We start from the raw sequence: 84,546 nt of genomic DNA, 5'->3' as shown, positions 1-84,546 counted from the left end.
TTCATTCTAGGAGGTGACGCCGAGGCGTCATGGAAGTTTATACAACAATCTTGGTTTTGAGCCAATTTATCTAGGTAAATGTTGTATTCTGTGCAGGATTTCTTAGCACTCGCTCCCTCCTAACGTAAATCAAGATGATCCATCTACCGTGTGCGCGACAACCTTCACCATTCAGCGCTTATGTGCCTCAATATTGACCCACAACGCGGGCTCAATATAAACAGCGGCAGCCCAGGACTTAATTTTCACGTCCGAGGCTGCCGCTGTTTTTACACCAGTCTGATTAGGAAACTTGCGGATTGAACATAGGAAATCCGCCAGTGATCAACAACCTTCACCATTCAGCGCTTATGTGCCTCAATATTGACCCACAACGCGGGCTCAATATAAACAGCGGCAGCCCAGGACTTAATTTTCACGTCCGAGGCTGCCGCTGTTTTTACACCAGTCTGATTAGGAAACTTGCGGATTGAACATAGGAAATCCGCCAGTGATCAGCGGCATGACCCGCTTCGCAAGTTCGGAGGGAGACTCCGCTCTTCCTTCCACATTCCAGCGGTAGGTTACGCCATATAAGGACCAGCTCAGCAGGGTGGCGGCAGTGGCAAGCGGCTTCGAGTCTGCAGCCGAAGCTGATCCGTTGATCAACTGAAGGATAAGCTTTTCAAGATGCAGCTTGATATTCTCCTCAAGCAGGAGAGCGACAGAATCATATCTTTTGAAGCAGCGGTGGCTGGTTTCATGATAATTACATAAGGCTACGATAAGCTCCTGAAGCGTCTTTTCGGTCAACGGTCCTGTTGCATCGACTTTATGAAGGACCATATTTGTAAAGGCATCTAATAAAAAGGCTTCGAACAGCGCATATTTATCCTGGAAATGTGCATAAAAGGTGGTCCTGTTAATAGTGGCTGCTTTGGTAATATCGCCGACAGTTATCGAGTTGAAGTCCATGATATTCAATTGCCGGATAAAGGCATCCAGAATTAATTGACGGGTCCGGATCACCCGCGGGTCGTTAGGATTGGGGGGAAGAATACTAGCCATCCAAGGAACACCCCTTTCAGTAGAGATTATAATCCTCTTATTATAAACATGTGCTCAGCAGACAACAAATATGATTTGCCAATACGACAGTTTTTCCGGCTTCTAGCTTAAGCAACAACTTGGGCAGATTGTTGGTTGAAGGGTGGGATGGGGCTTGTTAATATTGCATTCATACCCGCTTTGAGAATAATCATTCAACCTACAGGAGGCGTTAACCATGACTAAACAACAGGAGCAAATCCATACCCTGGATTCCTTATTTGAACCGTACACGGTTCAACAATTAACTTTACCGAACCGGATTGTAATGTCACCGATGGCACGCGCTTTTGCACCGGAGGGTGTGCCGGGTGAAGATATGGCAGCCTATTACCGCCGCCGAGCTGAGAATGGGGTGGGGCTTATCATCACCGTTGGCATGATTGACCATCCGGCTGCAAGCGTTGATCCGGGACTTCCTAATCTCTTTGGCGAAGCCGCTCTGAACGGCTGGCGTGAAGTCGTCAGACAGGTTCATGAGGCCGGCGGGGTCATTTTCCCCCAATTATCACATATGGGAATGATTCGTTCCATGGGTTCCCAGCCTTACCCGGATGCACCATCGATCGGGCCATCAGGACTCGATATGCAGGGGAACAATATAAGCGAGCCGCTGACAGAAGAAGAGATTTCCGGCGTCATTCAGGCTTATGCCGATGCGGCAGTGAATGCGCAGCAGGCTGGCTTCGATGGGATCGAGCTTTCCGGCGGCCACGGCTTATTGATTGACCAATTCTTCTGGGAACAAACCAATCAGCGGACGGACCGCTATGGAGGCGATTTCCTGAAGCGCACCCGGTTTGCTGCCGAAGTTGTCCAGGCTGTCCGCGCTGCAGTCGGACCGGATTATCCGATTTCCATCCGGTTGTCCCAGTGGAAAATGACGGATTACACGGCGAAGCTGGTAGATACACCGGAGCAGCTGAAGCAATTCCTGGATGTGCTGGTACAGGCCGGCGTGGATATTTTCCATATCTCGACCCGCCGGTTCTGGGACCCGGAATTCGCGGGCTCGGAGCTGGGTCTCGCCGGATGGGTGAAGAAGCTCACCGGGAAGACAACGATTGCTGTTGGTTCCGTAGGCATGGACAATGATCCCGCTGAAGGCGGGGAAGCGGATCATCAAGGGATGGATGAACTGCTGAAGCGGCTGGACAATCAGGAGTTCGATCTGGTAGCGGTCGGACGCGCGCTGCTGGGTGATCCGGCATGGGCGAAGAAAATCCGTGAGGGCAAGGTGGAGGAGATTCAAGCCTTTACTCCTGAGGCGGCGGCCCAACTGTATTGAAGCATAGAGAGTGTTTATAAGCGCACAAATAAGGCTGCCCATGGGCAGCCTTAACTTTATTTAGACTATTTTCTAAGGTGAATAATTTCCAATATCCGCTCTCTATTACCCTTTCTCCGCCATATAGGTCTTCTGCGTCCGGAGGACCGGGAAGAGCCAATACATCCACACCACGGTAATGACGAGTGTACCAAGCCCGCCAATAACTGTCGCTGGTACGGCACCGACCAGACCGGCCATCGTGCCGGACTCGAATTCGCCCAGCTGGTTCGAGGTGCCGATGAACAGTGAGTTGACGGCGTTGACCCGGCCCTGCATCTCTTGCGGCGTGTTGACCTGAACCAGCGTCGAACGGATTACGACGCTTACGACGTCGGAAGCGCCGATGAGGAACAGCGCGAAGAGCGAGAGCCAGAAGCTGTGGGACACCCCGAACAGAATCGTCGCCAAGGCAAACACAACGAGGGAGGCGAACAGTGTCTTGCCGATTGCTTTCTCCACCGAATATCGGGTTAGAATCAGCGACACAAGGATCGCCCCGACCGCCGGCGCAGAGCGCAGCAGTCCCAGACCGAGTGAGCCGGTCTTCAGGATATCCTCGGCGAAGATCGGCAGCAAGGCAGTCGCACCGCCAAGCAGCACGGCGAACAGATCAAGCGAGATGGTGCCGAGAATGATTTTGCGGGCAAAGACAAACTTCAAGCCGCTGAGGAACGTGTCCATATTGACGGCGTCCAGCTTCTTCACGAAGTGAACGGTCTTGACGAAGAAGATGAGCACGGTCGAGATCAGCAGCGCTGCAAGTGAGGCAATGTAGGCAGCGGCAGTACCCCAAACGACAAGCACTCCTCCAAGTGACGGGCCGACGATCATTGCGGTCTGCATTGCGGAGGCAGACCAGGCTGCGGCCTTCGGCAGCTGTTCCCGGTCCACGATGTCCGGCACAAGCGCAGCAGAGGCTGGGCCTTCGAAGGTACGGCAGGCGCCGAGAATGGCGGCGGCGACCAGCAGATGAAGCGAGCCCAGCCAGCCCTGCACACTGCCGAGGACGAGCAGCAGGACAACTACGCTCTCCATCAGCTGGCAGAGATAGACGATAGTCCGGCGGTCGTACCGGTCAGCGGTCTGTCCGGCCGGCAGTGTCAGCAGGAGCATCGGCAGGAATTGCGCCAGGCCGACAAGGCCCAGCTGGAAGGCGCTGTCAGTCAGCGCGTACATCTGCCAGCCAATGGCGACAGACAGCATCTGAAAAGCGCTGGTCGAGAATATCCGTGCGATCCACAGGCGCAGGAACGAGCGGTTATGTAGTACGGACGAGCCTTTTGGATTCAAAACATGTCATCCTTTCTAATTCACAGGTATACATTAAACTCATTACATACCTGAGTTCTTCGCATGCATCTCGGGATGCTCCCGCCGGATCAGTGCATAATTCTTCCCGTACCGGTCCTCCAGCTCCCTGGCAAAATCCTTTTCGATCCGCATCATCACAACATCGTGGAAATACGAGGTCTGCAGTACGTTAAGCACCGCCGGGTGGTTGCTCTCCAGCGCCGATACCGGCGCGTGCCGGCTGAAGCTGCCGATGACCGCCGTTTCCTTATCCAGCAGCATGGAGAAATTGCGTGACCGATGCGGTCCCCCCGGCGGCACACTATGTACGATTACATGTTCAAGCTCTGTCGGCGTTTCACCGATGACCATGAGATGAACGGCGGTACCCCGGTGCTCGGCTGAGAGCAGCGATTCCTCGACCCAATGCAGATCCTCTGCCCAAAGATCGACCAGAATCTCCTCCCTGGCATTGGCGGCGAGGCGGCGGATCGCCAGATCCACCTGCTGATCTCCTTTCCAGTTACTGAAGAAGGGCGGTGTATCCGGCAGGGTAGTCAGCTCACTCTCCAGTAAGCGGGCAGTGCGTTCGAACTCCGATTGCAGCAGTTTCACAACTTGCCCGATCGGGATTGCAGCGAAGGTAATCGGCTCACCTTCTTCGGCCCGGCAGACACCTTTCTCCACAAGACCGCGCAGCGCAGCGTATACATTCGAGCGTGAAACTGACACCTGCTTAGAGACTTCATATCCTGAGGAGGGCGGCTGGCCATGCAGCGCCAGATAACAGCGGGCTTCGAGATCGGACAAGCCGAGTTTCCGTAAAGCATCAATCATTGGGGGCCTCCTTTGTATTCGATGATCTTCCAAACATATTAGAAGTATTTCAAAATACTACTCCTGTCTTAAGTAGCTGTCAAGACTACCGCAGCATAATTTTTCCCGCTCAATTCATCCTGAAGCTCCATTTGGGAGGATTGGACGCTCTAAGGGCCGCCGGTTGACAACGCAGGTAGTAAGCAGGTATATTTATTTAATAGTAAATATTACGATTAAATACTAACAACCCAGTTAAGGAGCTTCAATACAACAATGAATAAAAATAGTAGCAATCAGCGTCTTCCCAGAGCTAAAGGGATAGATATGGGTACATATTATACACCTAAAGAATGTGCCAGGAAGGTAAAGCACCTTGTTCTGCCCCAGATGAACCGCAAGATTGTTGAGGAGTTCATTACCATTCTGGGGATGCGTGCTACCTTCGAAGAACACAACGTACCCATTCCCAATAAAGTGGTCATGTATGGTCCGCCAGGCACCGGGAAAACATTGACCGCATTCTATATGGCTCAGATGCTGGAGCTTCCGCTTATTCTGGTTCGGCTGGATGCGGTTATTCACAGTCATTTGGGGGAGACCGGCAGCAATATCCGCAAAATATTCGAATATGCCAAAGCAACACCCTGCGTCCTCTTCCTCGATGAATTTGATGCGATTGCAAGAACACGGGAGAGCAATGATGAGGTCAAAGAGATGGCACGCGCAGTAAATACCCTGCTGCAATGTCTGGATGACTTCGGCGACAGCAGTATTTTTGTAGCGGCAACGAATTTGGAGAATGAACTGGACCGGGCGATCTGGAGAAGATTTGATACGAAGATGACTTATTCGCTGCCGGATGAATTCAGCAGACGTCAATATATTGAACTATTGATTAACGGATTTGATGGTGAAGCGGGGTTGACGGAAGAGGTATGCGGGCGCCTTGCGGGATGCAGCTTCGCAGATATTGAACAGATTGTGCTGAAAGCCAAACGGAAGGCAATTATAGAGCATAGCCCCTTAACGCGAGAACATATTGTGCTATCCTATGAGGAATATAGTCCGTCCTTATAAAAGATAGAGTGTAATTTGAACGTCCCGGATGATGCTTGTACAGATCACCGGGACGTTTTGTTTTGTGAGCGAGAACAGCCCGTTTCGTGATATGTTTGATGCAATACGTCGCAGGACCGATAACCACTGTAAGTTCTATCACATCTTATTTACATAAAATGAAACCCGGAGGTTGAATGATCGTGCCCAAATTAACCGGAGCAGCAGCAGTGATTGTAGATTCTGACGGTAAAATATTATTAGTGAAGCATAGCTACGGCAAAAACAACTGGGAATTGCCCGGCGGAAAAGGGGAGGACAATGAGTCCGCAGAGGAAACCGCGCAAAGAGAGGTGTTTGAAGAAGTGGGACTGGAGGTTAGCATCGAAGAGTTGACCGGGGTGTATTATGAAGCGGTGCATGATATGCATCATTTTGTTTTTATAGCGGATAACGTCAATCATCAAGTGCCACAGCCCACTTCTCCGGAGATTGTAGAATGCGGATTCTACTCCAAAGATGAACTGCCCAAACCGATCAGTGATTTTACTTGTAACCGTATAGAGCATGCTCTGAATCCTGATCGGAAACAGCTATTTCATACGGTGGGGCCGAGACAATGGTTTGAATAATACAGAATACTACAGTGCATCAGAAAAGGAGTACATTGCAACGGCAATCTGCTCCTTTTCTGATGCTCACAAGTAACCGTTAGTGGAATCCACTTTAGCAATTGCTTGAATAACCACCATATGTTGTGAAATATTGTCTCTCTATCGGGACATGCTATCCGTTACGTTCTTATTATGCTACAGATCATGAAATGTTGAACGTACTTACTACTCACAGATTCTATCCAGCAAGGCTCCCAGCTGATCTGCCAATACCAGATAAGTTACAGGTCTATCGTTCATGAACCACCATTCGACAACGCCAACATACGAAGCGGCCACAAAATTCACGACCAGATCCTGATTTAATCCTTCATTCTTCCCTTTGGTGTTGTCCACCTCATCCTGGAACTCATCCACCAGAAACTCCAGGAACCGGCTGCGGAAGAACGGAGCCCCTTTACTGGCCAGCATCGTGGAGAAAAAGGCGTAATGGGACTCGAAATATTCCGTCCACAATACGGACCCGGTTGCAAAATCCAGATCTGCTGCGGCTGCACATCTTACCCGTAACTCGTCAATATGAGTCTCTATCAGTTTATCCAGCAGGTCGTATTTATCCATATAGTGCAGGTATATCGTTCCGCGGCTGACGTTAGCCCGATCCGAAAGATCCTGAATGGTAATATCGTCGAAACTCTTTTCCTTCATCAGGTCAATGATTGCAGCCTTTAAGGCTTCCTGGGTCTTAAGGATTCTCCTGTCGATCTTGGTCATATCATTCACCGGGCTTTCTAATATTTATACTTGGTTATAATTATAAACAATTGTATATTATTTTATCAAACGAATTCTTACGATAATGAACAAATTCCTGCATTCGTTTCAGTATTGTACAAAAACGGCGAAATCAGCAATTGGAAAGTTACTGAATGTTGTTATAATAATAGACGTGAGTACATTAACGTGAGCTGTCACAACCATAATAAATGAAAGAAGGAATCTACGATGGAAAATGAACACCTTAGCAGCAGCACCATTTTCCCGCTAGGCAACAAAGTTAAAGCTAATTTCACAGGCGATGCTTACCTGCAGATGATATTTACAGATCCGGCACCGCTGAATACGGCAATCGGCAATGTGACCTTTGCTCCAGGCGCCCGCAATAACTGGCATGCTCATCAGGCGGGACAAGTTCTGCTAGTCACCGGCGGCAACGGCTGGTATCAGGAAGAAGGCCAACCGGCACGGCTGCTCCAGACAGGTGATGTAGTTAACATCCCGGCTAACGTGAGACATTGGCATGGTGCAACCAAGGACAGCTGGTTTGTACATCTGGCTATGACCCCGGGACCAACAGACTGGTTCGAAGCCGTTCATGACGAATGGTATGCTGAATTATAATAGATAATTATAGGGAAACGGAGGGTTTGGCTATGGAATATATTAAGTTCGGAAATACAGGGATGGATGTGTCGCGGATTTGTCTGGGTTGTATGAGCTTTGGTGAGGTGCTGCCGGGAGGCCATCAGTGGGTTCTGGATGAAGCGCACAGCCGGCCGATTATCAAAAAAGCCCTGGACCTCGGGATCAACTTTTTTGATACAGCGAACGTTTACGCCAATGGAACAAGTGAAGAAATTACCGGACGCGCGCTGAAGGAATATGCGAACCGGGATGAACTGGTTCTCGCTACGAAGGTCTGGGGACGTATGCATGAGGGTCCGAATGGTGCCGGGTTGTCCCGGAAATCCATTATGAGCGAGATCGATAAAAGCTTGAAGCGGCTGGGCACGGATTATGTAGATCTCTACATCATCCACCGCTGGGATTACAACACGCCGATTGAAGAAACGATGGAAGCTATGCATGATGTAGTGAAGGCCGGAAAAGCCCGGTATATCGGCGCGTCGGCAATGTTCGCCTGGCAGTTTCAAAAGGCCCAGCATGTGGCCGAGAAGAATGGCTGGACAAGGTTCGTCTCGATGCAGAATCACCTGAATCTCATCTACCGTGAAGAGGAAAGGGAGATGATGCCGCTCTGCAAGGATCAGAAAATTGCGGTCACTCCTTACAGCCCCCTGGCCTCAGGCAGACTGATTCGTGATTGGTCAGAAAGCACTCACCGGTCCGAGACCGACCATGTCCAGAAATGGAAATACGACTCTACCGCTGATGCAGACCGTCTGATCGTCCAGCGTGTGGCGTCTCTGGCCGAAGAGCGCGGTGTACCGCGCATCCATATCGCACTAGCCTGGCTGCTGCAGAAAGAATCTGTAGCTGCCCCAATTATAGGCGCAACGAAGCTGTCGCAGCTCGAAGATGCTGCCGGTGCACTGCAGGTGAAATTAACAGCTGAAGAGATTAATTTCCTTGAAGAGCTGTATGTTCCGCACAACGTAGTTGGAGCGCAGTAGTTACAATAGACAGATAATTTAAGTGAAAAGGGTGGAACTTAGACCAGCTTGTTCGGACGTAATATTACGCTTACCGGCGGGCCGGCACCCACTCGTGCATACATGGAAGAATTGTTACCGAATATACTTGACGGTACCCTTGAACCTGGACGTGTCTTCGACGTAACCGTTGATTTGGACGGGGTTCCGGAAGGTTACCGCGCGATGGACAACAGGGAAGCCCTTAAAGTACTGATCAGACCTTAAGGTGAGCAGAGAATATTTTAATGACATAGTGTAGTTGAACTTAAGCGGCTGATCCTGAACATTTAGGATCAGGGCCGCTTTATGTGTTGAATGATGTTCTTTGTCGGCAGTTTATCATCGGTCAAATCTTCTTTTTGCTAGGTTGGTCCGGTAATGGTTAGTAAGCGGCAGTTACAGGTAATAAGTCTAGAGGCAGTTGATTCCAGCCGGATCTGTGAAGTATGCTAACTACTATACCAAACCGACAGGATGAGGACTTATGAAAAAAGCAATAATAACGACACTGTTGATCTCCAGTCTGCTGTTAAGCGGCTGTGGCAATAATGAGGCCGACAACGGCAATGCGGCGGCCCCAGAACAGACTGGGGCTGAAAGTTCTGTAACACCGGAGGCTACACCAGCTGCGACAGCGGTTGCCACTGTGCAGCCTACTCCCGAAGCTACAACGACGGCAGCTCCCTCACCGGAGACTACTGCTGAAGCTACTTCGGAGCCGGAGGCGTCCACGCGTCAGGCCTACTTTGACAAACTGGATAAGATTGAAGAGGGGTTGTCAGACCTGAAGGCTATATCGGATAAAGGCACAACGCTTGCAATGTCAGTAGCGGCCGTTCAGGAGAACGAACGGTGGGACAAAGCGCTGAATGAGATTTACCAGGTGCTCAAACAGCAGCTCCCCGAAGCAGAAATGGCTAAGCTGAAAGAGGAACAGCGGAACTGGATTACACTCCGCGATGAGACGGCGGCCAAGGCTGCAGCCAAATACGAAGGCGGGACAGCGGAGGGACTGGAATATGCCATCACGCTGGCCGGTGTTACCCGGGACCGGTGCTATAAGCTGGTCGAGTTGTATATGAACTAAGGACAGCGGGCGTATAGTAAGCGTACAGGTATAATTTTACTGGAAGTCCTGACAGGCAGTTTGCCTCTCAGGATTTCTTTTTTGGTTGTGCCTGTAAGGATGATTTATAACATGAACTATATAAATCCTTATATTTTAAAATAGTCGATTCTGGGTTAAAAGTGCGTTTTTTTGAGCAGAATTGAATCCCATTATTTGATACACTTGTGCATATTTGGTGGGACATAATGAAAGGGGATGATTACCTCTGGCTGAGCGGGTATAGCATATTGAGATTAAGAGGACTGCAGCAGGTATGTTAAATGACAACTATGATGTGAACGTACAAGTTTCCCCCGATTTCTAAATGAGTTTAGAATAATAGGAGGAGTTAAGTACATGGGCAAAAAAAAAATTTTCGTCAAGAAATCAGTGTTCGCATTCTTATTATCATTACTACTGGTTATCCCGCTTGCCATTCCGGCATCTCCGGTACATGCAGAATCAACGGGCAGTCTTCCCGCACGTCAGGCAGAATATCTGAACCGGGGGTTAGTAGCGGTCCTGGTTGATAACGGTGTCTACTTGAGCTGGAGGTACTTGAATACGGATTCAGATGAAATCGCTTTCAATGTATATAAAAACGGATATAAAGTAAACTCAGCTCCGATCAGCGGCTCCACCAATTACGTGGACGCGACAGGCGCAGACAGTTCCCAGTATCAGATTTCTACCGTCATTGCCGGTAAGGAAGAGATGCAGGCAGAGACCGTACCGGTGCTGCACAACGGCTATATGCCCATTCCGCTGGATAAACCGGCTGACGGCCGCACCAAAGACGGCGGCACGTATTCCTACTACGCCGGAGATGCTTCTGTAGGAGATTTGGATGGCGACGGTGATTATGAAATCGTTTTCTTGTGGAGTCCGAGCAATTCCAAGGACAATTCACAGGCCGGATATACCGGCAACGTCTATATCGATGCCATTGAAATGGATGGCACGAAGTTATGGCGAATCGACCTGGGTGTCAACATCCGCGCCGGAGCCCACTATACTCAACTGATGGTGTATGATCTGGACGGCAACGGCAAAGCTGAAGTCGTCGTCAAAACAGCGGACGGCACGAAGGACGGCCAAGGCACAGTCATCGGTGACGGCACGAAGGATTACCGCAATGAGAGCGGATATATCCTCTCCGGAGTAGAATATCTGACGCTGTTTGACGGTCAGACCGGAGCAGCCGTATCCACCGTGAATTACGACCCTCCAAGAGGGGATGTAAGTGCGTGGGGGGACGGATACGGCAACCGCGTAGACCGCTTCCTGGCGGGGATTGCCTATCTGGATGGCGTGAAGCCAAGCGTAGTCATGGCCCGCGGCTACTATACACGAACGACTCTCACAGCTTACGACTATGTTGGCGGCGAGCTGGTGAAACGCTGGAACTTCGACACGAATGAAGCCGGAGCGCAATATGAGGGACAGGGCAATCACAATCTAAGCGTGCTTGATGTTGACAGTGACGGTAAAGACGAAATCATGTACGGTTCCCTGGCGATTGATGATGATGGAGCCCTAATCTACAGCACCGGACTCGGCCATGGCGATGCGATGCATGCCGGCAAGCTCGATCCGGGCCGGGAAGGTTACCAGATTGTGAGTGTGCATGAGCATACGAACGCTGAATACGGGCTGGAGATGCGTGATGCTGCAACGGGTGAGATTATCTGGGGCCAGTATACCGGTAAGGATACCGGACGCGGAATGTCGGCGGATATTGATCCGAACTACCCGGGATATGAATCATGGGCAGCCACGATTGTGGAGGGTCAGATGGACCCTTTATCCCGCGGATATGCGGCTAATGGAGAGGTTATTTATGAACAGAATGAAGTGCCGCGAAGCGCCAACTTTGCCATCTGGTGGGACGGGGATCTTCAGCGGGAGCTGTTCGACCATGAATGGAATAACACTACAGCGAAAGGCATTCCGCTCGTTTACAAGTGGGATTATGAGAATAAGCAGCTGAAGGAGATTTTCCGGGCAACCGGTACCTTGACCAATAATCATACCAAAGGCAATCCTGCCCTTCAGGCGGATATCCTGGGCGATTGGCGTGAAGAGCTGCTGCTGCGCAGCGAAGACAGCTCGGAGTATAGACTCTTTACGACAACCATTCCTACGAATTACCGGATTCCTGCGCTGATGCAAGATCCGGTATACCGTTTAGGGATAGCCTGGCAGAATGTCGCGTACAACCAGCCGCCGCATACCGGATTCTATCTCGGAGCGGAAGCGACCGAATTCCCTAAAGCGAAGGTCACTCTGACCGGAGCACAAGAAACACCTCAGCAGGTCTATCACTTTGACTTCGGTACGGACCCGGCTGCCGGAGCAACAGCAGTTCAGGATACAGCTTACACAGAGGCAACCGGATACGGCTTTGAGAGTACAAGCGGAATTACACTGGGCGCAAATCATGTTTCGCTTCCGGACAACACGAAGTTTGCTGTTGACCTGCCGAGTGCCAATTACAAGGTAACTCTCAAGCTTGGTGCTGATACCCGGGATTCCAATATCGGCGTCAAATCTGAATTTGTTCAAAAGCTGGCCGTCACTGGTGTGAGCGCGGGAGCACCTCTGGTCTACTCGTATGATATTGCGGTTGTAGACGGTCAGCTGGAGCTCATTTTCTCCGGCACAGCCATTGACGTGCAGGAGATTATTATCGAGAAGTACCCGGAGAAGACGCCGGGAAATGCGAAGACGATCTATATGGCCGGTGATTCCACGATGCAGTCTTATAGCAGTGCGCAGGCTCCCCAAGAAGGGTGGGGCCAGCAATTCGGACGATATTTTGCGAATGGTGTGGTGGTCCAGAACGATTCGATCGGCGGCAGAAGCAGCAAATCGTTCATGGTTGACGGCCGTCTGGATACGATATTGCAGCGGATCAAACCGGGAGACTTCTTCTTCATCTCCTTCGGTCATAACGATGCCAGCATAGGAATTCCTGACCGCTATGCCTCCCCGGCGGATTATAAAACCTACCTGGCCCGTTATGTGAACGGAGCCAAGCAGCGCGGTGCAACCCCTGTCCTGCTTACGCCGGTAGGACGAAGAGACTTCAATACAGTCACTCAGGAATTTAACTTAAGCTTCCCCGAATATGTGAAGGCGGCCAAAGAAGTAGCAGTAGAACTGAATGTACCGCTGATCGATTTGAGCCAGTTAAGCATTGCGGATTACAATCGTATCGGCCTGGCGGCTACGGAGAAAATCTTCCTGTACGCTAATCCCGGCGAATATCCGAAGTACCCGAACGGAGTAGGGGATAATACGCATTTCAGCAGCTACGGTGCGCAGGTTATTGCCGGTCTGGTAGCCGGTGCGGTGAAAGACATGGGATTAACCATATCACCTTTAGTAATCGATCCGGATATTACGGAACCGGAGCCAGAACCGGAGGTTCAGGTCTATGAGGAGAACTTTGAGGGTGATCCGGCTACCGCTCAATATTCAATGGTGAATGCCACGGGTATAGCCGGGACAATGACAGGCACGGTCACCGAGCAAAGCGGTAACAAGGTGATGTCGGTTACCGGTTCCGGCTCCGGGAATCGCGCGAAAGTGTTCCGGTTGTTCGATGCGGTGAACGGGGACATCGTTAATGTTAATTTCAACTGGCATTCCGGCAACGTAGGTGCTACCCCGTCAGAAGGACATCTGACCTTGCAGGATGCAAACGAGAATATCATTCTCACACTGTTAACAAAAACAGGAACAACCAGTCCCGGTACAAAAATCCATTATTTTGTGGGCCCGTACACACCTGACTACGGAACCGGCACCACAGCTGTTCCGGATGGCGGAATTGCGACGGACATTCTGAAGAACCAGTGGGTCAATGCCAATGTGAAGATTAATTTTGCCGAGAAGAAGATTGATCTGACATTGACGAGTCTGGCTGACCCCACTGTCACTCAGACGATCAAGGATATCCCGATGAGTCCCGGCGTTTATGCCAATAACGTAAGGGGATTCCGGTTCCTGGGAACGAGAAAGGGAGGCGGCGGCACGCTCAGTTGGACCACGCAGATCGATAATGTGAAGCTCGAAGGCAAGATGCTTCCACCGGTTGCAGGCGATCAGGCGGCATTAATTGCGCTGCATCAAGAAGTGAAAGCCTTGGATCTGTCAGCCTATACGGACGCATCTGTAGCTGTGCTAAATAAAGCTTTGGCGGCTGTGGAAGCAGTGCTGGGTACAGCTGCCACACAGGCTCAAGTCGACCATGCAGTGAACCTGCTGACAGTCGCGAGGGAATCACTGACCAGTAGCCCGGCTGGTGATATCAGCGTATACAAATTTGATTTCGGCTCCGGAAGCGCTGCGCAAGGATACACCAGCGTAGATTCCAAAAGAGCTTATATTGAAGGGAATGGCTATGGCTTTACGGATACCGCGCTGGTACAGGATGAGAACCGCGAAACCGGAAATGCGCTGACAGAGGATTTCATCCGCATGAACGGCAGCAGCCTCCTGGTGGAAATGAAGCCGGCTAATTACCGTGTAACCATGACCATTGGTGATGCACAGGAAGCGACTAACGCTGCTGTGGTTGTCGAACAAATGACCAAAGTTCCGATTACTACTATAGCCAAAGGGCAGTTTAGCGAAGTGACTTATGACATTGCCCTGATTGACGGTGTCTTTGACTTTGCCTTCTCCGGCACTGCACCGAAGATCAACGCGCTGAAGATTGAGCGGCTGCCGGAGGCCGGTGCCGCTGACCAGCCGACTCTCTATCTGGCAAGTGATTCCACGGTCGCCAATTATGCAGAAAGCTATCGCCCGCAGGCCGGATGGGGCGAGACACTGGGCGGTTACTTCGATCTGGAACAGATTCGTATTGATAACCGTGCTGTCAGCGGCTTAAGCAGCAAGACCTTCATGGTTGGCGGATATCTTAACGATATCCTGCTGGGCATTCATGAAGGAGATTATCTGTTCATGCAGTGGTCGCATAATGATTCCACACCGTCCCGGCCGGAACGTTATCTTACACCGGAGCAGTTCAAGGTGTATCTGAAAGATTACATTAACGGTACTGTGCAGAGAGGCGCAATTCCTGTGCTGGTCACGCCGGTGAACCGGCGCGATTTCACCGGAGAAGTATTGAACAAGAGCTTCCCGGAATATGTGCAAGCGATGAAAGAAACGGCACAGGAGACCGGAGCCCTGCTGATTGATCTGAATCAAGCCAGCTGGGAATCTTTCCAGGAGCTTGGACCGGAAGGTACCAAATCCATATTTATGTGGGTAGGTACAACTGAGGACAACACACATCTTCAGATGAACGGTGCGGTAAAGGTATCCGGGATGGTCGCAAAGCTTGTGCAAAAGCTGGACATTCCGCTCTCTGCCTTAGTTACACTGGTGGATGAGCCTTCGGATGAGACAGCGCCGCATACTACTGCGGCTATGGCAGGAGAGTTGCAGAATGGCTGGTATACTTCAGCGGTAGAAGTTACGTTTACCGCAACGGATGAAGATTCCGGAGTCGATTCGACTTACTATCAAGTCGACGGCGGAGAGATTCAGAGCGGAACGAAGCTGACGCTGAGCGATGAGGGCAAGCACAGCGTCACTTACTGGAGCGTTGACCTGGACGGCAATAAGGAGGCTGAACAGATACTTGCGGTGCCTGTGGATCTCGCCCCTCCGGCCATCTATATTCAGGGCCAGACAGAATACACGATTGACCAGCAGGTAGAGATTATTTATACAGCTTCCGATACCGTGTCCGGTGTAGCAGAACCAAGCGGCGTGCTGTTGAACGCTCCTGCTTATACGCTGGAGCCTGGCTTGCATGAGGTAACAGCTACGGTGTCCGACTTAGCGGGCCGGGAAACGAGTGTGGATTTCAGTTTCGGCATTTCGGCTACCTTTGCAAGTTTGGCTGAGCTGACACGTACCTTCGCAGCCGCATCGGAAGATCCGGGCGCCGGGGCACTTGCCGAAGAATTGGGAGGCAAACTGCAGCTGGCAGAACTAGCAGCGGGTGCACATGAAGGTGCGAAGGCACGGCAGCTGCTCGCAGCCTATGGCAATGATGTCAATGCCGGCAGAAATACGGTATTTACAGCGGAACAGGCAGATGTACTCAGTAAGTGGGCAGCATGGATCAGCCAGGGAACGCCACTTGCGGACAGTGCCCCCGGCACTCCTGTATTGTCCGACAACAACGGCCATGATACTGGGCTAAGAGACGGAGATTACGCCATCACCATGAATCTCTGGTGGGGGAACAACGGCACAAAGTTCAAGCTGTATGAGAACGGTGAGCTGATCCAAGAAGTGTCTCTGGCAGACCAGTCCCCTTCCGCCCAGTCTGTACAGATCGATATTGCCGGCAAACGGAATGGTACGTATGTCTATACAGGCGAACTGAGCAATTCATACGGTACAACGAAGAGTGCCCCGCTGAGTGTAACAGTCTCGGATGCCTCTCCAGGGCAAGCCGTATTGTCTAACGACAACTGGGACGGGGACGGCAGCTATAATGTAAGTATGAATCTGTGGTGGGGTACGAATGCTACCGGATATGAGCTATATGAGAATGGAATTCTGGTAGATACCCAAACCCTGCGGGCACAGACACCAGGTGCACAATCGGCAGTCACTGCAATTTCCGGCAAAGCTCCGGGGACCTATGAATACGAGGTGGTGTTACGCAACCCGGCGGGTGAAACCAGAACGCCGAAGATGATCGTCACGGTACGGAAATAGACCGGTCAGGCTGATAGCCTGGCAGATGCCTAAGCTTCACATTCAGGAAAGTCCGTGACCCGGACTTTCCTTTTTTTATTGCATAGGAAATGATGATAGGCTTGAGTTGTGGACAATAGGTTTCTTTCGAATTTGGAGCAGATCTGTCAGAAGGACGAATGTGTTCTTGTATCAGGAATCCCACTGAATCCCCGGAAGTCGGGCCAAAGGAGGGCCAATGTATGCGAAAAATCGAACACATTGTGCTTCCATGGAGGTAACCGGACCATATGTATGCGAAAAACCGTACACATTGTGCTTCCGTGGAGGTAACCGGACCATATGTATGCGAAAAATCGAATACATTGTGCTTACGTGGAGATAACCTGATCAAATGTATGCGGAAAATCGAACACATTGTGCTTCTGCGGAGGTAACCGGACCAAATATATGCGAAAAATCGAACACAATGTAACCTTTAAATCTGCATTAGGTGCATAGGCGCTTAAGCTCCAGCTTGTTTCGCCCGTTAGGGTGATTTTGTCTTGTAGAATTTTCTATCCCCGTATACAGTAATCTTGCAAAAGTACAGTAACATTTCACGCTTTTGCGTGCTATTCTTGGGCCAGAAATACTTGAAAGACCATAGGGAAGGAGGTGCCCCGGACAAAATTGAATGCGTTTTCAAGAATGAAGAAAGCTGTGCTTCACACGAAGCATTTATCTGAGGGAGGCGGAAGGGTTGAAGAAAATTAAACAATGGAAGCTCGGACTCATGATGACAGTGCTGATGCTTATGCTGCCAGTGCTGATGCTTATGCTGCCAGCAGGAACAGGTAGCGCAGCCGCTGTGCTGGAAGAGGTTCCATTTCCGATGGATTCCAGCAATCAGGCCGGATGGTGGTCTCCCCTTGCCACGTATGGACTGGGTTATGAGTATGCGTACATGGCCTATAATGCACCGGGAACTATTGCCGGTAAACATACCGTAGCCATTGCCAGACGGGATAACGATGGGGTTTGGAGCAAGCTGCCGCTCATGAACGGTACCGCACCTGCAGAGTATATCGACGATCTGGGGCATAATCAGCCGTCGATGGCCAGAGACGGGAGCGGCCGGTTTCACGTATTCGCCTCCATGCACAGCAATCCATGGCAGTACTTCCGTTCGGATACGGTAGGCGGGATTCCGCAGAATCACTCCGATGAGCTGCCTCAAGGCATGACGGTAACCTATCCGGTATTGGCGACAGCCCCGAACGGGGATTTGTATCTGATGGTGCGTGCTGATAAAGATCCGGCAGGCAAAAGAGAGGCCGTTCTGTTCCGCTGGAATAATGCCGAATCTGTGTGGAGCCAGGTCAAGGTGATTGCCGCGCACCTTAACCGGTCTGTCTACCCTGACGATCTGGTCTTTGATGCCAGCGGAGATCTTCATATCTTGTTCGAGTGGGCGTATTTTGCAGCCAGCCCCCTGCGCCACCAGCTGTCTTATCTGAAATATAGTCCTTCCACGGGGGTATTCTCCAAAGCAGACGGAACTCCTGTGTCAGCTCCGGTCTCACTGACTACCGCAGATATTGTGCAGCCTATGGCTCCTGGTGAAGCCTATGTACAGAGTGGCAGTGATCCCGGCGGACCGGGCGTTCAGAGCGCAAAAATGACGCTCGATACTCTCGGCCGCCCGGTTATCGCTTACCGCTATCGTGAAGAAGGCGCCACGAGCTTCTCGGTTAAGCAGGCCACTTATGGCACAGGAGGCTGGGTGCTGCAGACGGTCTATAATGCAGCTCCGACTACAGCCGCGATTGATGTGACCTGGGCAGGCAATGCCGCAAGAATCTATTACGTGAAAAGCAGCGGCAGCGATCGTGCATTCATGGCCTTAAATACGGGCGCAGGCTGGACCGATACATCGCTTGCGCCGGGTATCCCGGTCGAGCGGCTGGCGGTTGACCGCAGTCCCAAAGGTATCGATATCCTGTATCTGGTGGATGTGACGAACCTTAAGCTCTACTACGGGCGTAACGAATAGACGAATAGAGGAGGACTCAGATTCCTTTATTTGTGTTAATCAGGCGTTATTTGCGGAATCTCAGTCCGCTTCAATGTAACTTTCCATGCGTCAAAAAAAGAACCTGAGCTGCAGCTCAGGTTCTTCATATTGCATATATACATACACGATGATATAATCACTTCACAACTGTTTTGATTTTAAATAACAAAGTTGATGCATCTTATATATTTAATATAACATGCCGGAAATTTCTTGTCAAATATTTTTTCAACTCAATAGTTAGGGGAGATATGGAATGGATGCTTTGGTTCTTGGTTTTGAGGAAATGGATAATACGCAGCTGTTGCTGGTTGGCGGCAAAGGGTTAAATCTGGGGATGTTATCAGGAATAGAAGGCATCCAAGTCCCCGAAGGCTTCTGTGTTACAACTGCGGCTTATCAGGAAGCAATCTTGCATAACGAAACCTATCATGTCTTACTGAGCCGGCTAACCACGCTGCGAACGGACAACCGGGAGCAGATTAGTGAAATCAGCAGGGAGATCCGTAGGATCATTACGGAAGCAGAAATTCCTTCCGGGGTTATAACAGCAGTTACACAGGTTCTCTCCCGGCTGGGGAGTGAACAGGCTTACGCGGTACGTTCCAGTGCGACTGCTGAGGATCTGCCGCATGCCTCTTTTGCCGGCCAGCAAGACACCTATTTGAATATTATCGGCGTTGATGCCATCCTCCAGCATATCAGCAAATGTTGGGCCTCACTATTCACGGACCGAGCGGTAATCTACCGGCTGCAGAATGGTTTTGACCACAGTCAGGTCTATTTATCGGTTATCGTTCAAAGGATGGTCTTCCCGCAGGCTTCGGGCATTCTGTTTACCGCTGATCCGGTTACGAATAACCGCAAGCTGCTGTCCATTGACGCCGGCTTTGGACTTGGAGAAGCATTGGTCTCAGGCCTGGTGTCTCCCGATTGCTATAAGGTGAAGGAGGGCGAGATCGTCGATAGGCGGATTGCAGCCAAAACATTGGCAATCTACGGACTGCCGCAAGGCGGTACCGAAACCCGGCAGCTTGATTCCGGCCAGCAACAGGCGCAGACGCTTACTGAACCGCAAATTTTACAGCTGGAACGTATTGGAAGACAAATCGAGGCTTATTTTGGCTCACCCCAGGACATTGAATGGTGTCTGGCTGATGATACCTTCTATATTGTGCAGAGCCGGCCCATCACCACGCTATTCCCGATCCCTGAAGCCAGTGATCAAGAGAACCGCGCTTATGTATCTGTGGGTCATGGGCAAATGATGACAGATGCTATGAAGCCGCTGGGACTGTCTTTTCACCTGTTAATTACTCCTGCTCCCATGCGTATAGCCGGCGGAAGACTGTTTGTCGATGTCACCTCCTATTTGGCTTCGCCCGCCAGAATGATGATCATCGATACCTTGGGGAAATCCGATCCGCTCGTCAAAGACGCGCTTATGACTATCGTGGAGCGGGGAGATTTCATACAAATCTCACCGCAAGCTGAAGCGGTAGCGCAGTCCGGCAAAAGCAATCCAGATAAGCCGCCCGCAGGCGATCAAACACCTGCCGGCAGCGATCCGGCCATCGTTACGGAGCTGATCAAGAGTAATGAAGCATCGGTAGAAGAGCTGAAACACAACATCAAGACGAAATCAGGCTCGGCTCTATTCGAGTTCATCCTTGAAGATATCCAGGAACTGAAGAGGGTTCTATTCAACCCGCAAAGTACGGCAGTGTTCATGGCCGCAATGGATGCTTCCGCATGGATTAACGAAAAAATGAACGAGTGGTTAGGTGAAATTAACGCGGCTGATACCCTTTCGCAATCGGTGCAGAACAATATTACTTCGGAAATGGGTCTGGAACTGATGGATGTCGCAGATGTGATTCGTCCTTACCCGCAGGTCATTGATTATCTACAGAGTACACAAGAGGAGGACTTCCTGGACGGGCTGATTACCTTAGAGGGCGGACTAGAAACCCGTGACGCGCTGACGGATTATCTCAGCAAATACGGAATGCGGTGTACCGGAGAAATCGATATTACCAGAACCCGCTGGAGCGAGAAACCGGCGATACTGATCCCCATGATTCTTAGCAACATCAGGAACTTTGCACCGGATGCCAGCAGACAGAAATTTGAGCAGGGGCGGCAGGAAGCTTGGGATAAAGAACGGGAGCTGTTAGACCGCTTGAAGCAGTTACCGGATGGAGTACACAAAGCCGAAGAAACCAAAGTAATGATTGACCTGGTCCGGAATTACATCGGTTACCGGGAATATCCTAAATACGGCATGGTTAGCCGTTACCTGGTTTATAAGCAGGCGATACTGAAGGAAGCCGGACGGCTCGTTCAAGCAGGCATTATCCGCGACACAGAAGATATATACTACCTCAATTTTGAAGAGCTTCACGAAGCCGTCCGCACGAATACAACCGATTACCGGCTCATCAATAAACGTAAAGATGACTATAAATTATATGACAAGCTCACTCCCCCGCGCGTGATTACCTCTGACGGAGAAATTCTGTCCGGCCAGTATAAACGGGATCATCTCCCGGCTGGGGCTATTGCAGGTCTGCCTGTTTCTTCCGGAATGGTAGAAGGCAGGGCACGTGTGATCCTCAACATGGAAGAGGCTAATCTGGAGGAGGGGGATATTCTGGTCACCTTGTTTACTGACCCCAGCTGGACCCCGTTGTTCGTCTCCATCAAAGGCCTAATTACCGAAGTCGGCGGACTGATGACCCATGGCGCAGTGATCGCACGGGAATACGGCTTACCGGCAGTTGTCGGAGTGGAGAATGCCACCAGACTCATCCAGGACGGGCAACGCATCCGCGTGCATGGAACCGATGGGTATGTTGAGATTTTGCAAATACAATAATCATGCAGCATGACCGGAGGGGTAAGGAAGGGTATACAAGTTTTTACCAAAAGACGTTCAACGAAGAGTCTTCTATTGGAGAAACAGAAGCTAGGAGATTCTTATTGCAGACTTAGTGTTGACTTCTATATTATGGTATATTTACCCCTATAGATCACCAGCTGGATAATGGCATTCTGGAGAGGGTTGTATATGAGACTAGCTAAATATTTGAAGTTATCAATGATAGTGTTATTCGTTCTAATGATTGGTTCAGCATGCCAAAACAACCAGGAAGGAGGGCCGGACGGCTATATTTCATTGAATGAATTAACGGATTTATCGGAAAAGGGCAACACATTGGATTGGAGCGATTTGAACAAATATTCTTTTGAGGATACCGGTTCAGGATTATATATAAGGAATTATCCCATTGAAGGAGGGCGCCAGCTTGTACTTACGGGTAAAAGCCTGGAAAGTCCGCCGGAGAGAGTATATGTGGTTAATCAAAGCGGCAAGGAGTTAGATTTCAATCCAGACAGCATGAGCGAATGGAGTCGTTGAACTGAAATTTATCATAAGCAAAGAAGCCCCCTATAGAGCTCTATAGGAGGCTTCTTTGCTTATAGCGATCAAACAAACTTCACCTTTTATTGATAGTCAGGCAGCCAGTCACCATGGGCAGCGATCAGCTCATCACACATATTAATGATATCATCCATCGATAGCTCTGCTGAAGTATGCGGGTCCAGCATGGCTGCGTGGTAGATATGCTCTTTCTTGCGTGTCATGGCGGCCTCAATCGTTAGCAGTTGTGTATTGATATTCGTCCGGTTCAGTGCGGCACATTGCGGAGGCAAATCGCCTACGTAGGTCGGAGTCACTCCACTGCGGTCAACCAGACAAGGGACCTCGACACAGGCTTCTTTGGGCAGATTAGGAATCAGTCCTGTGTTCATAACGTTGCCGCCGATCTTAAACGGCACATTGGTCTCCATCGCTTCCAGAATATAAGAGGCGTATTCATGTGAACGTTCATGCGTAAGCTCCTGATTATTCACCAGCTCCTCACGCATCTGTTCCCAGCGACTAATCTGTTCTACGCAACGGCGCGGATATTCGTCAAGAGGGATCTGGAACCGCTCGATCAGCTCAGGATAATTTCTTTTGATGAAATACGGATGGTATTCGGCATTATGCTCGGAGGATTCTGTAATGTAATAGCCGAATTTCAGCATCATCTCATAGCGCACCATATCACCGTGAGGCTCAAGCTGCTTCTCTGCAGCGAGGCGTTTGATCTCCGGGTACAAGTCCTTGCCGTCCTTGGTAACCTTGAGCAGCCAGGCCATGTGGTTGATGCCGGCAATCGTCGCCTGTACACCTTCCTGTTCTATCCCGAGGTGACTGAATAATCCGGGGATACATTGCTGCACGCTGTGGCATAATCCCACCGTATTTACGCCGCCGTAAGTGTTCATCACATTCGTTAGAACAGCCATCGGGTTCGTGTAGTTCAGGAACAGCGTATCCGGACAGACCTCACGAATATCCGCAGCGAAATCGAGCATGACCGGAATCGTGCGCAAATTGCGGAATAATCCGCCGATGCCTGCAGTGTCCGCAATGGTCTGACGCAAGCCGTACTTCTTCGGAATTTCAAAATCTGTAATGGTACATGGATCATATCCGCCGACCTGAATGGCATTGATTACATATTTGGCGCCGCGCAGCGCTTCTTTGCGGTCGGTATAGGCGATGATGGTACAGGTGCTGCCGCCGCTGTTCTTCAGGTTCGTAAGCATATTCTCGGAGTCTTTGAGCCGCTGAAGATCAATATCATATAGTGCAAGCTCAAACCCCTGAAGTGCAGCCGTCGCCATGATATCCCCCAAGACGTTTTTGGCAAAAACCGTGCTGCCGGCACCGATAAATGTAATTTTGGACATTAGACATTAGCCTCCCGTAAGTTGCGGAATACGCTTCATTCATTTGGAAATATGAATCTTAATCCGAATGATAATCGTTGGTTTAGAAGCTTTTTCCGCTGTTTTCTTCTATAATCACTATAGAATAGAACAGAAGGAACGACTATGGAGAAAGACAAGATAAATATGGAGGAATGTTGCATATGAATCCGGACCATTATGATTTCACTTTAGGGATTAATCTTACACCTGAGGAGCAGGATCTGTCTGTCCTGTTCAGCGGGGAGGCAAGACCTTATCCCGGCCATAAAATCGGACCTTCCGTTCACGATTTTTATTTGATACATACTGTCCTGGAAGGCGGGGGTCTGTTTCAAAGCGGTATGTTCTCTGCCGAGTGCAAGAGTGGGGACACCTTTGTTATTTTCCCCGGTGCGCTCTTCAGTTATCAGGCAGATCAGAATGTCCCTTGGCATTATGCCTGGGTAGCCATGCAAGGGATTGGCGTTCAAGAACTTCTCTCCGCTGTCGGCATTACCAGAGAACAACCCTTCATGCATTCCGGTAATGTCACAGAGCTTCATAGCTTGTACGAACGAATCCGGCATGCCTTCCAGCAGTCTGCTTACCCGCGGCTGGAGAGTCTGGAGGCTTCAGGCTGGGCACGGCTGCTGCTACATCAATTTGGGCTGGGTAATTTAAGCGCGCTGCCCCTGCATCCTGCCGAGATGCCCGAGATGATTGACCGGCAGATTGACCAGGCCATCCGCTGGATTTCGCTGCAGTTCCACCAACAGATCAGTATTGATCACCTGGCGTCCTCTCTCGGCTACCACCGGGTGCATCTGTCCAAAGCCTTCAAGCAGCGAACCGGATTGTCGCCCAAGCAGTTTCTGCTCAAAATGCGGATGGACAAGGCCAGACAACTACTCGGGTCTCCGCTGACCATAGAGCAGGTGGCTTCGTCCGTAGGCTTCAATGATGCGCTGTATTTCTCCAAGCAATTCCGCAAGCACACCGGCATGCCGCCGAGCGAGTACCGGGCGGGTCTGAGGAACGGGGATTAGCTGGTGCATGGTGATACTATTGGTTATTGTAGAAGAGAATCATATTCATAATTTCCGGAGCGCCGGAGTTTTGCTTCATGATGGTAAGATTCTTCTTCAAAGAGGAGTCGAAGATACTGAATATGCTCTTCCAGGTGGTCATGTGGCTTGGGGGGAGACAAGTGCAGAGGTTCTTATCCGTGAGTATAAGGAAGAACTCGTGTAAACATATCAGTAAAACGGTTAGTTTGGGTTGAGGAAGCCTTTTGGAAGTGGGGAGTAAAAGAAGCGCATACGTTATGTCATTATCATCTAGTTAGTTTAAACAGCGCTACGCAGATTCCTTTAAGTGGACTTTTTAATTCCTTAGAAACGGATGAATCCAGATTGATTTTCAAGTGGGTAGATCTAAATGATTTACAGGAGTATAAGGTTTACCCTGAGTTTCTTAAGAAGAAAATCTCGAATTTAGCAGATGGAGTGGAGCACTTTATAACCCGTGATTAAGTAAAAGGGATATCATCTATACATTTACAAACACCCCGCCGAGCACTTAGCTTGGCGGGGTGTTTTGATATCATAACACGCTAATCCCGAAATTTTTGTTGTATAAGAGTCATTCTCCACCTCCTTTTTGCATGTCATTTATTGGTTTTCCCGAAGCTGTTCAGAAATTGTTCATATGTCAGGTTTACAGTAACTTAAACTGCTATCAGCGCAGTGATCATGCAGGTTACGCAGACAATGGGCTGTAGACTTCAAACCAATCGATGACGAAAAAGGAGGAAGTATTCATCAATGAAAATGAAAAAAATTAGCATTTGGCTCGTACTTATTCTATTGGTTACCCAATGGACAACAAGCTTTGGCTCTTTCACTGAACGTGCTCATGCAGAACCCAGTAATATTACGGAAAATCTGATCACCAGCGTTTCTCTGGCCGTGTATACGGATGAGCACTACTCAGAGACAGTCACCGGCAATGTATACCAGCTTGATTCCTATTCCGAGCTGAACTATACGTGGTCATTAGCAGATGGGCACGGTTATGAAGCAGGCTCCACTTTTGAATTTAATATTCCCGATCAGTTTGAGCTTTATAGTGATTTGGATGGGGATCTTCTATTTGGTGGAGATACAGTAGGCACCTATCATGTCGATAAAGGTAATAATCATGTTGTCTTTACGTTTAATGAATTTATTGAACAATATGATCAAGTACAGGGGACCTTTACTGTCCGTTCACTGCTTAGCTCCAAAAAAATAAAAGAATCGACCACGCAATTTGTGACGTTTCCGATTAATGGCGGCACCCAGGTAATTGAACTTCATTTCAAGCCTAACGTCAGCTCAACGATAGAGAAGAAAGGTACTCCATTGCCTCAATTCTACAATCCGACGCAAATCGGCTGGACCGTCGATGTCAACAAGACATTGGAAAGTGTGGGCAACGCAGCCGTTACCGATACGATTCCGGATGGGTTGACGCTTGATACAAGCTCCATTATTGTCCGTGAACTTGAAGTGAAGCTGGATGGTACAGTTATAGCTGGTGACACTGTTCCGGGTAGCAGTTATGATGCCTCCGGGTCCACCACGGCGAAGCTGGAATTGAAATTCAATCAGAGCCCGATCACCAAGGCGTATCGTGTAGAATTCACCACCGATATTACAGCCAGCGGTGAGGATGCTGTCAGCTATGAGAATACAGCTATTTTTACGGGGGACAACGGTTTATCCAAAGAATCGAAGACTACCGTAACCGTAGGACGGGGCAAGCCGCTTAACAAGGTAGTCGTGCATCACGATGATGCAACCCAGACTACGACTTGGGCGATTGAATTCAATTATAATGAAAAAAACGTCTCTGCAAACGACGCGATCCTGAAGGATACAATTGACCTCAATCATAAGCTCATCGAAGGTTCGCTGAAGGTATACCCGGTGACTATTAAGGCTGATGGTACAGGGGTTAAGGCTACTGAGCCACTTCCGGAGAGTAAATACACGATCACAGAAACAGTGGTAGATGGTAAAAATCATTTTGAACTCAAATTCAAAGATGCTATTGATTCGGCATACCGCATCGAATACAAAACTAAAGCGCCGGAACGTGTTTTTGAAAATGACAAGGTCATTAATACAGTGACTTACGGCGAACACTCGGACTCAGCTTCACAGAATATCACCCAACAAATATTGGTCAAGGGTAACAGCGAAAAAGATTATCTGAACAAGACAATACGTTGGACAATTACGATCAACAAAGATTCAAAGACGATGGAAAATCTGAAAGTAACGGATACCTTCGTTAACGCAGGACTCAAGCTGGTACCGGGAAGCCTTACGATTAAACCGGTCGCTGGAGGTCCCGCTGTCGCCACTGAGGTTGTTTATACCGAACATGATCCTGTGGCGGTAAACGACGGGTTCACGATTACTTTTAAAGCTCCGATCTCTGAACCGTATACCATCACATACCTCACTAAGTTTAACTTTGATTGGTTGACCGAAGGAAAAGACCGGTTTGTCAATCAGGCAGTGTTGAATTGGCTGGAGGGTGGAAAGTCTAAGACCATCACAACAACATCAACATTCGATCCAAGAGCAGAAGTGAAGAATAACGGTCTCAAGAACGGTTCGTACGATGCCATCAACAAAGAGATTACCTGGAATGTCGGGGCCAACTATAATATGAAAACCCTGACTAATGCCAAATTGGTGGATACGATCAGCAGCGGTCAAATTGTGAAACCGGATTCCGTTAAGGTGTTCAAATGGATCTACGGCACCAATGGAAACCCTTCGGTGGATGTAAACGTTGATGAAGATGATTACAAGGTAACTCTAACCGGCGATAAGCTGGAGGTAAGCTTTAACAAAACGATCAATTATGCCTTTTACGTTACCTTTAAGACTACTTTCAAAGATCAGGTCATTGATCTGAAGGATGTCGACAACACTGCAGTACTGTATGACGGCACGACTAAAGAATCCGCTGACCTCAAAGCTTCTGTTAATATTCCTAATGGAGGCGAATATATCGCCAAGACAGGCGCACAAAACAACAATAAGATTGACTGGACGGTGTATATCAACCGTAATCAATCCGTTGTGAAGGACGCTTTAGTAACAGATACTCCGAGTGAGAATCAAATTCTGCTTACTAACACTTATCATCTCTTTAAGACCAATGTCGGAAGTGATGGGAAGATTACATCTTCAGGAGTGGAACTGATACGCGGCACAGATTATACACTGAACTTCTTGAAAGACAGTGAAGGCAAAGAAAGCTTCGAACTGAAGTTTACCAAAGAAATCTCGGAAGCTTACATTCTTCAATACCAATCTGTGATCACTGCACAAAATAATGAAACAGTCAGCAACGTGGTAAGTCTTACAGGTACGAATGTGAAAAAGGTTATCAAAGAAACCAATTCTGAAGTTATAGTTCAGCTCTCCAGCGGTTCCGGCACAGGCAGCGGTGTCAGAGGCACGCTCAGCATTGAAAAGATTGATGCGAATAATCCTAGTAAGACGCTCAAAGGAGCAGCCTTTGACTTATTCCGCGTCATCGGCAATGAGCAGATTTGGATTAATGAGGGAGTAACCGATGAAGAAGGCAAGCTTGAATTCACAAAACTGCTCGGCGGAGATTATGCAGTAGTTGAAAAAAATGCACCTGCAGGTTATCTGTTAGATACGACACCTCATGCAGTTAAAATTAATTCAACTACAGGTATAGAGCTGCAAATCACAAACAAAACATCAGCGACGCCAACACCATCACCAACGGCCACACCGACACCGACGGTTGCGCCAACACCATCGCCGACGGTTGCACCGACACCATCGCCGACAGCGACACCAACAGTAGCGCCAACACCATCGCCGACGGTGAAACCAACGGCAACACCGACTGTTGCGCCAACACCAGTACCAACGGCAACACCGACTGTTGCGCCAACACCAGTACCAACAGCAACGCCGACTGTTGCGCCAACACCAGTACCAACAGCAACGCCGACTGTTGCACCAACACCAGTACCAACAGCAACGCCGACTGTTGCACCAACAGCAACGCCAGCTCCAACAGAACCAACGGCGCCAACAGCAACACCATATGTGCCGTCAACGCCGTCATCGACACCAACAACTCCTTCAATACCAGGAGTCATAGTCACGCCGGGTCCAACAGTAGTTCCAACGGTGACACCATCAGTTTCACCATCGGCTTCACCAGAACCTACAAGTGAACCGACAAATGCACCGACAGCAACACCTGTAATTAGCAGTCCTCCAAGTCCACAGCCAACAGCTGTCAACACAATAGAGGATATTCCGGTCGAGGGTGAAATCCCACTTGGGGGAATTCCTAGCCTTGGTGATGAGCCTGAACATGGAACCGTCGTGATTACACCAGACGGGAAATGGAAGTACACACCTGACCCTGGCTATACCGGAAAAGACAAGTTCACTATTATCGTTAGCGATAATGGAGAGGACCAGGAGATCGAGATCGAAGTAGTGGTAGATGAAGTGCCTAAAGGAACAGTTGAAGAACCTTCACAAAATGAACCAACGAATCAAGGCGGTCTGCCGGGTAAGCTGCCTCAGACCGGTGAAGAAAGTCCGATAGGCATGTACCTAGCCGGAATGGGTCTGATCATCCTTGGTTTCGTGCTCTCGAAGAGATTTAAGACACGCAAGTAGAAACGGCTTTGCAGTCCTTTTTAAAGAACAGTTTTCAAAAAAAATAATGGTAAACAAAAGACCGCCGCTTCTAATTGAAGGGTCTTTCAGGTCTTTCAGGTCACTCCGTTCGCTTACCGTACGTTTTCTTCCAATAGTCCAGCCATTGCGGATAATCGGTTCCTTTTATCTCGTTCAATGTTTTTCCATCTATTGAATACTCTCCGCCCGCCGTGATTAGATTTTTGATTTTACTTCTTGGACCGGAGGTTCCGCCTATAACATCACCGTCTACAAGCATGACAACCACAGAAATAAAGTAATCTTCCGGGCTAAACAACTTTTCCAGCGGATGATCCTTTACAAGAAAATCATAAGAGACGATTTCTTTCCCGAAATAGGCAGAAGGTTCTTTCTCCTGAACTGCCCAGAGCAGCATATAATCCAGGTTTTCAAGCATATTCTGCTCCAAGGTATATTTTGTGACCTCTCCTTCATCCGCAACAATTGTGTAACCAAGAGCTTGAAGATAATCGGCGGCGATTTGTTCGCCGGTCTTTCCCATCTTGGAATCTTCCTTGTTGCATCCAATCATTGCTAACAACATAAGGAATAGAAGAAGGTATACCAATCCTTTTCGCTTCATTAATTTCCAAAAGCATAGAGGTCTGAGTATCACTTTTCTCAAACCCTTCATAAGAATTGAGCTCTCGGCCGAAAGAACTATAGATGATATTATCATAAAATACTTTATATGGAAGTATGGTAATTAAAGGATTTACCTTGAAAATTACAGATATCATTTTAAGAAACATAATCATTTCCGGTATCAATTAACGATTGATCATCAGACAGATACCCCCAACCGATTTGAACGGTAAATCAAGATACGGTAATATTTAATGTACATAATAATAGAATGGGCATGAACAACTTCACTGCCGGTATCGCTGTATAAAGGAGCATGTAATAGACATGGATTATACGCTGGAAGCAATTCTTGAAGAAATGAAAATGGAAATAGACAAGTGGCTCATCTATATCAGTGATAAAGAAGCAGAGAAAATTGTAAAACGGACCACGCTGCAGGCGGGCATTCACGGGTACGCTCTTATCGAATATGCGGATGGCAGAGTGGATGTGACAGATAATTTGCTTGGTTTAAACGAATCGGGTAAAAGGATGCAGATTACCCCTGAGCAGTTGACAGAGGTACAAGTGCGGGAGCAGATCATCCCTGAGCTTGCTTCGTATATGCAGAACAAATTAAATGCATTGCCGCCGGCAGTCCTGGATTACCGGTTCAGGGTTGACGGGAAATTCAAGGTGAACGAAGGTGATGTCCATGTGCGCATTCTTGAATATGTAGATGAGGCGAAGAGGCAACAGCTGCTGGAACAGATCCGCCTATATACCTTAAACAAGCTTGACGCCGGCAAATATCCGACCAAGCCGCTAGAAACTTTTTTCCTGGCCCGGCATCTCCTGGATGAAGGACTGTATCCCGTCTTGGATTCCGGCAGAACCATCGCTGTGTATGACAAGATACAAGAGCTGAACAAGGGGAACAAGCATCTGGCTGAGCATCGCAATACTATCACCGTAGCACTCAGGAACTGGGTAGAAGATCATTGGCTGCCGCGTTATTTCGAGAACACAGGAACCCAGTGGCAGACGGGATTTACGAAGAAGAAAGATGCTGTACTGGAAAATGCCGGGCAAGAAATGGTCGAGCTCGTGATCTATGCTGCAGTTTGCATCCTCAAATATGAGCCTTCCTACAGCAGAAGTGCGGGGCTTGCCTTCCTGCAATGCGCGCTCGAACTCGGCAGTGTCCAGGCTGCACGGCTAATTAATCATGGCAGCGGCGCCTTTGCTGAAGAGGTTACGAGATTACGCAATGATCAGGTGGAATGTAGCGCTAATGATGTATTTGCCGAGGTACGCATCCGTATTAATCAGGAGTCAGAGGAGAGTTATGCGTTTGCGCTCCGGTTTCTGACGAATCTGCTGAAGTCGGGCTTTCCAAAAAGCTATCAGATCAAGCTAACCTCCTCAGTTAAGCACTGGCTGCCGCTCAAAGGACTCGCCAAAACGGGCACGCACCGTTTCTTTGCGAATGCGCTTGAATACCCGAAGATACACCCTTTGCTTGAAGAGTATGCCATAGCAGCGATGGAAACCTTCGAATGGTATACGGATGCAGAAGCGGAGAAATGCTGCATGCCGGGCAGCTATGCGGTCTTTGGACTGGGTCTCACAGATCAGGCATATTTCCCGCTGGCCCTTCAATATATGGAGAAGGTAGATGTTGAACATCAGTCTGTCCAGAATAGATTCACAGCTGCGTTAATCGAACAATACGGCATTAACAGAGAGATGCTTCCCGTGCTGTTGACGTGTATGCTGTACTGTACAGATTCATTAAAACTGAAGATGACGCGAGAGTTGGAGGATGTGGGGCTGCTTAGACTGCTGCTCGATCAGGTACGCGGCCTGCATTACTACCAGGTGGAACATCTTGTCTACCTGATCTGGGGCGGGAAGAACAAGCTGCAGAAGCTTGCTGACAAAGCTGAGGGAGAGAAGAAGCAATACCTTGCCGGGCTGATCCAAGCGGCCAATCGGAGCTGATACCACCACTGAAAGCTAATATTAATTTAAAAATAATCATTGCAAAATAGTAATAAACCATCTATTGTGGATAAAGAAGCTCTTTGATATCTGTTTTGTCGAGTCAAACAAGGAGTCCCAGGCTTCTTGCGGTATAATTGTAGACATTTCGAATCTAGGAAGGAGGCTATTCATTATGGAGAAACAAGAGGTTGATGTGGCAATTATTGGCGGCGGACCGGCGGGACTGAATGCTGCCCTGGTACTGGCAAGAGCAAAGAAAAAGGTAGCGGTGATTGATGAAGGCCGTCCCCGCAACGAAGTAACTGGTGCGGTTCACGGATTTATTACGCGTGATGGGATCAGTCCGGGGGAGTTCCGGCGAATTGCCAAAGAAGAGATCCTGGCTTATCCCTCAGCGTCCTTCGTGGCGGATACAGTTATATCCATTGCGGGAACCGACGGCCGATTTGAATTGCGTACGATGCAAGGACAGGTGATAACAAGCAAAAAAATATTGTTTGCTGTCGGCATGAAGGATCAGCCGCTTTCTATTTCGGGCCTTAAGGAGGTATACGGAAAAAGCGCCTTCGTCTGCCCGTATTGCGACGGCTGGGAGTTAAGAGATCAGCCGCTCGTCATCATCTCGAAGGGGACTGTCCTGACGCATTTCGCTCCGGTTATTTCCGGATGGACAAACCAGCTTACGGTTTGTACGAATGGTCCGGATGAACTGACGGAGGCTCAGCGCCAGGAGTTCCAGCACAATGATATTCCCTTGTTCGACTCACCGATCCGGCATATTGACTCGAATGATGGCATCGTTCACCAGGTTGTGCTGGAAGACGGGACGGAGATTCCGTGCAGGGGAATCTTTTTCAAACCCGAGCTGGTAATGGGCTCTGACCTTCCTCGCACCCTCGGATGCGAATTTACGGAAACAGGAGTACTCGCCGTTAATGAATACGGAAAAACAAACATTCCGGGCATTTATAGCGCCGGGGATGCAGCATCCATGATGCATCAGGCAATAGCTTCGGCTTCGGCGGGCTCATTTGTGGCTGCGGTCATGAATAATGAGCTGAATACAGAGGCATGGGCAAAAAACCTCAAAGAAGTCCGGTAGCAGATTTAGCACCCAGACCTTGCAGCCAATGTACCAACTCAGTAGCAGCATTGCGCTGAGCAGCGTCTAAGGGAGTGAGTCCGTCCCACACTGAAATCCAGTTAATATCAGCCTTACGGTCAAGCAGGTATTCGGCAGCGCCTCGTTGTCCGCCATGGCAAGCGCACCAGAAAGCAACGTTCACTTCGTCGGGAGGAAATGAGTGTTCTACTCCCCAGGGGTATTGCTGCGAGAGCGGACTTCCGGCGAAGTGAGCCTCCATAACCTCAAGCAGACCTAGTGCGGCTGCATGCCAAAGAGCAGGATTGGCTCCACGCTCAATTAACCTATACGCTGCCCGCCATTGCGCGAATGCCACTGCGTCGTCGAGCGGCGTTCCGCCGGCTATGACGGCACCGGAAGCCTCGATGTCGGCACCGGCATCGAGAAGGAGGTCTAGCACTTCGACATCATCGCAGCTTGCAGCCCAATGAAGCGGCGTCTCGCTGTGTGTTCCGGAGAATCGGGAATTCACATCCGCACCGGCCTCTATCAGCGCGGCAATTGTTGCTGTATTGTTAGGGAAATGTCCGGGCCAATCAGTCGCAACATGCAATATAGAACGAGATTCACCAGTGCTGTTGCTGCTGTGGTCTATTCCTGTAATTCTTGAAGTAGCGAGCCCGGGATTCTCGGCCAGTAACTGCTTCAGTGATGGAACATCACCGGTATGAATCATTTTAATCACTGTAACAACCAGCGGATTGTCTTCTGGTATGCAAGTTATTTTCTTCTCATCACACATAAATAGAATACCTCCCGTCCATGATCTCTTTTATGGATTTCACTAATTATACTTCATTAAGGGAAGCAGATGATATTTGAACAAATTACTTGTTATTTGCAAGCCGATGTTTTATATTGACATAACAGTAGGTCAATAATAAAGGAGGTGAACGGACGATATGACTCCCCGCACGAAGGAACAAAACGAAGATATCCGGCTGCGGCGTCTGGCGCAAATCCGCAAGGCTGCTGCCGATGTCTTTTTGAACAAAGGAGCTTTGCTGGAAATCCGCGATGTGGCCGCGCAGGCAGGACTCGGTTATGGCACGGTTTATCATTATTACAGCAACAAGGGCGATTTGCTCAATGATCTGCTATGGGACGCATTGGATCGGGCCGGCAGATGGCTGGAAGCCCCGCGAGTGAACCCGGGAACCACGGATTCCGAAAGCGTCAGCCTTGAAAGGGCTGCTGCCGCAGGCGTCCGGCTGCTGCAGCTTTGGGCGGAGGACCACTCCGTATATTTGCTTTATAAGCTGGCAGGTGAGGGCTTTGCCTCGCTGCCTGAAGGGCGTTCATCCCCGCTCTCGAACGCTTTCCGCCAGGAGGTGCTCACGCCATTTGCTGCGCTGCTGGAAACCGGGAGCGCGGCGGAGGGGGCTGCTGCTTCCGGCGGAAACGCAGCGGAATCACCGGATAAGCTGCAGCGTGCGGAAATGCTGCTGGCCGCCATGACCGGCTGCGCCTCACTTTCGCTTCGCCGCGGGAAGCTGCACGAGGAGGCCGGGGATATCGCCCGGCTTCTGAAATTCTAGCAAGGATAAGGAGCGAATAAACCAAAGATGATTATTCTAAAATCAGCCCGAGAAATCGAAGAGATGAAACAGGCGGGTCAAATCGTGGCGGATTGCTACCGCGCGGTGGCCAACCTGATCGAACCTGGGATTACCACCCAAGAAATCAATGACTTTGTAGCCAGGCACATCACAAAGCTGGGCGGCAAGCAGTTCACAAAAGGTTATAACGGGTTTCCCGCAGAAACCTGTATTTCGATTAACGATGTAGTGGCACACGGCATTCCTTCGAATCGGGCGGTTATGGACGGAGACTTGCTGAAGCTCGACATCGTCGCGGAATACGGCGGATGGTTCGGCGATTCGTGCGTGAGCTATGCGGTGGGCAACATCCGGCCGGAGGCGCAGCAATTAATGAAGGTGACGAAGGAATGTCTGGACCTGGGGATCGCCCGGGCGGTTCCCGGAGGCCGGCTCGGCGACATCACATCGGCGATTCAACAACACGCGGAAGCGAACGGTTATTCCGTTGTGCGTGATCTGCTGGCGCACGGGATCGGGCGGAGCCTGCACGAAGAGCCGAGCTACGAGCATATCGGCATAGCTGGCAAAGGCATCCGGTTAAAGGAAGGCATGGTATTTACCATTGAACCCATGATCAACGAAGGTACGTACCGTATCATGATTGACGATGATGAGTGGACGGCAAGAACAGCAGACGGCAAGCTGTCGGCGCAATATGAGCATACGATCGCAATCACGGCGGACGGTCCGCTGATTCTGACTGCCCAATAAACGAACCCTGTCCTAGGGGGATATATTAGGAGACTAAAGAATAATTACTGCAATAATGTACTATCCACCAACAGCTTTTAAGCTGTAATATTACCGGTATATAATCTGCACAAAGAAACTACAGGAGAGTGTTACTATTTCAAAATACGTCGAAATCGGTTACCCGATTTATGCAGGAATGCCCGTTTTTCCAGGATTGCCAGAAGTGAAATTAGATCCAAGAGAGCGCTTGAGTAAAGGAGATGAATGGAACGGAAGTGTATTAACCATTTATCTTCATGCGGGTACCCATGTTGATGCACCGTGGCATCATTTGAATAACGGTAAGGGCATAGATGCTGTTCCAATTGAAGACTTCATCTACAGAAGCCCGCTATTAATTGACTGCCCGCTGGGCGCTGACGGTTTCATTACAACCGCTATGCTTGAGGCATACGAAGAGCTTCATGAAGCAGATATTCTAATCTTCAATACGGGCTATTGGAAATACAGGGATACGGATTTCGAACAATACGCGAATCATTTCCCGGCCGTCTCTCCCGAAGCTGCTGAATACATCCGGACGAAGCTGCCAAACTGCAAAGCCGTAGCTATTGATACCTTAAGCATTGAAAATATGGCGGAAGCCAAAAGAACCGGCTTTTTTGTCCACCATGCCTTTTTAGACCATGAGAAGTATAAAGAGCCGACGATGCTAATTTATGAAGACATTAATCCAGCGCCGTTAATTAATAAAAAACTCATTTCCGCCTTCGCAGCACCCCTTCGTATTAAAGACCATGACGCTTCTATTATTAATATCATTGTTGAAGTAGAAGCTTAAGATCGATTTGAAAAACTGGTGAAGCTTACTGCTAAAATAAAGACTGTATACTCGTCGTTGAGTTACAGTCTTGTTTGATTTATTTATACCGATTGACCGGTCTGAGGTGATGGGGACGACTGTGGAGCCTGGATGTCAAGGCTGCGCAGATGATGATTGGTCAGCCCGATGATCAGACAAACGGCAAACAAGGCAGCGGCAAGACCGAAGCATACTTCCACGCCGATTCTGTCAGCCAGAATACCTACTCCGCCATAGGTTAACGGGATGGAGATGTTAAAGGCCATGGAGCTGATGCTGTTGACACGCCCCCGAAGCGGAGACGGAACCAGCAGCTGGAACAAGGTGCTCATCGGGATCACCGTGACTGTTACGCCAAAGCCCAGGATCAAGTTGCCGAAGCAAGCCGGCCAGAGAGCGGAAGAGAATGCGATCACACACATGCCAAGGCCTTGAACCCCCAGACCGCAGGAGAACCAGACACCAATTCTCCGGGGAGACCTGCTGCCGACGAACAGTCCGCCCAGAAGCAGCCCCACAGCTATAGCTGCATTGAAAATACCAAGCTCGCCGGAACCGCCTTTCAGCAGCTCACCGATCAGCATGGGGGGAAGCACATTGCTTGGCCCTAAGGCAATATTGCTGAGCGTACCGAGTAGGATAAGCACGAGCATGGCCGTTTGTCCCCGCAGCCATTGCCAGCCCTCGCGGATTTCCGCGAAGATGGACAAGCCGGTGGCGGCGCGGGAATTCTTCCCGGCCTTGCCGCGTTGCTTAATATGCTGAATCAGAGCAAGCGAGACGATAAAGGTTGCCGCATCCACAATCACAGCCCCTGAATTCCCAATAGAGGCCACCAATATTCCACCCGCAACCGTTCCAAGAATACGGGTGATTTGCAGGGAAACGGACAGCAGTGAATTGGCTGAGATGAGATAGGTTTTATCCGCGATGAGCTCGGGCAGGAAGGAGCTCTGGGAGGTAGCAAACAGATTGCCCATAATCGATAAGCCGACTGTGATCAGATAGATATGCAGCAGCTGAAGCTGCCCGGTGAGCATGAGTACAGCAAGGGTTCCGGTGAGCAGGGCCTGAGCGGCATCGGCGATCTGCATCAGAATCTTTTTGTTCAAACGGTCTACCCAGGCGCCAATGAATAAACCGAGTATCATTTCCGGCAGGAACTTGGCAACAATGACCATCCCCACCTGGAGCGAGGAGCCGGTCATCGAGTACACGAGCCAGCTGATAGCCAGATTGTATAAGGAATCCCCGAAGACGGAGCTGGCACGGGCCAGCCATAGATAGCGGAAATCGGCATTATGTTTTAACAGGAGTCTGTAATTAGGTTTGCTGATTGCGGGGTTCAAGGAATAGCACACCTCCTTCATAAAGCGATCTTCAAGCTTCTGCTGCCGGTAACCGTTTCAGCCGCAGAAACCGGTTCGAGATACAGTGTTGCCATAGCTCAGTATGGAACTCATGCTGCGCCGATTGCTGCAGCAGCTCCGTTAAACTTAAGCCAGGTACGAAATTCCGCAAAAACTCGATCATGGGTACAGGAAACGGAAAAAGAGTGCCATCCCGCCGGACGAACAGCTGCTGCTCTTTGGGCTGCGGGTAACTGGAGCAATCCGGTTTCCATTGCCCAAGAAGTTCAGTTATATTTTGCGCGGTGACTGCCTTTCCTTCGCATTCGGATCTGTCCAGAATGTTATCCAGGTTCTTTTTGTTAAAAAGCTTGTGGACCGGAAGGTAATAATGTCCCTCTAGAAGGTGTCCGTTTAATTCCAAAATTGAGTTCTCGTTAGCTGCCGTCTGAGTTGTCCCGCTGATGACCTGGAGGACCTTGTTCCCGAAACGGTCGTGATAGAACATCGAATGCGCAGTATCCACTCCCCCCACCCAGGGACGGTCAAACAGGTTGCTCCTGAGGGATGCTTTGGCCTCTGTCAGCTCCTTCGGTCCCCAACGGGAAGAATTTGCAAGCAATTGCGTTTGCTCACTGTAATACAGCCTCCAGGCGACATCTTCGCCCTCAAAAGGCCGGATATCCTGAATGCCGAAACGCTCCGGTTCTTTGGCTATAATGGCACCTTTGGTTAAGACGAACTGGCCAAGCCCGCCAAAAGTCCAGTGCCTGCTGTTATGCTGCAAAAAATCAACTGAACTCAGGGCATCGTCAACCGTTTCCGTAGGAAATCCGGTAAATCCCATAATTTGTACGCCGATGCCGGCTTCGCTGAACATTTGAATCGTTTCCTGAAGCCGGTCAACCTTGGTTCCTTTATTGATCAGATTCAATATACGCTGGTTGCCGGATTCAAATCCGACCGAGATGGCGGTACATCCGCTTTGCTGAAGCAAAACGCAGCGTTCCGGTGTCCAGTATTCCTCTAACCGGATCTCCGCTCCCCAGCGGAGGTCGAGTCCTTCTTCCAGAATCGCTGCCGCCAGCTTAAGCAGTAAGGCCGGAGATAACACATCCACTGAGAAATAGATATATTTGTAGGTGACGGCGAGCGTCCTCAAATCTTCCATTATCTTATCCAGCGGGTATTGCCGCCAGGGACTGGTAGGCGAATCGGTATTTAAGCCATAATCACAAAAGGTGCACCGGTTCCAATAACATCCCCGCGAAGGAGAATAGTAAATGAAGGGAAAGGGGGATAAGTATTTCTCCCAGGGCAGCTTGCTGTACTCCGGCACCGGAAAGGAGCAGATATCTTCGTATTTGATTTCCAGAGCGGAGGCACCATGCACCGCCTGATACCGGGGATGCAGTGCAATATTCGGTGACGCAGGCAGCGGTTTATGGTGCTTCAATGCCTGGAGGATAGAGACCAGTGCACTTTCACCTTCGCCGATAATGCAGGCGTCTGCAGAGTCAAATACAGCATAGAAATCGCTTTTGTTCAAAATATATTTCCAGTAATCTGAGACGGCAGTACCGCCAAATATAATCCGGATTTCCGGGCAGCTCTTCCGGATGTGCTGCGCCATGCTGAGCGCGAAAGGAAGTTGGGCGACATAGGTGATGCTGATCCCCACGAGAGAGTAGCCGCCTGTGATGATGCCGGGAATCAATTCGTTCCTGAAATAGTCGGTGAAAGGTCCGGAGATCACTTCGGTAATTCGGGTATCGCGCATATCCAAGGAGTTAAATACATTGAAAAATCCGCTGGTGGCTAAGCTGAACCCTCTGAACTGCCCCGGGAAGCCCTTTAGAGATAAGGCATCCATCCAGAGCATTACAGTCTCAACGGCGCTGGTATACAGCCTGTAGTCAAAAAATTCTGTTTCATCACGGAAAGTATGTAGCGCGGCTGGCAGCGCCCCGGCAAAATTCATGCCTCGTACTTTGAGCGCGTAATAAAGCTCCATCTGTTCAATGGGCGCGGGTTGTTCCAGTGCTTGAAGCTGCGCAGTCCGTTCATTTATATATTGCATTGTTTTTTCGATTTGCTCAGGCGTTACGGTATACAGCCAGGAGTCTATATTACTATCAATAATATCAATATCTTCAAAGCCGAATTGCCGCGCATAGCCCGCCAAGCAACAAAGGCTGTGATAACCTGAAGTAGGATCGCTGACCGGAGGGTATATCAGCGCAGTTTTTACCATTCCAAAACCTCCATCATGAAGAGAATTCCTCCTCATTGGAAGATTCAATGAGGAGGATGGGCTGCGGAGAGTTACTAGTGAATGTTATTGACGTTGTTCTGGCGTGTCACATCGTTATCAGATGCTTCGGTGACTTCCAAAATAGCTGCAAGCAACTCTTTTTCTTCCTTTTTCATGTAAATTCACCTCCTTTAGCTAATTAAAGAGATTATATGCTATAAAATACCATTAGACCTATGAGTTAGCAGATTGACGATGAAATTAATTACAGATAAACTATTAAATTGGGTATTTCTGTGTAATTTCGCTCAAGCCTAAATGAATACTCACTCTGTTGTTACGGGAAGAATGTATGCAAGAGAATATCTGGAAGGAGTGGGCGCTAGATGAAAGTTGCAATCATGGGGGCAGGAATTTCGGGGCTTGCCTGTGCCATTACACTTGAGAAGCATGGAATAGAACCAGTAATTTTTGAGAGCCGCAGTATGATTGGAGACCGGTTTGTGAATGCCGAAGTGCTGCTCTCCATGTTCACCCGTCCCGTTAACGACAGTATCGCTTACTTATCGGAGCAATACGGTATATATCTTCATCCGGCTGCCGGCATTTCAAAGTTTACATTTTATTCGAAGCATGAGCAGGCTATTCTGGAAGGGCAGCTAGGCTTCACGAACATTCGTGGAAGACATAAGAATTCGTACGAAGCACAGCTGGGCCGGCAGGTTAAGTCGAAAATCCATTATAGATCTGACAAAACGTATGAGGAACTGCTTGCAGACTACACTCACGTGGTGTTGGCAACGGGGGACAGCGATTACGCGAAGAAAACCCGCAATTTCAGGGAAGATCTGACGGTTTCGGTCAAAGGAGCAACGGTTGAGGGCCAATTCAATCCGTATGAGGTTAAGGCTTGGCTGGACTACGACCTCGCACCTTTCGGATACGGATACCTGATTCCATTCTCGGAGAATGAGGCAAACCTTGTCATTGCCATTCCTGATCTCCCTGAGATGAATACCGGTATAGAAACTCTATGGGAGCGTTATTATCTCAAGGTACAAGCGGAACTCCAGCAAGCGCTGCCTATCACGGACCAATTCCAAATCACCGGTTACCCACTAGGGGTATGTCACTCCGGCAGGATCGGCAATACATTTTATGTCGGTAATTGCTTTGGGGCAATGATGCCGTTCATGGGCTTCGGGCAGCATACCTCCTGGATGACAGGAATTTATGCCGCCCAGGATTTATGCGGTTTGGGTAATTATGAGGAGCTTACCAAGCCGATCAGAGAGAGCTATGAGAACTCGATTGTCTTGCGCAGGACGATGGAACATCTCTCGGATGAGACCCTTGATCTCATTATCCGTAATCTCGACAGCTACTTGGGCAAAAAATTGCTAACAAGCCTAAAGCTTAATCCTTTAAAAATAGCAAGTTATCTGCTTCGTCCCTATATTAAGCTGAAGAGCTAATCATTTTGACTTAAAAGCTTCAGTAAATCATTTCTCAGCTGCACAATTTCCCTGTTTGCACTATCCGCGTAATCCGGCAGCAGCATATCCCGTACCATTTTAGTCCGCAGCCATAGCATAAAGAAAAAATCCAAAATCAAGTTTGGGCATATAAGCACCATTTTAAATCCAGCAGGGTTAATAGTAACGCCAGCTTGTTGGATGGCCCTTAAATACTTTTTTAAGGTGACTGTTATTTGGTGTGCCGTTTGTCTGGTTCTGACTGTTTTTTCGTCAATGATCTTATGGTCAGAGTGTAAAACACTAAGCAATGCAATGTCCGATACGGAATGTGTTATGAGATACGCCTTCATATCCTTATTCATTGTGTAAGGAAGCTTTGCTGTTTTAAATAATTGTGCGAGGTTTTCTACACGTTCTGTCACTACACCGTTTATTTCGCCAAACATAGTAGCTATCAGAATCTTTGGCGGGAACCGGGCATACAAAATCCCCTCTTTAATCTGTCCGCCGGCCCCGGGAAAAGCCGGTAAAAGTCTGTCTCCCACAATATCCAGCCACGAAGCAAATCCAATCGAATTATTAGTCATGGTAACAATATTTTTGCTTTGATTGTTTTTAAGTGCCAGCAATGCGGATTCGGCTTGATCGTAGCGAACGGTTACCAAAATAAAATCATATACATCATCATTTTCAAGCTTATCTATGACTTTTACCTGTAACGCTTTAACGGCACCTTTCTCATTATATTGCAGACCTTTCTCTTTCAAGGCTGTGAACCGGTTAGAACGTGCAAACAGAGTAACATCCACCCCTGCTTCAATGAATTTGATTGCATACGCGCTCCCTATAACACCTGCACCAAAAATCAAAATTCTATTTTGTTTTACTGGCATAATAATCCTCCTATTTTTCTAACATTCCGGTATTGACTATCCAACAACGTGTTGTATGATGTGATCATAAAGCTTTAGCCTTCCCTCATCAACCATCAGTTTTTTAGGATGTGTCGGATGATAATCTTGTCTGCAAAGGAGTATGGAATGAAAAAGCAGCCCGAAATCACGGAAAAAACGAAACAAAATTTCATAGATGTTTTTTGTGAGCTATATAGCCAAAAGCCGATTGAAAAAATCTCGGTGCAAGAGATTGCGAAGAAGTCGGGATATAACCGCAGCACCTTTTATCAATACTTCACTGATATTTACGAATTGTTGGACTCTGTTGAAAATGATTTGTTGAATTACATCAAAGAAGAGTTGGCGAATAAAAAGCTTTCTGCCTATACTGTTCAGGATGCGCTTCATTGTCTGGAAAACCAGGAATATCTCTCGGTCCTCAAGGCCCTCCTGGGTGATTATGGCAGTATCCGTTTTATAGAACGCTTGAAAAGAGAAATGATCCTGGATAGATTGGATTTAAACGTTCCGCACAACGATTCCTTAAAGCCATACTTGATTGAGTTTCAGATCTCAACCTCACTTTCTCTGCTTCGACTATGGCTTCAGCGGGAAAAGGATTTACCGCCGGAAGAATTCCACAGGTTAGTGGACAACCTATATACAGCGGGGGTAACGGCCTATTCTCAGAAATGACTCTGCTCAGGCCAATTGGACAGCAAGCAGAGTGGCTCCATGCACTATTGAATATACAAAGAAACCTCTCTTTTGAAATGGTTGTGTGGAAACTCCATTTGACTAAAAGAGAGGTTTCTTAATTTGTTTTTTTAAGATTGTTGATACACACACGATGATCCTACTCCAAAAAAAGGGGCTTATTAGCTACCCAAACTAACTTCAGGACCGCTCTGAACCTCTGTACTTATGGCATCGGTAAACGTATCGGTAGTGTGGAAGTAGTAGGAATGCTGGCCGGGAGGCAGCTTGATGGTATATTGATAGACTCTGCCGTCAACATAGTTAGTGTCACCCGGATTAGCAGGCTGCATGGTCCGGACAACGCCGTCCAAGACAAGCTCCATGGCAAATGGGGCCTGATTGTCCACATCTGTATAAGTGACTGTGAAAGTAAACTCGGTCTGCGGCGTGCCTGCTGTATGATTTACGCCTCCTGAAGTTAACGTCGGCGCACTTCCGCTGACCTGATTGGTCGCCTTAATTTCATCAATCAGCATTTCTCCGGCAGTGACACTATTTTGTTTCAGCCAAATGGACAGCTTCAGCGCCTTTTTATCAATGGCTGGAGTCAGTGCATTCAGATCAAATTGCAGATCGTTCCAGTCCGATGGAACCTCGGCCCAGCCTCCAGTCAGATTGTACGTTCTTTTGCCGTCATTGATTTCAATCCGGGTTCTGAGATCAGGCGAGGCCGGATTCTTAAGCGTAATATTCAAATACCGGTAGCCGCTCAGATCGACCACATCATTCCACGGCTGGAATTTAGCCGCTGAATTCACTGCTGAGGGAGTCTGGGCGAATTTGCCGGCTGAACGTCCGTCTGCGGTAAGCTTGGTGAACGTTCCCGTGCCGCCATTCTGATTATACCAGTTGACCCAGGTCGTGTTGGCCGCAGAACCACCCCAGAAGCCGCCGCCTCCAAAATCATCATATAACAGCGGAGTGGAGGGGTCCGGCAACGCCGGAGCAACAGTGTAATGAGTGGAGCTGTAGGTGTATCCGCCGGAAGAGTCCTTCGCACGAACATCTACTCTCCGGTTGGTGTAGGGCAAGGATTGGCTCTCATCAATGACAGCAGCGTAAACCGCACCGCTTACAGTTGAATATACATTACCGGAGACGGTCATCGGCTGATAAGGCAATCCGGCTGCCGCATACTCTACCTGGCTCAGACCATCCCCAGCCTCAGCAAAAACAGTTACATCTCCGCGGACCCATTCTCCAATTACCGGAGAGAGTAGCGGCAAGGCGGGCGGCTTCGCGGTGTTGTCCGCACCTGTTCCCGGAGTTGCACTCAGTCCCATGACTGTGTATAGGAGTCCTGCCTGAATACTGATACTGAACTCGTTATACCGCCACTGATTCGTATCATCCAGATAGAGGGAACGGTCCTCGTACCAGGGGCTTATACTGGTTCGATTCTTAGGATCTTTCATATTCGGTCCGCTGACCATGGCGCCGGGAAAAATAATCCCTGTATCACCCGCAGTATTGGAATCCTCATTGTAGCGGGTATGCGGGAACATCACATGATGGGTGCCAATGCCGGAGACCCAGCTGATATTCCACGGATTCTCTCCGAACAGCCAGTACATGCCGTTCACCACCGCCTCCAGTGCTGCCGGGTCACCAAATAATTCATAGTACCGCAGCAGGTCCCCTAAATAAGAAGCATGAGGTTCGTTTACGCCGAAGTTTTTGAACTGGTTGAGTACACCATACGGTGTATCATCTGAAGTGGAGAGGAAGAAATCCGCTTGCCCTTTTAACAAACTGTGAATATGAGACTGTGTTGCAGCATCGGCAACCGGGTAGAACTCAGCCATGGACATTGGGCTCATATCCCAGTAGTTCGTGGATGAAATGTCACCCAGCGTTAAGGCGTTGATTGTAGCGGAAGCTGAATTCCTATACTGGATCTCGCCGGTCAGCAAGTACAGCTCCACATCAGCGAGCAGCTTGGAATTGGGGATGCCTCCTCTGGTAGAGTAGGAGCCTATGGGACCGTCAGGATGGGCAACCACGTATTCATAAAAGATTACAGCTGCACTCTCGCATTGATCGGCAAAATCCGTGAGTTCTGCAATCCTGGCTGACGCGATATCGCCTTCGTTAACCGCTGTGCGGATCGCGCGCGCTGTAGCAGCAAGTGTACCCGCTGACTTGGCAGAGCCGCCGACGCTTAAATCGGTCAGCTTCCGGTCATCCGCTGTACCGGAGATATTGTCGGTAGATTTCTCCGGGTGTACAAAAGACGCGTTGTTCCTGAGATTATACATTTCCCCGCCAAGCTGATCCGCGAACTTGATGAGATATTCGCTGCCGAAGACAGCTTCATCTACCAGGTCCGGGATGCCATTGCTGTCGTTATCATACTTCACGCTGTCTTTGTCCGCATAACGCGTATAAGCAAGTGCGATCTCCGCGCCGACCCATTGGTTACCGCCATATTTGCCGTAATCACCGGCATCGTACCAGCTGCCTGTCAGATCATAATGGGTCAGGCCGTCCGCAGACTGGGCATCATCCAGGTGTCCCGCGGCATGGTAGAGCTTGGCGGAAGGAGCTACACTGCTGTAACCCTCAGGATAAGCATCACTGGTGGCTACTGAGGCACGCAGAAGACGGTAGAAGGCTGTCATTTCATCCTTGTATTGATCCCACAGGTTAGGCGTGATTTCAAAAGGATATGAATATTGCTGATTACTTCGCACCCTGTAGTTGTTCCCGGCATCCGTGACGGAGGAGAAACCGATAGAATAGACATGCTTATTCCAATAGAAGCCCTCGTAAGTCATGGTACCTGAAGACACGACATTTGATCCATCCAAGATTTCATAAGTGGCATCTGTGACGGTTGTAGTTGAGATGAATTTGGCGTACTTGATATCGTCTGCACTGTAGCCGGCTTGGCTCACTACAATATCAACCACAGAAGAGGAATTGACTACGCTCAAATTGTGAATTCCGGTCTTGACTTCATTCGAAGTCGTATCTGTGGTACGGAAATAGTAGGAATGGGCTCCCGCCGGAAGCTTGGTCATGAACCTGTAATCTTTTCCATCCGTGTAGGTTACATCAGCTTGATCGGTTTCGCGCATAGTATAGGCCGTGTCATCAATGATCACCTGGACGGCATAAGGCGCTTCGTTATCCGGGTCGGTATAAGTGGCATCGAAGGTGAAATTAGTGTTCTGGTTATAGCTGCCATCTGTATCCGCACTCATCACAGCCGGGCTTAACTGAGGCGCGGTACCGCCGGAGGCCGTGGTAAACACGATATCATCGATCAGCATTTCCCCGTAAGTCCCGCCGGCTTGTCTAAGCCACACCTCCAGTTTGACTTTCTCCTTCTGAATCTTGGGCGACAGGGCATCCAGATCAAACTGCAGGCTGGTCCAGGTATTCGTTGCAGATACATAACCGCCGGTAAGATTGTAATTGGTGATGCCATCGCTTATGACAACACGAATGAGTGACTGGGCATAACCTGCATTTTGCAAAGACAGATTCATATAACGGTAGCCCGAGAGGTCAAAGGTCTCGTTCATCGGCTGAAACTTGGCCCAGGAGGTGGAGGAGCCTGGGGTTTGTGTGAACTTTCCAATCGTGCGGGTGCCTTGGACCGTCTTGGTGAACGTACCGCTGCCCCCGTTCTGATTGTACCAGTTCGTCCAATTTTGTTTGAACAGCCCCCCGCCGGCAAAATCATCATACAGAAGAGGGTGGCCGGGTCCCGGCAAGGGGTTAACCGCTGCTGCGGCAGGCCGGGGAGACAGAGCAACAGCACTTATGATCAACAACAGACTGAGGCATACCGGTAATAACTTTTTGAGTCTCCCGGGGAATAGGCTTGATCTGAACATCTGTTTAACCTCCTCATAGTCGGATAGTGTGAACCCTAATCTCCTTTCCTTATTTATGTAAACGCTTGCAAAAAGAGCATAAAAGAGTTACTATCACTAATCGATGATGAATTACAGGAAATATGTGATCTATACTAGGGCTGTAACGGTTTCGAACCTATGAAACAAAGGTCTTTCAGAGCCAGGCGGTTAACAATCCTGATATAGATCACACAAAAGATGAAATAGATCATCTACCGGAATTTGCAGCGAGTGTACTGTGATACAAAAGGGGGGAGCATCATGTATAAAATTCTCGTGGTAGACGATGAGCCGAGAGTGAGTGCGGGGATCAAGAACTTCCTGCTCGCTTCGGATATGAACATCACTCATGTTGAAACGGCAATCAATGGGTTCGAAGCGATTGATTATCTGCGGATGGACCGCTTTGATCTGGTGCTGACCGATATACAGATGGGCCGGATGAGCGGAATTGAATTAATGGAGAATATCTATATGGAGCAGTGGAATGTCCCGGTGATTGTCATTTCCGCCCATGAGAAGTTTGATTTCGCCAAAAAATCGCTCCGGCTGGGGGCAAAGGATTATCTGGTCAAGCCGGTAGAGCGAACAGAGCTGCTGCGGGTAGTCCGCAAAGCGTTAACCCAGAAAGAGCTTCCGGGAAAAAGCCTTGAGGCGGAAAGCAGGCCGATACAGGACCAATCCAGGCGTAATGAGTGGCTGATGGAGCTGGTTACAGAGCGGAATCTGACCCGTAAGGATATTGAAGATGTGACCAGTGAGGTGGGAGAGCTATTACAAGGACAATTCTTCGGCGTGATCTCCAGCCGCATTGATTATAGCCAGGCCGGCTTCAGCCAACAGAAGGTCACTCTGCATGACCGCAAATTATTGAAATATGCGGCGATTAATATTATGAATGAAACCTTGATGGAGTGGAATGGTTTGACCTTCAACGGCTTCGGCCATTCCATCATCAGCATTATCCAGTTATCTGCCGAAGAAATGGGCGATCCCCGGGTTAGAGTACACTCGCAGATCCATATGATCGGGCAGATGATCGCCATGAATATGAAGCAGTATCTGAATGTGGAGGCAACGATCGGCCTCAGCACTTTGGGCGGAGATGTATTAATGCTCCCCAGGCTGATGGAAGAAGCAGACAGTGCGGCAGAGTGGACCAAAGTCCATCCCGGACAAAGAGTCTTCTATTATCACGATATAGCCGTGCAGGACAATCTGAGTATGGTGGTCTGGATGAGCAAGGTCAGTGAATTCATGGAGCAGATGAAATCAGCGGTAGAATCCGCAGGGTACGTGAATCCGCAAAGCATCCTTGGCCAGCTGCCGGTGTCTGAACAGTCGCAGGAGGTCACGAACAGCTATTGCGGGATGCTGATCTACCGGATTTACGGGCTGCTGGTCGAATACGGACAGGGGAACGGGGTTTCCCTCTATGATTTCAATCCGGATATGGTGTTCCAGGGACTTAGCGGACAGCAGAAACTGGAACGGCTGCACCGGTACATTGAAGATTCGGTTGTTTTTTTGCAGCAGCTCTCTAAGGCCAGAGATCAGAACGTGATCTCGCGGATTACCAGCTACATCCAGAAGAATTACCGTAATCCGGCGCTGAAAATCCAGGATATTTCCGAGGAGGTTCATTTCAGCGCAGCCCATCTGGGTTATATTTTCAAACGTGATATGAAAACAAACCTCTGGGATTATGTAACGGCCCTGCGTATGGAGGAAGCCCGGCGGCTGATGATTACCACGGACAAGAAACGGTATGAAATCGCCTTTGCGGTAGGGTATGAGTCGCCTGAGCACTTCAGCCGGATGTTCAAGAGAATGCTGGGGCTCACACCGGCAGAATTCCGCAAGCAAGCCAGAGGAGGGGAACCGGACTGAAGCTGAAACTGAAGCATAAAGTCACCCTGGCATTCCTCGTATTGATTGTCCTCCCCTTTATAGTAGTAGGCTGGATTTCAGCTTATGTGGCTGTAGACACCATCAAGGAAGAAGTCGGCAGTACAACACTCCAGCTGGTTAAACAAAATCATGTGACGATCGACAAAACCATATCCGCGATCAATGACAGGACGGTCACACTGCTGGATAATCACTTTTTCAGTAATCCGGCGGGGTACAGCTTCTGGACCGGAATTGACACACTGAATGAAATCCAGCAGGCCGATAATATTCTGGAGAGCTGGTCTACCGGGGGCACAGAATATGCAATATATATGAGAAATATTGAGCGTAGAGATACGCCTTTTGATCTTTCCCATAAGACGAAGGGATTCAAGTATTTGGATAATGATGCGGGCGGATTACCTGACGCTATGGTAAGCAACATGGATGACAGCGGAGGTGGAGCACTGCGCATTACGCATGCAGAGACCGGTGAGCAAACGATCTCGTTCATGCGCAGTATTCTCAATCCCCGGGACTATAATGAGGCCATCGGCCTGCTGGTGGTCAACAAGGTAGAGGTGCTTTTAACCCGGGATATGGTAGCAGTTGAGGTACCGTCTGCTGCCGGTATCTTCTTATTCAACGACAAGGATGAGCTGTTAATGTCCGCCGGTTCAGGCAGCATTTCACTGGCCGAGATTGACAGGAATATCGGACCTGCGGCGCCTTACGGCTTCACCTTTGCGGAAGAAGGCGGGGAAGAGTGGCTCTATGCCTATTCGGACAGCTCGAAATTCCATACCAGATTATTGTACAAAATCCCCTTAGCGTCCATTACCGGTAAACAAATCTGGCTGCAAAATATGCTCGTCATTATCTCCGTCGTTTTTTTAGCGTTTGTCCTCACGTTTGTTCTCTATTTAGTGCGGCTTGTCGTTAAGCCCGTAGTGAAGCTCGTCTCGGTTATGAAAATTTATGAACCCGGCAAAACGCTGTCATGGACGGAGGAGCCGCTTAGGCATGATGAATTTGGCATTCTATATGGATCATTTGTGAAAATGACCAAAAGGCTGGATTATTCGATTGAAGAAAATTATGTGATGCAGCTGAAACAGAAAGAGTATGAGCTGCTGATGCTCCAATCCCAGATCACGCCCCATTATCTGTACAATACCCTGGATTCGATTTACTGGTACGCGCTGGATAGCGGAAATACCGAGGTTGGCGAAATGGTCCGTGACTTGTCCATGCTGCTGCGTATCGGCCTCAGTAAAGGCCGGAAAATGATTACAGCCGGGGAAGAGCTGGAGCATGCCCAGGCCTATACACGGCTGCAAGAGAAACGTTACCCTGACACCTTCGAGGTCTGCTGGCAGATCGATGAAACATTGAGAGGCTATGAAACTCCCAAAGTCATTATTCAGCCTCTGATCGAAAATGCCATTATTCATGGCGTGCGCGGAATGGATGGGGAAGGAGAGATACGGGTATCTGCCGTTCAAAGTGAAGATACCCTCCGCTTCATCGTAGAGGACAACGGGCATCTGCCTGTAGATCCGGATGAACTCTCTGCCATTATGCAGGAAGAGCATAGTCCGAAGGGATATGGCATCAGAAATGTGCATCAGCGGATCCAGCTCCATTACGGGGAGGCGTATGGTTTGACCTATGAACGAAGTGTGGAGGGGTGGACACGGGCAATCATCACCCTGCCTTTGCGCAAGCCCCCCGAATGAGGTACTACCGGCTATGGGCGTTTAAAAGATCACGTTTTTACGGGAATGCATCATCGTAGCCGTGTAGAGATGGTTCTATAATAAGTCCATGAAAGGAGTAATGGACATGACTAGAGCCACTGGATTCTCAAGATTTATCCATGCCATGTGGAAGTACAAGGCGCTGACACTAATGATGCTGCCGGCCGTTCTTGTCCTTCTGGCACACAGCTATCTGCCGATGTTCGGTATATTCATTGCGTTCAAGAATGTGAATTACATTGACGGAATTTGGGGGAGTCCATGGGTAGGATTTGATAACTTCAAATTCCTGTTCTCCTCGGGGGATATGTGGAGAATTGTAAGAAACACGCTCCTGTACAGCTTAACCTTTATGATGCTTAACTTAGTGCTGTCAGTATCGATCGCGGTGGCCATCAATGAGATCCGGAGGCGGTTTCTGGCAAAAGCTTACCAAAGCTTCATTATCCTGCCGCACTTCCTGTCAATGGTAGTAGTGAGTTATCTCGTATACGCTTTCCTGCAGCCGGATCATGGCTTCATCAATGCCACCGTCCTCAAAGCCTTCGGGCAGGATGCGGTGTTCTGGTATTCGGAGAAGGAATTCTGGCCTTATATCCTGGTGTTCGTGAACGCCTGGAAGCATGCCGGCTTCGGTGCTGTAATCTATATTGCGGCGATCGCCGGAATTGACCCCGAATATTATGAGGCTGCGCTTATCGACGGGGCTTCCAAGTGGAAGCAGATTACGAACATAACGATTCCTTTTATCCGGCCGGTCATTATCATTATGACGATTCTGTCGATGGGAAGTATCTTCAGTTCAGACTTCGGGCTGTTCTTCCAGGTGCCCATGAACTCAGGGGCATTGTATCCGGTTACGGATACCGTCGATACGTATGTATACCGGGCCTTGATGCAATTAAATGATATCGGGATGTCCTCGGCCACGGCGCTTGTTCAATCGGTGGTTGGGTTCATCATGGTGATCGCAACCAATAGCGCGGTCAGACAAATTGACCGGGAACAGGCATTATTCTAAATAAAGGAGAACAATCATGGCCAACGACTCCGGCAGCCGCATCGGCGGAATTTCTGTAGCTTCCAGTTTAATTTTAAACATTGCTTTTGTAATCCTCTCATTAATCTGCTTTTTGCCTGTTCTGCTAGTCATTATTGTATCCTTCACAGACGGACAGTCCATTCTGACTCAGGGGTACAGCTTTGTTCCGGATAAATGGTCGTTCATTGCCTACGAATCCATCTTTAAGGATTTTCAGACGATTCTGTCGGGCTACCGGGTAAGCTTTACCATAACCATTCTTGGCACAGCGCTCAGTGTACTGCTCATGGCACTGTATGCCTATCCCATTTCACGTGCGGATTATCCGTTCCGTAATGCATTTACGTTCTTTTTGTTCTTCACGATGTTGTTTAACGGCGGGATGGTCAGCAGATATTTAATTTATACTCAGGTGCTGCATATCAAGGATTCCTATATGGCGCTGATCCTGCCCATGCTGATTGTGCCATTCAACGTAATCATTATGCGGACCTTTTTCCAGACGACCATTCATCCTGCAGTGATTGAATCGGCAAGAATTGACGGTGCGGGTGAGCTTAGAATCTTCCTGCGGATCGTTCTGCCGCTCTCGTTGCCTGTCATGGCAACCATGGCCTTGTTCAGCACAATCGGTTATTGGAACGACTGGTTCAATGCGCTGCTGTATATCAGCAGTGAGGACAAATATCCGCTCCAGTATTTGATGATGCGTGTCCTCAATGACGTGCAATATCTGCGCAATAACGTAGAGCTGGCCGCCCAGAATCCAACGATGATGAAGAATCTGCCGAATGAATCCTTGCAGATGGCAATGGCCGTCATAGGGATGGGGCCGATTCTGATCGCGTATCCTTTCTTTCAGAAATATTTTGTCAAAGGCCTCACAGTAGGGGCTGTAAAGGGCTAAAGCAGCGGTGGAACCGGCAAGCAGCCTATTCTGTCTGCCGTTCTATATATAAGCTTAATCATTTAGGGAGGGTTAATATGAAAAAGTTAAAAGGGCGCAAACCGCTATTCACAGCGATTATTCTGGTTCTTGCGTTATCCTTGCAGGCATGCTCTGGCGGTAATAACGGGGGTACTTCTGAACCGGCAGCATCAAAAGGCACGGAGAGCACGAGTACTGCGGCACCTGCTGACAGTCCGGAATCACTGAAGCCTTACGAGGTGTCGATTATCTACTTCGGTGCGCCGCAGCGGGATGATGCGCTGGTGGAAGCCAAGCTCAGTGAATATTTCAAAGAGAAATTCAATGCCACTGTTGATCTTCAGCCGATCGCCTCCAGCGAATACAAGCAGAAGACCGAGCTGATGTTAAATGCCGGTGAACCGATGGATCTTGTATTCACAGCCTCATGGCTTAATTTCTTCGGTAATGTCTCTAAGGGCGCCTTCCTGGATCTGGATGATCTGCTGGCCAAATACGGGCAGGGCATCTCGGAGAACCTGAACCCGATCTACCTGGAGGCTCCGCGCTACAAAGGGAAGCTATATGGGATTCCCACAAACAAAGAGATTACCCAGGGCAAGGCCTACACTTACCGGAAAGATATAGTCGACAAATATAGTATCCCTATTGAGGATATTAAGACGATGTCAGACTTTGAACCCTGGTTCAAGCTGCTGAAGGAGAAAGAGCCGGAATTGATTCTGGATTTCATTAAGGAGTCGGGTGAAGGCATGATGTATGAGACCCGCTCGAACTTCCGCGTTATCGGGCCAACACCTAACAAGATTCCTTTGTTCTTATATGACTATACAAATACAGATAACATCCAGATAAAGTCGGTTATTGATCCGGAAATCTCATCGATTGCCAAAGCGGAATATGAGCTGAACCGCAGCTATTATGAGAAGGGCTACATCAATAGCGATGCAGCTACAACAACGACTGACATCGGTGATTTAAGAAAACAGGGTAAAATCTGGATGCAGCAGGCCGTCTGGAAGCCGGGGGCTGATATTGAACTGAAAATTGCCACAGACAATAAATATGATTTCGTCTCTAAGGTTATCGAAGAGCCTATTGTAACCACGGACCTTGCCGCCGGATCGATGTTCTCCATCTCCCGCACCTCCAAAGATCCGGAGCGGGCCATGATGGTATTAAATGCGCTGCATACCGATCCTTATGCCGTGAACCTGTTCGTTAACGGAATTGAAGGAACCCACTATAAGAAGATTAGCGAGAACCGCATCGAGCCGATTGCCGATTCCGGATATGGCACCAGCGCCTTGTTCTGGGTGATCGGTAATCAGCTCATCAATTATCTCAAGCCGGGTCAGCCTGATGATTTGTATTCAAGCTGGAAGGAATTCAACAATGAGGCCAAACGTTCACCGCTGTTAGGGTTCGTATTCGATGAGTCATCCGTCAAGAACGAGATTACTCAGCTTACCTCGGTCATTGGCGAATACCGGGCCGCGAGCACGGGGGCAATTCCTGACCCTGCCAAAATGCTTGAGGAAAGAAATGAGAAATTAAAGAAGGCCGGCATTGAGAAGGTCCAAACAGAATTGCAGACCCAAATTGATACCTGGAAAGCAGCTCAATAATTAACGGATTGAAGCATGGCAGGAGGTCTGTTGTTTCAGGGCGTCCTGCCATTTAACTGTACAAGAGAAAAGGAGACAATGCACAATGGAGACTTGGATCAATGAGGCCTGGGATTATTCCCTGGGCAAATTAAGCAATACGCGCCACAGAATCGGAGCAACCTTCCCCAATGCCTCTTACGGCGGAAAATATGATGCGCGTGATCCCGATTGCTGGACCAACGGGTTCTGGCCCGGAATCCTGTGGCTGGCTTATCGTGCTACCGGCGATGAGGAATACCGGAGGATCGCCGAGAACTGTGAGGAGCAGCTGGATGCGCCTCTTCAGGAATACGAACAGCTACATCATGATAACGGATTCCTCTGGAGCTTGTCAGCGGTAGCCGACTACAAGCTTACCGGCAATATGCTGTCCAGAAGAAGAGGGCTGATTGCTGCCAGCCATTTAGCCAGCCGCTTTAATCTCAAAGGGCATTTCATCCGTGCCTGGCTATATGAGGGCAGCGAAGGCCTGGCTATTATAGATTGCATGATGAATCTTGGCTTACTGTATTGGGCCAGCGAAGAGCTTAAGGACCCGCGGTACCGGCATATAGCCGCTGCACATTCTGAGATGGCGCTCCGCGAATTCATCCGTCAGGATGGCTCGGTGCACCATATCGTCCGCTTCGATCCCGGAACGGGAGAGCGGATAGAAGCGCTTGGCGGACAAGGGTATAGTCCGGATTCTGCCTGGTCCCGCGGATCGGCCTGGGCAATTTACGGATTCGCTATAGGGTACCGGTATACGCGCGACATCCGGTTTTTGGATGCGGCCAAAGCGGCTGCGGATTATTTCGCTGCACAATTGCCGGAGGATCTTGTGCCACCGTGGGATTTCCGGGCACCTGCCGAACAGCTATGGGCCAAAGATTCAACAGCTGCGGCCTGCGCAGCCAGCGGAATGCTGGAAATTGCCTTTCTGCTGGAAGGTGAAGAAGCAGCGCGCTACCGGAAGCTCGGCGCGGCAATAACGGAAGCGCTGTTCCGTCATTACGCGCCGGAGGACCCGGCGGAAGAGGCGTTGATTACCAAGGGAACCGGCAGCTTCCCGTCCAATGCCGAAGTAGAGGTGCCTATCATCTACGGCGACTTTTTCTTTCTGGAAGCCTTGCTGAAGTTAAAGGGAGAGAACGAAATCTTTTGGTAGAGGGAAGGCTTTACCGGCAATGAAGGAGGTACAACGTTGATGAGAAGAAGAGTGGATTATGTCGATCCGTTTATAGGTGTGGATGGAGAAAACAATTGCTTGTGCGGGCCTTATCTGCCCGGCAGCATCGTAAGGCTTGGCCCGGATACGCTGCCGCCGCAGCTATCCCACGGCTACGACAGTTCGAGGCCGATTATCAGATTCAGTCATACGCATGTCAGCGGGACGGGAGGCGGAGGCCGTTACGGCAATGTGGGCTTCACCCCTTATACCGGCATGCAGCGGTTCCATATCGATCCTTACCTTAAGGAAAATGAGCAGGCCGAAGCAGGATATTACAGCGTGCAATTAATGCCCGCTGCCATACAGGCTGAATTGACCAGCACAGCGCGCACAGGCATCCACCGTTACAGCTTCAAGGCCGGGGATGCTGCCAACCTGCTGATTGATGCAGGAGCAGTAATTCAGGTAGGCGGAGATGAGCCGGGGAAGACTACCGGCGTCTCCACGGGCGGTTACCTTGAAGTGATATCGGAGTACGAGATTGCAGGCCGTTCTGATCTGCGCGGGGGTTGGGGGCATGAGTTCCCTTATTCCGTCTACTTCTATATCCGCTTCGATCAGCCGATGAATAGCAGCCTGTTGGCGGACACCGGTGGAGTACGCCGCAGCCCGTCTGTGGATGGGCCGAATTGTAAGGCTTCTCTTAGCTTCGGTAACTGCGGAGTTCTGGTGGCGAAGACTGGTATTTCTTATGTAAGTGTCGGCAAGGCCAGAGCCAGTGTGGACCGGGAGGCGTCAGCCGGATTTGATGAAATCCGGCAAGCGGCCAGTAGCATCTGGGAGGATAAACTCAGCAGAGTCACGGTGGAAGGCGGAAGTGAGGAGCATGTGCGGCTGTTCTATACCCTGATGACCCGGCTGTTCTGTATGCCGAGTGACTTGGGTGTAGACGATGAGAACTTCGCCTGGGAATCCGGGGTCCGGCATTTCACTGATCTGTATGCACTGTGGGACAGCGTTCGAAATGCCAACTCGTTGATTACACTGCTCGACCCGCAGCTTGAAGCGGATATCCTCAATTGTCTGCTGGATATCGCGGATCATACCGGCTGGTTGCCGGACGCCTGGATTATGGGACATAGCGCGATGATTCAAGGAGGAAGCTCCGCAGATGTGCTGTTCTGTGAAGCGGCGCTTAAGAAGCTTGAGGGAATCGACTATGCCAAAGCCCTGAAGCAAATGCGCAAGAATAATGAGGTTACGTCTCCGGACACCTGGCTCTATGGCCGTCACCTGAAGGATTACCATTCCCTGGGGTACTTGTCTACGGATGTGAAGAAAAACAGTGTATCCCGTCATATGGAGTATACCTATCAGGACTGGTGTATCGGCCGGTTGGCTGAGGTTCTTGGTCAGGAGGAGACGGCAGAAGAATATTATCAAAGCTCGGAGAAGCTATGGAATTTATGGCGGGAGGATCTTAAATGCTTTGCGCCCCGGCTTCCGGACGGGGAATGGGCAAGGTCCTTTGACCCCACATACTGCCTGCCGGATTCATGGAATGATCCTTACTTCTACGAAGGAACCAGCCTGCAATGGTCGTTCAGCACGCATCATGACTTTCATGGACTGGTCGAACGGCACGGGGGTACAGAAGCTTTTATCAGGCATTTAGACCATTTCTTTGACGGCGGATTCTATAACTCCAAAGAAACCATGCTGCATATTCCCTATTTATATATTTATGCAGGAAGACCCGACCGGGCGGCTGACCGGGTCCGTGAATGTCTGGAGACATACTTCAGGGCTGAACGTGACGGACTGGGGGATAACGAGGATATGGGCTGCCAGAGTGCCTTTTTCATCTGTTCTGCTATGGGGCTGTATCCTTTGATGGGTCAGGACATCTATTTCCTCGTCCCACCATTGTTCAATAAGGTAACCTTGCTGCTTGGAGCGAAGGAGACTCCCGTTCCTCTGACGATCGAGACTCAGGGTGAATGCAGCGGGTCCGGCAACCGGTATATCCGGTCTGCTTCCATCAACGGCAAGGAGTTAAACCGTGCCTGGGTCCGCCATGAAGAAATCGCCGGGGGAGGCACGCTTCTGCTGGAGCTTGGCTCTGAACCCGGAGAGTGGGGAAGCATGATTCCACCTTCCCCGCTCAAGGATAGGGAAGCGCGCACAATGGCATAAAGGGCGAACCGGTGGCTGAAGGAGAGAATGCGCATGCAGATTCTGAAAAACAAATGGCTGCAATATATCTCGGGAGATACGCTGAGTCATGAATCGCTGCAGACTGTCAGGCATGTTCAGGATACGATGCTCTATCACCAGGAGTTGCTATGGGCTGATGTTCCTTATGCTGAGAACGCTTCGGATGTATTTGTGATCATTGGCCGATTAAGAGGGATGGCGATCGCTCTGAAGTCATCACGGTCTGCTTGTTATCTGGACTCTACATTAAGGCAACAGGTGATTTATGGATTGGGATGGCTATATGCACAGAGATACAACGAAAGCTCCAGTCCCTATGGAAACTGGTGGTATTGGGAGATTGGCGTGCCGATAGCTCTGCTGGAAACCCTGCTGCTCATGGAGGAGCTGCTGGATACAGAACTTGTAGAGCGTCTACTCCTCCCCATAGACAAATATGTGGGCGATCCGGCGTTTCATGCACAGTGGTTCGTGGCTAAGGCTCCACCGTCCACCGGAGCTAATCTGGTCTGGAAGTCTACGGCAGTTGCTCTTGCTGCCGTTATTCAGGGCGACGGGCAGAAGCTGTCCGCCGCCCTTAGTGCGCTGCTTCCGGTATTCAAGAATGTTAGCGAAGGGGACGGCTTCTATGAAGATGGCTCCTTTATTCAACATGATAAATACGCGTACACCGGCGGATATGGGGTCTCACTGCTGCAGGATGTGGTCCGCCTGATGGTGTGGCTGCATGATACCCCTTGGGAATTGCCGGGTGAAGCCCGCGATTTGACAGCCAAGTGGATTGAAGATTCCTTTGTGCCCCTTATGTTCAAGGGGGCCATGCTGGATATGGCGGGCGGCAGGGAAATCTCGCGGGCGGATTCGCAGAATCATGAGAGCGGGCATTCGGTGATCACCTCCTGCTTACGCTTCTCGCGCATACTGGATGAAACGGAGCAGGTACGGCTGCTCTCCAGAGCGAAAGGGTGGATTGTGGCTGACACGTACAAATCATATACAGCCGATGCGCCGCCGGATACTGCCGCCCAAGCCAGAGCTCTGCTGGACAATGAACTCGTGCAGCCTGCCCGGGAAGAGGCCTTCTGCAAGCTGTTTGCGCATATGGACCGGGCGGTGCTGCAAGGTCCGGGTTTTGCCTACTCCATCAGTATGTTCTCCAGCCGGATCTACAGCTACGAATCTATCAACAGAGAGAATTTGAAGGGCTGGTATACTTCGTATGGCATGAGCCCTCTGTATAATAGCGACTTGGGACAATATGCCGATGCCTACTGGCCGACGGTTGATCCCTGCCGCCTGCCCGGAACTACAGTAACTACTAGGCGGAAGGAGGAGGGAGCGGGGCAAGGCCGTTTAAGCACCAAGTCTTTTGTCGGCGGGGCCGTACTTCATAACCAGTACGGCGCCATCGCCATGGAATTGGAGGATGTGGTTAACGAGGCCGATGGACTGACAGCGTTCAAAAGCTGGTTTTTGTTCGGAAACCATATTATCGCCTTAGGTTCGGATATTACGAGCCGTAATTCCGCTAAAGTGGAAACGATTATAGACAACCGGAAATTGAGCCCGTTGGGAGAACATGCGATTACAGCAGACGGAACAAGGATCTGCCGGAAGCCTGGATCTGCCGAGATAGAGACCCTTAACCCCAAATGGATTCATATGACGGGCAGTGAACGGGGAGCAGATGTGGGCTTCTTCTTTCCTGAACAATGCCGTGTACATGCCATGCGTGAACAGCGGCAAGGGAGCTGGAAGGAAATCAACGATGCCGGTTCACCTGAGAATATGGAAAGGTTCTATCAAACGTTGTGGTTCGATCATGGAGAAGCCCCGACGGGGGATACCTATGCATATGTGCTCCTGCCTGGCTACAGTGAGGAAGAGACTGCTAGTTTCGCTGAGGAACCAAGGCTGAGAATCCTGGAATTGAATGCTCAGGTGCATGCGGTTGAAGATTCTGAACTGGGAATTACAGCAGCGCATTTCTGGAAGCCCGGCTGGTATACAAGCGGGATGATTGCTTGCAGCAGCCAAGCTTCCATTGTGCTGCAAAGGAATCCGGCAGGCTGGAGCCTGGCCATAGCCGATCCGACACAAATGCAGCGCAGTCTGATCGAAATCGGGATTGAATTCAATCACCCTGTTACCCGTGTGATGAACAAGTCAGACCGGATAACGGTTGAACACAGTGAACCCGGTAAGGTGAGACTGTGGTTTGACCCGGATGGTGCAGGGGGAGCCTCGTTTCATGTTGAGCTTGGGACCTAGCGAATCTATCAAATGTATTAGGCCGCCAGAGTTGCGGCTTTCTTCTTGAAGAATGAGAGGGGGAAATCAGGGGCATTTCTGCTCCTCATTCCGCCCGAAGCGGGCTAAAAAGCGGGCTAAAAGCGGAAATCAGGGGAACTATGGACCTCTGTCAAGAAAGTAGACGTCACACAACGGTTTTTCGATTGAATAGCTTATCGTTACGGACAGCAGAGACCTTAAGTTTGTGGGAATCACCTGATCGCCCGTCCTTACGGACACCAGCGCCTTTATTCCGCCCGAAAAGTGGAGCTGGCCTATGAAAAGTGGGGGATAAGGGCTGTGGTGTCCGCAAACCCGTCAAAAGGGCCTTTTAGGAGTGGTTAAGGGCTGTGGTGTCCGTATGGGTCAGATTTGGCTTGTATTCAGATTCGAAGAGATGGCATATATCCCTTTCATTTGCTCATCCTGCCCACTTCCGGCGGATTTAGAGGGATGCTCTTCATTCCGCCCGAAGCGGGCTAAATGGGGAAATGAAAGGTAGCCTTTCAAGATCGCTCGAAATTTCATACCTTTTCTCGAATTCACGTAGTTTCTTTAGCGGCCATTCCATATCATACTATTAAATGAAAGCGCTTCATCGTAAGGCGAGATTATAGGCGCGATAAAGAGAAGACATGTGGTTGGGAAAAAAATTATGGATGAAAAGAAGAATGATGCATGGAAAAAGAAGCGTTTGGATTACGAAAACGAAGCAAACGAAGCAATGGATGAAAAAGGAGGATTATGGATGAGAAGAATGCTAATGAAAAGCTGCATGATTATGTTAATTCTGCTCCTGTCTGTCAGCGGCTTTGGAGGAATAACGGGTATGGATCGTGCCCGCGCAGCGGATGAATTCGACGGGATGAGGGAGCACCGCAAGGTTATGCTGACCGGAGGAGCCTCGCTGAATACTGCGGATACGGATATAGCCGCTGCAATTACCAGGCTGACCACTGAAGCGAACGGCTATTGGCAGACGATGAATACCTCGCCTAGCCGTACCTATCTGTGGAGCGATAACCCTGGTATTGGGAATTCGATTCACATCCGGGTGACCTATGAACGGCTATACACCATGGCGCTCGCTTATGCAACTACCGGTTCGGTGCTGTACCAAGATAGTCAGCTTGGGAGTGATATCGTTGCTGCACTCGATTATATGTACGCAACCAGATACCATGAGGCGGTAACTACGACCGCCAGCGGAACCAGCAACTGGTGGGATTGGCAGATCGGCATACCGATGCAGCTAAACGATACAGCAGTGCTGATGTATGACTCCCTAAGCCCGGCTCAAATTACGAATTATATGAAAGCTGTGGAACGTTTCTCGCCAACCGTCACCTTAACAGGAGCCAACCGCTCGTGGAAAGCGATCGTCGTAGGCGTGCGGGGTATCCTCGTCAAAGACGGTGCCAAGATTGCCGCTGCGCGTGATGGACTATCCTCGATTTTTATGTAGCACACTGTATTTGGTTTTCCGCATACATTGGGTCTAGTTACCTTCGTTGAAGCACACTGTATTCGGTTTTTCGCATACATTTGGTCTAGTTACCTTCGTTGTAGCACATTGTGTTCGGTTTTTCGCTTACATTGGACCTCTGTCAAGAAAGTTGATGTGTGAATAGCTTATCGTTACGGACAGCAGAGACCTTAAGCCTGCGGAAAGCACCTAAGTGCTGGTCCTTACGGACACCAGCGCCTTTATTCCGCCCGAAAAGTGGTGCAGGCCTATGAAAAGTGGTGGATAAGGGCTGTGGTGTCCGCAAACCCGTCATATGGGCCTAATATGAGTGGATAAGAGCTGTGGTGTCCGTAAGGGGCAGATTGGACTTGTATTTGCACCCGGAGAGATGGCATAAATCCCTCTGATTCCGCCGAAAGTGGGCGAGGGTGAAATTAAAGGGAAAACTAGCCCGGTTACCTTCGCTGGAGCACATTGTGTTCAGTTTTTCGCATACATTTGGCCCGGTTACCTTCGCTCGGGGCCGTACTTCATAACCAGTACGGCGCCATCGCCATGGAATTGGAGGATGTGGTTAACGAGGCCGATGGACTGACAGCGTTCAAAAGCTGGTTTTTGTTCGGAAACCATATTATCGCCTTAGGTTCGGATATTACGAGCCGTAATTCCGCTAAAGTGGAAACGATTATAGACAACCGGAAATTGAGCCCGTTGGGAGAACATGCGATTACAGCAGACGGAACAAGGATCTGCCGGAAGCCTGGATCTGCCGAGATAGAGACCCTTAACCCCAAATGGATTCATATGACGGGCAGTGAACGGGGAGCAGATGTGGGCTTCTTCTTTCCTGAACAATGCCGTGTACATGCCATGCGTGAACAGCGGCAAGGGAGCTGGAAGGAAATCAACGATGCCGGTTCACCTGAGAATATGGAAAGGTTCTATCAAACGTTGTGGTTCGATCATGGAGAAGCCCCGACGGGGGATACCTATGCATATGTGCTCCTGCCTGGCTACAGTGAGGAAGAGACTGCTAGTTTCGCTGAGGAACCAAGGCTGAGAATCCTGGAATTGAATGCTCAGGTGCATGCGGTTGAAGATTCTGAACTGGGAATTACAGCAGCGCATTTCTGGAAGCCCGGCTGGTATACAAGCGGGATGATTGCTTGCAGCAGCCAAGCTTCCATTGTGCTGCAAAGGAATCCGGCAGGCTGGAGCCTGGCCATAGCCGATCCGACACAAATGCAGCGCAGTCTGATCGAAATCGGGATTGAATTCAATCACCCTGTTACCCGTGTGATGAACAAGTCAGACCGGATAACGGTTGAACACAGTGAACCCGGTAAGGTGAGACTGTGGTTTGACCCGGATGGTGCAGGGGGAGCCTCGTTTCATGTTGAGCTTGGGACCTAGCGAATCTATCAAATGTATTAGGCCGCCAGAGTTGCGGCTTTCTTCTTGAAGAATGAGAGGGGGAAATCAGGGGCATTTCTGCTCCTCATTCCGCCCGAAGCGGGCTAAAAAGCGGGCTAAAAGCGGAAATCAGGGGAACTATGGACCTCTGTCAAGAAAGTAGACGTCACACAACGGTTTTTCGATTGAATAGCTTATCGTTACGGACAGCAGAGACCTTAAGTTTGTGGGAATCACCTGATCGCCCGTCCTTACGGACACCAGCGCCTTTATTCCGCCCGAAAAGTGGAGCTGGCCTATGAAAAGTGGGGGATAAGGGCTGTGGTGTCCGCAAACCCGTCAAAAGGGCCTTTTAGGAGTGGTTAAGGGCTGTGGTGTCCGTATGGGTCAGATTTGGCTTGTATTCAGATTCGAAGAGATGGCATATATCCCTTTCATTTGCTCATCCTGCCCACTTCCGGCGGATTTAGAGGGATGCTCTTCATTCCGCCCGAAGCGGGCTAAATGGGGAAATGAAAGGTAGCCTTTCAAGATCGCTCGAAATTTCATACCTTTTCTCGAATTCACGTAGTTTCTTTAGCGGCCATTCCATATCATACTATTAAATGAAAGCGCTTCATCGTAAGGCGAGATTATAGGCGCGATAAAGAGAAGACATGTGGTTGGGAAAAAAATTATGGATGAAAAGAAGAATGATGCATGGAAAAAGAAGCGTTTGGATTACGAAAACGAAGCAAACGAAGCAATGGATGAAAAAGGAGGATTATGGATGAGAAGAATGCTAATGAAAAGCTGCATGATTATGTTAATTCTGCTCCTGTCTGTCAGCGGCTTTGGAGGAATAACGGGTATGGATCGTGCCCGCGCAGCGGATGAATTCGACGGGATGAGGGAGCACCGCAAGGTTATGCTGACCGGAGGAGCCTCGCTGAATACTGCGGATACGGATATAGCCGCTGCAATTACCAGGCTGACCACTGAAGCGAACGGCTATTGGCAGACGATGAATACCTCGCCTAGCCGTACCTATCTGTGGAGCGATAACCCTGGTATTGGGAATTCGATTCACATCCGGGTGACCTATGAACGGCTATACACCATGGCGCTCGCTTATGCAACTACCGGTTCGGTGCTGTACCAAGATAGTCAGCTTGGGAGTGATATCGTTGCTGCACTCGATTATATGTACGCAACCAGATACCATGAGGCGGTAACTACGACCGCCAGCGGAACCAGCAACTGGTGGGATTGGCAGATCGGCATACCGATGCAGCTAAACGATACAGCAGTGCTGATGTATGACTCCCTAAGCCCGGCTCAAATTACGAATTATATGAAAGCTGTGGAACGTTTCTCGCCAACCGTCACCTTAACAGGAGCCAACCGCTCGTGGAAAGCGATCGTCGTAGGCGTGCGGGGTATCCTCGTCAAAGACGGTGCCAAGATTGCCGCTGCGCGTGATGGACTATCCTCGATTTTTAATTACACGGTTAGCGGAGACGGCTTCTATCGTGATGGTTCTTTTATTCAACATGGCAATATCCCCTATACCGGAGGGTATGGACTCAGCCTGCTGCTGGCTGTAAGCGATCTGATGGGGATGCTCCACGGTTCAACATGGCAGGTCACCGATCCCAACCAGTCCAATGTCTGGGATTGGGTATACAACACCTATCAGCCGCTGATGTACAAAGGCGCCATGATGGATATGGTTCGCGGCAGAGAAATCTCCAGAAATTACAGTCAGGATCATGACGCGGGACATACAGCGATGCAAGGTATCCTGCTGTTGTCCGGGATCGCGCCGCCCGCGCAAGCGGCTGACTTCAAGCAGATGCTTAAAGGCTGGATAATGTCGGATACCTTCAAGTCCTTCTATTCCAGTGCACCAATCCCATCCATCATTCTGGCCAAGAGCATAAGCGCGGACCCGTTGGTTGTGCCGGCAGAAGAGCTTATGGTCTATAAGCAGTTCTCGGCGATGGACCGGGCAGTCCAGCACCGGCCTGACTATAGCATCGGACTTGCTATGTATTCGAAGCGCATCAGCAGCTTTGAAGCGATCAACAGCGAGAACGCCAAAGCCTGGTACACCTCAGCCGGGATGACCAGTTTGTATAACAGCGATCTCGGACAATACAGCAATGATTTCTGGCCAACCGTCGATAATTACCGCCTGCCGGGAACAACCGTGTTGTCCCAGACCCCGTCAAGCAGCCATACCAGTGCAAATACGTGGACCGGCGGCACCGACATTCAGAACTTATACGGCAGCTCAGGTATGGATTTGCAATATGCGGATCATACGCTTGGCGCCCGGAAATCCTGGTTCATGTTTGATGACGAAATCGTCTCCCTAGGTGCAGGCATCACCAGCACGGACAATATTGCCGTTGAAACCATCGTGGAGAACCGGAAGCTGAACACGGCGGGCAGCAATACGCTCACTGTGAATGGCGAAGTACAGCCTTCAGCTTTGGGGTGGTCGGAAACCCTAGACCAGGTAGACTGGGCTCACCTGTCCGGCAGCACAGCCGGTGCTGATACCGGATATTATTTTCCCCAGAATGTATCGCTTGCCGCCAAAAGAGAGGCCAGAACAGGGAACTGGAAGCAGATCAACCCACGTCCGGTAACCCCGTCCACGCCGATAACCCGCAATTATATGACCTTATGGCTGAATCATGGTGCGAATCCGGGTGGCGGGGATTATCAATATGTCCTGCTGCCGGGCAAGACGGCTGCTCAAGTGGCAGCTTATGCCGCTGCGTCTGATATTGAAGTGCTGTCAAACTCCTCCTCTGTTCAAGCGGTAAAAGAAACGAAGCTGGGCATCATTGGGGCGAATTTCTGGGAAGATGGGGCCAGCTCCGTCGATCTGATCACAGTGAACAAGAAAGCATCGGTGATGACCAGAGAAGCTGAAGAGGGCACTTTGGAACTATCGGTCAGCGATCCGACACAGTTAAATACCGGTGTTATTGAGGTTGAACTGGACAGTTCGGCAAGCGGATATACCGCAGATCCCGGAATTACCGTGACGCAGCTCAGCCCGACCATCAAATTAACAGTCAGTGTCAACGCAGCCAAAGGCAAGACGTTCAAGGCCTCCTTTGAACCCGGCAGCGGTACCCCGCCAACCCTCCCTGGAGAAGAGGTTATTGTGGACAATAATGACACCACAGGTGTGCTAAAGACGGGAAGCTGGAAGACCTCCGCGGTTCAGACAGACCGCTACGGAATCAACTATGTACATGATGACAACAGCGGCAAAGGCAGCAAAAGTATTGCGTATACACCCGAGTTGCCCGTCACTGCCACTTATAGCGTCTATATGATGTGGCCTGAGCATTTTAACCGCTCCTCTGCGATACCTATTGAAGTCGTTCATGCCGCCGGGACGGCAACACTCACCATAGACCAGACCTCAAACGGCGGGGTATGGAACTTAATCGGAACGTACACCTTCACTGCCGGCACCTCCGGCAGTGTGACGATCCGCAATAACGGAACAAGCGGATATGTTGCTGCCGATGCGGTCAAATTTGTGCGTAACCCGTGACTGGCAGCTAAGTGAATAAGGTTGCGCGGCGGGTGGCTATCAGCCGCTGGGGAGCATTGAAGGGCGGGACATTCATACCTTTCGCGGTGCCTACGCCACATTGATTGAGGACCGGTTAACCCTGAATTATTTCACCCTTGATGGTCTTCACCCGAACGAGGCTGGCTTTCAGCGGATTGCTGAGCTGGCTGTTCCTTTTCTGGAGCGGCTTTGAGCCGTATATAGATAACAGCATTGTCGGACAAGAACATATACGCGCAGAAAGCCGCCCATCCGGCGGCTTTCTGTGTTTTCAAAGAGGTTTCAATCAGGAATTCAAATGCAGCTGCCGGTATTCCGTCGGCGTCATGCCATAGTATTTCTTGAAATTGCGCAGAAAGCTGGAGAAGTTGGTGTAGCCGACCTGCTCGGCAATATCATTCAGCTTCATGGGGGTTTCCAGCAGCAGCCGGTGGGCGGCCTTCATGCGTACTTCAATCAGATAGTCGACAAAATTGCTAAAGGTATATTCCTTGAACAGCTTGCTTAAATAATTGGGGCTGATGCTGAACCGGTCCGCCAAATAATTAACGGAAATGTCGCTCTGGGCATAGTGCTCTGTGATATAAGAGAGAACGCTTTCAATCAACTCGCTGCTTTTTTTCTTACTGCTCCGTTTCTCCTGCAGAGACTGAATCAGTTCGGTCATAAGCGAGCTTAGAACCATCCGCATCTCGTACAAAGTCTCGCATTGCTGAAGGCGGATGAACACCGCTTCATGCTCCGTCTGAAACTGTTCATTCAGGCTGGAGTCAGCTGCGGTCCGCAGCGCTTTCAGAATGACCTGCAGACAGAGCTGGACCATCATCTCTTTGGACAGATTGCATCGCGCCGCCCGTTTGAACAGCTCCTCCAGCACGATTCCGGTTTTCTCCGCGTTCACCTGCTTGACCGTTTCCTGCACGGTATCAACGGATTCAAAGACCTCAAGCAGCCTGCCGCTGTCCCATGCGCCAACATCGTTTGAGGTGATGAGCGCATTATGACCCATGAGAATTTTACAGGAAATCAGCCCTGCCGACTCCAGATAAGATTTGCGGATATCTTGAAAATGATCATAATACTCACCCATGCTGACGGAAATCGTCCGTCTGAACTGCAATTCAACATAAGCCATGAAATCTTCTCCGAATGATCTGGCTTCCGCTGTATTCTCCGTACGACCTGCATCTCTGAAGCTCAGAATCATTACCGCCTGATCATCGTTCATCTGAATCGCAGCCCCTTTGACCTTGTCCTGCCGGGAGCGGATCATCTCTTCAGCTACATTACACAGCGCGTACAGGTACAGATTCATGTCTCCAACCTTCTCCAGCATAGCCTTATTATCGAATTCAATGGTGAGGACGATATAATGCTGCGGATACAGTTCAATGCCCACATGATTAAGCATAGGCTCAGCGGAGGCGAATTTCGTCCGGTTGCCGGTCAGAATATCGAACATAATCTGCAGCTTCAGCGCCGGAATGCTCTCGTGGAGCTTCTTTTCTGCATTGGAATATCCGGTGAATACCTGCTCTATTCTGTTATGCAGATCATTATAGGAGAGGGCTTGTGAAGATGTTAAGCTCTGGAAACCAGAGGGAGTGCGCACAGTAATCTCCTCCAGCCTTGCAATGAAAAACTCCATGGGAGCAAACCAGCGGTGATTGACGAAGCGGCTTGCGGAAACCGCGATGACAACCATCAGCACGGCCATGGCGATCAGAATATAGCGTACTGTAAGCGAAAGCGTACTGAGCTGCTGCTGGGATACGATGTAAATCAGCTTCCAGCCGGTATAAGCAGAGTTATCGTAGAATACGAGATTTTTCCCGGTGGCCGTTTTCTCTACCACGTACCCCCGCCCTTCGCGTGCAAGTACCCGGGAAGCGTAGCTGTTGTCCAGAATGCTCTGATGAATCAGCTTGGGGTCCTTATGGGACAGCACATTCCCGTTCCGGTCGACCAGAAATACATTGTAGCTGTCACTGAATTGCAGATCGCCGAACATCTTCGAGATACTCTTTTCATTAATTCGCGTGACCATTACACCGCTTCTGTCTTTGGGTCCAGCGGTAAAAGGGTAATTGCGGACAAGCAGGAAATCACTGCTCTCTGCTGCCGGAGGAGAGGCATTCCATTTGCCGGTCTTGCCGCTGCCGGTGAAGGACTTGATCCAGCCCATGGAAGGCGCTGATTCCAGAGGGTAATAGTCTGACGCAGAGAGGAGCTTGCCGCTTTTCTCCGAATACAGATAGATCGCCTTCATATTAAAATTGGCTGCGAGATTGTTGCCCAGCTGATCCTGGAGCATAGAGAGGCCCAGCAAATGCTGTGCGGAATCCGGACCGGAGTCCTCAAAAAAAGACCGGGTATCATTACTCCGCAGCAGGTTGATGGTGGTCAAATCGATTTCCTGAAGTGTGCTGTCTACCCGTTTGCTGATCTGGCTCAGCACATTCTGATTCGAACCAATCACCTGCCTTTCTAACTGGCGGATAGAGCTAATATAGCTGATCGCCACTGTCATCAGGATAATCAGGATGAATAATGCGGTATACATGAGCTGTACTTTGGCTGAAATTCTTCTCTTCACTTGCTATCGCTCCTTAACCGGCGGATGTTCACTTCATTATATGACATAATGCAGCGGTAAGCGGGTGTCACTTTCCATTATGATGTAGCGTTATCTACAAATATCCGGAGGATAGCGGGAGATGAGAGTTCATTGTAGGTTCTGCAACTATTCAGTCTGCCGGATAGCCCGCTATAGTTAGGTGGAGGCCAGGCGCCAGGCTTCACCGTCTTAGCAAGACATGATCTGCCCACCATCACAAGTCCATTGGAGGTCAAAAGAATGTACAGAAACAGAAAGCTCACCCCCGCGCTTCTCGCGGTGCTGCTGCTAGGAACGGCGGCTTTGTCCGCATGCGGCAACAGTAACGGAAACGCCGGCACGTCCGCAGGGCCATCCCCGGCCGCTGCCTCACAGACGCCAAGCGCAGATCCCTATGCTTCGCTGCCCAAGGAGATATCCGGTTCCATTTATGACAGGGGGCAGGTGGCAACGGGAGAAGGCTCTTATGAAGAGAACCGCTGGACAAAGTATATCAATGAGAATTCCGGAGTGAAGGTCAATTGGGTGCCGATTCCGCGCAATCAGGAGGCAGATAAATTCAATGTGCTGATTGCTTCCGATCAGGCGCCGGATATGATGACTACCTTCAACCGCGACTTTATTGTCCGCTGGGCCGATGAAGGAGCCATTCAGCCGCTGGATGAGTATATCGACAAGTACAGCACCAGCTACAAAAAATATCTGCAGGAGCATCCCGAGCTGAAGCCGTACCTGACCCTGGATGACGGTAAAATCTATGCCATCGCCAGCATGCGGCCTGCCCGTGCCAATACCGCCATCTTCATCCGGCAGGACTGGCTGGATAAACTCGGGCTGGCTATGCCGACTTCGGTGGATGAGCTGGTGGAGGTCGCCAAAGCCTTCCGGGACAATGACCCTGACGGCAACGGTGCGGCCGATACCATTCCAATGGCGATGTCAACGGCCTACACGGCGATTACCGACGACTGGTATATGGCGCGCAGTGCGGCCTGGTTCGTGGAGGACGGGAAGCTCACCCAGAGTTTCTTCACCGAACGGTATAAAGACGCGCTTGCTTTCCGCCAGCTTGCTTACCATGAGAGTCTCGTTGACAAGGAATTTGCGACAGATAAGGAATTTTCGCGGCAGAAGCAGCTGTGGACCACGGGTCGCTCCGGCATCTATTTCAGTAACCTGAACATGGACAATACCATTACCGAGCTGCGGAAAAATAATCCGGAGGCCACACTGGCCGCAGTTCCGCCTCTGTCCACGAAATATGGAACGAATGGCTATGAGGTCGAAGTCCCTAACCATCTGCTGACCGCTTTTAACAAAAACATGAAAAATCCGCAGGCCGCGATGGAATTTATCGACTGGATGCTGGATTCAGGCTGGGAGCCGCTGACCTATGGAACCGAAGGCGTACATTATCAGTTGAAGGACAGCATTCCGGTCACAACCGATTTTGACAAATGGAAGACAGAGGTCGGCTACGCTTCGGAATACCGGCTGGTTCAGCAGGAGCAGCAGACACCGGATTATTTGGTCACCCGGGCAGGGGACAGCAAGGATGATCAGGATATGGCTGCCCTCAAAAGTACGATTATTAAGAACAGTGAGACCTATACCTTCCGCAAGGATCTGCCATATATCCCGCCAGTTGCGGAATACGCCTCCATCGCCGGCCAGTTTGAAACTAAATGGAAAGAAATCAACACCCGTATGGCGATGGGCAATCAGACACCGGATGAAGCTGTCGAAGAGCTGCGCCAAGCCTGGAACAGTCTGGACGGAGACAGTGTAACCGCCAAGGTTCAGGCCTGGTACGATGCGAACAAAGACAAGCTGAAGTAAACCATACGGTTCTTGGATATAAGGGAGCTGCGGAATGAACCTTATTCCAGGCTCCCGAAATTTATAGAGGAGTGAGAAAGAGCTATATGCCAAAAACACTGCACCAGCCCTCCGGTCCGGCGGCCATACGCTCCAAAGGCCTGAAAAAGCCGGGGCGGGGCCTGTTATTTTATCTCTACCGGGACCGTTATCTGTACTTGTTCCTTATTCCGGCCATGTCCTATTTCTTCCTGTTCAAATTTGTCACCCTGTACGGCGAGCTGATCGCCTTCAAGGATTTCCGTCTGCTGGATGGAGTTTGGGACAGTCCCTGGGTGGGGCTTAAGCATTTCCATACTTTGTTTGGAAGCGCCGATTTCTGGAATGTACTGCGCAATACCCTGCTGCTGAATTTGTACAATCTTGTTTTTGCCTTCCCGGCTCCGATCCTGCTGGCCCTGCTGCTGAATGAGCTGCGGGTGAACTGGTTCAAACGGGCCGTGCAGAACATGCTGTATTTGCCTTTTTTCATCTCATGGGTAGTTCTGGCGGGGATCATTGTCTCTTTATTGTCACCTTCCACCGGAGTAGTGAACGCGGCCCTGCGCCTGTTCGGGATCGATCCGGTTTACTTCATGACCAGCACCTTATGGTGGCCTGTGGTGTTCATTGTCTCCACCATCTGGCAGAGCGCGGGCTGGGGTACGATTATCTATATGGCCGCCATATCATCTATTGACCCCGGCTTATACGAAGCGGCCAAAATCGACGGAGCCACCAAGCTGCGCCAGATCTGGCATATTACGCTGCCGGGTATCCGCGGGACCATTGGTGTCCTGCTGGTTCTGCAGATGGGGAAGATGATGGATGTAGGCTTCGAGCATATCTTCAATCTGCAGAATGCCGCTGTCTTCAGTGTATCCGATGTCATCAGCACGTTCGTGTACCGCACAGGGCTGCAGAACGCGCAATACAGTCTGGCAACGGCTGTTGGATTATTTCAGGCGCTGATCGGGCTGATTCTGGTGCTGACGGTCAACAAAATTGTGAAAAAGCTGGGAGAAGGCGGATTATGGTAAACCGACTGAAAAGTATGCCGCTGTATTTGTTTCTGGCCCTGTGTGCGTTCATAACGGTGTTTCCGATTCTGAATATTCTGGCGATGTCGCTGAGCAGCAGCCGGGCGATCATCTCGGGCGAAGTGGTATTGTGGCCGGTAGAAATTACCGTTCAGGCCTATAAACAGCTGTTCATCGACGGGCAGCTGCTCATCGCTCTCAAGAATACAGTGATCATCACAGCCGTAGGTACTGTACTCCAGATGATTGCAACTACGCTGGCCGCATACACGCTTTCGAAGCGGAGATTGAAAGGACGGCAGATCTTTACGTTTATGGTGATGTTCAGCATGCTGTTCGGTACCGGGCTGATCCCGCTGTTCCTGCTGGTTAAGCAGCTTCACCTGATCAATACCTTCTGGGCGATCTGGCTGCCCGGGCTGGTAAGTGCTTACAATCTGTTTGTGATGAAATCATTTTTTGAAGGCCTGCCGGCCGAGCTGGAAGAATCAGCGACGATTGACGGTGCAACGGATCTGACGGTGTTCTTCAAGCTGACGCTGCCTTTATCCAAGCCTATCTTGGCTGCGATTTCGCTGTTCTATGCGGTTGCTCTGTGGAACACGTATTCCAATGCCTTGTATTTCATCAGCAAATCGCAGCTGCTGCCTGTAACAGTCAAGCTGTACCAGATGCTGCAGACGCCGATTGATTCCCTGCTTGCAGGCGGGGATTCCTCCCAATACATCCAGCCGGAGGGGCTGAAGGCCGCGGCGATCATCATCACTGTGCTGCCAATCCTCTGCGTTTATCCGTTTTTGCAAAAGCATTTTATCAAAGGGGTTCTGCTGGGCTCGGTGAAGGGCTGAAGTGCAGAATTCCATTTCCGGAGGTAACACATGAAGGTGACTACAAACTATACACTCGGTTCATTTGCGTTTGATTTACGGAAAAGTCTGGCACCTGCTGAACATCTCTGGGTGTGCAGCGGCTATAGTACAGCTGCGCCGTCCGCGCGAACGGTCAGCGGCGTTCAAGGCTGCTATTCACCGCCTTTTGCCGCCAAGGATCTGGGCGTGAAACTTCATATAACAGCGGACGGACATCCTGTCCGGGATAACGGAGACTTAGGCAAAGGAGACTGTGGCGTACTGTATGCAAAGGGCGTCTGGCAGCCCGATCAGATCAAAAGACAAGGAACATACCATCATCTGGTGGACGGAAACCTGTTATCACTGGCGGTGTCCAGTGAATTGACGCCTTTGGCGGATATACATGGCTTCCTGCTTACCCAGCGGATTATGAACCGCAGTCCCAGAGCGGTGACGATTACGGTTCTTCCGGAGCTTATACCGGGAAGCCCGGCCATGGTTCCGCTGGACGAATGGGACTATGGAGCACCGCTGACCTCTGCCAATCCTGCGCTACAGGTTGAGGAAGGAATCTGGGAGAATGAACAGGTCCGCATTACCCTGCTTCGTGAAGGAGATCAGGAGCGAAGCCTTGGAGAAGGGGAGGAGGCCGTGTTCCGACTGGCTGCGGTTCTGACTCCTGCGGGACAAGAGTTCCCGAGGGAAAAAGGGCAGACCCTGGAAGAGATGGCCCGCCGGACAACCGCTGTCTGGGAGCGCCGGCTTGAGGAGGCCTGCCGTGAATTACCTGTGCTGCAATCGGATATTCCAGGTTTGGAGGACTATTACCGCCGTTCTCTGATCAGCGGGATGGTATGTCTGTGGGAGAATCCTGAATTCGCCATTCAGCCTTTTCCCGCAGTCTCCGGCCTGGAAGGTGCAGGGATCTGCTGTTATCCCTGGGATGCCGGGGGGTACGGAGCAAGAACGCTGGCACTGATGCTGGGGAAGGACAAAGCGGCAGAGCTCGCGGGACTAATGGCGGCCAGCGGTATTGAACGGCACTCCCGGTTTGCTCCCAGCGGACAAGGCGCTCATGTGCCCTACTCATATAGCTTATGGTCCTTCCTGAACTTTGCCTGGTCTATCTTTGTACTGCACGGAGAAGGGGCAGAACTGTTCCCGACCATGCGGACACTGGCCTTATATGACGATAGCCGGTTGCCGGAGTGGAATGAGCTGCTGGATTACGGCCTTCAACCGAACCTGCTGGAAATGCGGGGTGCAGGCTATGAACATATTGTAGCCAGTCCGAATGCCGAGCGGGCCTGGAGTTATGACCGCTTGGCCGATCTGGCGCAGCATCTGGATCTGGCGGCGGATCAGCCCGCACAGGAATGGCGGGACAAGGCGGAGCGTATCCGCCAGTCGATCCGCACCCATCTGTGGGATGAGGACAAAGCCTGGTTCAAGGCCATTTATCCCGAAGGCCATGCGGAATGGATCTATTCGATTCAATATTATGACGCGCTGCGCTTCGGTGCCTGCACCGAGGAGATGAAGCAGGGAATGTTCGCACAGGTTAGGGATGGGGCATTTCTCGGCAAATACGGCGTGAGCAGTATCTCGGCCGAAGATGAGCTGCATTATGAGCAGAATGATCCGGACTGGTCGGGAGGCGGGGCTTATACCGGGGATGGGCCGATGCTGGCGCTGACATTGTGGGAATCCGGACGCGATGAGCTGGCCTGGGATACATTGAAGCGCCACTTCTGGATGGGGCAGCATCTGCCGTATTATCCGCAGGAGCATTACTGTGACCGCCCGGCTGTACCCGTGCATAAGCGGGCGAATGTGGTCGCAGGCTTGGCCGGCGCGGAAGCAATACTGTTTGGCCTGACCGGTCTCGATCCCAGGCTGGACGGCAGCTTATGGATTCATCCCCGCCCGCCGGCTGAAGGAAGGGTCTCTCTTTCGGGATTCGCATTCCGGGGACATGTCATTGATGTGCGGATGAGCCCGGAATGGTGCGAAATCATCTGTGATGAAGAGGTAATCTACAGCGGTGTGCCCAGCCTCCGTGAGGTTGTTCAGTCCCCCGGGAGCCTGAGGAATTGAAGAGAGAGAAAGGATCGGACGCTATGAAGGGAAACTGGAATTTCGAGCTTGTGGTGGTAGGAGCTGGAGTCGGCGGGATCAGCGCAGCCCTGGCCGCTGCGAGGTTGTTCCGGCGGGTGCTGCTGATTGAGGCGGGACCTGAAGTCGGCGGCACCGGCGTCTTCTCCAGCGTCTCGCTGATCTGCAATTTCCGCGACAGTATGGGACGCCCGGTTACAAGCGGCATTCACCGCGAGCTGTTCCCGGCGGCGTATACCCATTACAACGAACAGCGGGTGCCGTCCTATGATGAGCTGACTCTGAAGTCTACTTACCAGCAGCTCCTGGAATCTGAGCCAACACTAACCGTGTGGACCGGGTGCTCGGTGAATGAGGTTGATGTGGAGAAGGGGCGGATTCAGCGCCTTCATCTTCAGGGCAATCAGGCCGGAACGGTTGGCGCTGAGGTGTTTCTGGATGCCACGGCGGACGGTAATCTGTCCGCAATGGCAGGGATGCAGTACGAAATCGGCCGTGAAGGTGACGGCAAGCTGCAATCAGCCACCGCCACCTTTCGTGTGAGCGGATTCGATCCCATGAAGCTGAAGAATCCGGATATCCAGACCTGGCCGGCGATCCATTCCCTGCGGCTTGAGCTGCTGCTGTATTATCAGGAGCTTAAGGACAAGGGGAAGACCGCTAATCCAAGGCAGAGCATCACCTGCTTTCCTTATCCGGACGGCAAGTCGCTGCTCTTCAACTCCACCTCTGTGCTGGGAGTGGACCCTACTCGTCCGGATTCAGTAAGCCTGGGCATGGAGGAGGGTACCCGGCAAGCCAACGAATTGTTCGGGGCCATCTGCGGGCATCCGGCATTCCGGCAGGCCAGGCTGGATTATATCGCGCCGCGACTCGGTGTCAGGGAAGGCCGGCGGATCACTGGTGAGTATGTCCTGACAGCCGAAGATTGCCTGAACAACCGGCATTTCGGGGATATGATTGCAGCATGCGCCTACTCACTGGACATTCACAGCCCGGATGGAGGAGCGACCCGGCTGGAGCGCATTCCCGGGGACGGATATTACCATATTCCCTATCGTTCCCTGATCCCCGTGGGCTGCTCCAATCTCCTGCTCGCCTCCCGCTGCATCAGCGGAACCCATGAGGCGCACAGCTCCTACCGGATCATGGCGTCGGTCAGCGCCATCGGTGAAGCGGCGGGGGTTGCTGCCTCGTTGGCCGTGATTCAGGGGAAGGCGGATGTAAGGGAGGTGATGCCTGTACATATCCGTTATGTGCTGCAGCTGCGGGGGCAATTCACAGAAGGCGAAGTGGAGCGGATTCCGCTTCCGGCCAGTCCGCAGCAGGAACAGCCTGTATCATTGGAACCGAACTTCAAGTCAAGTCATGACTGACCATTCAGAAGGGAGGAATAAGCAACGATGAATAGGAGAAGCAGCAAGCAAGCCATATGGGCGTTGATCATCCTGCTGGTATTCTCCATGGCGGCAGAGGGGTTCCCCTCTGCTGTCTACGGAGAACAATTGAGAACGATTGCATCAACTGGGGGAATCATACCGCCGGATGCTTCAGGCACTCCCGTGAGCGTAACTGAGTCCGTCTATGAAGAACCGGCTTCCCCGTTCATTACAGACTGGGAAGATTTCCGCAGCAGCTTCGGTAAGCATACTCACGCTTTGGCTCTGGAAGCGGAGGACATCGTCATTGACGGGGTAGTGGACGAATGGGATCGCTACGCAGAGATCCGGCTTCCGGAGGCTGCCAGGCAGGTGCTGGTCGAAGGCTGGGGAGGGGCTGCGGATGTATCCGCCAGCGTCTATCTCGCTTATGACCAGAGCTACTTCTACTGGGCGGCGAAGGTGACGGATAATGTGCATGTTCCTGTCTCCGACAGCACCATGTGGAGAGGGGACAGCATCCAGTTCGCCTTCAGTCCCGGCGGCAGCTACGGGCCGGAATACGCCATCAATTATATGGACGGGCAAGCGCATGTCTGGCAGTTCAGCGAAGGCGGAGCCGCAGCAGGAGCGGAAGTGATCACGGCTGCAGCCAGCCGGACCGGACAGGAGACCTTCTATGAGGTACGGATGCCGTGGTCTGCCATCTCCACGGGTATCCCGGAGAACGGAGAGCTTCCGTTCACGCTGCTGTTCAACGACAATGACGGCGCGGGCCGCCGGGGCTGGCTGGAATGGACACCAGGTATCGGCAAAGCCAAAAGTCCGGCCGACCATGCAGTGATTCATCTGGTCCCTTCCGCCGACCCTTGGAGCTTCTGGGTGGAAGGTCCAAGGGAGATCAATGTGAATACGACTGTCTCTTATTCGGTGTATGCTGTGAACACGACCAGTGAACCGCATAACCTCCATCTGTCATCCAGCCTGCCGGGTGTTGAAGCGGATTTCACGCTGCCTGCCGGCTCTGCCGCCGGATGGAGCCTGCCGTTCACCACGGCGGACCCCGGAGAGCAGCTGCTTGAATTCACGCTTGCGCAGCAAGGGAGTACTGCCGGCAAGCGGCAGGAGCTGAAGGTGACTGCGGTGCTCGATCCCGCAGAGATTGAGGCCATGCTGAATAGTGTGAATGCACAACTGCCCGGTCTGGAGCAATTGCTGCTGCAATGTGAGACTCAAGGACTGTCAACGGATTATGAGCGCATTGATTATACCGTAATCAAGGACTTCATTGGTTACGGCAAGGAGGATATCGTGCAGGGGCGGCTCGGCAGAGCGCAGTATGTGGCGGCTGAGCTGGAGACGCTGCTAGCAGGCAGCAAGCAGCAGCTGGAAGGGTATCTGGACGGCAGCCTGACCCCGCAGTCCGCACCCCGATATGTCTCCGGACGCCCGGAGATTTCCGGATATTCCTTCGTGGGTGACACCATCGTGAGGAGTACGGGCGTCACCGAAGAACGGCCGATCTTCTTCACGGGCTACGGCCACTTCAACCAGGTGAAGCGGGATATTCCGAAGCTTCAGGATCTCGGAGCTAACGTTATCCAGATTGAGCTGGGACCAAGGGATGTCATACTGGACAAACAAGATTTCGTAAACCGCTACACTGTCAACCGCTCCGGTGCGGTGTCTGCTACAGCAGCAATTACAGAAGGGATAAGCCATTCCGGCAGCCATTCCCTGAAGATTGCCAATGCATCGCCGCGGCAGTCGAATGTATTCATCAATGTCGCCCAGACCTTAGCAGTAGAGCCGGAGACTACCTATGAATTCAAGGTATGGGTGAAGGGTGACAATGCCAAGAACGTCTGGTTCCCCGGCGGAACGGGCTGGAAGCAGCGTCAGCCGTTGCCCGGCGGAACCTATGACTGGACTGAGGTGACGTTCGAATATACCACAGCGAAGGGGGAGGTATCCTACCCGCTGGTTATTTTATCCGAGAATACAGGTACAGTCTGGGTGGATGACTTAAGTGTCGTCAAGGCTGGGAGCACGGTGAATCTGATTCAGAATCCCGGCTTTGAGGATCTGGGAGGTTATTCCCCAGACAAGGAGTACGTTGTCTCCACCCGTAAAATCCAATCGGAGCTGTTACCGGCGCTGCAGCGGGCTGAGGATTATGATGTTGCGCTCAATCTCCTGATTTCCCCGCATTATTTTCCGGACTGGGTGCTCGCAAAGTGGCCGGAGCTGAAGGTGGAGAATAACGGCTCTATCAAATTCTCCCTGTTTCAGCCGATGGCCCGATCCATTATAGAGGATTATCTGCGGGCCTTGATTCCTGCTATCAAGGATTATGATTCGCTGCAGAGTCTTACGCTCACCAACGAATCGGTCTATACGGCTAATAAGGATGCCTATGCACTGTCTGCCTGGCACGAGTATCTTGAAGGAATCTATAACGGCGATATCGGGCAGCTGAACGGCGTCTATCAAACGGCCTATAGCTCTTTTACAGAAGTGCCTATGCCAGAGAATATTACAGCTTCTCCGGCATCTTATGACTATGTGCTGTTTAACCAGGATTACTTCGCCAGCTGGCATGAATGGATGGCCGGAATTATCCATGAGCTTGCTCCCGGGTTGCCAGTACAGGCGAAAATCATGGGTGATCCCCGGGGCAGCCTGTCCTGGGGCGTGGATATCGAGCGCTTCTCGGAGTTCAGCCAGATCAACGGCAATGACAACTGGAATTATATCAACGAAGGCCCGAAGGGCTTCATGGAAGAACTCAGCTTCTACGATATGCAGGCCTCCTTCAAAGAAGCCCCGGTCTTTAATTCGGAGCATCATCTGATCGCTGACGGAGACAAAATGTATACGCCGGAACAGGCAAAGCATGTCCGCTCCGTACTGTGGCAGAGTGCGATTCACGGCAGGGGCGGCTCGGCCATCTGGGTCTGGGAGCGGACATACAATGAAACGGCCAGTACCGAGGGCAGCATTCTGCACCGGCCGGATGTTGTAGCTCAGGCGGGACGGACCAATCTGGACCTGAACCGGCTGGCCGGTCAGGTTACCGCCTTCCAGAACGAGCAGCCGCAGGTGGCGATTCTGTATTCTACAGCCTCAGGTGTCTTCTCCGGTGATTATTCGGCAGTCTCACTCCGCTCTTATGAAGCGCTGTCTTACAGCGGCTACAAGGCTGGATATGTTTCTGAAGGGCAGGTAGACAATGGCGGGTTGGACGATTATAAGCTGCTGATTGTGCCAAACGCTTCAAGAGTCAATCCGGAGACGCTGAGCGGGATCAGACAGTTTATCGAGCAGGGCGGACGGGTGCTGCTGATCGGCTCCCACGCTTTGGAGCTTACACCGCACGGCGCACCGCTCTCTGCTGCAGACAGAAGTTATGTGTTCACCCATGCGGACAAAATATCGGCAACGGACTGGACAGCAGGCCAAATCAGAGATTACTTGTTACCGGTCCTGCAGACTGTAAATCCGGGGCAGCTGCTGCTGCTTGATCCGGCAGACAATGCTCCCGTATACAATGTCGAGTGGAGAACTGTTGAATACGGGGGACATACACTCATGAATGTGGTTAACTATGGTCCGGAACCCATGGTGGTCAAAGCAGTCCGCAACGGATTAACGGCAAACGGCTTCATGGATCTGATTACAGATCAAAGTACTGCGGGGCAGACTCTGGAGCTTCAGCCGCTGACCCCCTATTTGTTCAGTCTGGACTTTCCGGCTGAGACAGATAACTGAGGGTAGTGCACGGCTGCGCTGCAAAAACTGGAACTCAAAATAAGAGCTAACTTTAGGAGGCACACGTAATTGGACAAGAAGCGTTATGTACAGGTAGGCATTGGCGGCAGGGCGCAATTTTTCTATGAAGCTATCGCTAAGGAGTACAGGGATTCTGCGGAGCTTACCGCTTTTTGCGATGTGAATCAGACACGTATGGATTACGCCAACAAGCTGCTGTCGGAGACACACGGGTATCCGCAGGTGAACACCTACCTGGCTGAACAATTTGACACCATGATCGAAACAGAGAAACCGGATATTGTCATTGTCACCAGTGTCGACCGGACCCATCACAGATATATTATCCGCGCGCTTGAGCTTGGCTGTGATGTGATCACAGAGAAGCCCATGACCGTTGATGTGGAGAAATGCAAGGAGATTTACGAAGCGGTGGAGCGTACCGGACGCAAGGTCAGGGTCACCTTCAATTACCGCTATGCTCCGCATCATACGAAAGCCCGCGAGCTGATTGCCTCCGGGGTAATCGGGGAAGTGCATTCCATTCATTTCGAATGGCTGCTGAATACAGAGCATGGGGCGGATTATTTCCGCCGTTGGCACCGGGACAAGCGCAACAGCGGGGGACTGCTCGTTCACAAATCCACTCATCATTTTGATCTGGTCAACTTCTGGATCGGTGCGGAGCCGGAAACGGTGTTTGCCTTCGGCGACCTGCGATTCTATGGCCGGGAGAATGCCGAGAACCGCGGCGTAACTTCATTCTATCAGCGTGCCACCGGAAATCCGGCAGCCAAGGATGATCCCTTTGCCCTGCAGCTGGATGAGAATCCCGTTCTGAAGGAGATGTACCTGGATGCGGAAGCAGAGGACGGCTATCAGCGGGATCAAAGCGTGTTCGGCGACGGAATCAGCATAGAGGATACCATGGGGGTAATGGTCCGGTACAGCAATAAGGCGATTCTTACGTATTCATTGAACGCCTACATGCCTTGGGAGGGTTACCGGATAGCTTTTAACGGGTCCAAGGGCCGAATCGAAATGAGCATCGTGGAAAAATCCTATGTCAATGCCGGGGGTGACCGCGCCCTGGAGGGAGCTGTGGAGGGTAAACATATTGTGGTGCATCCCATGTTTGGAGCGCCTTATGAAGTCCAGGTGGATGAAGGAACGGGAGGACACGGCGGCGGCGATCCTGTGCTGCTGAACGATCTGTTCGGAACCCCGGACGAGGATATTTACCACCGTGCAGCCGACCACCGGGACGGAGCCCGCTCCATCATGACCGGAATCGCCGCCAATCAGGCCATGCGGACCGGATTTCCGGTCCGGATCAAGGATCTGATTACCATCTAATTTGTTGAAGAAGGCTGGCGTAGGCTGCTACGTTGGGAAGAGCAGGTTTTGAATACAGTTGTGTGTTTACAAGAGGCATCCCCATCAGTTAATGATGTATGGGTATGCCTCTACTTATGACAGCAGCTTCCCTAAACAGAATATAAATTACCTTTTCCATAAAATCCTGCACATAATACAACATTCCCCTCATCCTATCGGCCCAAATTCAAAATTGTTGTATAAAATGCAGGATTTCATCTTTTTCAAGCGGCTTAGCAGGTTTATTCTTGTATTTCATACAACAATCCTCCCGAATACCAGGCTATTAATAAATCAAAGTTGCAAAACGTACAACAATGATGCCTAAAGGGCTTACTACCGATGGGGACTGCTATTCATTCTGGAAAAAGAAGCAGAAACAGTCTATCATAAAAACATAGACTTCAGAAATGACAGCCAATTAAGGAAATACAAGGAGATACGATGAATAATTCGATACATATTCTTGTAGCCGAGGATGATAGCGATATCAGCCGGCTGCTGTGCAGTATTATACGGAAAAGCGGTTATGTACCCCAGCCTGCCTTCTCCGGAACCGAAGCGTTACTCTATCTGCAACAACGGGAATGGAGTATGGTATTGCTGGATTTAATGCTGCCTGGAATGACCGGGGAGGAGCTGCTGGATTGGATCCGTTCACGGGGGGATGTGCCGGTCCTTATCATTTCGGCTAAAGGTGAACAGCATACCAAAGTATCCGCGCTGCGCGGAGGTGCAGACGACTTCATTACGAAGCCCTTTGATCTCGAGGAGGTGTCCGCACGAATCGATTTGCATCTGCGCAGGTATGCACAAATTGCGGCTCCGCCTGTATCGCGCATCTTGCAGCATAAAGGACTCCTGCTTGAATCCGACTCTAGAACGGTGACTGCAGAAGGGATGAAGGTTGCACTGACCGCCAGGGAATACAAAATTCTAAGCTTGCTCCTGTCGGCACCCCAAAAAGTATTCACCAAAGCAAATCTATACGAAAGCGTATGGGATGAGCCCTACCATGGTGATGACAATACGGTCAACGTACATATGAGCAATTTGCGGAACAAACTTGTGAAGGCTGCACCGGGAAGCGAATATATCGAGACCGTATGGGGCATGGGCTATCGGCTAAAGCCTTAAGACATTCTTAAGATTCGGCTTTAGACTCTCTTAAGTTATTGTTTCTATACTTGGTCTAAGACAGAAGGAGGCCAAGAGACTATGAATGAAGTTATTTTGCAAACGAATCAATTGTCCAAGAAGTTTCAAGGCGGTGTAGCACTGGATAAAGTAAATTTAACGATCCGCAAAGGTGCTATATATGGCTTTATCGGGCAGAATGGAGCAGGAAAATCAACACTGATGCGCATCATAACCGGACTTGCTTTTCCAACCGGAGGAACGGTTGAATTATTTGGCGCAGGCGACGAGAAGTCGTTGACCCGGGCGCGCAAGCGAATGGGGTTAATTATTGAGAGCCCCGCATTGTTCCCGCACATGACTGCCGGAGAGAATCTGGAGGTGAACCGGCTCCTCCGGGGCATTCCCGGTAAAGATAGCGTCGTACGTATGCTGGAGCTGGTCGGGCTACAGGATACAGGCAGGAAGAAAGTAAAGAATTTCTCGCTTGGCATGAAGCAGCGGCTGGGCCTGGCAATCGCCATGCTAAGCGATCCGGAATTTCTGATTCTGGATGAGCCGACCAACGGGCTGGATCCGATGAGCGTCATCGAAATGCGCGAGCTGCTCAAACAGCTTAACCATGAACGGGGATTAACGATTCTGATCTCCAGCCACATTCTGAGTGAACTGCATCTGCTCGCCAGCCACTATGGCATCATTCATCAGGGAAAGCTGCTGGAACAGCTCACCGCCCGGGAATTAAATGATAAATGCCAGCAATATTTGTTCATTAAATCGGATAATCCGGACAAAGCGGTAACGGTCATTCAGAACGAGCTAAATACCCATGATTTCGAAGTGATGCCGGATGGGGCCATTAAGCTGTTCGGCCGTTTCGGGCAACCCGCGGAAATATCTTCGGCGTTATTCTCTGCAGGTGTACAGATTGAGCAGTTCATGCCCATGGGAGAAGATCTGGAGAGCTATTTCATGAAGCGGATCGGAGGTGCCGGCTATGTATAATCTGATTAGATCCGAGTTGTTCAAGCTGCGCAAGGACCGATCCTTCCGCGTGCTACTGCTTATAACCGCCGCTCTTTCACTGGCCTACCCGCTGCTCTACTATTTTGATAATAAGTCCAGTGGAGCGCCGCAGTTCACGGGAGCAGAATTCCTGATTACATTTATTGCAAGCAATGCTTATGTGATCAAATTGGGCGTAGTAGCCCTGGCAGGATTCTTCATCGCCAATGAATATTCAACAGGTGTAATGAAGTCGATCGCTTCATCAGGCCACACCAGAGGCCGGCTATTCGCCGCCAAGCTGATTGGATTCTCGATCGGAACCATGGCTGTTTCTCTGGTATTCCCGGTCATAAGCACAGCAGAGGTCTCGCTGCTTGCAGGTTTCGGCCACCTGCCGGAGGGTGTGGATTCGTCCTTCATATTACGGGTTCTTGGACTAACGCTGCTGTATACTTCAGGCTACGCGGCAATCGGAGCCCTGTTCACTGCCCTATTCACCGACAGCGGCAAATCAATCGGCTTCTCGATTATTTTCTTTCTATTGATTGATTCCGTTCTGGGCGGCCTGGTTGAATACATTCCTTCCTTAACCAAGGTATATGAATATTCGATCTTCAAGCTTATGGGGGATATCGGCAAGCCCAGGATGTATAGCCATGATCTGCCGGCGCTCCTGCTTGTGCCCATACTGACGATCGCCGTATCCGGGCTGCTCGGTATTCTTGTGTACCGCAGAAAGGAAATCAAATAGATATGAAAGGGGCGGAAGAGTCTTGCTTATCCTGACGCTTATACTGGCTGCGGCGGCAGCTCTTCTGCTTGCCTATCTGCTGCTGCTCAGGCGGGAGCTAAAGCGTATGACACAGCAATTGTACCTTTACAACAAGGGGATCACCGGTAAAAAAATTGAAGTCACTTTATTCGACAATCGGCTGGAAGCGCTAGCGAGTCAAATTAACCGCCAGTCCGGACTTGTCGTCGAGGCGGAAGCACGCAGAAGACGAAGCGAGCAGGAGCTGCGGCAGGCGGTTGCGAACATTTCCCATGACATCCGTACTCCGCTGACCTCCATATCAGGTTATATTCAACTGCTTGGAGCGGAGCCGGTTACGAATGAGGAGAAGCAGGAATACCTCTCGATCATTAATAACCGGACAAAGCGGCTGCAGGCGTTATTAAATGATTTTTTCGAGCTGTCCCTCATTGAGTCCCCCGATTATCAGCTCAAGACGGAGCGAACAGGAATGACTGTACTCCTTTCAGAAATTCTGGTTGGTTTCTACGACCGATTCAATGAACAGAACATTACACCGGATATCCGGCTGCCTGAGGAAGACGTGGTTATCTATGCTGATGAATCAGCTATACGCAGAGTTGTTGAGAATTTGCT

55 protein-coding genes (1 of these 55 only partly in view) are annotated in these 84,546 nt (G+C 50.4%); 43 read left to right on the top strand and 12 right to left on the bottom strand.

Annotated features, from left to right (window positions below):
* Positions 1 to 453: 453 nt before the first annotated feature.
* A complete protein-coding gene (locus tag QW71_RS01765) occupies positions 454 to 1,047 on the bottom strand; it encodes a TetR/AcrR family transcriptional regulator (RefSeq protein WP_047013550.1) in 594 nt (197 codons plus the stop codon).
* A 217-nt stretch (positions 1,048 to 1,264) separates the two neighbouring features.
* Here QW71_RS01765 and QW71_RS01760 point away from each other — a divergent pair, with 217 nt between their 5' ends.
* Positions 1,265 to 2,374, top strand: coding sequence for an NADH:flavin oxidoreductase (locus QW71_RS01760; protein ID WP_039292264.1), 1,110 nt, complete (start codon positions 1,265 to 1,267; stop codon positions 2,372 to 2,374).
* A gap of 105 nt (positions 2,375 to 2,479) precedes the next feature.
* Here the strand turns inward: QW71_RS01760 and QW71_RS01755 are convergent, their stop codons facing one another.
* Both QW71_RS01755 and QW71_RS01750 read right to left on the bottom strand, forming a co-directional pair.
* Entirely contained in the window at positions 2,480 to 3,706 is a 1,227-nt protein-coding gene (locus QW71_RS01755; RefSeq protein WP_039292262.1) for an MFS transporter, read from the bottom strand.
* A 42-nt stretch (positions 3,707 to 3,748) separates the two neighbouring features.
* A complete protein-coding gene (locus QW71_RS01750; protein ID WP_039292260.1) occupies positions 3,749 to 4,543 on the bottom strand; it encodes a TrmB family transcriptional regulator in 795 nt (264 codons plus the stop codon).
* A gap of 255 nt (positions 4,544 to 4,798) precedes the next feature.
* Here QW71_RS01750 and QW71_RS01745 point away from each other — a divergent pair, with 255 nt between their 5' ends.
* Positions 4,799 to 5,602 (top strand): AAA family ATPase, encoded by an 804-nt coding sequence (locus tag QW71_RS01745; RefSeq protein WP_039292258.1) that lies wholly within the window; start codon positions 4,799 to 4,801, stop codon positions 5,600 to 5,602.
* Between the two features lie 182 nt (positions 5,603 to 5,784).
* Entirely contained in the window at positions 5,785 to 6,213 is a 429-nt protein-coding gene (locus QW71_RS37660; protein ID WP_160311766.1) for an NUDIX hydrolase, read from the top strand.
* Positions 6,214 to 6,420: 207 nt separating this feature from the next.
* Here QW71_RS37660 and QW71_RS01735 read toward each other — a convergent pair whose 3' ends face one another.
* Positions 6,421 to 6,969 (bottom strand): TetR/AcrR family transcriptional regulator, encoded by a 549-nt coding sequence (locus QW71_RS01735; protein WP_039292256.1) that lies wholly within the window; start codon positions 6,967 to 6,969, stop codon positions 6,421 to 6,423.
* A 231-nt stretch (positions 6,970 to 7,200) separates the two neighbouring features.
* On the opposite strand from QW71_RS01735, the gene QW71_RS01730 reads away from it, so the two are divergent.
* The 8 genes from QW71_RS01730 (at position 7,201) to QW71_RS36785 (ending at position 21,947) form a co-directional block, all read left to right on the top strand.
* A complete protein-coding gene (locus tag QW71_RS01730) occupies positions 7,201 to 7,596 on the top strand; it encodes a cupin domain-containing protein (RefSeq protein WP_039292254.1) in 396 nt (131 codons plus the stop codon).
* 32 nt (positions 7,597 to 7,628) lie between these two features.
* On the top strand, positions 7,629 to 8,609 hold the full coding sequence (locus tag QW71_RS01725) for an aldo/keto reductase (RefSeq protein WP_039292252.1): 981 nt from the start codon (positions 7,629 to 7,631) through the stop codon (positions 8,607 to 8,609).
* A 48-nt stretch (positions 8,610 to 8,657) separates the two neighbouring features.
* The gene (locus QW71_RS38690) at positions 8,658 to 8,855 is read left to right on the top strand and encodes a hypothetical protein (protein ID WP_235441357.1); all 198 of its coding nucleotides are present in this window, start codon (positions 8,658 to 8,660) and stop codon (positions 8,853 to 8,855) included.
* A gap of 259 nt (positions 8,856 to 9,114) precedes the next feature.
* The gene (locus tag QW71_RS37655) at positions 9,115 to 9,717 is read left to right on the top strand and encodes a lysozyme inhibitor LprI family protein (protein WP_052769833.1); all 603 of its coding nucleotides are present in this window, start codon (positions 9,115 to 9,117) and stop codon (positions 9,715 to 9,717) included.
* A 378-nt stretch (positions 9,718 to 10,095) separates the two neighbouring features.
* Positions 10,096 to 16,491 (top strand): GDSL-type esterase/lipase family protein, encoded by a 6,396-nt coding sequence (locus QW71_RS01715; RefSeq protein WP_039292250.1) that lies wholly within the window; start codon positions 10,096 to 10,098, stop codon positions 16,489 to 16,491.
* A 721-nt stretch (positions 16,492 to 17,212) separates the two neighbouring features.
* A complete protein-coding gene (locus QW71_RS01710) occupies positions 17,213 to 18,505 on the top strand; it encodes a BNR-4 repeat-containing protein (RefSeq protein ID WP_200905867.1) in 1,293 nt (430 codons plus the stop codon).
* 277 nt (positions 18,506 to 18,782) lie between these two features.
* Complete coding sequence (gene ppsA / locus QW71_RS01705) at positions 18,783 to 21,404, top strand: phosphoenolpyruvate synthase (RefSeq protein WP_039292248.1); 2,622 nt, start codon at positions 18,783 to 18,785, stop codon at positions 21,402 to 21,404.
* Between the two features lie 192 nt (positions 21,405 to 21,596).
* Positions 21,597 to 21,947 carry a hypothetical protein gene (locus QW71_RS36785; RefSeq protein ID WP_039292246.1) on the top strand — a complete coding sequence of 117 codons (351 nt, stop codon included), beginning with the start codon at positions 21,597 to 21,599 and terminating at the stop codon, positions 21,945 to 21,947.
* Between the two features lie 86 nt (positions 21,948 to 22,033).
* Here QW71_RS36785 and QW71_RS01695 read toward each other — a convergent pair whose 3' ends face one another.
* The gene (locus QW71_RS01695; RefSeq protein ID WP_039292244.1) at positions 22,034 to 23,332 is read right to left on the bottom strand and encodes an alpha-glucosidase/alpha-galactosidase; all 1,299 of its coding nucleotides are present in this window, start codon (positions 23,330 to 23,332) and stop codon (positions 22,034 to 22,036) included.
* Positions 23,333 to 23,514: 182 nt separating this feature from the next.
* Here QW71_RS01695 and QW71_RS01690 point away from each other — a divergent pair, with 182 nt between their 5' ends.
* The 3 genes from QW71_RS01690 (at position 23,515) to QW71_RS01680 (ending at position 29,070) form a co-directional block, all read left to right on the top strand.
* A complete protein-coding gene (locus QW71_RS01690; RefSeq protein WP_200905866.1) occupies positions 23,515 to 24,378 on the top strand; it encodes an AraC family transcriptional regulator in 864 nt (287 codons plus the stop codon).
* 7 nt (positions 24,379 to 24,385) lie between these two features.
* Positions 24,386 to 24,583: an NUDIX domain-containing protein gene (locus QW71_RS42120; protein ID WP_052769832.1), complete on the top strand. Its 198-nt coding sequence runs from the start codon at positions 24,386 to 24,388 to the stop codon at positions 24,581 to 24,583.
* Between the two features lie 572 nt (positions 24,584 to 25,155).
* Positions 25,156 to 29,070 carry a collagen binding domain-containing protein gene (locus tag QW71_RS01680; RefSeq protein ID WP_039292242.1) on the top strand — a complete coding sequence of 1,305 codons (3,915 nt, stop codon included), beginning with the start codon at positions 25,156 to 25,158 and terminating at the stop codon, positions 29,068 to 29,070.
* 100 nt (positions 29,071 to 29,170) lie between these two features.
* Here the strand turns inward: QW71_RS01680 and QW71_RS01675 are convergent, their stop codons facing one another.
* Entirely contained in the window at positions 29,171 to 29,614 is a 444-nt protein-coding gene (locus tag QW71_RS01675) for a hypothetical protein (protein ID WP_052769831.1), read from the bottom strand.
* A 410-nt stretch (positions 29,615 to 30,024) separates the two neighbouring features.
* Here QW71_RS01675 and QW71_RS01670 point away from each other — a divergent pair, with 410 nt between their 5' ends.
* Entirely contained in the window at positions 30,025 to 31,683 is a 1,659-nt protein-coding gene (locus QW71_RS01670; RefSeq protein ID WP_039292239.1) for a DUF6138 family protein, read from the top strand.
* 175 nt (positions 31,684 to 31,858) lie between these two features.
* Positions 31,859 to 32,788 carry an NAD(P)/FAD-dependent oxidoreductase gene (locus QW71_RS01665; RefSeq protein ID WP_039292236.1) on the top strand — a complete coding sequence of 310 codons (930 nt, stop codon included), beginning with the start codon at positions 31,859 to 31,861 and terminating at the stop codon, positions 32,786 to 32,788.
* On the opposite strand, the gene QW71_RS01660 is transcribed toward QW71_RS01665, so the two are convergent.
* On the bottom strand, positions 32,772 to 33,572 hold the full coding sequence (locus QW71_RS01660) for an ankyrin repeat domain-containing protein (protein ID WP_047013548.1): 801 nt from the start codon (positions 33,570 to 33,572) through the stop codon (positions 32,772 to 32,774). The two genes, QW71_RS01665 and QW71_RS01660, sit on opposite strands and share 17 nt — an antisense overlap.
* Before the next feature lie 160 nt (positions 33,573 to 33,732).
* Here QW71_RS01660 and QW71_RS01655 point away from each other — a divergent pair, with 160 nt between their 5' ends.
* From QW71_RS01655 to QW71_RS01645, 3 genes are all read left to right on the top strand, one after another.
* Entirely contained in the window at positions 33,733 to 34,368 is a 636-nt protein-coding gene (locus QW71_RS01655; RefSeq protein WP_039292234.1) for a TetR/AcrR family transcriptional regulator, read from the top strand.
* Between the two features lie 27 nt (positions 34,369 to 34,395).
* Positions 34,396 to 35,142 (top strand): type I methionyl aminopeptidase, encoded by a 747-nt coding sequence (gene map, locus QW71_RS01650; protein WP_039292232.1) that lies wholly within the window; start codon positions 34,396 to 34,398, stop codon positions 35,140 to 35,142.
* 100 nt (positions 35,143 to 35,242) lie between these two features.
* On the top strand, positions 35,243 to 35,965 hold the full coding sequence (locus QW71_RS01645) for a cyclase family protein (protein WP_306766015.1): 723 nt from the start codon (positions 35,243 to 35,245) through the stop codon (positions 35,963 to 35,965).
* A gap of 83 nt (positions 35,966 to 36,048) precedes the next feature.
* Here the strand turns inward: QW71_RS01645 and QW71_RS01640 are convergent, their stop codons facing one another.
* Both QW71_RS01640 and QW71_RS01635 read right to left on the bottom strand, forming a co-directional pair.
* Complete coding sequence (locus QW71_RS01640) at positions 36,049 to 37,335, bottom strand: MFS transporter (RefSeq protein ID WP_039292226.1); 1,287 nt, start codon at positions 37,333 to 37,335, stop codon at positions 36,049 to 36,051.
* Positions 37,336 to 37,366: 31 nt separating this feature from the next.
* The gene (locus QW71_RS01635) at positions 37,367 to 39,589 is read right to left on the bottom strand and encodes a B12-binding domain-containing radical SAM protein (RefSeq protein WP_039292223.1); all 2,223 of its coding nucleotides are present in this window, start codon (positions 39,587 to 39,589) and stop codon (positions 37,367 to 37,369) included.
* Positions 39,590 to 39,975: 386 nt separating this feature from the next.
* Between QW71_RS01635 and QW71_RS01630 the strand changes: the two genes are divergently transcribed.
* Entirely contained in the window at positions 39,976 to 41,064 is a 1,089-nt protein-coding gene (locus QW71_RS01630) for an NAD(P)/FAD-dependent oxidoreductase (RefSeq protein WP_039292220.1), read from the top strand.
* Here the strand turns inward: QW71_RS01630 and QW71_RS01625 are convergent.
* Positions 41,061 to 41,960 (bottom strand): ketopantoate reductase family protein, encoded by a 900-nt coding sequence (locus QW71_RS01625; protein ID WP_039292217.1) that lies wholly within the window; start codon positions 41,958 to 41,960, stop codon positions 41,061 to 41,063. The two genes, QW71_RS01630 and QW71_RS01625, sit on opposite strands and share 4 nt — an antisense overlap.
* 147 nt (positions 41,961 to 42,107) lie before the next feature.
* Between QW71_RS01625 and QW71_RS01620 the strand changes: the two genes are divergently transcribed.
* On the top strand, positions 42,108 to 42,659 hold the full coding sequence (locus QW71_RS01620) for a TetR/AcrR family transcriptional regulator (protein ID WP_039292382.1): 552 nt from the start codon (positions 42,108 to 42,110) through the stop codon (positions 42,657 to 42,659).
* A gap of 182 nt (positions 42,660 to 42,841) precedes the next feature.
* On the opposite strand, the gene QW71_RS01615 is transcribed toward QW71_RS01620, so the two are convergent.
* Complete coding sequence (locus QW71_RS01615; RefSeq protein ID WP_039292213.1) at positions 42,842 to 46,567, bottom strand: glycoside hydrolase family 9 protein; 3,726 nt, start codon at positions 46,565 to 46,567, stop codon at positions 42,842 to 42,844.
* 282 nt (positions 46,568 to 46,849) lie between these two features.
* Between QW71_RS01615 and QW71_RS01610 the strand changes: the two genes are divergently transcribed.
* The 11 genes from QW71_RS01610 (at position 46,850) to QW71_RS01560 (ending at position 65,983) form a co-directional block, all read left to right on the top strand.
* Positions 46,850 to 48,478: a response regulator gene (locus tag QW71_RS01610; protein ID WP_039292211.1), complete on the top strand. Its 1,629-nt coding sequence runs from the start codon at positions 46,850 to 46,852 to the stop codon at positions 48,476 to 48,478.
* A gap of 86 nt (positions 48,479 to 48,564) precedes the next feature.
* Positions 48,565 to 50,220: a sensor histidine kinase gene (locus QW71_RS01605; RefSeq protein WP_039292208.1), complete on the top strand. Its 1,656-nt coding sequence runs from the start codon at positions 48,565 to 48,567 to the stop codon at positions 50,218 to 50,220.
* Positions 50,221 to 50,326: 106 nt separating this feature from the next.
* Positions 50,327 to 51,262, top strand: a complete 936-nt coding sequence (locus QW71_RS01600; RefSeq protein WP_200905865.1) for a sugar ABC transporter permease — start codon at positions 50,327 to 50,329, stop codon at positions 51,260 to 51,262.
* Positions 51,263 to 51,278: 16 nt separating this feature from the next.
* The gene (locus tag QW71_RS01595; RefSeq protein WP_047013546.1) at positions 51,279 to 52,190 is read left to right on the top strand and encodes a carbohydrate ABC transporter permease; all 912 of its coding nucleotides are present in this window, start codon (positions 51,279 to 51,281) and stop codon (positions 52,188 to 52,190) included.
* A gap of 77 nt (positions 52,191 to 52,267) precedes the next feature.
* Positions 52,268 to 53,839 carry an ABC transporter substrate-binding protein gene (locus QW71_RS01590; protein WP_039292205.1) on the top strand — a complete coding sequence of 524 codons (1,572 nt, stop codon included), beginning with the start codon at positions 52,268 to 52,270 and terminating at the stop codon, positions 53,837 to 53,839.
* An 85-nt stretch (positions 53,840 to 53,924) separates the two neighbouring features.
* Positions 53,925 to 55,028 carry a glycoside hydrolase family 88 protein gene (locus tag QW71_RS01585; protein ID WP_039292203.1) on the top strand — a complete coding sequence of 368 codons (1,104 nt, stop codon included), beginning with the start codon at positions 53,925 to 53,927 and terminating at the stop codon, positions 55,026 to 55,028.
* A gap of 39 nt (positions 55,029 to 55,067) precedes the next feature.
* Positions 55,068 to 57,227, top strand: a complete 2,160-nt coding sequence (locus QW71_RS01580; protein WP_039292200.1) for a GH92 family glycosyl hydrolase — start codon at positions 55,068 to 55,070, stop codon at positions 57,225 to 57,227.
* Positions 57,228 to 57,260: 33 nt separating this feature from the next.
* Positions 57,261 to 59,519 carry a polysaccharide lyase 8 family protein gene (locus tag QW71_RS01575; protein WP_039292197.1) on the top strand — a complete coding sequence of 753 codons (2,259 nt, stop codon included), beginning with the start codon at positions 57,261 to 57,263 and terminating at the stop codon, positions 59,517 to 59,519.
* Positions 59,520 to 60,288: 769 nt separating this feature from the next.
* Positions 60,289 to 61,005, top strand: a complete 717-nt coding sequence (locus QW71_RS01570) for a hypothetical protein (RefSeq protein ID WP_160311765.1) — start codon at positions 60,289 to 60,291, stop codon at positions 61,003 to 61,005.
* A gap of 477 nt (positions 61,006 to 61,482) precedes the next feature.
* Complete coding sequence (locus tag QW71_RS01565; RefSeq protein ID WP_306766014.1) at positions 61,483 to 62,421, top strand: polysaccharide lyase family 8 super-sandwich domain-containing protein; 939 nt, start codon at positions 61,483 to 61,485, stop codon at positions 62,419 to 62,421.
* A gap of 769 nt (positions 62,422 to 63,190) precedes the next feature.
* Positions 63,191 to 65,983, top strand: a complete 2,793-nt coding sequence (locus QW71_RS01560) for a polysaccharide lyase family 8 super-sandwich domain-containing protein (protein WP_160311764.1) — start codon at positions 63,191 to 63,193, stop codon at positions 65,981 to 65,983.
* Between the two features lie 307 nt (positions 65,984 to 66,290).
* On the opposite strand, the gene QW71_RS01555 is transcribed toward QW71_RS01560, so the two are convergent.
* Positions 66,291 to 68,600: a helix-turn-helix domain-containing protein gene (locus QW71_RS01555; RefSeq protein WP_039292188.1), complete on the bottom strand. Its 2,310-nt coding sequence runs from the start codon at positions 68,598 to 68,600 to the stop codon at positions 66,291 to 66,293.
* 261 nt (positions 68,601 to 68,861) lie between these two features.
* Between QW71_RS01555 and QW71_RS01550 the strand changes: the two genes are divergently transcribed.
* The 11 genes from QW71_RS01550 to QW71_RS01495 form a co-directional block, all read left to right on the top strand.
* On the top strand, positions 68,862 to 70,460 hold the full coding sequence (locus QW71_RS01550; RefSeq protein ID WP_039292185.1) for an extracellular solute-binding protein: 1,599 nt from the start codon (positions 68,862 to 68,864) through the stop codon (positions 70,458 to 70,460).
* Positions 70,461 to 70,546: 86 nt separating this feature from the next.
* Complete coding sequence (locus QW71_RS01545) at positions 70,547 to 71,518, top strand: sugar ABC transporter permease (RefSeq protein WP_083442362.1); 972 nt, start codon at positions 70,547 to 70,549, stop codon at positions 71,516 to 71,518.
* Positions 71,512 to 72,366: a carbohydrate ABC transporter permease gene (locus tag QW71_RS01540; RefSeq protein WP_039292182.1), complete on the top strand. Its 855-nt coding sequence runs from the start codon at positions 71,512 to 71,514 to the stop codon at positions 72,364 to 72,366. Before QW71_RS01545 ends, QW71_RS01540 begins: the two co-directional genes overlap by 7 nt.
* Before the next feature lie 30 nt (positions 72,367 to 72,396).
* Complete coding sequence (locus tag QW71_RS01535) at positions 72,397 to 74,466, top strand: hypothetical protein (protein WP_039292180.1); 2,070 nt, start codon at positions 72,397 to 72,399, stop codon at positions 74,464 to 74,466.
* Positions 74,463 to 75,860 (top strand): FAD-dependent oxidoreductase, encoded by a 1,398-nt coding sequence (locus tag QW71_RS01530; RefSeq protein WP_039292177.1) that lies wholly within the window; start codon positions 74,463 to 74,465, stop codon positions 75,858 to 75,860. Before QW71_RS01535 ends, QW71_RS01530 begins: the two co-directional genes overlap by 4 nt.
* A 27-nt stretch (positions 75,861 to 75,887) precedes the next feature.
* On the top strand, positions 75,888 to 79,634 hold the full coding sequence (locus tag QW71_RS01525) for a sugar-binding protein (protein WP_039292175.1): 3,747 nt from the start codon (positions 75,888 to 75,890) through the stop codon (positions 79,632 to 79,634).
* A gap of 69 nt (positions 79,635 to 79,703) precedes the next feature.
* Positions 79,704 to 80,990 (top strand): Gfo/Idh/MocA family oxidoreductase, encoded by a 1,287-nt coding sequence (locus QW71_RS01520; protein ID WP_039292172.1) that lies wholly within the window; start codon positions 79,704 to 79,706, stop codon positions 80,988 to 80,990.
* A gap of 465 nt (positions 80,991 to 81,455) precedes the next feature.
* On the top strand, positions 81,456 to 82,148 hold the full coding sequence (locus QW71_RS01510; protein WP_039292167.1) for a response regulator transcription factor: 693 nt from the start codon (positions 81,456 to 81,458) through the stop codon (positions 82,146 to 82,148).
* Between the two features lie 81 nt (positions 82,149 to 82,229).
* On the top strand, positions 82,230 to 83,153 hold the full coding sequence (locus tag QW71_RS01505; protein WP_039292165.1) for an ATP-binding cassette domain-containing protein: 924 nt from the start codon (positions 82,230 to 82,232) through the stop codon (positions 83,151 to 83,153).
* Positions 83,146 to 83,907 carry an ABC transporter permease gene (locus QW71_RS01500; RefSeq protein WP_039292162.1) on the top strand — a complete coding sequence of 254 codons (762 nt, stop codon included), beginning with the start codon at positions 83,146 to 83,148 and terminating at the stop codon, positions 83,905 to 83,907. The genes QW71_RS01505 and QW71_RS01500 overlap by 8 nt, the downstream gene beginning before the upstream one ends.
* Before the next feature lie 22 nt (positions 83,908 to 83,929).
* Positions 83,930 to 84,546: the 5' portion of a sensor histidine kinase KdpD gene (locus QW71_RS01495; protein ID WP_039292159.1), read on the top strand. The gene runs 283 nt beyond the window's last position; only the first 617 of its 900 coding nucleotides appear in the window; the start codon lies at positions 83,930 to 83,932; its stop codon lies off the right edge, out of view.

The sequence above is a fragment of the Paenibacillus sp. IHB B 3415 genome (genome assembly GCF_000802655.2).
Taxonomy (GTDB): domain Bacteria; phylum Bacillota; class Bacilli; order Paenibacillales; family Paenibacillaceae; genus Paenibacillus_AQ; species Paenibacillus_AQ phytohabitans.
Note: the sequence above shows the minus strand (reverse complement) of the source record. Positions and strands in the feature narration are given on the sequence as shown.

What these genes read in the sequence shown, in the direction of transcription:
- QW71_RS01765 (WP_047013550.1), bottom strand. Translation starts at nt 1,047, where the DNA reads ATGGCTAGTATTCTTCCCCCCAATCCTAACGACCCGCGGGTGATCCGG.
- QW71_RS01760 (WP_039292264.1), top strand. Translation starts at nt 1,265, where the DNA reads ATGACTAAACAACAGGAGCAAATCCATACCCTGGATTCCTTATTTGAA.
- QW71_RS01750 (WP_039292260.1), bottom strand. Translation starts at nt 4,543, where the DNA reads ATGATTGATGCTTTACGGAAACTCGGCTTGTCCGATCTCGAAGCCCGC.
- QW71_RS01745 (WP_039292258.1), top strand. Translation starts at nt 4,799, where the DNA reads ATGAATAAAAATAGTAGCAATCAGCGTCTTCCCAGAGCTAAAGGGATA.
- QW71_RS01735 (WP_039292256.1), bottom strand. Translation starts at nt 6,969, where the DNA reads ATGACCAAGATCGACAGGAGAATCCTTAAGACCCAGGAAGCCTTAAAG.
- QW71_RS01730 (WP_039292254.1), top strand. Translation starts at nt 7,201, where the DNA reads ATGGAAAATGAACACCTTAGCAGCAGCACCATTTTCCCGCTAGGCAAC.
- QW71_RS01725 (WP_039292252.1), top strand. Translation starts at nt 7,629, where the DNA reads ATGGAATATATTAAGTTCGGAAATACAGGGATGGATGTGTCGCGGATT.
- QW71_RS37655 (WP_052769833.1), top strand. Translation starts at nt 9,115, where the DNA reads ATGAAAAAAGCAATAATAACGACACTGTTGATCTCCAGTCTGCTGTTA.
- QW71_RS01715 (WP_039292250.1), top strand. Translation starts at nt 10,096, where the DNA reads ATGGGCAAAAAAAAAATTTTCGTCAAGAAATCAGTGTTCGCATTCTTA.
- ppsA (WP_039292248.1), top strand. Translation starts at nt 18,783, where the DNA reads ATGGATGCTTTGGTTCTTGGTTTTGAGGAAATGGATAATACGCAGCTG.
- QW71_RS36785 (WP_039292246.1), top strand. Translation starts at nt 21,597, where the DNA reads ATGAGACTAGCTAAATATTTGAAGTTATCAATGATAGTGTTATTCGTT.
- QW71_RS01695 (WP_039292244.1), bottom strand. Translation starts at nt 23,332, where the DNA reads ATGTCCAAAATTACATTTATCGGTGCCGGCAGCACGGTTTTTGCCAAA.
- QW71_RS01690 (WP_200905866.1), top strand. Translation starts at nt 23,515, where the DNA reads ATGAATCCGGACCATTATGATTTCACTTTAGGGATTAATCTTACACCT.
- QW71_RS42120 (WP_052769832.1), top strand. Translation starts at nt 24,386, where the DNA reads ATGGTGATACTATTGGTTATTGTAGAAGAGAATCATATTCATAATTTC.
- QW71_RS01680 (WP_039292242.1), top strand. Translation starts at nt 25,156, where the DNA reads ATGAAAATGAAAAAAATTAGCATTTGGCTCGTACTTATTCTATTGGTT.
- QW71_RS01675 (WP_052769831.1), bottom strand. Translation starts at nt 29,614, where the DNA reads ATGGGAAAGACCGGCGAACAAATCGCCGCCGATTATCTTCAAGCTCTT.
- QW71_RS01670 (WP_039292239.1), top strand. Translation starts at nt 30,025, where the DNA reads ATGGATTATACGCTGGAAGCAATTCTTGAAGAAATGAAAATGGAAATA.
- QW71_RS01665 (WP_039292236.1), top strand. Translation starts at nt 31,859, where the DNA reads ATGGAGAAACAAGAGGTTGATGTGGCAATTATTGGCGGCGGACCGGCG.
- QW71_RS01660 (WP_047013548.1), bottom strand. Translation starts at nt 33,572, where the DNA reads ATGTGTGATGAGAAGAAAATAACTTGCATACCAGAAGACAATCCGCTG.
- QW71_RS01655 (WP_039292234.1), top strand. Translation starts at nt 33,733, where the DNA reads ATGACTCCCCGCACGAAGGAACAAAACGAAGATATCCGGCTGCGGCGT.
- map (WP_039292232.1), top strand. Translation starts at nt 34,396, where the DNA reads ATGATTATTCTAAAATCAGCCCGAGAAATCGAAGAGATGAAACAGGCG.
- QW71_RS01635 (WP_039292223.1), bottom strand. Translation starts at nt 39,589, where the DNA reads ATGGTAAAAACTGCGCTGATATACCCTCCGGTCAGCGATCCTACTTCA.
- QW71_RS01630 (WP_039292220.1), top strand. Translation starts at nt 39,976, where the DNA reads ATGAAAGTTGCAATCATGGGGGCAGGAATTTCGGGGCTTGCCTGTGCC.
- QW71_RS01625 (WP_039292217.1), bottom strand. Translation starts at nt 41,960, where the DNA reads ATGCCAGTAAAACAAAATAGAATTTTGATTTTTGGTGCAGGTGTTATA.
- QW71_RS01620 (WP_039292382.1), top strand. Translation starts at nt 42,108, where the DNA reads ATGAAAAAGCAGCCCGAAATCACGGAAAAAACGAAACAAAATTTCATA.
- QW71_RS01615 (WP_039292213.1), bottom strand. Translation starts at nt 46,567, where the DNA reads ATGTTCAGATCAAGCCTATTCCCCGGGAGACTCAAAAAGTTATTACCG.
- QW71_RS01610 (WP_039292211.1), top strand. Translation starts at nt 46,850, where the DNA reads ATGTATAAAATTCTCGTGGTAGACGATGAGCCGAGAGTGAGTGCGGGG.
- QW71_RS01600 (WP_200905865.1), top strand. Translation starts at nt 50,327, where the DNA reads ATGACTAGAGCCACTGGATTCTCAAGATTTATCCATGCCATGTGGAAG.
- QW71_RS01595 (WP_047013546.1), top strand. Translation starts at nt 51,279, where the DNA reads ATGGCCAACGACTCCGGCAGCCGCATCGGCGGAATTTCTGTAGCTTCC.
- QW71_RS01590 (WP_039292205.1), top strand. Translation starts at nt 52,268, where the DNA reads ATGAAAAAGTTAAAAGGGCGCAAACCGCTATTCACAGCGATTATTCTG.
- QW71_RS01585 (WP_039292203.1), top strand. Translation starts at nt 53,925, where the DNA reads ATGGAGACTTGGATCAATGAGGCCTGGGATTATTCCCTGGGCAAATTA.
- QW71_RS01580 (WP_039292200.1), top strand. Translation starts at nt 55,068, where the DNA reads ATGAGAAGAAGAGTGGATTATGTCGATCCGTTTATAGGTGTGGATGGA.
- QW71_RS01575 (WP_039292197.1), top strand. Translation starts at nt 57,261, where the DNA reads ATGCAGATTCTGAAAAACAAATGGCTGCAATATATCTCGGGAGATACG.
- QW71_RS01570 (WP_160311765.1), top strand. Translation starts at nt 60,289, where the DNA reads ATGAGAAGAATGCTAATGAAAAGCTGCATGATTATGTTAATTCTGCTC.
- QW71_RS01560 (WP_160311764.1), top strand. Translation starts at nt 63,191, where the DNA reads ATGAGAAGAATGCTAATGAAAAGCTGCATGATTATGTTAATTCTGCTC.
- QW71_RS01550 (WP_039292185.1), top strand. Translation starts at nt 68,862, where the DNA reads ATGTACAGAAACAGAAAGCTCACCCCCGCGCTTCTCGCGGTGCTGCTG.
- QW71_RS01545 (WP_083442362.1), top strand. Translation starts at nt 70,547, where the DNA reads ATGCCAAAAACACTGCACCAGCCCTCCGGTCCGGCGGCCATACGCTCC.
- QW71_RS01540 (WP_039292182.1), top strand. Translation starts at nt 71,512, where the DNA reads ATGGTAAACCGACTGAAAAGTATGCCGCTGTATTTGTTTCTGGCCCTG.
- QW71_RS01535 (WP_039292180.1), top strand. Translation starts at nt 72,397, where the DNA reads ATGAAGGTGACTACAAACTATACACTCGGTTCATTTGCGTTTGATTTA.
- QW71_RS01525 (WP_039292175.1), top strand. Translation starts at nt 75,888, where the DNA reads ATGAATAGGAGAAGCAGCAAGCAAGCCATATGGGCGTTGATCATCCTG.
- QW71_RS01510 (WP_039292167.1), top strand. Translation starts at nt 81,456, where the DNA reads ATGAATAATTCGATACATATTCTTGTAGCCGAGGATGATAGCGATATC.
- QW71_RS01505 (WP_039292165.1), top strand. Translation starts at nt 82,230, where the DNA reads ATGAATGAAGTTATTTTGCAAACGAATCAATTGTCCAAGAAGTTTCAA.
- QW71_RS01500 (WP_039292162.1), top strand. Translation starts at nt 83,146, where the DNA reads ATGTATAATCTGATTAGATCCGAGTTGTTCAAGCTGCGCAAGGACCGA.